This window comes from Streptococcus ferus DSM 20646, assembly GCF_000372425.1.
Taxonomy (GTDB): domain Bacteria; phylum Bacillota; class Bacilli; order Lactobacillales; family Streptococcaceae; genus Streptococcus; species Streptococcus ferus.
This window is the reverse complement of the sequence record NZ_AQVD01000001.1, coordinates 287,846-402,032: the sequence shown is the minus strand read 5'-3', so window position 1 is coordinate 402,032 and position 114,187 is coordinate 287,846. Positions and strand designations below refer to the sequence as shown.

General features: G+C 42.5%; 114 protein-coding genes, 3 tRNA genes, 1 other RNA gene, 4 pseudogenes and 1 riboswitch (1 of these 123 only partly in view). Of the genes and pseudogenes, 18 read left to right on the top strand and 104 right to left on the bottom strand.

What is annotated here, in order from left to right; genetic code table 11:
• Positions 1-171: 171 nt before the first annotated feature.
• The 14 genes from A3GY_RS0102030 to pcrA form a co-directional block, all read right to left on the bottom strand.
• Positions 172-930 (bottom strand): inositol monophosphatase family protein, encoded by a 759-nt coding sequence (locus A3GY_RS0102030; protein WP_018029731.1) that lies wholly within the window; start codon positions 928-930, stop codon positions 172-174.
• Positions 920-1,198, bottom strand: coding sequence for a UPF0223 family protein (locus A3GY_RS0102025; RefSeq protein WP_018029730.1), 279 nt, complete (start codon positions 1,196-1,198; stop codon positions 920-922). Before A3GY_RS0102025 ends, A3GY_RS0102030 begins: the two co-directional genes overlap by 11 nt.
• Entirely contained in the window at positions 1,191-1,604 is a 414-nt protein-coding gene (locus A3GY_RS0102020) for a Spx/MgsR family RNA polymerase-binding regulatory protein (RefSeq protein ID WP_018029729.1), read from the bottom strand. The genes A3GY_RS0102025 and A3GY_RS0102020 overlap by 8 nt, the downstream gene beginning before the upstream one ends.
• A 46-nt stretch (positions 1,605-1,650) precedes the next feature.
• The gene (locus tag A3GY_RS0102015; RefSeq protein WP_018029728.1) at positions 1,651-2,583 is read right to left on the bottom strand and encodes a bifunctional riboflavin kinase/FAD synthetase; all 933 of its coding nucleotides are present in this window, start codon (positions 2,581-2,583) and stop codon (positions 1,651-1,653) included.
• Positions 2,584-2,603: 20 nt separating this feature from the next.
• On the bottom strand, positions 2,604-3,488 hold the full coding sequence (gene truB, locus A3GY_RS0102010) for a tRNA pseudouridine(55) synthase TruB (RefSeq protein ID WP_018029727.1): 885 nt from the start codon (positions 3,486-3,488) through the stop codon (positions 2,604-2,606).
• Positions 3,489-3,549: 61 nt separating this feature from the next.
• Positions 3,550-3,855 carry a DUF1648 domain-containing protein gene (locus A3GY_RS10515; protein ID WP_408641237.1) on the bottom strand — a complete coding sequence of 102 codons (306 nt, stop codon included), beginning with the start codon at positions 3,853-3,855 and terminating at the stop codon, positions 3,550-3,552.
• Positions 3,856-3,939: 84 nt separating this feature from the next.
• Complete coding sequence (locus tag A3GY_RS0102000; protein WP_018029725.1) at positions 3,940-5,247, bottom strand: DUF438 domain-containing protein; 1,308 nt, start codon at positions 5,245-5,247, stop codon at positions 3,940-3,942.
• The gene (locus A3GY_RS0101995) at positions 5,247-5,480 is read right to left on the bottom strand and encodes a DUF1858 domain-containing protein (RefSeq protein ID WP_018029724.1); all 234 of its coding nucleotides are present in this window, start codon (positions 5,478-5,480) and stop codon (positions 5,247-5,249) included. Before A3GY_RS0101995 ends, A3GY_RS0102000 begins: the two co-directional genes overlap by 1 nt.
• A 59-nt stretch (positions 5,481-5,539) precedes the next feature.
• A complete protein-coding gene (locus tag A3GY_RS0101990) occupies positions 5,540-5,971 on the bottom strand; it encodes a GNAT family N-acetyltransferase (protein WP_018029723.1) in 432 nt (143 codons plus the stop codon).
• A gap of 109 nt (positions 5,972-6,080) precedes the next feature.
• Complete coding sequence (locus tag A3GY_RS0101985; RefSeq protein WP_018029722.1) at positions 6,081-9,266, bottom strand: SIR2 family protein; 3,186 nt, start codon at positions 9,264-9,266, stop codon at positions 6,081-6,083.
• A gap of 1 nt (position 9,267) precedes the next feature.
• Positions 9,268-10,524 carry a DUF2130 domain-containing protein gene (locus A3GY_RS0101980; RefSeq protein ID WP_018029721.1) on the bottom strand — a complete coding sequence of 419 codons (1,257 nt, stop codon included), beginning with the start codon at positions 10,522-10,524 and terminating at the stop codon, positions 9,268-9,270.
• A 12-nt stretch (positions 10,525-10,536) separates the two neighbouring features.
• Positions 10,537-11,022 carry an SRPBCC domain-containing protein gene (locus A3GY_RS0101975; RefSeq protein ID WP_018029720.1) on the bottom strand — a complete coding sequence of 162 codons (486 nt, stop codon included), beginning with the start codon at positions 11,020-11,022 and terminating at the stop codon, positions 10,537-10,539.
• Positions 11,023-11,463: 441 nt separating this feature from the next.
• Positions 11,464-12,747: an O-acetylhomoserine aminocarboxypropyltransferase/cysteine synthase family protein gene (locus A3GY_RS0101965; RefSeq protein ID WP_026161878.1), complete on the bottom strand. Its 1,284-nt coding sequence runs from the start codon at positions 12,745-12,747 to the stop codon at positions 11,464-11,466.
• A 141-nt stretch (positions 12,748-12,888) separates the two neighbouring features.
• On the bottom strand, positions 12,889-15,165 hold the full coding sequence (gene pcrA / locus A3GY_RS0101960) for a DNA helicase PcrA (RefSeq protein ID WP_018029717.1): 2,277 nt from the start codon (positions 15,163-15,165) through the stop codon (positions 12,889-12,891).
• Between the two features lie 172 nt (positions 15,166-15,337).
• A riboswitch (glycine riboswitch) is annotated at positions 15,338-15,422 on the top strand.
• A gap of 103 nt (positions 15,423-15,525) precedes the next feature.
• Between pcrA and A3GY_RS0101955 the strand changes: the two genes are divergently transcribed.
• The gene (locus A3GY_RS0101955) at positions 15,526-16,854 is read left to right on the top strand and encodes an alanine/glycine:cation symporter family protein (RefSeq protein WP_018029716.1); all 1,329 of its coding nucleotides are present in this window, start codon (positions 15,526-15,528) and stop codon (positions 16,852-16,854) included.
• Between the two features lie 87 nt (positions 16,855-16,941).
• Positions 16,942-18,129, top strand: coding sequence for a cation diffusion facilitator family transporter (locus tag A3GY_RS0101950; RefSeq protein ID WP_018029715.1), 1,188 nt, complete (start codon positions 16,942-16,944; stop codon positions 18,127-18,129).
• A 12-nt stretch (positions 18,130-18,141) separates the two neighbouring features.
• On the opposite strand, the gene A3GY_RS0101945 is transcribed toward A3GY_RS0101950, so the two are convergent.
• From A3GY_RS0101945 to A3GY_RS0101875, 15 genes are all read right to left on the bottom strand, one after another.
• Positions 18,142-18,981: an amino acid ABC transporter substrate-binding protein gene (locus tag A3GY_RS0101945; protein WP_018029714.1), complete on the bottom strand. Its 840-nt coding sequence runs from the start codon at positions 18,979-18,981 to the stop codon at positions 18,142-18,144.
• Between the two features lie 18 nt (positions 18,982-18,999).
• Positions 19,000-19,629, bottom strand: coding sequence for an amino acid ABC transporter ATP-binding protein (locus A3GY_RS0101940; RefSeq protein ID WP_018029713.1), 630 nt, complete (start codon positions 19,627-19,629; stop codon positions 19,000-19,002).
• Between the two features lie 7 nt (positions 19,630-19,636).
• A complete protein-coding gene (locus tag A3GY_RS0101935; protein WP_018029712.1) occupies positions 19,637-20,278 on the bottom strand; it encodes an amino acid ABC transporter permease in 642 nt (213 codons plus the stop codon).
• A 112-nt stretch (positions 20,279-20,390) separates the two neighbouring features.
• Positions 20,391-20,723: a zinc ribbon domain-containing protein YjdM gene (locus A3GY_RS0101930; protein ID WP_018029711.1), complete on the bottom strand. Its 333-nt coding sequence runs from the start codon at positions 20,721-20,723 to the stop codon at positions 20,391-20,393.
• Between the two features lie 89 nt (positions 20,724-20,812).
• Positions 20,813-21,961: a mannitol-1-phosphate 5-dehydrogenase gene (locus tag A3GY_RS0101925; RefSeq protein WP_018029710.1), complete on the bottom strand. Its 1,149-nt coding sequence runs from the start codon at positions 21,959-21,961 to the stop codon at positions 20,813-20,815.
• A 19-nt stretch (positions 21,962-21,980) separates the two neighbouring features.
• The gene (locus A3GY_RS0101920) at positions 21,981-22,418 is read right to left on the bottom strand and encodes a PTS mannitol transporter subunit IIA (protein ID WP_018029709.1); all 438 of its coding nucleotides are present in this window, start codon (positions 22,416-22,418) and stop codon (positions 21,981-21,983) included.
• A gap of 1 nt (position 22,419) precedes the next feature.
• Positions 22,420-24,372 (bottom strand): BglG family transcription antiterminator, encoded by a 1,953-nt coding sequence (locus tag A3GY_RS0101915; RefSeq protein ID WP_026161877.1) that lies wholly within the window; start codon positions 24,370-24,372, stop codon positions 22,420-22,422.
• A gap of 26 nt (positions 24,373-24,398) precedes the next feature.
• Positions 24,399-26,156 carry a PTS mannitol transporter subunit IIBC gene (locus A3GY_RS0101910; protein ID WP_018029707.1) on the bottom strand — a complete coding sequence of 586 codons (1,758 nt, stop codon included), beginning with the start codon at positions 26,154-26,156 and terminating at the stop codon, positions 24,399-24,401.
• A 286-nt stretch (positions 26,157-26,442) separates the two neighbouring features.
• Positions 26,443-28,257: a glutamine--fructose-6-phosphate transaminase (isomerizing) gene (gene glmS, locus A3GY_RS0101905; RefSeq protein WP_018029706.1), complete on the bottom strand. Its 1,815-nt coding sequence runs from the start codon at positions 28,255-28,257 to the stop codon at positions 26,443-26,445.
• A 181-nt stretch (positions 28,258-28,438) separates the two neighbouring features.
• Positions 28,439-28,993: a signal peptidase I gene (gene lepB, locus A3GY_RS0101900; protein ID WP_018029705.1), complete on the bottom strand. Its 555-nt coding sequence runs from the start codon at positions 28,991-28,993 to the stop codon at positions 28,439-28,441.
• Between the two features lie 108 nt (positions 28,994-29,101).
• Positions 29,102-29,296, bottom strand: a complete 195-nt coding sequence (locus A3GY_RS0101895) for a CsbD family protein (RefSeq protein ID WP_018029704.1) — start codon at positions 29,294-29,296, stop codon at positions 29,102-29,104.
• Positions 29,297-29,338: 42 nt separating this feature from the next.
• Positions 29,339-29,584: a GlsB/YeaQ/YmgE family stress response membrane protein gene (locus A3GY_RS0101890; RefSeq protein WP_018029703.1), complete on the bottom strand. Its 246-nt coding sequence runs from the start codon at positions 29,582-29,584 to the stop codon at positions 29,339-29,341.
• 94 nt (positions 29,585-29,678) lie between these two features.
• Positions 29,679-31,181 carry a pyruvate kinase gene (gene pyk, locus A3GY_RS0101885; protein ID WP_018029702.1) on the bottom strand — a complete coding sequence of 501 codons (1,503 nt, stop codon included), beginning with the start codon at positions 31,179-31,181 and terminating at the stop codon, positions 29,679-29,681.
• A gap of 78 nt (positions 31,182-31,259) precedes the next feature.
• Positions 31,260-32,276, bottom strand: coding sequence for a 6-phosphofructokinase (gene pfkA, locus A3GY_RS0101880; RefSeq protein ID WP_018029701.1), 1,017 nt, complete (start codon positions 32,274-32,276; stop codon positions 31,260-31,262).
• An 82-nt stretch (positions 32,277-32,358) separates the two neighbouring features.
• Positions 32,359-35,463: a DNA polymerase III subunit alpha gene (locus tag A3GY_RS0101875; protein ID WP_018029700.1), complete on the bottom strand. Its 3,105-nt coding sequence runs from the start codon at positions 35,461-35,463 to the stop codon at positions 32,359-32,361.
• 181 nt (positions 35,464-35,644) lie between these two features.
• Here A3GY_RS0101875 and A3GY_RS0101870 point away from each other — a divergent pair, with 181 nt between their 5' ends.
• The 3 genes from A3GY_RS0101870 to A3GY_RS0101860 are packed head-to-tail and all read left to right on the top strand — an operon-like array spanning position 35,645 to position 37,487.
• Positions 35,645-36,010 (top strand): GntR family transcriptional regulator, encoded by a 366-nt coding sequence (locus tag A3GY_RS0101870; RefSeq protein WP_018029699.1) that lies wholly within the window; start codon positions 35,645-35,647, stop codon positions 36,008-36,010.
• Position 36,011: 1 nt separating this feature from the next.
• The gene (locus tag A3GY_RS0101865) at positions 36,012-36,722 is read left to right on the top strand and encodes an ABC transporter ATP-binding protein (protein WP_018029698.1); all 711 of its coding nucleotides are present in this window, start codon (positions 36,012-36,014) and stop codon (positions 36,720-36,722) included.
• A gap of 9 nt (positions 36,723-36,731) precedes the next feature.
• A complete protein-coding gene (locus tag A3GY_RS0101860; RefSeq protein ID WP_018029697.1) occupies positions 36,732-37,487 on the top strand; it encodes a hypothetical protein in 756 nt (251 codons plus the stop codon).
• A 26-nt stretch (positions 37,488-37,513) separates the two neighbouring features.
• Here the strand turns inward: A3GY_RS0101860 and A3GY_RS0101855 are convergent, their stop codons facing one another.
• Positions 37,514-38,128, bottom strand: a complete 615-nt coding sequence (locus A3GY_RS0101855) for a TVP38/TMEM64 family protein (protein ID WP_018029696.1) — start codon at positions 38,126-38,128, stop codon at positions 37,514-37,516.
• A 133-nt stretch (positions 38,129-38,261) separates the two neighbouring features.
• On the opposite strand from A3GY_RS0101855, the gene A3GY_RS0101850 reads away from it, so the two are divergent.
• Positions 38,262-38,333 (top strand) — tRNA-Arg (locus A3GY_RS0101850).
• A 47-nt stretch (positions 38,334-38,380) separates the two neighbouring features.
• On the opposite strand, the gene A3GY_RS0101845 is transcribed toward A3GY_RS0101850, so the two are convergent.
• The 12 genes and pseudogenes from A3GY_RS0101845 to parE all read right to left on the bottom strand — a co-directional run bounded on the left by A3GY_RS0101845 (position 38,381) and on the right by parE (position 49,448).
• On the bottom strand, positions 38,381-38,983 hold the full coding sequence (locus A3GY_RS0101845) for a DUF3862 domain-containing protein (RefSeq protein ID WP_018029695.1): 603 nt from the start codon (positions 38,981-38,983) through the stop codon (positions 38,381-38,383).
• A 43-nt stretch (positions 38,984-39,026) separates the two neighbouring features.
• Positions 39,027-39,374, bottom strand: a transfer-messenger RNA (tmRNA) gene (ssrA, locus tag A3GY_RS10005).
• Positions 39,375-39,467: 93 nt separating this feature from the next.
• A complete protein-coding gene (rpsA, locus tag A3GY_RS0101840; protein WP_018029694.1) occupies positions 39,468-40,667 on the bottom strand; it encodes a 30S ribosomal protein S1 in 1,200 nt (399 codons plus the stop codon).
• A gap of 129 nt (positions 40,668-40,796) precedes the next feature.
• Positions 40,797-40,868: transfer RNA gene (locus A3GY_RS0101835), tRNA-Gln, on the bottom strand.
• 141 nt (positions 40,869-41,009) lie between these two features.
• A tRNA-Tyr gene (locus A3GY_RS0101830) sits at positions 41,010-41,090 on the bottom strand.
• Positions 41,091-41,148: 58 nt separating this feature from the next.
• Positions 41,149-41,379, bottom strand: a complete 231-nt coding sequence (locus A3GY_RS0101825) for a DUF2969 domain-containing protein (RefSeq protein ID WP_018029693.1) — start codon at positions 41,377-41,379, stop codon at positions 41,149-41,151.
• A gap of 64 nt (positions 41,380-41,443) precedes the next feature.
• Positions 41,444-42,466, bottom strand: coding sequence for a branched-chain amino acid aminotransferase (locus tag A3GY_RS0101820; RefSeq protein WP_018029692.1), 1,023 nt, complete (start codon positions 42,464-42,466; stop codon positions 41,444-41,446).
• 115 nt (positions 42,467-42,581) lie between these two features.
• Positions 42,582-45,029, bottom strand: a complete 2,448-nt coding sequence (gene parC / locus A3GY_RS0101815; protein ID WP_026161876.1) for a DNA topoisomerase IV subunit A — start codon at positions 45,027-45,029, stop codon at positions 42,582-42,584.
• A 388-nt stretch (positions 45,030-45,417) separates the two neighbouring features.
• A complete protein-coding gene (locus A3GY_RS0101810) occupies positions 45,418-46,674 on the bottom strand; it encodes a GIY-YIG nuclease family protein (protein WP_018029690.1) in 1,257 nt (418 codons plus the stop codon).
• Between the two features lie 115 nt (positions 46,675-46,789).
• A pseudogene (locus tag A3GY_RS10210) lies at positions 46,790-46,882 on the bottom strand (GTP pyrophosphokinase); the annotation flags it as partial.
• A gap of 42 nt (positions 46,883-46,924) precedes the next feature.
• On the bottom strand, positions 46,925-47,410 hold the full coding sequence (locus A3GY_RS0101800; RefSeq protein WP_018029688.1) for a GNAT family N-acetyltransferase: 486 nt from the start codon (positions 47,408-47,410) through the stop codon (positions 46,925-46,927).
• A gap of 88 nt (positions 47,411-47,498) precedes the next feature.
• On the bottom strand, positions 47,499-49,448 hold the full coding sequence (gene parE / locus A3GY_RS0101795; RefSeq protein WP_018029687.1) for a DNA topoisomerase IV subunit B: 1,950 nt from the start codon (positions 49,446-49,448) through the stop codon (positions 47,499-47,501).
• A gap of 113 nt (positions 49,449-49,561) precedes the next feature.
• On the opposite strand from parE, the gene plsY reads away from it, so the two are divergent.
• Positions 49,562-50,200 carry a glycerol-3-phosphate 1-O-acyltransferase PlsY gene (gene plsY, locus A3GY_RS0101790; protein WP_026161875.1) on the top strand — a complete coding sequence of 213 codons (639 nt, stop codon included), beginning with the start codon at positions 49,562-49,564 and terminating at the stop codon, positions 50,198-50,200.
• Positions 50,201-50,206: 6 nt separating this feature from the next.
• Here plsY and A3GY_RS0101785 read toward each other — a convergent pair whose 3' ends face one another.
• The 14 genes from A3GY_RS0101785 to A3GY_RS0101720 all read right to left on the bottom strand — a co-directional run bounded on the left by A3GY_RS0101785 (position 50,207) and on the right by A3GY_RS0101720 (position 62,852).
• Positions 50,207-50,659, bottom strand: coding sequence for a threonine/serine exporter family protein (locus A3GY_RS0101785; protein ID WP_018029685.1), 453 nt, complete (start codon positions 50,657-50,659; stop codon positions 50,207-50,209).
• A 10-nt stretch (positions 50,660-50,669) separates the two neighbouring features.
• Positions 50,670-51,425 (bottom strand): threonine/serine exporter family protein, encoded by a 756-nt coding sequence (locus A3GY_RS0101780; RefSeq protein WP_018029684.1) that lies wholly within the window; start codon positions 51,423-51,425, stop codon positions 50,670-50,672.
• Positions 51,426-51,548: 123 nt separating this feature from the next.
• Complete coding sequence (gene nt5e / locus A3GY_RS0101775; protein WP_018029683.1) at positions 51,549-53,750, bottom strand: cell surface ecto-5'-nucleotidase Nt5e; 2,202 nt, start codon at positions 53,748-53,750, stop codon at positions 51,549-51,551.
• Positions 53,751-53,851: 101 nt separating this feature from the next.
• Positions 53,852-55,120, bottom strand: a complete 1,269-nt coding sequence (locus A3GY_RS0101770) for a dihydroorotase (protein WP_018029682.1) — start codon at positions 55,118-55,120, stop codon at positions 53,852-53,854.
• 10 nt (positions 55,121-55,130) lie between these two features.
• Positions 55,131-55,784 carry a uracil-DNA glycosylase gene (locus A3GY_RS0101765; RefSeq protein WP_018029681.1) on the bottom strand — a complete coding sequence of 218 codons (654 nt, stop codon included), beginning with the start codon at positions 55,782-55,784 and terminating at the stop codon, positions 55,131-55,133.
• 98 nt (positions 55,785-55,882) lie between these two features.
• Positions 55,883-56,560, bottom strand: a complete 678-nt coding sequence (locus A3GY_RS0101760) for an amino acid ABC transporter permease (protein ID WP_018029680.1) — start codon at positions 56,558-56,560, stop codon at positions 55,883-55,885.
• A 58-nt stretch (positions 56,561-56,618) separates the two neighbouring features.
• Positions 56,619-57,485: a transporter substrate-binding domain-containing protein gene (locus A3GY_RS0101755; RefSeq protein ID WP_018029679.1), complete on the bottom strand. Its 867-nt coding sequence runs from the start codon at positions 57,483-57,485 to the stop codon at positions 56,619-56,621.
• A 107-nt stretch (positions 57,486-57,592) separates the two neighbouring features.
• Positions 57,593-59,038 carry an amidase gene (locus A3GY_RS0101750; protein WP_018029678.1) on the bottom strand — a complete coding sequence of 482 codons (1,446 nt, stop codon included), beginning with the start codon at positions 59,036-59,038 and terminating at the stop codon, positions 57,593-57,595.
• 32 nt (positions 59,039-59,070) lie between these two features.
• Positions 59,071-59,418 carry an MmcQ/YjbR family DNA-binding protein gene (locus A3GY_RS0101745; RefSeq protein ID WP_018029677.1) on the bottom strand — a complete coding sequence of 116 codons (348 nt, stop codon included), beginning with the start codon at positions 59,416-59,418 and terminating at the stop codon, positions 59,071-59,073.
• A gap of 69 nt (positions 59,419-59,487) precedes the next feature.
• A complete protein-coding gene (gene pyrE / locus A3GY_RS0101740; protein ID WP_018029676.1) occupies positions 59,488-60,117 on the bottom strand; it encodes an orotate phosphoribosyltransferase in 630 nt (209 codons plus the stop codon).
• Positions 60,118-60,127: 10 nt separating this feature from the next.
• Entirely contained in the window at positions 60,128-60,454 is a 327-nt protein-coding gene (locus tag A3GY_RS0101735; protein ID WP_018029675.1) for an inorganic diphosphatase, read from the bottom strand.
• On the bottom strand, positions 60,454-61,146 hold the full coding sequence (pyrF, locus tag A3GY_RS0101730; protein WP_018029674.1) for an orotidine-5'-phosphate decarboxylase: 693 nt from the start codon (positions 61,144-61,146) through the stop codon (positions 60,454-60,456). The genes A3GY_RS0101735 and pyrF overlap by 1 nt, the downstream gene beginning before the upstream one ends.
• A complete protein-coding gene (locus A3GY_RS0101725; protein WP_018029673.1) occupies positions 61,139-62,071 on the bottom strand; it encodes a dihydroorotate dehydrogenase in 933 nt (310 codons plus the stop codon). The genes pyrF and A3GY_RS0101725 overlap by 8 nt, the downstream gene beginning before the upstream one ends.
• Before the next feature lie 7 nt (positions 62,072-62,078).
• Positions 62,079-62,852 (bottom strand): dihydroorotate dehydrogenase electron transfer subunit, encoded by a 774-nt coding sequence (locus A3GY_RS0101720; RefSeq protein WP_018029672.1) that lies wholly within the window; start codon positions 62,850-62,852, stop codon positions 62,079-62,081.
• A 235-nt stretch (positions 62,853-63,087) separates the two neighbouring features.
• Here A3GY_RS0101720 and A3GY_RS0101715 point away from each other — a divergent pair, with 235 nt between their 5' ends.
• The gene (locus A3GY_RS0101715; protein WP_018029671.1) at positions 63,088-63,996 is read left to right on the top strand and encodes a LysR family transcriptional regulator; all 909 of its coding nucleotides are present in this window, start codon (positions 63,088-63,090) and stop codon (positions 63,994-63,996) included.
• Between the two features lie 45 nt (positions 63,997-64,041).
• Here A3GY_RS0101715 and A3GY_RS0101710 read toward each other — a convergent pair whose 3' ends face one another.
• The 7 genes from A3GY_RS0101710 to rpiA all read right to left on the bottom strand — a co-directional run bounded on the left by A3GY_RS0101710 (position 64,042) and on the right by rpiA (position 69,774).
• On the bottom strand, positions 64,042-64,800 hold the full coding sequence (locus tag A3GY_RS0101710; protein ID WP_018029670.1) for a hypothetical protein: 759 nt from the start codon (positions 64,798-64,800) through the stop codon (positions 64,042-64,044).
• A gap of 2 nt (positions 64,801-64,802) precedes the next feature.
• A complete protein-coding gene (deoD, locus tag A3GY_RS0101705; RefSeq protein WP_026161874.1) occupies positions 64,803-65,516 on the bottom strand; it encodes a purine-nucleoside phosphorylase in 714 nt (237 codons plus the stop codon).
• Between the two features lie 285 nt (positions 65,517-65,801).
• The gene (locus tag A3GY_RS0101700) at positions 65,802-66,509 is read right to left on the bottom strand and encodes a glutamine amidotransferase-related protein (RefSeq protein ID WP_018029668.1); all 708 of its coding nucleotides are present in this window, start codon (positions 66,507-66,509) and stop codon (positions 65,802-65,804) included.
• Positions 66,510-66,518: 9 nt separating this feature from the next.
• Complete coding sequence (locus A3GY_RS0101695; RefSeq protein WP_018029667.1) at positions 66,519-67,328, bottom strand: purine-nucleoside phosphorylase; 810 nt, start codon at positions 67,326-67,328, stop codon at positions 66,519-66,521.
• Between the two features lie 148 nt (positions 67,329-67,476).
• Positions 67,477-67,833, bottom strand: coding sequence for an ArsC/Spx/MgsR family protein (locus A3GY_RS0101690; RefSeq protein ID WP_026161873.1), 357 nt, complete (start codon positions 67,831-67,833; stop codon positions 67,477-67,479).
• Between the two features lie 2 nt (positions 67,834-67,835).
• Complete coding sequence (locus tag A3GY_RS0101685; RefSeq protein ID WP_018029665.1) at positions 67,836-69,047, bottom strand: phosphopentomutase; 1,212 nt, start codon at positions 69,045-69,047, stop codon at positions 67,836-67,838.
• Positions 69,048-69,096: 49 nt separating this feature from the next.
• Positions 69,097-69,774 carry a ribose-5-phosphate isomerase RpiA gene (rpiA, locus tag A3GY_RS0101680; RefSeq protein WP_018029664.1) on the bottom strand — a complete coding sequence of 226 codons (678 nt, stop codon included), beginning with the start codon at positions 69,772-69,774 and terminating at the stop codon, positions 69,097-69,099.
• Between the two features lie 130 nt (positions 69,775-69,904).
• Between rpiA and mnmE the strand changes: the two genes are divergently transcribed.
• Positions 69,905-71,275: a tRNA uridine-5-carboxymethylaminomethyl(34) synthesis GTPase MnmE gene (gene mnmE / locus A3GY_RS0101675; RefSeq protein WP_018029663.1), complete on the top strand. Its 1,371-nt coding sequence runs from the start codon at positions 69,905-69,907 to the stop codon at positions 71,273-71,275.
• A 96-nt stretch (positions 71,276-71,371) separates the two neighbouring features.
• Here mnmE and A3GY_RS0101670 read toward each other — a convergent pair whose 3' ends face one another.
• The 14 genes and pseudogenes from A3GY_RS0101670 to A3GY_RS0101600 form a co-directional block, all read right to left on the bottom strand.
• Positions 71,372-71,956 carry a uracil-DNA glycosylase family protein gene (locus tag A3GY_RS0101670; RefSeq protein WP_018029662.1) on the bottom strand — a complete coding sequence of 195 codons (585 nt, stop codon included), beginning with the start codon at positions 71,954-71,956 and terminating at the stop codon, positions 71,372-71,374.
• A gap of 74 nt (positions 71,957-72,030) precedes the next feature.
• Entirely contained in the window at positions 72,031-73,392 is a 1,362-nt protein-coding gene (gene pepV / locus A3GY_RS0101665; RefSeq protein WP_408641236.1) for a dipeptidase PepV, read from the bottom strand.
• A 74-nt stretch (positions 73,393-73,466) separates the two neighbouring features.
• On the bottom strand, positions 73,467-74,069 hold the full coding sequence (locus tag A3GY_RS0101660) for a nitroreductase family protein (RefSeq protein ID WP_018029660.1): 603 nt from the start codon (positions 74,067-74,069) through the stop codon (positions 73,467-73,469).
• 146 nt (positions 74,070-74,215) lie between these two features.
• Entirely contained in the window at positions 74,216-74,542 is a 327-nt protein-coding gene (locus A3GY_RS0101655) for a bacteriocin immunity family protein (RefSeq protein ID WP_018029659.1), read from the bottom strand.
• 213 nt (positions 74,543-74,755) lie between these two features.
• Positions 74,756-75,454, bottom strand: coding sequence for a GNAT family N-acetyltransferase (locus A3GY_RS0101645; protein WP_018029657.1), 699 nt, complete (start codon positions 75,452-75,454; stop codon positions 74,756-74,758).
• A 32-nt stretch (positions 75,455-75,486) separates the two neighbouring features.
• A pseudogene (locus A3GY_RS0101640) lies at positions 75,487-75,648 on the bottom strand (nitroreductase family protein); the annotation flags it as partial.
• Between the two features lie 132 nt (positions 75,649-75,780).
• The gene (locus A3GY_RS0101635) at positions 75,781-76,737 is read right to left on the bottom strand and encodes a ketopantoate reductase family protein (RefSeq protein ID WP_018029655.1); all 957 of its coding nucleotides are present in this window, start codon (positions 76,735-76,737) and stop codon (positions 75,781-75,783) included.
• Positions 76,738-76,805: 68 nt separating this feature from the next.
• Positions 76,806-77,189 carry a hypothetical protein gene (locus A3GY_RS0101630; protein ID WP_018029654.1) on the bottom strand — a complete coding sequence of 128 codons (384 nt, stop codon included), beginning with the start codon at positions 77,187-77,189 and terminating at the stop codon, positions 76,806-76,808.
• Positions 77,186-77,635, bottom strand: coding sequence for a LytTR family DNA-binding domain-containing protein (locus A3GY_RS0101625; protein WP_040803632.1), 450 nt, complete (start codon positions 77,633-77,635; stop codon positions 77,186-77,188). Before A3GY_RS0101625 ends, A3GY_RS0101630 begins: the two co-directional genes overlap by 4 nt.
• Before the next feature lie 140 nt (positions 77,636-77,775).
• The gene (gene uvrC, locus A3GY_RS0101620; RefSeq protein ID WP_018029652.1) at positions 77,776-79,572 is read right to left on the bottom strand and encodes an excinuclease ABC subunit UvrC; all 1,797 of its coding nucleotides are present in this window, start codon (positions 79,570-79,572) and stop codon (positions 77,776-77,778) included.
• A 33-nt stretch (positions 79,573-79,605) separates the two neighbouring features.
• Positions 79,606-80,301: a pyrimidine 5'-nucleotidase PynA gene (gene pynA, locus A3GY_RS0101615; protein ID WP_018029651.1), complete on the bottom strand. Its 696-nt coding sequence runs from the start codon at positions 80,299-80,301 to the stop codon at positions 79,606-79,608.
• A gap of 91 nt (positions 80,302-80,392) precedes the next feature.
• Entirely contained in the window at positions 80,393-81,286 is an 894-nt protein-coding gene (locus A3GY_RS0101610; RefSeq protein WP_018029650.1) for an MBL fold metallo-hydrolase, read from the bottom strand.
• A gap of 9 nt (positions 81,287-81,295) precedes the next feature.
• Entirely contained in the window at positions 81,296-82,888 is a 1,593-nt protein-coding gene (locus A3GY_RS0101605) for a neutral/alkaline non-lysosomal ceramidase N-terminal domain-containing protein (protein ID WP_018029649.1), read from the bottom strand.
• Positions 82,889-82,955: 67 nt separating this feature from the next.
• A complete protein-coding gene (locus A3GY_RS0101600; RefSeq protein WP_018029648.1) occupies positions 82,956-84,119 on the bottom strand; it encodes an alpha/beta hydrolase in 1,164 nt (387 codons plus the stop codon).
• A 107-nt stretch (positions 84,120-84,226) separates the two neighbouring features.
• Here A3GY_RS0101600 and A3GY_RS0101595 point away from each other — a divergent pair, with 107 nt between their 5' ends.
• The gene (locus A3GY_RS0101595) at positions 84,227-84,748 is read left to right on the top strand and encodes a TetR/AcrR family transcriptional regulator (RefSeq protein WP_018029647.1); all 522 of its coding nucleotides are present in this window, start codon (positions 84,227-84,229) and stop codon (positions 84,746-84,748) included.
• A gap of 444 nt (positions 84,749-85,192) precedes the next feature.
• Here the strand turns inward: A3GY_RS0101595 and A3GY_RS0101590 are convergent, their stop codons facing one another.
• The 4 genes from A3GY_RS0101590 to A3GY_RS0101575 all read right to left on the bottom strand — a co-directional run bounded on the left by A3GY_RS0101590 (position 85,193) and on the right by A3GY_RS0101575 (position 88,433).
• Positions 85,193-86,209: a Gfo/Idh/MocA family oxidoreductase gene (locus A3GY_RS0101590; protein ID WP_026161870.1), complete on the bottom strand. Its 1,017-nt coding sequence runs from the start codon at positions 86,207-86,209 to the stop codon at positions 85,193-85,195.
• 76 nt (positions 86,210-86,285) lie between these two features.
• Positions 86,286-87,719, bottom strand: a complete 1,434-nt coding sequence (locus A3GY_RS0101585) for a 6-phospho-beta-glucosidase (protein WP_018029645.1) — start codon at positions 87,717-87,719, stop codon at positions 86,286-86,288.
• Positions 87,720-87,747: 28 nt separating this feature from the next.
• On the bottom strand, positions 87,748-88,086 hold the full coding sequence (locus A3GY_RS0101580; RefSeq protein ID WP_018029644.1) for a Lin0368 family putative glycerol transporter subunit: 339 nt from the start codon (positions 88,084-88,086) through the stop codon (positions 87,748-87,750).
• Positions 88,083-88,433 (bottom strand): Lin0368 family putative glycerol transporter subunit, encoded by a 351-nt coding sequence (locus A3GY_RS0101575; RefSeq protein ID WP_018029643.1) that lies wholly within the window; start codon positions 88,431-88,433, stop codon positions 88,083-88,085. The genes A3GY_RS0101580 and A3GY_RS0101575 overlap by 4 nt, the downstream gene beginning before the upstream one ends.
• 166 nt (positions 88,434-88,599) lie before the next feature.
• On the opposite strand from A3GY_RS0101575, the gene A3GY_RS0101570 reads away from it, so the two are divergent.
• Positions 88,600-89,478, top strand: a complete 879-nt coding sequence (locus tag A3GY_RS0101570; protein WP_018029642.1) for a MurR/RpiR family transcriptional regulator — start codon at positions 88,600-88,602, stop codon at positions 89,476-89,478.
• A 224-nt stretch (positions 89,479-89,702) separates the two neighbouring features.
• Here A3GY_RS0101570 and A3GY_RS0101565 read toward each other — a convergent pair whose 3' ends face one another.
• On the bottom strand, positions 89,703-90,305 hold the full coding sequence (locus tag A3GY_RS0101565; protein WP_026161869.1) for a nitroreductase family protein: 603 nt from the start codon (positions 90,303-90,305) through the stop codon (positions 89,703-89,705).
• A 191-nt stretch (positions 90,306-90,496) separates the two neighbouring features.
• Positions 90,497-90,775, bottom strand: a pseudogene (locus tag A3GY_RS10480) (DapH/DapD/GlmU-related protein); the annotation flags it as partial.
• Positions 90,776-90,823: 48 nt separating this feature from the next.
• Here A3GY_RS10480 and A3GY_RS10430 point away from each other — a divergent pair.
• Positions 90,824-91,042, top strand: a complete 219-nt coding sequence (locus tag A3GY_RS10430; RefSeq protein ID WP_231871636.1) for a glutathione S-transferase family protein — start codon at positions 90,824-90,826, stop codon at positions 91,040-91,042.
• Between the two features lie 181 nt (positions 91,043-91,223).
• On the opposite strand, the gene A3GY_RS0101545 is transcribed toward A3GY_RS10430, so the two are convergent.
• The 7 genes from A3GY_RS0101545 to A3GY_RS0101515 form a co-directional block, all read right to left on the bottom strand.
• Complete coding sequence (locus A3GY_RS0101545) at positions 91,224-91,733, bottom strand: YkgJ family cysteine cluster protein (RefSeq protein ID WP_018029638.1); 510 nt, start codon at positions 91,731-91,733, stop codon at positions 91,224-91,226.
• A 117-nt stretch (positions 91,734-91,850) separates the two neighbouring features.
• Positions 91,851-93,530 carry a hypothetical protein gene (locus A3GY_RS09870; RefSeq protein ID WP_145980031.1) on the bottom strand — a complete coding sequence of 560 codons (1,680 nt, stop codon included), beginning with the start codon at positions 93,528-93,530 and terminating at the stop codon, positions 91,851-91,853.
• Positions 93,531-93,803: 273 nt separating this feature from the next.
• On the bottom strand, positions 93,804-94,124 hold the full coding sequence (locus tag A3GY_RS0101535) for a carboxymuconolactone decarboxylase family protein (protein WP_018029636.1): 321 nt from the start codon (positions 94,122-94,124) through the stop codon (positions 93,804-93,806).
• Positions 94,125-94,143: 19 nt separating this feature from the next.
• On the bottom strand, positions 94,144-94,572 hold the full coding sequence (locus A3GY_RS0101530) for a cupin domain-containing protein (protein ID WP_018029635.1): 429 nt from the start codon (positions 94,570-94,572) through the stop codon (positions 94,144-94,146).
• Positions 94,573-94,577: 5 nt separating this feature from the next.
• Positions 94,578-94,967 (bottom strand): stress response transcriptional regulator NmlR, encoded by a 390-nt coding sequence (gene nmlR / locus A3GY_RS0101525; protein WP_018029634.1) that lies wholly within the window; start codon positions 94,965-94,967, stop codon positions 94,578-94,580.
• Between the two features lie 9 nt (positions 94,968-94,976).
• Positions 94,977-96,017, bottom strand: a complete 1,041-nt coding sequence (locus tag A3GY_RS0101520) for a zinc-dependent alcohol dehydrogenase family protein (protein WP_018029633.1) — start codon at positions 96,015-96,017, stop codon at positions 94,977-94,979.
• A 100-nt stretch (positions 96,018-96,117) separates the two neighbouring features.
• Positions 96,118-97,326 (bottom strand): Mbeg1-like protein, encoded by a 1,209-nt coding sequence (locus tag A3GY_RS0101515; RefSeq protein ID WP_018029632.1) that lies wholly within the window; start codon positions 97,324-97,326, stop codon positions 96,118-96,120.
• A gap of 105 nt (positions 97,327-97,431) precedes the next feature.
• Between A3GY_RS0101515 and A3GY_RS0101510 the strand changes: the two genes are divergently transcribed.
• A complete protein-coding gene (locus A3GY_RS0101510; protein WP_018029631.1) occupies positions 97,432-98,055 on the top strand; it encodes a Pr6Pr family membrane protein in 624 nt (207 codons plus the stop codon).
• A 35-nt stretch (positions 98,056-98,090) separates the two neighbouring features.
• Here the strand turns inward: A3GY_RS0101510 and A3GY_RS0101505 are convergent, their stop codons facing one another.
• From A3GY_RS0101505 to A3GY_RS0101485, 5 genes are all read right to left on the bottom strand, one after another.
• Positions 98,091-98,690, bottom strand: a complete 600-nt coding sequence (locus A3GY_RS0101505) for a DUF6287 domain-containing protein (protein ID WP_018029630.1) — start codon at positions 98,688-98,690, stop codon at positions 98,091-98,093.
• A gap of 78 nt (positions 98,691-98,768) precedes the next feature.
• Positions 98,769-99,239 (bottom strand): GNAT family N-acetyltransferase, encoded by a 471-nt coding sequence (locus A3GY_RS0101500; RefSeq protein WP_018029629.1) that lies wholly within the window; start codon positions 99,237-99,239, stop codon positions 98,769-98,771.
• Positions 99,229-99,687, bottom strand: a complete 459-nt coding sequence (gene msrB / locus A3GY_RS0101495) for a peptide-methionine (R)-S-oxide reductase MsrB (RefSeq protein ID WP_018029628.1) — start codon at positions 99,685-99,687, stop codon at positions 99,229-99,231. The genes A3GY_RS0101500 and msrB overlap by 11 nt, the downstream gene beginning before the upstream one ends.
• A gap of 115 nt (positions 99,688-99,802) precedes the next feature.
• Positions 99,803-100,102: a rhodanese-like domain-containing protein gene (locus A3GY_RS0101490; protein ID WP_018029627.1), complete on the bottom strand. Its 300-nt coding sequence runs from the start codon at positions 100,100-100,102 to the stop codon at positions 99,803-99,805.
• Complete coding sequence (locus A3GY_RS0101485; RefSeq protein WP_026161868.1) at positions 100,095-101,747, bottom strand: FAD-dependent oxidoreductase; 1,653 nt, start codon at positions 101,745-101,747, stop codon at positions 100,095-100,097. The genes A3GY_RS0101490 and A3GY_RS0101485 overlap by 8 nt, the downstream gene beginning before the upstream one ends.
• A 287-nt stretch (positions 101,748-102,034) precedes the next feature.
• On the opposite strand from A3GY_RS0101485, the gene A3GY_RS0101480 reads away from it, so the two are divergent.
• Positions 102,035-102,289: a metal-sensitive transcriptional regulator gene (locus A3GY_RS0101480; protein WP_018029625.1), complete on the top strand. Its 255-nt coding sequence runs from the start codon at positions 102,035-102,037 to the stop codon at positions 102,287-102,289.
• 20 nt (positions 102,290-102,309) lie between these two features.
• On the opposite strand, the gene lepA is transcribed toward A3GY_RS0101480, so the two are convergent.
• The 3 genes from lepA to A3GY_RS0101465 all read right to left on the bottom strand — a co-directional run bounded on the left by lepA (position 102,310) and on the right by A3GY_RS0101465 (position 106,608).
• Entirely contained in the window at positions 102,310-104,142 is a 1,833-nt protein-coding gene (gene lepA, locus A3GY_RS0101475) for a translation elongation factor 4 (protein ID WP_018029624.1), read from the bottom strand.
• 325 nt (positions 104,143-104,467) lie between these two features.
• On the bottom strand, positions 104,468-106,210 hold the full coding sequence (locus A3GY_RS0101470) for a GbpC/Spa domain-containing protein (protein WP_018029623.1): 1,743 nt from the start codon (positions 106,208-106,210) through the stop codon (positions 104,468-104,470).
• Between the two features lie 161 nt (positions 106,211-106,371).
• Positions 106,372-106,608 (bottom strand): helix-turn-helix transcriptional regulator, encoded by a 237-nt coding sequence (locus A3GY_RS0101465; protein WP_018029622.1) that lies wholly within the window; start codon positions 106,606-106,608, stop codon positions 106,372-106,374.
• A 332-nt stretch (positions 106,609-106,940) separates the two neighbouring features.
• Between A3GY_RS0101465 and A3GY_RS0101460 the strand changes: the two genes are divergently transcribed.
• Together A3GY_RS0101460 and A3GY_RS10425 are read left to right on the top strand one after the other, a co-directional pair.
• Positions 106,941-107,825, top strand: coding sequence for an XRE family transcriptional regulator (locus A3GY_RS0101460; RefSeq protein WP_018029621.1), 885 nt, complete (start codon positions 106,941-106,943; stop codon positions 107,823-107,825).
• A gap of 130 nt (positions 107,826-107,955) precedes the next feature.
• Positions 107,956-108,157 (top strand): annotated as a pseudogene (locus tag A3GY_RS10425) (ISL3 family transposase); the annotation flags it as partial.
• A gap of 35 nt (positions 108,158-108,192) precedes the next feature.
• On the opposite strand, the gene ndk reads toward A3GY_RS10425, so the two are convergent.
• From ndk to hemW, 6 genes are all read right to left on the bottom strand, one after another.
• Complete coding sequence (gene ndk, locus A3GY_RS0101450; protein ID WP_018029619.1) at positions 108,193-108,612, bottom strand: nucleoside-diphosphate kinase; 420 nt, start codon at positions 108,610-108,612, stop codon at positions 108,193-108,195.
• Positions 108,613-108,746: 134 nt separating this feature from the next.
• Positions 108,747-109,919 (bottom strand): MFS transporter, encoded by a 1,173-nt coding sequence (locus A3GY_RS0101445; protein WP_026161867.1) that lies wholly within the window; start codon positions 109,917-109,919, stop codon positions 108,747-108,749.
• Positions 109,900-110,550, bottom strand: a complete 651-nt coding sequence (locus A3GY_RS09565) for a TIGR01906 family membrane protein (RefSeq protein WP_018029617.1) — start codon at positions 110,548-110,550, stop codon at positions 109,900-109,902. The genes A3GY_RS0101445 and A3GY_RS09565 overlap by 20 nt, the downstream gene beginning before the upstream one ends.
• Positions 110,540-111,313 carry a TIGR01457 family HAD-type hydrolase gene (locus A3GY_RS0101435; RefSeq protein WP_018029616.1) on the bottom strand — a complete coding sequence of 258 codons (774 nt, stop codon included), beginning with the start codon at positions 111,311-111,313 and terminating at the stop codon, positions 110,540-110,542. The genes A3GY_RS09565 and A3GY_RS0101435 overlap by 11 nt, the downstream gene beginning before the upstream one ends.
• Positions 111,314-111,472: 159 nt before the next feature.
• Positions 111,473-112,201, bottom strand: a complete 729-nt coding sequence (locus A3GY_RS0101430) for an acyl-ACP thioesterase domain-containing protein (RefSeq protein WP_018029615.1) — start codon at positions 112,199-112,201, stop codon at positions 111,473-111,475.
• A gap of 4 nt (positions 112,202-112,205) precedes the next feature.
• On the bottom strand, positions 112,206-113,339 hold the full coding sequence (gene hemW, locus A3GY_RS0101425; RefSeq protein ID WP_026161866.1) for a radical SAM family heme chaperone HemW: 1,134 nt from the start codon (positions 113,337-113,339) through the stop codon (positions 112,206-112,208).
• Positions 113,340-113,471: 132 nt separating this feature from the next.
• Between hemW and A3GY_RS0101420 the strand changes: the two genes are divergently transcribed.
• Both A3GY_RS0101420 and A3GY_RS0101415 read left to right on the top strand, forming a co-directional pair.
• On the top strand, positions 113,472-114,068 hold the full coding sequence (locus A3GY_RS0101420; RefSeq protein WP_018029613.1) for a TetR/AcrR family transcriptional regulator: 597 nt from the start codon (positions 113,472-113,474) through the stop codon (positions 114,066-114,068).
• Positions 114,065-114,187, top strand: partial view of an NAD(P)H-dependent oxidoreductase gene (locus A3GY_RS0101415; protein ID WP_018029612.1) — the 5' portion only. It continues 444 nt past the right edge of the window; 123 of the gene's 567 nt are visible here — the first part of the coding sequence; the start codon lies at positions 114,065-114,067; the stop codon falls past the right edge of the window. Before A3GY_RS0101420 ends, A3GY_RS0101415 begins: the two co-directional genes overlap by 4 nt.

Here is a 114,187-nt window from a genome sequence, read left to right as displayed (position 1 = left end):
TAATTTCCTATCTTCAACTATAACATAGTTAGGACCATTTGCAAAGACTTTTCACCCTAAAAGAGATGGCCTTCTGTAAGCGGAACCATCCTCTCTAAACCAAGCGTTTTCCATGCCTTTATATTATACTAAATTAGGAAAAAGGAGGCAAAAAAATAAGACAGGCCTGCCTTATTTCAAATGATGCAAAATTTCAGATAATTTGGCCTTAGGAACAAACATGAGTTCCTGCCTCGTCTTGTAATCCGGGGAGTGACCGTCAAAGTCTCTGATGGTGTATCCCAGCTTTTCTCCCATGATGCTTCCTGCTGCATAATCCCAAGGTGATATGTGCGTAAAATAAGCTAAAAAACGCCCCTCGAGAACACGACTGATACTAATCCCTGCACTTCCTATGCCACGAATCCCCAAGGTTTGCTGTCCAAAATCAGCTATGCCTCTGTAATTCTGGATACACATCCCACTGTTGACCCCAATCAGGGAGCGATTGAAGGGTTTGTCTTCAAAAGAGGTCAGTTCTTTGCCGTTGACTGTGACAGGAAAAAGACCGCCTCCAGAGTATAGTTTGTCTGCCATAACATCGTAGATCAGCCCGAATTGCCCAACTCCTTCTTCATAGTAGGCAATCATGACCGCAAAATCATGTTTCTGGGCAATAAAATTAACGGTTCCGTCGATAGGGTCAAGAACCCAGACATTTCCCTTTGAAATATCCGAAACGACCCCATTTTCCTCACCTAAAAAATCATCCTGCGGATAGCGGTCGCCAATCTTTTGAATCATCAAATTTTGGACATCCCTATCCAAATCCGTTACTAAATCATCAAAGCGACTTTTTTCTTCAATGGCAAAGTCTCCTGCCATCCTTTCTTTGATGAAATTCCCCGCCTCATAGATGACGTCTTTGGCTAATTGAAATTTATTTTCCAAGGGAAATGAATCCTTTCTCATTTTCTCTGGCAGCCTTCACGGTCTGGTAGGTAGAATAGCCGCTAACCTTTTCAAAGTCACGGTCAATCTGCTTTTCCTGACTCTTGCTTTTAACAACTGTTTTATAGGATTTATACTGTCGCAAGATTTCTTCTGCTGAAACCTTCTCTTCGTAGGCTTTTTCTACCGTATTCAAAAAAGAAAGCACTGAGGCAATTTCATCAGTGCTCCAAGATAAATCTAATGGATAAGCATAGTTCTTAAGCATCTATATCCTCAATTTCAGCTCTTATCGTTGCTTGACGAAGTTCTTGTTTTCGATAATCTCTTGATAGGAAAGCACGGATTTCATCTTCGTTGAAACCGATCTGCATCCGTTTCCGATCCATGATGATCGGCCGGCGTAAGAGACTTGGGTTTTCGGCAATTAACGTGATTAACTCTGATACAGACAGTTCATCAATGTCAATATTTAATTTTTGGAATACTTTAGATCGTGTTGAAATAATATCTTCTGTACCGTTCTCAGTAAAAGATAGGATGGCTACCAGCTCCTCTTTGTTTAATGGACTGGTAATAATATTATGCTCCTGAAATGCAACATCATGTTTTTCTAGCCATGCCCTAGCTTTTCGGCAGCTTGTGCAGCTGGGTGATAGAAATAAGGTAACCATTTATTTCGCCCCTTTAATAATCTCGAACTCCATTATACAAGATTTTTCAGGACTTGACTATGTTTTTTCTGTAATTTAATGCAATTTCTTTATCCGCTTTTAATTCCGCAATTAAATCATCAATCCCATTGAATTTAACCATGTCTCTAATCTTAGACAGCCAAAGAATCTCAATAGTCTCTCCATAGATGTCCCTCTCAAAATCAAAGATATTGGCTTCCAATCTCAGCTCGGTACCGCCAAAGGTGATATTCTTGCCCACACTGGTCATCGACCGATAGCGTCGGCCTCCGACAAGAACATCTGCTACATAAACACCGTCTGCCGGTAAATGCGTTCGATCAATAGGAGCCAGATTGGCAGTTGGAAAGCCGATTGTCCTGCCGCGGGCATCCCCATGGACAACAATTCCGCGCGTCGAAAATTCATACCCCAGCAAGTCATTCACTTGAGCGACTTCCCCCTGTTTAATCAGCTTGCGAATACGCGTTGAACTGATTTTTTCACCTTGATAGGTCACTTCAGGCACTGTGATAACTTGGCCGTCAAAATTACGTTCCAGATAGTCTGAGTTGGTTTTGTTATGGCCAAATTTATAGTCAAATCCGATGACAACAGCCTTAGCATTCAGTCCCTTGATAAAGTGATTGATGAAGTCATCAGAGGAGATTTGCGAAAAAGCTGATGTAAACTCGGTCAAATAAAGCTGGTCCACACCGTATTCTTTGAATTTGGCAAAGCGTTTTTCGGGGTAATTGATATGATTCAGAAGTTCTGGCTTAAAACGAGAAAATGCCAACTGAGGCGACTCTGGAAAAGTCAAAACGGCTACCTTCAATCCCTTTTGACGGGCTAGTTTTTGGGCTCTCTCAAAAAGCACCTTATGGCCTCTGTGCAAGGCATCAAAATAGCCTAAAACAAGAACAGTCTCCTCTGTATGTTGTAGGGGCTGTTCCTTATTGATGTTGATGATTTTCATATATTAACTTTCTAAGTGTGTCAGATAAAGACTTTTCGGGGCTTGTAACGATCGGCTCTCTTTTCGAGAATAGCAACCAGACGATTGTCAAAAAAAGCTGCCAGTTCTGCCGCCTCTTGTTCCAATTGAATGAAGCGTCCATGAGCAACGGCTTGCAGCTGGCTGCTGTTAAGCTTGATGCTAGTCAAGTCGCTGACTCCCTTCTCAATAGGTAAGAGAAAGGAAAAATCGGCGTTTGCAACCTTTTCTTCTATTTCTGCCAAGGTCAGCGCCTCTTCAAGGTAAAGTCCTGATGAAGAAGTTCGTGTCAGCTGCGACATATGGCTGGGAAAACCGAGCTTTTCTCCCAGATCTACTGCTAAGGTTCTGACATAGGTCCCCTTGCTGCAGGCTACTTCAAACTGAAAACGGCAGGTCTCGTTTTCAAAAGTTAAATCACTGATTCTTTTAAAGGAATGGATAGTTATCTGGCGGCTTGGCCGTTCAACCGTCTGGCCGGCACGCGCATACTCGTATAATTTTTTTCCGTTCACTTTCACCGCTGAATACATGGGCGGCGTTTGGGTGATATTCCCCAGAAAGGTCGTCATGACCTGATCAATAGCTTCTAAGCTGAGTTGGTTTTGGTCCACTGATTTTTTAGAAACCAATTGACCGCTGGCATCTTCTGTTGTGGTCGCATAACCAAGAGTGACCTCTCCTTGATAAACTTTGCCAGCTTCAGTCATAAATTCCAGAATTCTGGTTGCTTTTCCTACCGCAATAGGCAGGACACCAACGACATCGGGATCAAGAGTGCCCCCATGTCCGATTTTCTTTTCTCCCAGTATTTTTCGCAGTTTAAAAACGGCATCATGAGATGTCATTCCTGCTTCTTTTTTTAAATTGATAATTCCTGAAATCATAAGTTTAATTATACCATAGATTGCCCTTATCAGAGAAAAAGAACTCTCCTGGGAGAATTCTCTAAACGACAGCAATTATATAAATGAAACTGTAATATACAACACTTAGCAGAGGTATGCCCCATACCAAAAGATAAAAGAGCTGGAGTGTCCTTTCTTTGCCATCGTGTCCGATGCTATAAAGCACCAACAGATGGAGGCCTAAAAATAAGAAAGGCAAAAGATATACCACCTGAGATTTACTGCTAAAACCGTCCGCAACTAACCAAAAGAAATGCACAGCCAGCCGATTAGGAAGCCAAAACCATAGAATCGAACCTAAAATCCAAGGGAAAACGGGGATAGTTAGAGACGACCAAAGAGCCATGCGCTTTGATACAAACATGGGAACCACCTTCTTTCGCCATCATTATAATCGATTGCCTATTAGCAATCAAGCTCTATCAGAGACTCAAAGATCTCGCTTCGTATCGCCGTCTAATTCAAAAAAGCCTTGAATGTCTTGGACATATTCTAGAACACCTTGAAAATCACCTTGTTCATCACGGACAGCTGCATAGGTGACGTGAACAAATTTCCCCAGACTTTTAGATTTAAACCACATCACCACCTTGTCTTTCTCACCGCTCTTTAAGAGCTGAAAAATATGTTTGACCTTATCCAAAACTTTGGGAGGATGACAAAGATCCACATGGCGGCCAATCTGGCTTGGCGTCCGCTTAAATATCATTTCCTGAGCTGGGACACTGTCATTATAATATTGGAAAAGATCATCCTTATTAACAAAAGTGATTTCTAATGGAAGATGATTGAGAATTAAATTGGCCTGCTCTGGTGAGAGGTACCCGTGGCCCATAGGAAGTGGGTCAGAAGAAGTGACCATTTCAGATGATGTTGCTTTAGGGGTAAAGGTAATGGTCAGCTGCCCCTGGTCAGTTTCAATAACCTGCGTTTTTGTTTGACGCTCTGTTTCACTTTCCAAAAAACTTTGACGTTTAGGGACCCACTCAGCTGTCGGTGCAACAATAGCATAGCCGTAGGCATCGCTTTCTGCTGCCACAGCCAGCCAATCATCTTGTGAGAAAGTTTCCAGAAGAATCATGAGTAAAATTGATTCTTCTTTAAAAATCATTTCTTCGAATTCATGGGCGAAGGTCTCGAATTTATCCGACAGGTCTTGAATAGAGCCGCTAGGCAGTTCATCTAACGCTGCCTGAGCTTCTTTGAAAAGCTGACGAATCTCGTCGTCCACTCCCCACATCACCTTGGGTGGAGCATCATGACCGTAGCGCTCCATAATGGGAAAGAAAAGCTTTTCCTTCCGTGTGTAGTGCTTCTCGAATTGCCCCAAAAGACTAAATTGATGGCGGAGTCCCTTGCTAATATCCTCTTTAAAGGATGCACTTTCAGGTTTAGCCAGATTCTCCAGCAGCCTTCTGATTCGAAGGAGAGCCGCTCTAAGCGCTAAATTTTCCTGCTTAAAGACATAGACCGGATGTCCTTCTTGATCTGCGTCTGCCACTTCTACATTTTGGACAGCTCCTTTAAAAAGATTGGCGTGGACATTACAAAGCTTCATGACATCTTCAAAGGTTACTCCCGTATCAGCCGACATCAGTTCATGCTCCATGAGACTGATTTCCATCGCTGAAACACCTGTAAAATGCTCTTCAAAGCGCTCCTGAACACTTTCTGGCGAGGCCCCTCGATGGAGTTCCAGTAAAATATCTTTTAAAATGTCAATTCTTTCATCTACCATCATTTGTCTCCAATCACTTCATAGCCATTAAAAATCAAGGTTCTCTTGATGTCATCAAGTGGAATACCTGCCATCTTTGAACCCGTTTTCAGGCTGGTAACCTTACCAACTGTATTGAGCATCGCCGGATTAGCCAAAGGTTTAAAGCCCAGGTCAATGAGCAGTTCCTTGATTTCTGGATGTTCTTTTAAAACTTCTGCTACAGGCTTTGATAAATCGATTATGTTATTCATCAGACCGCCTCACCTCCAAGATTTGATTTAACATTATAGTCCCTGAAACAAATCATCTACTAACTCAACTCCAAAGCAAAGCCGTAGCTTGCCTGTTTGAAACCGTAGTTTTGATAGAACTGATGCGCCTCGTTGCGTTCATCTCTAATGCCACTATTCAGCGCTAAGGCACAGGCCCCTTCTAGGTGGGCGACCTCCTTCACGTGATCGATTAAAGAAGTCGCGACTCCTTGATGACGGTAGCTTTTTCCGACAGCCAAGGCAAGAATGCGATAATAAAACCCATCACGTTCAAAAAAATACATTTTTGAAAAACCAATAAAACCAACGACCTGATCATCAAGAAGAGCTACTTGTAACTGATAATTAGGCTGCTTCAACAAATGACTTAAACGCTTTTCTAATGACCTTTTATCTGTTGGATAGCCTAAATCAACATACAAGGGCAGCAGTTTCTTGAGGTCAGAAGGCTGATAATGTCTGATTTCCATAAGAATCACTCCTTCAGGGCTTCAAATTTCGCTTTCATTGTCGGGTTTTTGCGGGTTAGTTTTTTAACGGAAAAATATTTAAATAATTACACATATTTTCTAAAAACTTTTATGAATTTAATTTACTGATAAGATTTTGTATTTCTTCTATTTCCGGCGGAGGACAATTTTTCTGTCTTTGAACAATATGTAATATTTCTTTTCTTTCTTCTTTCGATAATGACTTGATAATATGTTTGATATTATCTAAATAATAGTAGTCCTTTTCTAACTTATCATTCTCCAACAACATCAAAAAATATTGTTTTATTATTGAAAAATATTTGGGACTTCCTTGTTTTAATAAATAATTTATTCTATGTGATGACAACTTATATTTATATCTTGATACTAAATTTTTGAGTTCCTCAATGAATTCGGACAATCTATTGTGATTGACATTTTCCCTATACAATAAATTAGAAATAGTTTCTAAATAGTTTACTGTTGAATTGTGGTTAAATAATTCCAATAGCCACTGTTTTGAGAATTGAAACTCATGTTCTTCTGTAAAGATAATATTTATCATCATGGCATAATTATTTTGCGATAATTCAACAGTTTCTTTTGTCGGGTCTATGAATTCCAAAGCAACCATATAAACTTTACTAAGAATTTGATTATCTTCAATTTTTTGATTTAAAAGTTCTTTAATAACATCTATAAAAATTTCAGCCGCTTCTGAAGTCAATATGGAATGGTAATATGTATACCCTAAGAACGTATGATATGTTATATTTAATTTCATAACATCATCATATTCGCTTATTAAAGCACCTTGTACAATCTCTTTGTAATTCGAATCCTTAATTTCATTTACCTTCAGAACTACCTGGGGACTGTACTCTGAATGATTAATAATTAAAGAAATTAAACACTGTAAGTAAGAACCTAATTCACTATTTATAAAATGAAATATATCTAATCGTTTATTATCATCTCTCAAAGTTGAAAGTTTATTTGGGTCAACAGTGAGTAATTTTTCAAAAATTGATTGTTCAGCATCCTGTTGAGTTATAAAGTATTTAAAGAATTTTTCATCATTATCATCAAAAGACTCATTATCAAATTTCTCTAAATATTTTTCCTTTACAAAATTTTTTAGTTCTTCTGAAACTTCTGATGAAATAATAATTTCTGTATAAAGGCGCTTAAATTTTGAAAATAATTTTTCAATATGATTTTTTAGTAAATTCGAAACCTTTTCAGACAATTCATTTGAATTTTTTAAGACACTAATTAAAAAATTCTCTGTCTCTCTTACAGTCTCTTCTTCTAAGAATGAAGAACGTCTTTGTTCATCCTCCGAGTTCACTAAAATATCTAATAATTCAGATTCTTTATACTCTATTAGCATCTCTTGAGTTATAAACGAAAACTGTGAAACAAAACCACCCTCCATCGAGTAAATCATATTTCGATACGTTTTTTCTGGAATCTCTTTATCGATAATACCTTTGTGTTTATTAACAAATGTATTTAACTCTTCGCCAAAGTGAATATCAGAGAAATCAATATACTCGATTAATTTATTAACTAAGGTTTGATTCAAACCAGTCTCGTTATCAAACTGAACTAGCAGCTTTTGAACCAATCTTGTATCTAACAACTCATCAGGAACTTTTACTAGAAAACTCTCACCTTCAAGAAATAGCCTATTTGTCTTCACAAGCTGATAAAATAGCTCAATATTTTCATTTTCCTCTTGCAAATGCTCAAATGAATAATATCTATATTTTTGTGAATTGTTTATTACGTTCACCATTTTTTCTATATTGACTGGATTTAAATTCACTTCAAGTTCACTATCATCTTCAATATATAAATAGTTATCATTTCGCTCGAAAGTATTTACAAACCAATAACCTAATAAGGTACTATCCTGATTAAAACTAGAGTTAATAACATCACTATCTTCAGATATAACTTCTCTTAGTTCATTCAATTTTTCATTATTAAAAATAGTTTTTTCTATCGCTCGATTATAAACGACGTACATATCGTCCATATAACAATTTTGACTTCCTTGGATAATAATGGAATAAATTTTCTCCCAATCATCCTTGCTTAATTTTTCAATATTTTTAGAAATAAATTTCCAAAATAAAGGAAAAGAGCCTGATTTTATTTGCTTTATTGTTTCGCCTTGAAAGATTCCACCTAATAACAAACTATTTAACTGAGGATTGTCAATTTCAATAACTCTATGGATAAGGGAAGATAAGTAGTTTGAATCACTCGAAATACTATCTAATGATTTGTTATATGTTTCTTGAGCAGCTAATGGATTTAACAGTTTTTTCCAATCTATATGAAATTCATGAATTCCTAATTCTTTGTTAATATCGCTAACTAATTTCTCAGTAAAAACTGGCAAGTCTTCAAATTTATCCCCAAACCAAATAATCTGTGTATGATTTTCTGAATTAAAGAAATTTTCAACAATTGTTTTATAATGTTCATCAACTTTTGAATTCGATGACTTTTCTTCCTTCATTAAAGCATAATTTTTACTACCTTCATGAAGTAATGACAATATCTCATCTTCTTCCAAACCTGCTCCAATAAACAATACAGTTGGTCTAGTGTTTTTAAACCATTTAACTAAATCATTATAATTTTTTCTATTTCTTAAGTACGTTTGAGAATAATCTGCTGATGAACTAACAAAATACTTGACATCACAATCAGGAGTTCCATGAATATGTAAAATATCACCCGGAAATAAGTTTCCTTTTTTTATTTTCTGAAACTCATTTAAATCATTTACTGTCTTTACTGTATTTTTCAATAATTTAAAGTGATTTTCAATCTCATAATCATAATTTGATGTTATCAAAATAGCATTCAGACTAGCGAGATGTTGCAATGTTGGATTAACAGTTGAATATGGTAGCAAATTCTTAAAATAAGCTTTTTCGAAGTCAAGTCTACGATTCTCGAAATCGTTCTCAAAAATAATTTTTAACTCTTGATTTACTAACTCCACTTTACGTTTATTACTAATATCAGATTTACTTAGTATTAAATCAAATATTTTTATTTGCTCAATTCCAATATTCCTATTCTTACTTTCCGCAAGTACTTGACCTTGCCAATATTTAATGAGATGATCCACATAATTATTCCAATTGGGATATCCTTGTGAAATAGAAACTCCCGCACCAACAAAAATAACTAGTTTTTGTTGTTTTATAGCTTCACTCAAATCAGTTACCAGTTTCTTATATGAAGAATCCATAATCTGCTCGTTCATATTATTCCCCCTTCAACTCCTCAAACTTGGCTTTCATGGTGGGGTTGTTGCGGGTGAGTTTTTTGACGGAAACATCATCCAATTTGTTGTTGGCCAGGCGGAGCTGGTTTTCGCTGGTAGTCAGGAAGCGTTTGACTTCCTCCATGCGTTTGATGGCCTTGTCGATTTCATCAATGGCTTTTTTGAAGTTGGTAGATGCGGAATTGTAGTTCTTGGCAAAGGCATTTTTGAAGACTTCCAAATCTTCCTCAAAGTGGGTAATGTCAATGTTTTGCTCGCGAATCAAGGCCAATTCCTGCTTGTACTGGAGGCTATTGAGGGCAGCATTGCGCAAGAGACCAATCAGCTGGATAAAGAACTGAGGGCGGATGACATACATCTTTTCGTATTCGTGGCTGACATCAACAATACCTGTGTTAAAGTAGTCATTATCAGCCTCTAGCATGGTCACCAGAACCGCATACTCGCACTTCTTCTCACGGCGATCCTTGTCCAATTCCTTATAAAAATCACTGTTTTTATGCTTGGTTTTGGTTGTATCGGCTTCATTTTTCATCTCAAACATGATGGATAGAATCTCAACCCCATTGTCATCAGCTTCACGAAAAATAAAGTCTCCCTTAGAACCAGAAGCAGACGACACCTCATTATCCTTGCCAAAATAAGCATTCGGAAAGGCATAAGAACGAACTTTGTTGAACTCACTTTCTGCATAAGCTTCTAAGCTCTCGCCGATGGCCTTGGTCGATTGCTGCGCCTTGAAATTTTTATAAAATTCAACTTGCTCATTAGCAGCCTTAAGCTGTACTTCGTAATCGCTGCGCACTGCAGCCAAGGATAATGCTGATTCCTTTTCCTGCACCACCAATTGATTTTGCGCCTCATCGCGCTCCTTTTCAATCTGAGCAAGGGTCTTTTGCAGCTGATTTTCATGCTCCAAACGCAGCTTGTCCACTTGATTTTTCAGACTCTGCACTTCCTTATCCTTGTCAGACAAAGCATTAGCCAGTTCCAACGCATTCTTATCGGATAACTTATCCAACTCAGCCCTTAACTCGGCAATCTCCTTATCCTTATCATTGAGATTAGCCTGCAAGTCATTCTTTGACTTTTCTTGTAAAAGTTGAGTTTCTCGCTCTAGACGCTCATGAATCTCTTTTTCAAACTCTGCTCCTCGCACCTGAGCCAAAAGCTGACTGTATTCTGTTTCGTTAATCGTAAAAACTGTCCCGCAGTGGGGGCATTTGATTGTATTCATAATCACCTCATTCTAGTTGCCGTCACCGATGTGGGATTGAACATAACTTTCCCACTTCTGTTGAAGTTTTTTCACCTCTGGAAGTTTTTCTCCATTCAGGAGATGGGACAAACACTCATTTTGAACGAGCCAGCCTGCCATATCCTTGGAAGGTGTGGAAAATTCATTGCCAAAATGTTTCGGAATCCTTTCTTCAAAAACCAGCTGACTGCCTCGGGCTATTTCCTCAATTGTAAAGGTGATCGTTGCACCAGCCCAGTCGTAAGCGATTTGCCTTTGCGGACTGTAAGACCGAACAGTCATTTCTTCTCTAAAATCTGCCATTTCAAAAACAAGGACTTTTTGGTCGGCCCGATCCTCGATTTTCAACTCTGGAAACCACTTTGCAAAACCCGAATTGGTGGCGATTAACTGCCAGACTTCATCTACATTCTCATCTACTTCGTATTGTATTGATAAGTTATAAAACTGATCTTTAGATGCTATGTTTATTTTCACAGGATGTCCCTTCTTTTTACAGCTATTGTATTCCTATTATAGCAAAAAATAAAACAACTTAGACAGCTCTTTTCACTCTGAGTTGCTAAGTTGTTTTACTGGATAGACATTTTAGGAATACGCCCTTTGCCAAAATGTTTTCCCTTCTGCCGTTAAGGCTTTGGGGTCTTCCATAGGCAAAAAATGCGTTGTTTTCTTCCGTTTTTTGACAGTCAGTCTCTTAATGACTTGGGCATTTTTTCGACTTGACGGAAAAATTCCGACCACATTCAATTAATTTCCTGATTCAGACAAAAGCAGGTCTTGTCTATTCAAGACTTCCAACAATTCGTTTGGAGAAGAAGCCGTTAAAAGTCTATCTTTGATTTGTTCTAGTGAAAATCCAAGCCTTTTAAATAGAACATGAAATAAAACGAAGTCAGATTCCCCAAGCTTTTATCTCTAATCCAGCACTTGAAGAGCAAGCCTTAGGTCCTCAATCAAATCCTCGGCATTTTCCAGCCCGATAGACAAACGAATTTGATTTGGAGTCACTCCGCAAGCCGCTAAATCTTCCTCTGATAATTGTGCATGTGTCGTTGTCGCAGGATGAACAACCAATGATTTAGCATCGGCCACATTAGCAAGGTTTGAAAAGATCTCTAATTGATCAATCACCTGTCTTGCTTCTTCACTTCCCCCTTTAACATGGAAGGTAAAGATGGACCCTGTTCCTTTAGGCAGGTATTTTTGAGCTAACTGATAGTAAGGGCTGGAGGGTAAACTCGGGTAGTTGACCAGCTCAACCTTGGGATGATTGTCTAAAAAAGCAACAATCTGCTTAGTGTTTTCAATATGGCGCTCAACACGAAGAGAAAGTGTCTCTAACCCCTGCAGAAGCAAAAAAGCATTGAAAGGTGACAGGGCTGCGCCCATATCCCTCAGCAGCTGAACCCTCACTGCCGTAATAAAGGCAGCGGCACCGACATCTCTCGTGTAACTCAAGTGATGATAAGAAGGATCCTCGTCAACAAATTGAGGGAATTTCCCTGAAGCCTCCCAGTCAAACTTCCCGCTATCAACAATAACTCCTCCGATACTGGTTCCGTGCCCGCCAATAAACTTGGTTGCTGAATGCACGGAAATATCAACACCGTGTGAGAAGACATTGATCAGATAAGGAGTGGCAAAGGTGTTGTCTGCCACCAAAGGAAGCTGATGGCGATGTGCTATTTCAGCCACTTTTTCAATGTCAGGAATATTGATTAACGGATTCCCCAACGTTTCAATCAAAACGAGTTTCGTTCGATCTGTGATAGCCGCCTCAAGCTCATCCACTTGCTCAACATCTACAAAAGTCGTTGTGATGCCGTAACGCGGCAAGGTTTCTTTTAAAAGATTGAAAGTCCCGCCGTAGAGGGTGGTAGCTGCAACAATGTGATCTCCAGCATACGCCAAAGCTAAAATGGTATAGGTAATGGCTGCCATGCCTGAGGCAGTTGCTAAAGCGCCAATTCCATTTTCAAGAGCCGCCACTCTTTCTTCAAAAACGGCAACCGTCGGGTTAGTAATCCTCGTGTAGATATTGCCCGCTTTTTTCAATGCAAAAAGGTCTTCTGCCTCCTGAGCATCATCAAACACATAAGATGTCGTCTGGTATATAGGCACCGCCCGAGATTTTGAAGCTGGGTCGACTTCCTGACCAGCGTGCAATTGCAAGGTTTCAAAGTTAAGTTCTCTAGTCATCATTTATATCCTCCGTTGCCTACCATTGTAACTAAAAATGAGGCAATTGACTAATATCTATTTTTTATCGACTCCATAGTTTTAAACTATAACTAAGACGCTCATATCCCAAATCCACTAAAAAAGACGACTAGGGATTTCCTAATCATTTGTCTTTTTTTCAATCGGTGCCACGCTAGCCAATAATTTTTTAAGACCTATTTCAGGGAATTTAATTTTTAGCTCCTGGGTCTGACCCGTTCCTGAAACCTCTAAGACCGTGCCTGCTCCCCACTTTTTATGGTAAGCGACATCACCAATCTGCCAGTCTATCAGTTCCTTCTCAGTTGAAGCTGCCAACTGAGAAAAGCTTTGCGGACTGGCGGCTGTTTTGCGAGCCTGCAGAGCCTGAGCCAAACTCATCCCTTGACCAAAGCTCGTTTCTTTTCCACTAGTATAACTGGCTTTGAAAGCTGTCCGCGAAGGTCTGGCTAACCCTTCGTAGGCAAGCAGATCCTCGGAAATTTCCTTGATAAAACGGCTCGGACGATTATAATTAGTTCGTCCGAACAAGGTTCTAGCGTTCGCATTCGTCAGATAAAGAACTTCTTCTGCCCGTGTAATACCTACATAGGCTAAGCGACGTTCCTCCTCTAAGTCATCTGCTTCTTCGGTCGAACGCGTTAACGGAAAAACACCTTCCTCCATGCCAATTAAGAAAACAATCGGAAACTCCAGCCCTTTAGCCGCATGGAGAGTCATGAGCGTTACTTCTGCCGCCTCACTATCGGCATCATCCGTATCCGCAATCAGAGCTAAATCATTGAGAAAACGGCTCAGCCTTTCCAGTCCGCTTTCACCTTCTGGACCATCATCTTCAGCTTCATCAAAATTTTTCGTTACAGACAAAAACTCTTCAATATTTTCAATCCGAGCTTCACTCTCTAAAGTCTTTTGAATCTGCAGGGCTTCTAAGTAGCCTGATTGATCAAGCAGAGCCTCGGTCAGTTCAGTCAGACTTAAGCGATCCAACTGATCCCGAAGGTTTAAGACCATATTTCCCAGAGCGTAAACCGCCTGAGCTGCCTTTCCTTTAATAGGAGCCATCATGATATTAGCAGAAGCCTCCAGTAAACTCATATCTTGGAGATTGGCAAATTGTCTGATTTTCTCAAGCGTTCCGGGTCCAACACCTCGCTTAGGTTCATTGACAATTCTTTCAAAAGAAATGTTGTCATTGCTGTTGGCAACCACATTCAGATAGGCAATAACATCGCGAATTTCCTTACGACTGTAAAACTTTGTTCCCCCAACCATCGTGTAGGGAATATTAGACTTGAGCAACGCCTCCTCAATCGTACGAGATTGGGCATTGGTTCGATAAAGTACCGCAAAGTCTTTAAAACGCCGTCCTGTTTCGCCCACCAGCTGATCAATGATCGAAGCCACAAAAATCGCTTCTTCGGTCTCATTCCGACCAGTATAATAGATAATCTGTTGCCCGTCATCATTTTGTGTCCACAGCTTTTTATCACGGCGATTGCGATTATTCTTAATCACATCGTTAGCTGCCTGGAGGATCTTCTTGGTTGATCGGTAATTTTCTTCCAAGAGGACCACTTTTGCTTCTGGATAATCCTTCTCAAAATCAAGAATATTCTGCATATCAGCGCCTCGCCAACCATAAATAGACTGGTCAGCATCCCCGACCACGCAGATATTTTTAAAGCGTGATGCTAGGAGCTTTACCAACTGATACTGAGCATGATTGGTGTCCTGATACTCATCCACATGGATATATTGATAACGTTGCTGATAATAAGCTAAAACATCAGGATGTTCATCAAAAAGCCTCAGGGTCAGCATGATCAAATCGTCAAAGTCCATGGCTTCACTGCGCCTCAGCTCTTCTTGATAAAGTTTATAACACTTGGCCACAATCTGACTGTACATATCCGCAGCCAGACCTTCATAGGCCACCTCGTCAAGCAAATCATTTTTAGCATTGGAGATGGTTCCTAAAATGGCACGTTCATTCCACTTTTTCGGATCGAGGTTTAACTGCTTGAGAATCCGTTTCATTAGCGTGCGCTGCTCTCCGGGATCCACAATGGTAAAATGACGATTATAACCAATATGATCTCCTTCGCGCCGCAAAATTCTCACACACATGGAGTGAAAAGTGGCAATCAAGGTATCCTGAGTAGCCGGATTAAGGGCCATAGCCCGCTCACGCATTTCACGTGCCGCCTTATTGGTAAAAGTAATGGCAAGAATATTCCAAGGATTTACCATTTTTTCATCAATTAAATAGGCAATACGGTGGGTTAAAACCCGTGTTTTTCCTGAGCCGGCACCAGCCATAATTAAAAGCGGACCTTCTGTCGTTCTCACCGCTTCACTCTGTTTCTCATTCATTCCATTTAATAAAGGATGCATCATTTCTCCTCACCTAACCATTCAACTCCAAAATTATACCATTTTTAAGACCCGAACAAAAGCTGAAACAGTTTTAAAAATTTTCAGAAAATATTGACAAAGCAGTCATTCTTTTATATTATAGAATCGTTAATAAATATACCGGATGATGCTATTAGGAGAACTGATAGACGGACGGACTTCTGGAGAGACCTTAACGGCGCCGAAGGGGCAAGGCAAACGCTCAAACTCTCAGGCAAAAGGACAGAAGATGAGGATAGTTAGCCTTTTTGCAATTATTTCTTATCCCTATACTCTGGAGGTCTCGTTTCTAGGAAACAACCTCCTTTTTTAGTCTCCGGTTTAGTAGGAGATTTTTTTATGTTGACCTTTTTCAAAACGCTGGACAGTTTTGTCTGGGGACCGCCCTTGCTCATTCTTTTGGTCGGGACAGGTATCTATCTCAGCCTACGCTTGGGATTGCTGCAAGTCTTCAAATTACCTCTGGCGTTCAGGCTCATTTTTACAGAAGACAAAGGAGAAGGCGATATTTCCAGTTTTGCCGCTCTTGCAACTGCTCTGGCAGCCACTGTCGGAACAGGAAACATCGTCGGTGTTGCCACCGCCATTAAAACGGGAGGTCCTGGCGCACTTTTTTGGATGTGGATTGCCGCTTTCTTTGGTATGGCAACAAAATACGCCGAAGGATTGCTGGCCATTAAATACCGAACCAAGGATGCCAATGGTGAAGTGGCCGGAGGCCCTATGCACTATATTTTAAATGGTATGGGACAAAAATGGAGACCTCTGGCCATTTTCTTTGCCTTTTCAGGTATTTTAGTAGCCTTTCTGGGAATCGGTACCTTTTCACAGGTCAACTCCATTACGGACTCACTCCAAAACAGTTTTAACTGGTCTCCTAAAATCGTCAGTATCTTAATCGCTATCATTGTCGGTCTCATCATTTTCGGTGGCATCCAGTCCATTTCAAAAGTATCCGAAAAGCTGGTTCCCTTTATGGCAGCAGCCTATATTTTAGCAGCACTGACTGTTATCGCTTTGAATTACAAGAACATTATTCCTGCAATCCAACAAGTCTTCTCTGGAGCCTTCACAGGAACTGCAGCCGTTGGCGGATTTGCTGGTGCCCTTGTCAAAGATGCTATTCAAAATGGTATTGCCAGAGGTGTCTTTTCTAATGAATCTGGTCTAGGCTCCGCCCCTATTGCTGCAGCAGCGGCCAAAACCAATGAACCTGCGGAACAGGGGCTGATTTCTATGACAGGAACTTTTATTGATACGATTATCATCTGTACCTTGACCGGACTGGCCATCCTAGTCACCGGAAAATGGACAGTCAGTGGACTTGAAGGAGCCCCGCTGACACAGTCAGCCTTTGCGACTGTCTTTGGCAATGTAGGTGTTCTCGTTCTGACCGTCTGCTTAGTCTTGTTTGCCTTTACAACGATTCTGGGCTGGTCTTATTACGGTGAACGCTGTTTTGAATTCTTATTCGGAACCAAGTACCTGTCTCTTTACCGCTCCATTTTTATTCTTATGGTCGCTTTAGGTGGCTTCTTAGAGCTGAATCTCATTTGGACGATTGCTGATATTGTTAACGGTCTGATGGCTATTCCTAATCTCATTGCCCTCCTAGCCCTCTCCCCCGTTATTATTTCAGAAACCAAACATTACTTTGAAAAACATTAAAGCATTAACTCACCAGTCAGAACTGGTGAGTTTTGACTTTTGAAGAAAGATGCTATAATAGTCTTATTATTTTCCAAAGGAGATTCTATGTCAACTCCCCAAGCTAATTTAAAACTGGCAAGGCGTGGTCCTATCGTCAGCATCTCTGTCTACCTACTGCTAGCTTTGGCCAAGCTCATTTCTGGGCATTTTGTTCACTCGGCCTCACTAATCGCCGATGGCTTCAACAACATCTCCGATATTATCGCCAATCTCACCATTTTAATCGGTCTTTATCTGGCTAGTCGGCCAGCAGACAACGACCACCGCTTTGGGCACTGGAAAATCGAAGATTTAGCCAGCCTGATAACCTCCTTCATCATGTTCACTGTTGGTTTTCAGGTTTTGATTGAAACCGTCAACCGACTTGTCAAAAACAATCAGACAGCAATCGATCCAATCGGAGCCTGGGTGGGAGCCGCTTCTGCACTGTTAATGTATGGTGTTTATCTCTACAATAGAAGACTTTATAAAGAAACCAATTCTGCAGCCTTAAATGCGGCCGCTAAAGACAATCTTTCGGATGCGGCCACATCTCTGGGAACTTCTCTTTCAATCCTAGCCAGCGCTTTTAATTTCCCTATTGTCGATAAGATAGCAGCAATCATTATTACTGTCTTTATCCTCAAAACTGCCTATGATATTTTTGCTGCCAGCGCCTTCAGTTTATCCGATGGCTTCGATGAGATTCAGCTGCAAGCTTATGAAAAGGCTATTCTTGAGATCCCCGAAATCTATGCGGTCAAATCCAAACGCGGCCGTACCTATGGCAGCAATGTCTTTTTAGATTTGGTTTTGGAAATGAACCCCGATTTATCGGTTTATGAAAGCCATGCGATTACCGAAGAAGTTGAGAAGCTCCTCCAGAACAACTTTAATGTCTATGATATTGACATCCACGTAGAGCCCGCTCCCATTCCTGAAGACGAAATCTTTAATAATGTCTTTCGCAAACTTCATCACTTTGAAAAAACGCTCCAAACACCATCCCCTGACAGGGAGGAGCTGATTTCTGAAAATTTATTATTTATCGGTCAAGAGGGTCAGAAAAGTCCTCAAGCCTTTCTAAAACAGCAAGAAACATTAAGCCATTCTCTGCAGGCTTTTACAGTTATTTCTGTCAGTCAAAAGTCGAAACTCGTTTCTTACGAATCAGACAACTATCGTCACACCAGTTTATGGCGCCGCAACAAGGACTGGGCCCTCATTTTCCATCAAATCACACCAAAAAAATAAGTCCTTTTGGACTTATTTTGATTTAATCGCATCTGTCGCCACGTCAGTACCAAACCATTTATTGGAAATTTCCTGGAACTTGCCCGCGGTATAGAGCTTTTTAAAGGCTTGATTAATCTTCTTAACCAGTGTCTTATCAGATTTACGCGCTCCAACAGCAAAGTCTTCTCCTGCAAACTCACTTTTAATGATATGATACTGATCTAGACTTCCTTCTTGTTTGAGATAGTAATTCGCATAAACGCGGTCGATTAAGAGACCATCAATCCGGTCATTCTTCAAGTCGATAAGAGCTTGCGGGAAGGTTTCATACTGAGAAGCATCATTATCTTTAACAATATCTTTAAGAATTTCAGGATTGGCGGTAAAAGCATCGTAGCCAGATGAACCTGACTGAGCGCCTAAAACTTTACCTTTCATATCGGAAAAACTGGTAATTCCTGATGACTTTTTAGTTACCAAAACTTGCTCATTTTCCATATAGGCAGTGGTGAAAGCAACTTTTTGTGCTCTTTCGTCTGTTTTAGAATAGCCATTCCAAATCAGATCAATTTTACCATTTTTAAGTTCTGTTTCTTTGAGATCCCAGTTAATTGGCTGCCATTTGACCTTGATGCCGTATTCTGCAAAGACAGCATTGGCCAAATCAATATCAAAACCCACATTCTTTCCAGACTTATCCTTGAACCCCATAGGAACAAAGGTATTGTCAAAACCAATTGTAATGGATTTTTCTTTTTGGTAGGTCTTCCACTGATCGGAAGTTGTTGCGGTATCCTTCTTGCCACATGCAACCATGACTAGACCTGCTAGAAAGGCTAATAAACCAAGCAATAGTGTTTTCTTTTTCATTTTTTCTCCTAAACTGTTTTATTTGGGGTTGACTTTGATAATCTGGTCTGAAATGTTTTCAGCAAACTGCATATCGTGGGTCACCACAATCTGTGTGATACCTGTCTCTCGATTTTGCAAAATGAGTTTTTCAACTTCTTGGCGTAATTCTGGATCCAAGGCTGAGGTTGGCTCATCGTAACCGATGATTTTAGGATCAATCATCATGGCTCTAGCCAGAGCCACCCGCTGTTTCTGACCACCTGATAGAGAATAAGGATAAACATCGGCATGTTCCCCTAAACCAAGACGCTCTAAGAGGTTTTTAGCTTTCTTAAGAGCCTCTTCTTTACTCATGTTCATGGTTTTGACAGGCGACAGCGTCAGGTTATCCAGGACGCTCAGATGAGGAAAAAGCTGGAAATCCTGAAAAACAAATCCCAAGAGATTTTCTGTCTGCAAATGGTCTGCCGAAACTGCCTGACCATTATAGACGACCTGACCTGAGTCAATTTTTTCCAAGCCGGCTAACATACGTAGAAGCGTTGTTTTACCGCCTCCAGAAGGTCCTACTAGGGACAGTACCTTTCCCTCTGGAATAACCAAATTGAACTGATCAAAAATAACTTTCTGACCAAATTTTTTGGAAATATTGTTTAATTCTAACATGCTTCACCTACTTATAATAACTAAACTTCTTTTCAACCTGTTTGGAAAGGACAGTAACCAGGCCAATCAAAAGTAAATAAATACTTCCGGCAATAAACATCGGTGCCAGCGTTGCATCTCGGTTGGCGGCCGTCTTACTTGCCAACAAGAGATCACCCACACCAAGGACATAAACTAAAGAAGAATCCTTAACTAAATTGATGACTTCGTTAAACACACTAGGCAAGACAATCTTAACAACCTGAGGTAAGATGATGTAGCGAATCGTCTGTAATGGGCTGAATTTCAAAACCTTGGCAGCTTCGTACTGCCCCTTTGGAATAGCCTCAATCCCGCCACGAAAAATCTCAGCAAAATAGGCGGCATAGTTTAAAGTAAAAGCCAAAATAGCAGCCGGCATGCGATCAAAAGTCACCCCTACACTAGGCAGAACATAATAAATAAAAATTAGCTGCAATAAGAGCGGTGTCCCCCGCATCACCCAAATATAGAGGGTTAAAAACCATTGGAGAAGCTTGAAGCGGATTTGCATCAGAAAGGCTAAAACAGCTCCAAGGGGAATCGATAGCACAATAACAATAAAAAAGACCTGTAAGGTAACGACTGCACCGTCTAAAAGGCTGGGCAGTACTTCTAAAATGTAAGACATGAGTTCTCCTTAAAAAGAATGATACTATTATATCAAATTTTCAGAAGATTTTGTAGATTGTTTCAAATATTCATTGAAATCCATGCCACAAAAAAATCTGGCAGACCAGATTTTAAGATTTTTTAACAAACTCGGATTTAAGCTTCATAGCACCAAAGCCGTCAATTTTACAATCAATATTATGATCGCCTTCTACGAGACGGATATTTTTAACCCGCGTACCTTGCTTAATGTCCTTTGGGGCGCCTTTTACTTTTAAATCTTTGATGACGGTCACTGTATCACCATCAGCCAGACGTGTCCCATTGCTATCAAGGACAACTAGACCTTCTTCAGATTCCTCATCACTTGGCGACCACTCGTAGGCGCATTCAGGACAGACCAACAGAAGGCCATCTTCATAGACGTATTCCGACTGACATTTTGGACAATTTGGTAAAGACATGGTTTCTCCTTAATCGTTTTCTCCTTCTAGTTTACCCGAGTTTTGAAATTTTGACAAGTCAATAAAAAAGCTGGTAGATTGACCAGCTTTTAGGAAAGACTTTGGATACTTGCCACAATTTGTGTCATTAACTCCTGATCCTTAAGTCCAGTGACATCAGCAACAACATCTTTGACTTCTTTGTCTTGCAGCAGCTTTTGCAGAGTGACACTTTGTTCATCAGTCTCATCTTTATAGGCAAAGACGTAAGCGACTGTTCTTAAAAGATTGTCATAGGCTAGACCCCGATCTTTTAATTCACGGATGGGACGGATAAAGCGTTCATCAAAACCGAGTTTGCGGATTGGTGTTCTGGCAACCCGTGCCACATCATCCACAATATAAGGATTTTCAAAACGACTGATGATAATCTGATGATAATCTTCCAAGTCAGAAGCGGCAAAGCCCCACTTAGCAATCAAAAGCTGACGGATTTCAGACAGGACGCCTTCAACCTGTTCCTTGACCTCTTTATTCTCCAAAGCCTCTAATATGGTGGAGGCACCAAAGTATGCCCCAGTATAGGCCGTTGTGGCATGGCCTGAATTAACGGAGAAAAGCTTCCTTTCGATGAAAGGCTCTAAGTTGTCCTCATAGTGAACACCTGCCAAACGTAAGTCGGCATTCTTCATGCCGCTAGTCTCAACAACCCACTCAGAGAAAGGTTCCACGATAACAAAAAGCGGGTCTTCGTGCACCTGGGTTGGTACAATTCGGTCAACAGCAGCGTTAGGAAAGCCAATTTTTGCTTCTGCAAATGTTAGTGCTTCAGCGGATAGATATTTCTTAACTTCCTCATACAAGAAGGCGGAACCGCCAATCATATTTTCACAAGCAATCACATCAAGAGGTGTCTGATTACCTTCCTGATAACGCTTTTCAATCCCCTTAGCAACTAATTCTGCAATAAAGGGCAAAATATTGGGACCTATAGCCGTGGTCACTAAATCTGCCTTAGAGACTGCTTCGATGACGGCTTCTGGGTCTTTTTGATTATTGATTCCTGAAACATCGGTTACTTGAAGATGGGGCTTGTCATCTTCGGCAATTTCAATCTCATAGGCATGACGATCATTAAGCGCATCAATAATACGGTCGTTGACATCAACAAAGGCAATAGCAAAATCATTATCAGATAAAATCTGACCGATAAAACCTCTTCCGATATTGCCGGCGCCAAAGTGAACTGCATTTTTCATAAGACACTATCCCTTTCTATTAATCAACTGAGCTCAAGAGCTTAACAATATCGTCACTTGTCTGAGCATCCGCTAATTTTACCACATTATCAACATCAGCACAGAAAATCGAAATATTTTGAATGATTTGCAAGTGTTCATCTCCGATACCAGCGATACCAAAAAGAACAGTGGCAACCTGTGGGTTTTCTTCTGTTCCAAAATTTACCCCATCTGGTACCTGTACGACTGTAATCCCCGATTTCAGAACATTCTTTTTAGCGGCGTCTGTTCCATGCGGAATCGCAATAAAGTTTCCCATATAAACAGACAACTCCTTATCGCGCTGAATCATGGCATCGACATAAGCCGGTTCCACATAGCCTCCTTCAACAAGAAGATTGCCACAAAAGCGGATTGCTTCTTCTTTATTGGCAAAAGATTGGTTCAGTTTAATTAATTCTTTTTGAAATTCCATCTTAATTCTCCAATTTCTTAATTCTTTCTGTAAAAATTTTATTGAGTAACTGATAAATAATCTCTCGATTACCTGTTCTATAAATTTCCGTATAAAGGTGATTTTCAATTAAGGACTGACTAATGGCTGTCATCAGGTCTCGAATTTCGGAAGACTCATCAATCTTGGTCAGCATGACCAAAATACGCTTGGTGACTTCCTCTTCTTTGGTCATAGAGAGTGCCTTAACAGGCTGTTTTAAGTTATAAATTCCAAAAAATGATTGCCTCACCTTACTAGACTGCGTATGCAAAAGCGCCAGATTGGTTTCTGGAATGGCAAAAGGACTCCGTTCGAAACGATTAAGCAGCTTGTCTGACAGATAGGTTTGATCCGATATCACTGGAATCTTTTCCATAATTTCCCTGACAGTTGCTTCGAAAGTTGCTGAATTAGCCACATCTTCTAAAATGAATTGCTGTAAGAGTGTCTGACTGGCTGCCAGATAATCCTGCCGATTGAGACCGGAAAGAACAGCAGTTTCTTCTTTCAATATAATACTTTGATTGGCCTGAATGTCCTGCAAGTACTCCTGAAGGGATAGAATTTCCTTGGCATCTGGATAAATCGAAACAAGATAAGCAACGTCTCCCTGCAGAGGTTTTGTTGATAAAACCGTGTGGTAGTACTGCCTGTCCTCTTCTTTAAATTGTAACAGAGGCTTAAAATCAATCTTTTCCACAAAAGGGGCGACACTTTTAATTCGGCTGAGGAGCAATTCACGCGCCAAAGGCCGCTCATCAGTCAACAGTAAAATCCTTATCGGATAAATATCCGGACTGCGACGAAGACTGGACGCAAAGTGCAGGGTCAACAGCTCATATTCTGCTTCACTATTGAGATAGTTGGGAAACATATCCTGTACTAAAAGACTGACAACAGTATGCAGATATTCGTTTTTATGAGCCGCCAAGTAGGTAATATGCCGCTTTGACGATGTATTAAATATAACCGGAACTGCCAGACTAAGTCGGATATGGTGAAAGAGAAACTTGAAAAGAACAGGATCCTTTCTGAAATCAATCTTGGTATAACGTGACACCTTATCAATCAGATTAGAAATTCGGTAGAAAAATTCCCCGTCAAAGCTCTCGTTATAAAGTGGCGATTCCTGACGCTTGATCAACAGCTCGTCCAAAACACTCGCAAAAAATAAGATTTCTTGAATGTTATAAAATTCAGCCGTTTCTTTCGAAAAACGAGCAAAGACTTTTTTTGAAAAATCTAGGGCTAAACGGCTGACCTTTGAACTTTTTTCCTCGATTTCTCCCCAAGAAGACAAGGCCAGAAGAATAATGAAAAATTCTGTCATTTTTGCATCTAATTCCGGCAGGTCATCCTGATAGTCCTGAAAAATGGTCTGAGCCAAAGTCAGTTTTTCAAGATTTAACTCTTGAAAATAGCCATAGTCCTGATTCCAAAAGTCAGAAATCGATACATTATTGCTCATCAAAATAGCTAAAAAACGTCTTGTTTGTGCATTCTTTTGCACAATAGAATAGCCATTGGTACGTTGAAGAAACAGGTCAAAATCAGCTAAGCGTTTTTCGATTTCAGCTATATCCTGAATAATAGTGACATTGCTGACTCCAAACTCCTGCTGAAGTTCTTCATTGGTGACAGCTTGCTGACTAATGATCAGCCGATAAGTGATTAAATTCAGGCGCTGGCTGGAATCAAAGGAGGCCTGACTGAAAAAGTCCTTAATCCCTTCGACTTCCCCGCTCAGATAATACTTGGTTTTGTCTTTAAGAATACTGACATTAACCGTATTTAGGCTGTCGGTTAACTCAGAAATCGTTCGGTAGACTGTCCTTTGGGAAACTTTTAAAATATCTGAAATCTGATTAAGTGAAAGCTTTCCATAGGTCTGGAAAGCTTTTAGCAATTGTTCTTCTCTCTTGGTTAATAGCATAAGCTTATTATACTACTTTTCTAAGCTTACTTGTTCATTCTAGCTACTAATTTATCATATTCAGGTGTTGTTACCAGACTGTCCACAATAAGCACCTGCGCATGTGGCGCTGCAGCCTGAACTGCGGATTGATTAGCAATCGTTGAAACAATAAGTACATTTTTCATGTTGAAATCAGTCAACTCTTGATAAGCTGCGGTTGATACCGGAATACCAATCTGCTTATTTTTAAAGATAGCCTTTAAGGTTTCCTGCCCCATTGTTGCCGATCCCTTAGATTGGCCATGAGCAAAGACAACAGCATCAACATCATTTAAATCAATCTCGGTCGCAATCGGCTCCGCTGAATCACCTGTAATAGCTGACTGTGGTGCTTTATTGGTCAAAAGACTGACAATTTCGTCATATTTTGGTGTTGCTAGGAAGTTGTCTACTGCAACATGCGCTGCGCTAGGTGTTTTTTGAGCTGCACGCGCTGCCAGTTCTTCTTGGGTCACAATAAGTGTTTTTGGGGTATCTTGAAGATTAGAAATCGCTTGATTGGTTACAGGAATGGCAAGACCTGCTTTCTTTACCTTATCCCGCAAAATACTTGCGCCCATGGCAGAGCTTCCCATACCAGCATCACAGGCAAAGATAATCTTCTCAACTGTATCAGTTGAAATCTCTTCCGTAATCGGTGCTGAAATGGATTGACCTTTAGATTGTGCCTTAGCAGCCTGAGTCGCTGCTTGTGCTTCCTCCAAAGACTCTCCTTCAGACTTATCAGCTTTTAAGACCACAGCAGAAACCAGGAAGGAGACTGCTGCTGCAGCAAATACACCAGCAAGAACCGCAAGGTGACTGCCGCCTTTTGGCACCATACTCAAGATAGCGATAATTGAGCCTGGCGAAGCCGGCCCTCCAAGTCCTGAACCGAGAAGCTGATTGGTAAAGGTCCCTGTCACACCACCCGCAATAACTGCTAGGAAAAGAGCGGGTTTCATCATAACATAAGGGAAGTAGATTTCATGAATTCCCCCAAAGAAGTGGATAATCATCGCACCCCAAGAGGAGGATTTTGCTGATCCCTTGCCAAAGAATGCAAAGGCAAGTAAGACCCCTAAACCAGGTCCAGGGTTAGCTTCCAGAAGGAAGAGGATGGATTTTCCTGTTTCTGCAACCTGTTCAGCTCCCAGAGGAGTAAAAATACCATGATTAAGCGCATTGTTCAGGAAGAGAATCTTAGCTGGCTCAATCAGAATATTTGCCAGAGGCAAGAGTTTGAGATCAACGATGGTCTGTACACCATCACCAATCGCGTTGGTCAGCGTTGACACGACTGGTCCGACAATCTTAAAGGCGATTAACAAGAGTGCAAAACCAATTAACCCAGCTGAAAAATTATTAACCAGCATTTCAAATCCAGGACGGATTTTCTCTTGGAATTTTTGGTCAAATTTCTTAATACACCATGCGCCAAGAGGACCCATAGCCATAGCTCCGATAAACATTGGTACAGAAGAACCAGCGATAGCTCCGAACGTCGCAATAGCACCAACTACCGCCCCTCGCTGATTATATACCGCATAACCACCTGTATACCCAATTAAGACCGGTAACAGATAAGTCAGCATCGGACCTACTGCCGTTGCAAATTCCTTATTAGGCAGCCAACCAGTCTCAATAAAGAGTGCTGTCAAGACCCCCCAGGCAATAAATGCCCCGATATTGGGCATAATCATATTTGAAAGAGCGGTACCAAGTTTTTGAACCTTAACTTTCAATGACGATTTTTGTTCCATAAGAACCCTCCTTTTTATTACAATTTAAGGATAACACTTTTGCCCTTTCGAGAGAACTCAAACTTTGGCAGAAAATTTTTGACAAAAAAGAGCGGAACAAAAATCAATCGTCATAAAATAGTGATGTCGATGTTCTGATCCCATCTTGGCACAGTTTATTAGGGTATGTGCTATCGCTTGTTCAGCAAGGGATACGGACCTCTGGCTTATACCGCATCAAGATTTGATACCCTATAAGCAGAATAAATGAAAAGCATTTGAGACAAAATTCTCAAATGCTTTTCATTTATTCAACGGTTACTGCCTTGGCTAAATTACGCGGTTTATCCACATCAAGTCCCCGTTGCAGCGAAGCATAGTAAGCAATCAGTTGTGTCGGAATAACCATTGAAATGCTGGAGAGGTACGGATGTACCTGATTGACAACAATATCGTCATCCTCTTTATGCAATCCTTCTTCAACAACTGTCAAAACGTTGGCGCCGCGAGCGGCAACTTCTTGGATATTTCCCCGTGTATGGGCAGCCACCACTTCGCTGGATGAAATCAAGGCTAAAACAGGTGTATCATCCTCAATCAAAGAAATGGTTCCATGTTTCAATTCGCCTGCAGCGAAGCCTTCGCATTGAATATACGAAATTTCTTTCAACTTCAGGGAAGCTTCCATCGCCACATAATAATCATTACCGCGACCAATGTAGAAAGCATTGCGAGTCGTTGCCAGAAGCTTTTCAACCTTATCGGCAATCAGGTCTTTTTCCGTCAAAGTTGCTTCAATAGATTGGGCAACGAGTGACAATTCATGCACCAAGTCAAAATCAAGAGCTTCTTTTTTGCCATTGGCTTCTCCCACCGCTTTAGAAAGGAAGGCAAGGGCAGCAATTTGAGCAGTATAAGCTTTTGTAGAAGCTACCGCAATTTCAGGCCCTGCATGAAGCAACATGGTATAGCTGGCTTCACGAGATAGGGTGGAGCCTGGTACATTGGTAATGGTCAGACTCGGAATCCCCATGGCATTGGCTTTTACCAAGACTTGACGGCTATCAGCTGTTTCACCAGACTGACTCAGTAGAATAAACATTGGTTTCTTACTGAGAAGTGGCATGTTGTAGCCCCACTCAGATGCGATTCCCAGTTCAACCGGCGTATCTGTCAGGGTTTCAATCATAGATTTTGAAGCAAAACCAGCATTGTAAGATGTCCCAGCAGCTAAAATATAGATACGGTCAGCTTCTTGAACGGATTTGATAATAGCTGGGTCTACCGTCATCTGACCTTGCTCATCCGCATAGGTCGAAATCAACTTACGCATCACGGTTGGCTGCTCATCGATTTCCTTAAGCATATAGAAAGGATAGGTCCCCTTACCAATATCAGATAAGTCTAGTTCAGCCGTATAGCTGTCTCTTTCTATTGGATGACCATCATAGTCTGAAACTAAGGCCTGATCCTTGGTTAAGATGACCAACTCTTTGTCATGAATCTCCATAAATTGGCTGGTTTCTCGAATCATGGCCATGGCATCTGAGCAGACCATATTATAACCTTCTCCAAGACCAATTAAAAGCGGTGACTTATTTTTCGCAACATAGATGGTCTCCGGATCTTGCGAATCAATCAATGCAAAAGCATAAGATCCCTCAATAATATGCAGGGCTTTTTTGAAAGCCTCCAAAACAGAGAGACCGTCTTCAACGAATTGACCGACCAAGTGTACTGCAATCTCAGTGTCTGTCTGTCCTTTCAAGTCATGACCAGCTAAAAAATCTTCCTTAATCTGTAAATAATTTTCAATCACCCCGTTATGCACCAAGATAAAGCGTCCTGTTGCTGAAGTATGCGGGTGCGCATTTTCTTCAGTCGCTTGACCATGGGTAGCCCAACGGGTATGACCAATACCTGTAGCCCCTGCAACATCAATTCCAATTTTAGAGCGTAAATCTGCAATGCGGCCAACAGACTTAATTAAACGGCTATTGTCGGGATTATCAATCACGTAGATACCTGCAGAGTCATAACCACGGTATTCCAGTTTTTCAAGCCCCTGCATTAAAATATCAGTTGCATTGCGATTTCCAACGACGCCTACAATTCCACACATAAGTCTTTTGTGATAAGGATGACCTTATCACTTCCTCCTATTGATTTTTAATAATTGGTATAGTCATCTTTGACAATAAAAATCCAACAAAAACAGTATATAACTTTATTTTTGGAAAGTCAACAAGAAAATTGGTATAGTCATCTTTTAAGGATCAAACAAAAAAACAGAAGCAGCCCAGCTACTCTGTTTTAATAAAGCCAAAATCCTTCAATGGTAAGAGTTTAAAAGAAACAACTCCTCTAATCTGCGATTTTTTAATAAGACCAAACGTTCGACTGTCTTTGGTATTTTGACGATTGTCATTTAAAATCAGATAATAATCTTCTGGAATCTGGCTGTACTTATCCTTAGTGATGGTTTGAATGGTAAAATCACTGGTAAAAGACATCTGATGATCCGCTGCCGCATAGGCATCTTTCAGGCTACTGAGATAAGACTGATCCTCCACAGTATTGTTCAGATAAAAGATATCATCCATGTACGTGACGCTGTCCCTCTCCTTACCGATTACCCGACCCAGATAAGACTTACTTCCCACCTTATAGACTACAAAATCTTTATAGTTGGGATCTTCATTTTTATTAAGAACAACTAGATCGCCTGCTTTTAAATAAGCATTGGCATCATTCTCCGTTACAGAGTAACTCGAAAAAACAAAAAAATGTAAGCATAAAAGCACGGCTAGGGCTATCACCCCTAGTAAAATATTGCGAATAAAATCTCGTTTAAGCATATTATCTCCTCAAATCTGCTACAACTAGTATAACAAAATTATAAGAATAACAAAAGCGAGAATCACCTAATTCAAAAAACCTAAGCATCTGCTTAGGTCAATTAAGTATTAGTTATCCTTTGAGGACTTCTTAAAGCCCTCCACAGCACCTTCGACAGCAGCCTTAGCATCCTCAACTGTTTCCTTGGCTTTAGCAAGCGTTTTTTCAACAGCACCTTCGGTTTCTGTCTTCTTATCACCTGTTAATTTACCAGCAAACTCTTTGAGACCTCCCTTGGCCTTTTCCAATTTTGCATCTGACATAAGCGCCTCTTTTCTATTTTTATAAGGGATTAGATGATACCTCTAATCTCTGCCACCTACAAAGAAGGAGACAACAGCAACTACAATTACCGCTCCCAGTATTGAAGGGATCAGAGGCATACCAGCAAGACTTGGTCCCCAAGCTCCAAACAGAGCTTTACCTACTGATGCACCAATTAAACCTGCAATAATATTTGCGATACAGCCCATTGACTGCCCGCGATTCGTAACCGCACCAGCAATGGCACCGATGATAGCACCGACAATTAATGTCCAAAGCCATCCCATAAGAACACCTCCTATCTATATGTCCATTTTATCAGCAAGACGGACAAAAGTAAACGAAAAGAGCCGAGATTGCTCTCTGACTCTTTTATCAGTCTTATTTAACAGTGCGCACACGCATTGTATTCGTTCCGCCAGAACCAACAGGCACACCAGCGACGATGACAATATTATCACCTGATTCAACCAGACCTGACTTAAGTGCTGCTTTTTCAGCAATTTCAAACATATCGTCAGTAGAAGCTGGTTTTTCAGTCAAGATTGGAATAACACCCCAGTTAATCATCAACGCTTTTTCAATTTTTTCATCAAAGGTCAAAGCCAAGATATCTGCATCTGGACGGTATTTCGAAATCAAGCGTGCTGTGTTACCAGATTCAGTAATCGTAACAATCAGCTTGATATCCATAGATCTTGTTGCATCTTTCACCGCAGAAGCCACAACTTCTGTTTTGTTAGAGCGGGCAAATGTGTCTGAGTTTAGACGACCATATTCGTTAAGAAGCGTTTGAGCATTCTTATCAATTGTTGCCATGGTACGGACAGATTCAATAGGGTATTTACCGTTTGCTGATTCACCAGAAAGCATGGTTGCATCAGTACCGTCAATAACTGCATTGAAGACATCAGATACTTCAGAACGAGTTGCACGTGGCTTGTCAGTCATGGTCTCCAACATATTGGTAGCTGTGATAACAGCTTTACCTGCTGCATTAACCTTAGTAATGATCATTTTTTGGTAAACTGGAACCATTTCAAACGGTACTTCAATCCCCATATCTCCACGGGCAATCATGATACCATCAGCCGCTTCAATGATTTCATCAATATTGTCAATACCTTGTTGGTTTTCAATTTTAGCAAAAAGTTGAACATGTTCATTGCCAGTTTCTTTACAGATTTGGCGAACTTCGTTCACATCTTTTGCAGTACGTACAAATGAGATTGCAATGAAGTTAAGACCTTGTTCCAAACCAAAACGAATATCCGCATTATCACGTTCAGCCAGTGCTGGGAAAGGAATTTTCGTATTAGGGATATTAACACCTTTTTGCTTAGCGATAATACCATCGTTTTCAACTGTCACTTCAAATTCACGACTTGCAATGTCTTTTCCAGTAACAGTAAGACCCAATTTCCCATCATCAATAAGAATCGTTTGACCAACTGCAACATCATCATAGATGTCAAGACCGCCTGCAACATTCAACGCAATAACATCTTTTGTAGACTCAACACCTTGTTTTGTAGCAACACGGAGTTTGTCGCCTGTTTTATAGGCATATTCTTTAGCACCATCAGCGAACAATTCTGTACGCATTTCAGGTCCTTTGGTATCAAGAAGGAAACCAACTTTTTGACGCGCCAATTCCTCGGCACGGCGAACAGTCGCCATACGCTCACCTTGCTCAGCATGATCTCCATGTGAGAAGTTAAAGCGGAAGACATTGGCACCTTCAGTAATCAATTCAGCAATCTTAGCAGCTGAAGCCTCAACATCAAGAGGCTCACCCCAGTAACCATCATCACCAAATTTTTTACCACCGCGGATTTCTACCGCTGGACCTAAAGTTGCAACAATTTTGACACGTTTATTCATTTTTTTATGAAACTCCCTTAAATTATATCTGTCGTTATTAACGACTAAGTAACCGAATGATACTAATAGTAAATCACTTTAAATATGTGCTAAATCACGATTCAAGGCTGCGAAATCAAGACGCGCTTTGTGTGGATTGTTGACCACAATCTTACCGTCTTCTGTCAGACTGAACAAGGCTCCTTCTTCGGCTGTTCCAAGAATTGGATGCTCCACTAAGGACTCGTTGTGAACACCCACAGCTAAACCGCCTTTTCCTTCTTTGAGAAGTTCAACGGCATGTGCTCCCATCCATGAAGCGAGAACACGGTCACGAGGAGTTGGAGCACCACCACGCAGGATATGCCCTAGGTTGGTCACCCGGAGGTCACTGTCATCTCCAGCAGCCTTCATTTCAGCGGCAAAGGCTTCGCCATGCATAACACCTTCGGCAAGAACAATCAAATGGTGATTTTTCCCTTTTCGAGTGTAACCCTTTTTCACCTTGGCAACCACTTCGTTAATGTCATATGGCTCTTCAGGAACAATAATTTGATCAGCGCCAGCAGCAATACCAGACCAAAGGGCAATATCACCAGCATTGCGTCCCATAACCTCAACAACAAACGTACGGCCGTGACTGAAAGAAGTATCGCGGATTTTATCCAGCGCATCGACGGCTGTGTTCACAGCTGTATCAAAACCGATGGTATAATCTGTACCGACAATATCGTTGTCAATGGTTCCCGGAAGTCCAATAGCAGGGAAGCCGTGTTCGGTTAAGCGCATAGCTCCATGATAAGACCCATCACCACCGATAACGACTACTCCTTCGATACCATGTTTTTTGAGTTGCTCAATCCCTTTTAATTGACCTTCAAGCTGGGCAAACTCTGGGTAACGAGCTGATTGGAGGAAGGTTCCTCCATGCGAAAGAATATTTGAAACACCGTTGGCATCAAGTGGGAAAATATCCCCTTCAACCATACCGGCATAGCCCCGGTTAATACCGAAAACTTCCATTCCTTCAGAAATTGCTTTACGAACAACTGCACGAATAGCAGCATTCATCCCAGGTGCGTCACCGCCACTGGTTAAGACAGCAATACGTTTCATTATGATTGGTACTCCTTTTATTAGTTTAACGTGACTATTATAGCATATTTCAAAGCAAATAAGGTTATTTTCAACGCTTTTTTTAACGAAAAATCGTTTTCATAGTGTAAACTTTTAGTTTTTCCTGCAGTTCCGCAGATTTACTGACAAAAAAGCGGCTGCTCTGCAAAGTTTCTTTACTTTCCTGATAGTGAAGAACGACTGGAATATGACCTGGAAACTGCGAGAGTATGTCTGAAATTTCTCTATCCTTTTCATGATTAGGAATTTGCAGCCAAAACTTCTCAGCAGAAACAGGTATCATCTCTCTTAATACCATCTGAAGACGGCCGTCTCGCTCCTGCATTTTTCCCTTGAAATAAGCCATCTGCCCCTCAATCAGATCATGTTTATAATGCTGGAAAGTCTCCGGAAATAAAGTGATATCCAGCTTCTTCTTCGTATCCGTCACCCTTAAAAAGGCCATCTGCTCTCCTGTGGATTTGGTTCTGATAATACGACTAGATTCAATCTGAGCCAAAACAAAGCCTTCTGTGTCCTTGACTAATTCAGCAATCGGCTGGATAGGATATGGACTTGTTGCAGCCATTTCGAGAAGCGGATGCTGACTGATGCCAACACCTAAAATATCTGTTTCCAGCTGGTACTTTTCAGCATTGGAAAAATCTTCGGTTTCTGTCCAATGATAGGAGGAATCCGCGAAAAGACTGCCCAATTCATTGACAAAGATTAACAGATTCGGCAGGTTCTTTAATATTTTCTGCCGATTATGATCAAAAACATCGAAGAGACCAATTTTAATTAAGGGCTCCAAAAATTCGGGTTTCTGATACCTTTCTGGCACCTGTGTCAAAAAATCTTCAATACTTTCAAAGGGGCGGTGTTCCAGAATCCAGTAAGCAAATTCTCTCGGGAATCCCTTGATGTTTTTTAAACCCAAAAAGATACTGCCATCAGCAACCTTATCAGTGTAAGGCACGTTATTTAGGGAGACTTGCGCAATGTGAAACTCTCTCTCCAACGCGTCATTAACGTAGGCTGCATTAGAATAATTAAGCATGACATCAAAAAAGATGTCCGGATAATGCGCTTTGAAATAGGCCATCTGAAAGGCTAGGGCAGAGTACGCATAGGCATGGCTTTTATTAAAACCATAGCCTGCAAATTTAGCCATACGTCCAAAGATTTTTCGAGCAGTTTCTGCTTTCCTCCCTAATTTTTGAGCACCCACCAAGAACTCTTCTTCCATTTTCTGCATTTCCAAAGTGTCTTTTTTCGACATAGCCCGCCTGAGCATATCGGCCCTACCCAGGGTGAAACCAGCATAGATTTGGGCAATCTGCATGACTTGCTCTTGATAAAGCATTATCCCATAAGTCGGCTCTAGAATCGGTGCAATGACGGGATCGATTAAATCAATTTCCTCCTGACCATACTTTCGCTTAATAAAGTTTTCCGTATAATCACTGGCACCGGGACGATTCAAACTGGTCGTCGCCACCACTTCCTCAAAACGCGCCGGTTTAATCCGCCGCAGAAGATTGATAGCACCTGCAGCTTCAAACTGAAAAATACCCTTGGTATTTCCTGCGGCAAAAAGTTCCAACGTCTTCGGATCCTCCAAATCAATCGATTTGATATCAATAGTCAGCCCAGACGCTTTATCAACTTTATCCTTCATCTTTTGAATGAAAGTCAAATTACGTAAACCCAGAAAATCCATTTTTAGGAGACCGTTGGCTTCAACCGCTGCTGCATCGTATTGGGTAACCATCATATCTTCGCCTGCTTTTAAGGGAATATGATCTGTTAGATTGTCATCACTCATGACAATACCAGCCGCATGGATGGAGGTCTGACGAGGATTGCCTTCAATCCTCTTCGAAATCGCAAAAGCTCGCTGAAACTCTGGTCTGCTGTTAATGATTTGGCGAAAGGCCATATTCTTTTCATAGACGCTGGTTAAATCATCTTTGAAGCCAATCTTCTTAGTCAAATTGCCCAGCTCATATTCTGTGGCTCCAAAACGTTTGAAAACGTCCCGAATGGCCTGTCTAGCACCAAATGTGGAAAATGTAACAATTTGGGCCGAATGCGTTGATCCATAACGGTCTCGTACATACTTTAAGAACTGGCTTCTATAAATATCTGGGAGGTCAATATCAATATCGGGCATAGAATAGCGTTCAAGATTCAGAAAACGTTCAAAGAGGAGATTGTTCTTGACAGGATCAATTCCGGTAATATCCAGCGCAAAAGCCACCAGGCTTCCTGCAGCCGATCCACGGCCCATTCCCATATAATATCCCTGAGAGCGTCCAAAGCGCAACAAATCCCAAACAATCAAGAAATAGTCATCAAAGCCCATTTTATGAATAACCGCTAATTCCTGATTAAGACGGTCTTGATAAACTGCCTCCCAAAGCCCTTTATCCCTCAACCCAGACTCAGCTAAATTTCTCAGTTCAAGAGCTGCATCCTTTTCTCGATTAAAACGAGGCAGTTTGAGTTCTTGATTGAAATGATAATCTACGGCCGAGAGTTCTTCTTCCATGTACCGAAGACTTTCTGGAAAACGTTCCTGAAAGAGTCTTTCAATCTCCTTTTCAGGGTAAAGCAACTGATTTTTTTCTGGTGCAGAGACACTTCCTAAAGGAAGATTCTCCTGTATGGCATGCAAGACTTGAAGCGTTTCGGTATCCTCATTCGAAAAATAACGAACCGAATGGAGCGGAAAAGTCTTTTGCTCAAATGTCATCTGAGGGGTGTCTAGACTGACACCAACATAAAATGGATGAGGTAAATTTAACTGAGGAATCCCTTCAAAATAAGGCACAACTATTAAAAGCCCAGACAAGTATTCCTCAACATCAGCAAAGTTTTCTTTATCTGTCATCTTGGCTGTTGAGAGTTTTAACAGATTCTGGTAACCCTGAGTGTCTTTAGCAATAAAACAAAAGCTGACCAGCTCTCCTTCTACCAGTAAATCAACTTCCAACCCTATAATAGGACGAAAGCCTTGGTCTTTAGCAGCCTTAATAAAATGATAGGCACCATAAAGGTTATCCTTGTCCATAATACCGAGATAGGTATAGCCAAGTTCCTTAGCCTTTTTAAGATAGGTTTTTAAATCAACCAAGCTATCCATGAAAGAATAGACCGTTTTTGTCGCTACTTGTGCAAACATAGCTCTCTCCTCGCAAGTTCTTATCTCTTATTATACTATGAAATCGTGAAAACCCCCACTTTTAGTCAGAATATTTTCAAGTTCGTTTTCTCAAATCCTTCCCTTGACAAACAGTTCCTTTTTATTGTATTATTATTTTAGTACAAAAAGCTACTCAATCTTGATTTAGAAAGGAGCAAAAATGGCTTGGAAATTTGACGAAAAATCTCCCATTTATTTACAATTAGCTAATCATATCAAAACACAAATTGTCAGTCAGGAAATAAAGCCTGGTGAACAGCTGCCTACGGTCCGCGACTTCGCACAGCAAGCTGGTGTCAATCCCAATACGATGCAAAGGGCATTTATCCTGCTGGAACAAGAAGGCATGGTCTTTTCAAAACGCACTGCCGGTAGATTTGTGACAGACAACCGTGACCTAATCGAAAAAACCAGAGAAGAACTGGCACTTGCTGAAATGGAACAATTTGTATACCAAATGATGAAACTTGGTTTTGATCAAGTTAGTTTAGCGGAAATCTTGGAAAAGCACCTCAAAGGAGATTAATATGAATACAGAACGCCCCCTCTTACAATTTCATCACGTCAGTAAAGCCTACGGGCAAAAGCTGGCGCTTAATGATATTTCCCTCAAACTGCCTAAAGGGAAAATTATTGGTCTTTTAGGACCGAACGGAAGCGGAAAAACAACGCTCATCAAACTGATCAACGATTTGCTGCAGCCCAGCTTTGGTGAAATTGTCATTGACGGTCTCAGACCCGGTCAGGAAACAAAAGCTTTGGTCTCTTATCTGCCTGACACAACCTATTTGAATGACTATATGAAAGTAAAAGACGTCATCGCACTCTTTCAAGATTTTTACACAGATTTTGATATCCAGAGAGCCTACGACTTGCTGGCTGCCTTGATGATTGATCCGGCTACCAAGCTAAAAAATCTATCAAAAGGAAACAAAGAAAAAGTACAGCTTATTTTGGTGATGAGCCGCAGGGCCAAACTTTACGTTTTGGATGAGCCTATTGCAGGTGTGGATCCTGCAGCCAGAGACTATATCCTAAATACCATCATCAGCAATTACTCCCCTGAATCCTCTGTCCTTATCTCCACCCACCTCATTTCAGATATCGAACCTGTTCTTGACCAAGTCATTTTTCTGAATCAGGGACAAATTGTGCTCCATGAGGACGTTGACAGCCTCCGTCAGCAATATGGACAATCCATCGATCAGCTGTTCCGAGAACAATTCAGAGCTTATTAGGAGATTATTATGTTTGGAAAGTTATTAAAATACGAATTTAAATTTGTCGGCAAGTGGTATTTTGCTCTTTACATCTTATCCTTGATTATCTCAATCATGCTTGGTGTTTGGATTAAGGGTGTCGGCCTTCTCAATAATAGAATCTATGATTCTGTTTATTTCTCCCTCGGGGCATTTTTGCTCATTATGAGTATCATGTTCATTTTTGCAGGGATTCTTCTGTCCACCTTAATTATTATTATCAGACAGTTCTATAAAAACCTCTTTAGCCGCGAAGGTTATCTGACCCTGACGCTGCCAGTCTCCACCCACCAGATTATCTTATCAAAATTAACAGCAGCCATTATCTGGTCAATCATGAGCGGTCTGGCGATTTGCTTCAGTATTTTCTTCATCCTCCTTCCTTCTATCAATCAGGAGAGCATTCGGTACTTCTTGGAAAACGCTAAGCTCTATTTCCCTCCTATTGACTCTGCCCTTCTCCTACTATCTTGGACAGTCGTTTCCTTTATTGCCAGAATCTTAATGATTTACTTTGCCATTGCTATTGGTCAGCTCTTTGATAATTATAGGATTTTACTTTCATTTGTAGCCTATTGTATTTTGGCCATTCTTATCGGTACCTTTTCGAGCTACTTCAATCTCTTCATCTCGGATCAGTGGCACCTCCATCTTATTCTTAATAATATTCTGTCAGCTGTCCAACTTGTCGTCTTCTACTTCGGTAGCTATGCGATTATTAAGTACAAGATTAATCTGCAATAAAAAAAAGAAGGTTCCCCTTCTTTTTTTTATTTGCCCAAGAGTCTTTTTACCCAACTGCTTCCATAAATCCAGAAATAACTGTAGGAAATAATCGAAATAGGTTTCGTAATCGCGAGAATCGTCATAAAACGCCTCAAACTCATATTGGTCAAACCGGTAATCATAACCATGACATCAGCGGGAGATATGGGCGAAGCCATACAGAAAATAAAGAATTTTTCATAGCCTTTACTTTCCAATTTTCGCTCATACTTATAAAACGTCTCCTCAGACATAAACAGCATGACAAATTTTCTGCCAAAACGTTTGACGAGTAAAAAAAGAGCGCCACTGCCAATCAAAATACCAACATAATTAAGGATAAAGCCTAACCAGGGCCCAAAAATTAAGAAGCCTGCTACGGTGGTGACTCCCCCTGGAATAACAGGGAAAACAATCTGCAGAATCTGAACTAAGATAAAGATAAAAGGACCGAGTATGTCATGCCTTTTGACAACATCCTTTAATACATTGCTATCATTCAAAATGCCTAGTTTATATAACCAAACAACCATAATTCCAGAAGCAATCAGAGCTATAACGCCAAGAATCTGAATAATTCTTTGAATCAATAAATAGCGTTTACTAAATTTCATCTTCATAACATTATCATAACATATTCCAGCCCATTTTTAATAGCTTAAACTGTGAATTCTGTCTCTTTTCAACAAATGAAAAGCAATTTAAATAAAGGAATTGTCTTTTTTCCTAAAGTTTGATAAAATAAGGAAGTTGCCACTCTTAGTGTAATGGATATCACGTAAGATTCCGGTTCTTGAGATGGGGGTTCGATTCCCTCAGAGTGGAAAATCATCAAGAAAACGCCCTCCATAATATGGAGGGCGTTTTCTTGATTAAGAGAGACCCTTTTGCTGTTTGCTTGTGAGTTTGTCATTCTCGAATTTGAGTTCTATTGTTGGAGAGGTAGTTTGACTTTTAAGACCGCTGGTCCAAACGGCTTGTGTATCATATCGGTCCGAAGAGATGGCTTGGGAGAGTAAATCCGGTTCTCCAAGAAGCTCTTTTGCCTTGGTATAAGAGATACCTTCTTTTAATTGATTGAAGTCTTTCAGTCCAATCTTGGCTTCCCGATTAAAACTAAACTGAGAGATTGAGCGAGCGATAGCACTATCCTTAAAGAGCTGAACAACCACTGTGCTGTCATCCTTAGTCCAGGTGTAGACATCAAGCGTCACATCTCCTGCTGGTTTTTGTTCTGTTTTTTGCGGTTCTCCAAACAAGGATTTTAACTCTGCTAAACTGCTTCCACCCGAAAAATCCGTTTGATTCTGGGTAATCTTAATCTTATTGAAGGCCAGACGGAAGTCCAAATTTTTGGTTTCTCTCAAGCTTGTAGCAGCTTCACTTTCTTTCGGTGCAGAAGACGACTCTTTCTGGCAGGCCGAAATCGCTAATAGCATGCTAAGCAAAACCAAGCCCTTAAACATCTTTTTCATGATCTCTATCCTTATTTTTCTAAAATAAAAACGCATTAAGCGTTCATGGAGCCGGTGGGAGTCGAACCCACGTCCAAACACCTGCCAACTTATTTGTCTACAACCATAGGCTATGTCTTGATTTAACCCTGAAAAGACACATAGCTCAAGCCTTTCCAAAGCGATCCAATCAATCTCTTTTTAACGATCTTGGCACTCGTTAAACGTAGCTTACTGAAATAAGACTTTTAACAAAAGGTAAGCACTTTTGTAAAAGTCACGCGAGCTGGTTTTTAGGCAGCTACAGCGTAAGAAGTGTTATTTTTTGCAGTTATATTTAACTGGCATTTTTACATCTGCCGATGAGTCGCAAAATAAGCCTCATAATGCCTGTCGAATCCGTAACGACCCCGTATAGCAATGATGTTAGTATATCAAATTTTGCCGCAAATAGCAAAAGATGAGAGGACAAAAAGAAAAAACTTGGATAACCAAGTTTTTAATCTTATAATTCAATATCACCAAACAAATCAGCCATTGAGAAGCCTGTTTGCGTTTCTGGCAATTCAAAATCACGTTTTTCTTGACGTTTTGGACGGCGAGGACGTGACTGACGTTTATCACCATCATTATCTTCTGATGCTGGACGCTCTTCTAAAGCTTTAATAGAAAGCGATACACGTTCATCAGCTGTATTTACTTCAAGAACTTTAACGGTTACATCTTGACCTACCGTCAAAACATCTTTAGGATTTTCAACACGTTTATGTGAGATTTGTGAAATATGAACCAAACCGTCAATTCCTGGCAGAACTTCAACAAAAGCTCCAAAATCAGTCAAACGTTTTACTTTGCCTTCAATCACATCACCAGCAGCAAGTTTTTGCTCAACACCATCCCATGGTCCAGGCTGTGTTGCCTTAAGTGAGAGTGACACGCGTCCCGCTTCTTCATCAATAGCAAGAACTTTAACGTCCACATCTTCACCGACAGTAACAACAGATTTCGGTGACACATTACGCTCATGAGACAATTCAGTAACGTGAACAAGTCCGTCAACACCACCAAGATCAATGAAAGCACCAAAACTTGTCAAGCGAGCAACCTTACCAGTAACAACTTCGCCAACAGCAAGTTTAGAGAAAACTTCCTTACGGGCTTCTGCTGCTGTTTCTTCAACAACATCACGGCGTGATAGGATGAAACGATTTTCAGCAGGATCTACTTCTTTGATTTTAGCATCAAACTCTTGTCCAACAAACTTTTCAGTATTACGAACAAAACGGGTGTCAATCATTGAGGCTGGAATGAAACCACGTAATCCTTCAAATTCAACAGAAAGGCCACCCTTAACAGCACGTGTTACCTTAACGGTCACAACTTCACCTTCACGACCAACTAATTTATCCCAAGCCTTACGAGCTTCCAAACGTTTTTTAGAAACAAGGTAAGTTACGGTGTCAGTATCTTTACCAACGACTTGACGAAGAACAAGCACTTCAAGTGTTTCACCAGCTTTAACCAGTTCATTGATGTCAGCATCACGATCGTTAGTCAGTTCACGAAGTGTCAAAACAGCTTCAACACCAGTTCCGTCAATAACAAGGTTTGCCTGATCTCCATCAACAGTTAAAACTTCCGCAGTGACAACATCACCTGGGTTCACTTCGGTAACACTGTTTAGCAAATCTTCAAATTCATTCATTCTAAAAAATCCTCCAACAAGAAACACACCATTATATTTCTTGACAACAATATATATTTTCTCAAGGTAAGCCGCAAGGACAAGAAGACGTCTTTTTGACGGTCTTAGGTCTTCACCTAATACCTCTGACTGGGGTAGCTGGATTCGAACCAACGCATGAGGGAGTCAAAGTCCCTTGCCTTACCGCTTGGCTATACCCCAAGATATACTCTGCTAAGATAAAGTCCTAAAATGAACTCGGGTTAAACGCTGTGTAAAAAAGATAAGCTACCTAGCAAATCTAGGTTTGCTGCCATCTTCCTATTTGTACGGTGCGTTTGGCCGCCCTTAGTATCTTAGACATGGAAAGAGAGGGATTCGAACCCCCGAACCCGAAGGAGCGGATTTACAGTCCGCCGCGTTTAGCCTCTTCGCTATCTTTCCATACAACAAGAACCAGTGTAACACAAATTCTTGTTGAAATCAAGACTTTTTCAAGATTTTAATTGTTAAGATTATAGGTTTCAATGACACTTTCAACGGCTCTTTCAAGTGTTTTATGAAAATCTTGAACATGGCCATTTTTAATAACCGCAAATTTTTCGTCTATTTCAGCAATCTGCCCTACCGCTTTTTTGCCAATCATCAGCTGATAGCCTGCAAATTCCGTTTCATTGACCCGAACAGCCGCATCACTCAGCTGTATCTCAATCTTTTTATCTTTTTTACGCATTTTTCCACCTCAATATAGCATTTTACAAAAAAAAAGAAAAGCTTGCAAGAGCAAGCCAGACTTTCTAGTCAACTTTCACAATCCATCCTTCTGGGGCCTCAATATCACCAAACTGAATGCCGACTAATTCATCATACAGCCTCTTCGTCAGAGGGCCAACCTCTGTTTCACTGTAAAAGACATGGAGTTTATCCTTATAGAAAATGCCGCCAATCGGTGAGATGACTGCTGCTGTACCGCAGGCTCCGGCTTCAATAAATCTATCCAGATCATCAATAGGAACATCTCCCTCGACAGGTTTTAGGCCTAACCTTTCCTCAGCTAGCTGCAAAAGAGAATACTTGGTAATTGAAGGAAGGATTGACGGGCTAAGCGGCGTCACAAATTCATTGTCTTTTGTAATCCCAAAAAAGTTTGCTGAACCCACTTCTTCAATCTTAGTATGAGTTGCCGGATCCAAATAGATAACATCTGAAAAACCTGCGCCATGCGCCTTTTCGCCCGGTAGCAGACTGGCCGCATAGTTTCCGCCAACTTTAGCTGCACCTGTACCGTAAGGAGCTGCCCGGTCAAAATCTTCGGAAACAACGAAGTTTGTCGGAGCAAGACCTCCCTTGAAATAGTTGCCTACTGGCATGGCAAACACTGTAAAAATATACTCTTCGGCTGGTTTCACACCAATAATATCGCCGACGCCAATAAGAAGGGGACGAAGATAAAGAGTGCCGCCGCTGCCATAAGGCGGAACATAGGCTTCATTTGCCTTAACAACGCTTTTGCAAGCTTCCACAAAAGTCTCCGTTGGAACCTGAGGCATCAGCAGGCGATCAGCAGTCCGTTGGAGACGTTCGGCATTCTGGTCTGGTCTGAAAAGCTGAACACTACCATCTTTGGTCCGATAGGCTTTCAATCCTTCAAATGCTTGCTGGCCATAATGAAGCGCTGGCGAGCTTTCAGAAATATGAAGGGTGCCGTCTTCGGTTAGATGGCCGCTATCCCACTTTCCATCTTTATAATATGCAATATAACGAAATGGTAATTTTCGGTATTCAAATCCTAAGTTTTCCCAATCGAGTTCAACTGACATATACAATCCTTCTTTCTAATCTTGTTTATATTTTACGCTTTTTTCTTGTTTTTTCAAGTGTTTTTTTGTAAAATTCTGAAAATTCCTCTGAAAATAAAAACAGGAACGCCTGCTTTTATTTGATTCTGGCAGAAAGGACACCCTGATCTGAAATCGTCTCTGAAATAAAGGAACCGTTACTTGTTCTTTCGGATAGTGGAAGATCTGCCAAGTTAATGTCGTATGTTTCCAATTTATTAGAAACAACTTCAAGAATCTCCTGCTCCTGTGCAGCCTCAGTAGTGAAGAGGTCTAGCTCTTCCTGCTCAGAGTAAACTGGCCCCGCCGCAAAAATGCGATGCGGTTTCGTTTTTAACTCCCTAAGCACCTGCAGACCACGTTTGGCCCGACTGCTTACAGGAATCACGTCTGTCGCCATTCGTTTTAGGCTGCCTCTCTGCGTTAACAGATAGACAGAATCAGTATTAGCGATAAAGGCACTAACCAAATAGTCTCCTTCTTTGAGATTGATTGACTTAACGCCAGCTGCTTTCGCTCCTACAATTGGTACTTCTTCAATATTAAAGCGCAGACCGTAGCCCTTAGCGGTAATCAGCATGACATCATCAAGTTTAATTGGTGAAATGGCAACGACACCATCTTCTGAGCCTTTTAACTTCGCATATTTTAAAGACTTAGTTTTGTAGGTCCGCCAAGGAGCAAACTCTTTACGCTCAAAACGCTTGATTTGCCCCTCTTTGGTAGCTGCAAAATAGGTCCCTGTTTCAAAATCGTCGACTAATTCAGCGAAAAGTATCGCCTCTTCTCTGGCAAAATTAGTCAGACTTTGACTAAGGTGTTCTCCCAAATCCTTCCAGCGAATATCGGCCAATTCATGGACCGGTCTGTAAATAACATTTCCAAGGCTGGTAAAGATTAACAGCGACTGCGTGGTTTTGGCATTGGCCATAAAGACCAGTTCATCTTCCTCACGTTTGCCCAGTTCGTCAACTGTCGAAGCAGAAAAAGAACGAGGACTTGTTCGTTTAATATAGCCCGAACGAGTCACTGTTACATAGGTTTCTTCTTCAACAATCAGACTGGCCGTATCAATTTCAATGGTTTGGGCTTGGTCCTGCAATTCAGAAAGCCGTGGATTGGCAAACTTCTTCTTAACCTCCCGCAGCTCGCGCTTCATGACATTATACATGGTACGCTCATCACCGATGATAGCCTTGAGTGTCATAATTTGGTCACGCAGGGCTGCGTCTTCTTCTTCCAGAGTGACAATATCTGTATTGGTCAATCGATACAGCTGCAAGGTCACGATAGCTTCTGCCTGCTCCTCGGTAAAATCATAGCTAACCTTAAGATTTTCCTTGGCATCAGCCTTATTATCAGAGGCACGGATAAGGGCAATGACCTCATCTAAAATAGATAGGACACGGATCAGTCCTTCCACAATATGAAGACGTTTTTCCGCTTTTTCCTTGTCAAACTTAGACCGTGCTATAATGACTTCTCGACGATGGGCAATATAAGATTTCAGAATGGTCTGAAGACCGACCTGACGAGGGGTATAGTGATCAATAGCCACCATATTAAAATTATAGTTGACCTGAAGATCAGTGTATTTCAACAGATAGTTCAGAATAGTCTGGCTGTCCGCATCTTTTTTCAGTTCAATAGCAATGCGAAGCCCAGAACGGTCCGACTCGTCGCGAACTTCTGCAATACCGGGCACCTTATTGTTGATACGAACATCATCAATCCGTTTAACCAGATTGGCCTTGTTGACTTCGTAAGGAATTTCAGTCACAACGATTTGCTGCTTGCCGCCTTTAAGGTTTTCAACAGCTGTCCTGCTTCGGACAATGACACGTCCTTTACCAGTTTCATAAGCTTTTTTGATTTCATCTTTGCCTTGAACGATAGCCCCCGTAGGAAAATCAGGCCCCGGCAAAAATGCCATCAGTTTGTCAAGCTTGGCTGACGGGTGGTCAATCATATAAACTGTCGCATCAATGACCTCAGCTAAATTATGGGGCGGAATATCGGTCGCGTAACCCGCCGAAATCCCTGTTGCGCCATTGACCAGAAGATTTGGAAAGGCTGCTGGTAAAACCGTTGGCTCTTTTTCGGTATCATCAAAGTTCCAAGCAAAAGGCACTGTCTTTTTGTCTATGTCATGCAGCAAAAAGCCGGCAATTTCTGACAGACGAGCTTCTGTATAACGCATAGCAGCCGGCGGATCACCGTCCATGGAACCATTGTTCCCATGCATTTCAACTAAAATCTCACGGTTTTTCCAATCCTGACTCATGCGCACCATGGCATCATAAATAGAGGAGTCTCCGTGCGGATGGAAATTCCCCATGATGTTACCGACTGACTTGGCGGACTTACGGTAACCCTTGTCAAAAGTGTTGCCGTCCTTATTCATGGAATACAGAATCCGACGCTGAACAGGTTTAAGCCCATCTCGAATATCAGGAAGCGCCCGCTCCTGAATGATGTATTTGGAGTAGCGACCAAAACGCTCTCCCATGATGTCCTCAAGGGACATGTTTTGAATATTGCTCATAAGATACATAGGGACGGTTCGGCTTGCCGAAAAATTTCGTAGGAAAATAGGAAATCGCCCGACAATGATAGACATCTAGGGAGATTTATCTTTTTCACAAGGAATTTAGTCCCGTGTTCAGTTAGACAAACTAGCTGAACATTCCTTTCTTTGTTTCTTGACGGAAAATTTTTATTTATTATTTTTTTGATAATCGCCTTAGGTAGTGGGGACAGAAGCGATCTCCCTTGGAGTTCCATTCCTAAGTTGGAAGCCTGAGTCTTCCAACTTCCCTGAAGCTAATAACCTTGTTATTAGCTTCTTTCACTACGGCGGCGATTATCCATTTTGGGCTCGCTCACGCCCGCCTAGGGATACGCTGAAAATTACAAAGCCATTCTATACGATTTCAGAATAAATCTTCAATATTATATAGAGGTAACTGCTGTGGTCCCTTGTTTTTAGGGATAAGTAAGTATTCGTAACCAAATTCTTCTATCTCAAATAAATCTCTCAAGAATCGGCAGAATTTAAAATAGTTTTCTTCATCAGAAATATAAATTCCATCTTGAAAATTATTTATTGTGTGTAAATCTTCTTTTGTAGGAGGGTTCATCTGAAACAGTTTAATCGTTTTAGCAGTATTGTTTGGAAATATTGTCCAAGAATACCCGTTCGAGATAATCTTTGAAATTTTTGAAACTTCAAGCTTCAAATTTATTGTTCTAAAATCTGGATATTTCAACAAATTGAATACACCAAATTTGTCAGTATCAGCATGTTCATCTGAATTCCATTCAAATTTTGGATTAAGCCATTGTTCGACATCAAATGTACTGTTTTCTTTTTTAGATAGCAGTAATCGTAACTCCGAAATAAGCTGTGAGAACAAATCAAAATAGTATTGTTTGATATGCAACGATAAGTTTTCGTTACCCTCAATCAAATTCTCAATTTTATTAATAGTACTACTAGATAATTCAAAACCTACCAGTTTTCTATCCTTTGTAAATTTAAAGTAAGAAAATAAATTGATTAATGAAAACCAACTGCTTTCATTAAAATTAAAACATTGAAATTCTCTAAATTCATCTACTGTCATTTTATAATCCGAATTAGGATTCTCATTTATTACAGTTGTTAAAATAAATCTATGCCCCCATGGAAAACTAGACTTTGTATCTCTTACAACCCAATCTCGCGGGTGTTCGTTGATAGTGCGGATAAAGTCAATTAGATTATTCAATTTAAGTCTGTTAACTTCAATTTGTTCTTGAAAAGTTTTTTCATTTTTGATTTTTATATTGGACTTTTGGGCAACCACCTTGTTTTTAGGAGCATTAATCCCCTTATGCAATTGAATTTCCATTCGACCACATAAATCTCTAACTTCATCCAGAGCTTCTATTTCAAAAAGTTCGGTAGACCCATCTAACTTTTCAGGAAAATCGACTTTGTATTTTCTTGTAAAAGTGTGAAGCAACTTTTCAATTTGTAAAATATCAGTTTCTCGTTCCTCAAACCAGTATGAATTCTCTAAGTCAGCTTCTCCAAATCCCTTTTTTAATTGCTGATACCTATTCCAGATATTATTAGCTTTTCCAATTTTTATACATCCATGTACTTCAGTCCAATTTAATATGTAGATGTAAGATTTTTTTGCCATTCATTTCCCCTTTCATTACAACTCCTATGGCTGAAATAGGTTATACTCTCCATAATAAAATAATAAGAACAGTCAATACCTGTGAAGAAAGTCGTTTTTCATAGGTCTTCAGTTAGTCATTGATAGCTTCATATAAGTTGAACCGATAAGTCAGAATAGGCTGGATAGGTACCTTAGCAAAGGTATGCTTGAGATTGACTTTTTCTAACAATTTCTGCTCCTTTTGAACACAACGAGATTAGTTTCAAGATTAATTCCCAAATTCCAACATAAATATTAGAGAATCTCGATTGGGGTAATCATAGCGAATGAGCAAATCTTCTTTTTCAATCTGCTGGAAGCCCTGCTTTTCATAAAAGCGGTGGGCGGCATAGCACTTAGACGGAGTATCCAAAACGATAATCTTCACATCTTTTGCTTGACAATCTGCCACCAAAGCTTGATAGAGCAGGCTAGAGACACCCTTTTCACGACCACGAAAATCCTGATGCACAAAGAATTTCTTCAGAACTCCCACCTGCTCCTTGACCAGTAGTCCGATGGTTCCGACCACCATGCCTTCTTCTGTCACAACCAGCCAAAAGTTGCCGCCAGTAGCCATATAGTAGTCTTCAATAACATTCATATCTGGCTGTTCTTCTAGGGACAAATCTACCTGGTTGTCATAATTCTGCAAGTACAAAATCAAGGCAATGACCTGATTTTTATAGCGAGATTCGTAAGGGATTAGTTTCATTTTTCTACTTTCTTGGAAATACATGGCCAGACCGGTCTCTAACTGAGGCTAATTTTCAGAGTTACTGCGTTCAGTTCAAGTGAACATCTTATTTTGAGAATGCTGTCGCTTCCTCCAAGGTAAACTTAACATTGTCCTCGATCCATTGGCGGCGGGGAGCAGGTTTGTCCCCCATGAGGACGGAGACTCGGCGTTCGGCACGGGCCAGATCGTCAATGGTCACTTTGATTAGGGTACGGCTCTCTGGATTCATGGTCGTTTCCCAGAGTTGGTCGGCGTTCATTTCCCCAAGTCCTTTGTAACGCTGAAGGATCGAACCGCGGCCGAAGGTCTTGCGGAGGTCTTCTAATTCACCATCACTCCATGCATAGGCCACCATTTCATTTTTTCCTTTTCCTTTAGACATCTTATAAAGCGGCGGCAGGGCAATGTAAACATGGCCTGCTTCAACCAGCGGACGCATATAACGGTAAAAGAAGGTGAGAAGCAAGGTCTGAATATGGGCACCGTCGGTATCGGCATCGGTCATGATGATGATTTTATCATAGTTGATATCGTCTAGACTAAAGTCTGCCCCGACACCCGCACCAATGGTGTAAATCATGGTGTTGATTTCTTCGTTTTTAAGAATGTCAGCCATTTTAGCTTTTTCAGTATTCAGAACCTTACCGCGCAGAGGTAAAATGGCCTGAAATTTCCGGTCACGGCCCTGTTTGGCTGAACCGCCGGCGGAATCCCCTTCGACCAGATAGAGTTCATTTTTCTTGGCGTTTTTTGACTGGGCTGGTGTTAACTTACCAGATAAGAGCCCCTTGTCTTTCTTATTTTTCTTTCCGTTGCGGGACTCGTCACGCGCTTTACGGGCTGCTTCCCGAGCATCTCTGGCTTTGATGGCCTTGCGAATGAGGTTGGAAGCCAGTTCGCCATTTTCCATTAAGAAATAGGTCAGCTTATCAGAAACCATACCGTCTACAATCGGGCGTGCCAGAGGACTGCCCAGCTTATCCTTGGTCTGCCCCTCAAATTGGAGATGTTCTTCGGGGACTAGAATGGATAGAACGGCTGATAGCCCCTCTCGATAGTCTGACCCTTCCAGATTCTTGTCTTTTTCCTTAAGGAGACCTGTCTTTCTGGCATAGTCATTCATAGCCTTGGTAATGGCAGACTTAAGGCCTGTCTCATGGGTTCCCCCGTCTTTAGTGCGGACGTTATTGACAAAGGAGAGGATATTGTCCGAAAAACCATCATTGTACTGAAGCGCAACTTCGACTTGGAAGTCGTCTTCCTGACCTTCAAAATAGATAATAGGGGTCAGCGTTTCCTTGTCCTCATTGAGGTAGGCCACGAAATCCTGAACCCCATTTTCATAGTGGAATTCTGCCCGTTCGTCGGAACGCAAATCGGTCAGGGTCAAGGTCACATTTTTCAGAAGAAAAGCGGATTCGTTGAGACGCTCAGCAATGGTATTGTATTTGAAATCTGTCGTTGAAAAAATGCTGTCGTCTGGCATAAAAGATACTTTGGTGCCTGATTTCGATTTTGGAGCGCTGCCAACCTTTTTCAGAGTGGTGACGGGTTTGCCTCCATCTTCAAAGCGCTGCCGGTAGACGGCGCCGTCTCGAGTGATTTCAACTTCCAACCAGCTGGCCAGAGCATTAACAACAGAAGAACCAACTCCGTGGAGACCGCCGGACGTTTTGTAGCCTCCCTGACCGAATTTTCCGCCGGCATGGAGGACAGTAAAGATAACCTCAACGGTAGGAATCCCCATTGCGTGTTTGCCGACAGGCATTCCGCGTCCGCTGTCTGCTACGGAAATAGAGCCGTCTTTATTGATTGTCACATCAATGCGATCCCCAAAACCTGAGAGGGCTTCATCAACGGCATTATCTACGATTTCCCAAACCAGATGATGAAGACCGGTCGCATCTGTTGAACCGATATACATCCCTGGACGCTTACGGACAGCATCTAAGCCTTCTAATACCTGAATGGCATCATCATTATAATTGTTAATGGTAATTTCTTTCTTAGCCAAGTGTGACCTCCGATACTTTCATCCTAACTATCTTACAAGTTTTTTGAGATTTTTGCAAAAGATATTTTGTGAGATAGAGCTTTTCTCTCAGGCTTTTATGGTATAATATGGCTATGAAAATTTTAGCCTCTATTTTAATTGCCTATTTACTGGGTTCAATCCCGACCGGACTCTGGATTGGCAAGTATTTTTACCATAAAAATCTAAGAGACTACGGGAGCGGAAATACGGGAACGACCAATACTTTTCGAATTCTGGGGCCAAAGGCGGGAATTCTTACCCTAGTCATTGATATTTTGAAAGGAACTTTGGCAACTCTTATTCCTATCTGGCTGGGGATTACAGACATTTCTCCGCTTTTCTTTGGTGTTTTTGCTGTCTTGGGACATACTTTCCCCGTCTTTGCTCAGTTTAAGGGAGGCAAGGCGGTAGCGACCAGTGCTGGTGTCATGCTGGGATTTGCCCCACTTTATTTAATCTTTCTCTTGATTGTTTTTGGCGTCACCCTGTTTTTGACCAGTATGATTTCCATGTCAAGTGTTATCGCTGCGCTAGTGGCAGTTTTGACCATGCTAATCTTTCCCTCGTTTCACTTTCTGCTTCCTGACTATGACTTGCTCTTTTCTCTTCTTGTGTTAGTGCTGGCAGGCATCATCATTGTCCGCCACAGGGACAATCTGACCCGCATTAAAAACAAGACCGAAAATTTAGTGCCTTTCGGTCTGAATCTAACGAAACAAAAACCAAAATAAACCGTCCTAAGAGACGGTTTTTTTCTTTTCCTTCAACGACTTGCGAAGTTTATTTATCAACGTTTCTGCAAGCAGAAAGCCCAAAGCTAGGGAAACGGTAACCGTCAATGCCTCTACTAAATATCCCTGAGCAGCTCGGCTATCACCCAGCGCAAAACTCTTCATGGTTTTATAAATAATGGCTCCTGGGACGAGAGAGACTAGGCAAGGGACATACATGATGTTTACCGGTGTCTTGAGCTTAACAGCTGACACATTGGCCAAAAAACCAATTAAAAGTGCAGCGCCCAGATTAGGAAGCACAAGATTGGACGTCACCTTTTCAAGCAAGAGATAGGCCGTCCAAGCTACGCCTCCTGTAAGTGCTGACGCTAAAAGCGTCCGCCTGGGAACATTGGTAATGATACCAAAGCCCCAAGTGGCTAAAAAACTAAATACAAAACCGACAATCAATTCCATCCTAAATTCCTCACAATGTCAAGAGCTGAGCCAGAAAATGCCCGATAATGACCCCTCCACCGATGGCACCTGCCGTCACAACTGCGTCTACTGCTCTAACCAAACCAGAAATAGTATCCCTACCAATAATCTCTCGGAAAGAGTTGGTCATCGCTACTCCAGGAACCAAGGGCATGAGGGCTGAGACAGCGATGTGGTCAGCATTCTGCCCCAAATGCAAAGCAAACAGCAGGCCAGCGAGAAAACCCACCGTCAAGCCACCCAAGGCAGGGGCTGCATAGGCACCCTGTACTTTATAAAAGGCCCACTGGGCTATCAGATAGCCGCAAATTCCCACTAAAAAGGCCCAGGCCAAATCCGACCAAGAAGCCTTAAAGAGCATCATGGGAGCTACCGACACGAGTCCAGCAGATAGTATCTTTTCAGGCCATTTAAAATCAATAACCTTCTGATCAATGCGATTGACTTCTCCTTGCAATTCAGCAAAGGAAAGTCTGCCTTCTGTGAACTGGCGCGACAAATGGTTGATTTCATCCAATTTTTGGAGATTAAACTGATTTCCTCTAATTTTGACAATATGAACCCTGTTATTTAGGTCTTCTGAAATCAAGATAGCTGTCATGGTCGCATGGCACGTTACAGTGAAACCCGCAGCTTTTCCAATATATTCTACCGTCGTCTCTACGCGCGAAGTCTCTGCTCCGCTGGTCAATAAAACACGCCCTACCTGACCGCAGAGTGTTAAGAGTTCTTTTTCTGTTATCACTGCACCTATCCTTTTTTCTGCTCAAACTATTGCCATCCGCTCTTTTTATTTTATAGAAAGTCGGCTCTTTTTTCAAGAAAAGCAAAAAAAGAGGTGTTATCACCTCTTTTGACATTGTCTACCTTATTTGCCATAAGACTGTCGGCGTGCTCCATAGAGGCCAAAACCAATGAGTGAAACCCCCAGCAAAAGTGCCAGCATAGATTCTTTGCTGTTGGTCAAGGGGAGCTGTCTCAGTTGCTGCGAATTAGACATCTGATAGCGGACAGGAATAGAAACTGGTTTGGAGAGTGGATAGACTGATGTAGACTGGGCATAAGCTGATGAAGCCGCCCTAGGCAGAGAGACATTGCCAGCTCTGTCATCGTCAAGTCTTTGATCGGGGTGAGAAGCACCATCTGATGGATCAGTACCTGCCTGGATCTCTTGATAGTCTGCGAAGCCATCACCGTCGGAATCTAGACTGCTGCTGATTGAAACAAGACGTGAATTAGGGTTAATGACAGCATACTGCAACAAATCAGCCTGAGCTAAATAAGCCGCAAAGACCGTATCAAGAGATGGTCCTTCTTCTCGGCTGCCGCCCAGCATGGTGTAACCATCTCCGCCGGCAGCTAGGAAATCGTTCGTTGCCAAATAATAGGTTCTGCTTAAATCAAGTGGCTGGTAACTTTGACTGGCTCTGTTCCAGATGTCAATTGCTAAAATACGAGCATCCGATGCTAAATTGGTATCGTAAAAAACGCGAGCTCCAGAAACATGGAGAAAGCCGCCACTGGCTTCAAGCAGGGGCTGCCCATTCTCATCTAAGATAGCCGCTCCTGTTGTTTTATCAACTTGGGTAATCGCACTCAATGATTTTTGGAACATGTCTTTGATGTCTTGGCCGCTTACCTGAATTTGAGCAATGCTATTACCAAATGGCAGAACGGCAATAATGTCGCCCTTGGTAACGGCTTTGTCTTTAGCAATGGTCGCTCTAAGACCGCCACCATTAGTAACCGCCAAATCTGTTGGATGGGCAAAGCCGGTTTGCCCGTAAGCCAAAAGCGCATCAGCAACAGCATTTCCGAGGTTGGTTTCACGAACGCGAACATTGGAGCGATCCCCATTAAGTTCGACAGGGCTATTATCAATGACGACGGTTGCATTTTCGGCATCATACCTTGCCTTAATCTGAGCCACCATGGCTGCAATCGTTGGATCTGCCTCCACAGTCTTGGCTTCAGAAGCAGGAATAATGCTGGCCAACACTTGAGCAGAATTTAGTGTGATTTTCCCAATATTATTGAGGTAAGAACCGGTCTGATTGTAGGTGACATTATCCCCGTAAGTAGCCGTTTGAACCGTATGAGAGTGTCCATCAATCACAATGACTTTTTTACCCGCCAACTGGCTGTTTTCAGACAAGGCCTGAGCCAGAGTGCTTCCCTGCCATTCTACAGGTGTCGTCGGGTCAACTCCCAGATGGGCCAGAATAATATAGTTTTGATAGGTCTTGCCTTCTGCTGCAGCGCGTGCCTCAATTTCAGCAATAACCTGATTGACTTCTGTAATAGGATCCGTAAAGTTGACACCTATAATATTGTCTGGATGGGTTTTGGTTGCTGTTTCAGGCGTTGTTACCCCAATCACCACAAACTCATCGCCCACCTTGGTCGTATCCTTATCAATAATTGTTGATGCTTGGAAAAGACGGCTGCCATTCACATATGTGTTCGAACTCAGGAGAGGAAATGTCAGAAGTTCTTTGTATTTCTTAATCTGATCCAAACCAAAATCGAACTCGTGATTTCCAACGGCCATGGCGTCATAGCCAATCAGATTCATGATAGCTGCCATATCCTCACCCTGGCTGCTGTTGGAAATAGGCATCCCTTGAAAGGCATCCCCAGCATCTAGCAAGATGGTTTCACCCTTCGCACGCTCTTGATTAACAATCGTTGCTAATTTCGCATCGCCGATGACTCCCGAGCTTTCCTCTATTCTGCCATGGACATCATTGGTATGCAAAATGGTAATGGTGTCCGATGAAGTAACAGCCGTATCTACTGAGGCTGCAGATGTCTGGTTGGACGGGACAGAAGCAGCCCCTGTTTGAGCTGTCTCAGAAGCTACTGGCACTGCTTGACTGGCTTCAGAAGAAACAGCCGACTGAGTTGTTGCTTGGCTGACTGTCTCAGCTGTCGTTGTCAGATTACTGACACTTGTTTCTGCAACGGTCGAAACCGTCGTTTCCTCAGCATAGACCTGATTGGTCAGAACTGCCGTTGATAATAGTAAACCTGACAGCGCCGGTATCAAAAAACATTTCTTTTGGGACATATCTCCTTCAATCCTCCTAATAATGTTGTTAACCTTATTATAACCTAGATAATGATTTGTTAATATAAATTTTCTGTAAAAATATGGTTGCCGCTCTCAGCTCAGGCTTGATAAACAATCTTCCCTTTGCAGATGGTATATTTGACTTGTCCTTTTAAGTGATCCCCGACGAATGGAGAATTGGCCGCTTTGGAGGCGAAATCGCTGGACACCATGCGGTCTTCTTGATCATCAAAAACAACCAGATCAGCAGGGCCTTTTTCAGCCAAATAACCGGCTGGCAATTGGTAGAGCTTAGCAGGATTATAGGTCATTTTTTCCAATAAAGCCATCAAGCTGAGATGCCCTTCTTCTACCAAATAGGTTAGCCCCAACGAAAGAGACGTTTCCAGTCCGGTCATCCCAGATGGTGCCTGCGTGATGTCCGCAACATTTTTTTCATCAGCGTGGTGTGGGGCATGATCCGTCGCAATAACTGAAATCACACCTGATTTAAGTCCTTCAATAACGCCCAATCGGTCTGATTCGTAGCGTAAAGGGGGATTCATCTTAGCATTGGCTCCTTTTTCCAAAAGAAGCTGCTCTGTCCTGGAAAAATGCTGGGGGGCTACTTCTGCCGTCACCTTGGCACCTAATTGCTGAGCAAATTCAACTACTTTGACACTTTCTGCCTTTGACAGATGCTGGATATGCACATGAGCCCGACGATCATAAGCAATCATAAGATCCCTTGCAATCATGCTGTATTCAGCCACTCCCGTTGCTCCGCAAATCTTAAAAGCCTTTTCAGCAATACCTTCATTAAAACCCAGTATGCCGTTTAATTCGGGATCTTCTTCATGTAGGCTTAGGAAGGTTTGATTGTCTCTGGCCAAATCAAGCGCCTCTTTTAAAACCTTGGAACTTTGCAAAGGGATGCCATCATCTGAAAAGGCAACTGCACCAGCGGCCAATAAGGCACTAAAATCTGTCAGATTCTGACCATCAAATCCTTTGGTGATGGTCGCCACCGAATAAATATGAATCGCTTCTTTCGCAGCACTGTCCAGCACTTCTTTCAAGGTCTCAACATCAGATACGGTTGGATTGGTATTGGCCATCATGACCACGCTAGTGACGCCTCCCGCAGCTGCTGCCAAAGCACCTGTATGGATATCCTCCTTATGGGTCTGACCAGGCTCTCTAAAATGCACATGAACATCCACCAAGCCAGGTGCAACCACCAAACCAGAGGCATCAATAATCTGATCAGCTGATTCAGACAGATTTTTGCCGATTTTGATGATTTTATCCTGATCCATCAGGATATCAGCTACTTGGTCAAATTGTGTTTTAGGATCGATGACACGGCCGTTTTTGATAAGTAACATAAACTCTCCTTTATCTTAACCAATCAACAGGTTCTAAGCCCTGCTCTGCTAAAAAGTGATTCGTTTTGGAAAATGGTTTGCTGCCAAAGAAGCCGCGATAGGCTGAAAGCGGACTAGGATGGGCCGATTCAATAACATGGTGAATCGGATTGGTAATCAAACTTTTTTTCTTTCGAGCAAACCCACCCCAGAGAATAAAGACAACAGGGGTGGTCTTTTGGTTAACCACCTTGATAATGGCATCCGTAAAGGGCTCCCAAATACCGCCTGCATGGGCATTGGCTTGGTGCTCTGGAACAGTCAGACTGGCATTGAGAAGCAATACTCCTTGTTCTGCCCAGGAGGTTAAATCGTGGCTTCTTTTATCACCGATATCCTCAGATAGTTCTTTTAAGATATTCTGCAAAGATGGAGGCGCCGGCACTTCCGCAGGTACCGAAAAAGATAAACCTTGCGCTTGATTGGGACCATGATAGGGATCCTGTCCGATAATCACGACCTTAACGTCCTCCAGAGGGGTCGTCTGAATAGCATTAAAGACCTTTTCTCTGGGAGGATAGATGACTCCTTTGTCATAAACCTCATTCATGAACTGATTAATCTGGGCAAAGTAGCCTTGAGGCAACTCTTTTTTGATTAAGTCATGCCAAGCCGAATGTTCCATCATCCACTCCTTATCTTTTACTCTATTCCTCTTTATTTTACCATAGAAAAATAAGAAAGCCATCTTAAGCAGCTAGTTCAAGATGGCTTGTTCGTTTTTTAATGTGAGGAATAGGTCAATCTTTCTTCAAGACGTGCCTGTAAAATGGCATATAAGGTACAAATCACCCAATACATCAAAGCAACCAGAATATAGACCGTCATATAGTCCGACTTAGCTCCGCCTACAATTTTAGCCTTGTTAAACATTTCGGGAACAGTAATCATAGCTGTCAGAGCGGTACTTTTTACCATATCCAGCAAAACATTGCTTAAAGGGGGTACAGCAATCCGAACCGCTTGGGGAATAATAATTTTACGGTAAATAAGGCTGGTTCTGAGCCCCAGAGATCGTGCCGCTTCCCACTGCCCCTTGTCTACTGCCTGTAAGGAAGAACGGATAATTTCAGAAATATAGGCACTTGACATAAAAGTGAAAGCAATAATGGTCGCTACAATAGCATCAAGTTGAATCCCCATAAAAGGCAGACCAAAATAGATGAAAAACAGCAAGACCATGAGCGGAATACCGCGCATCAGAGAAACATGAATCATGGCCAACCAGCGTAAGATTGTCAGCCTGGACATCCGGCAAAGGGCCACAAAGAAACCAAAGAAAGTCCCCAGCACAAATCCGATTAAGGAAAGGGCCAGTGTATATGGCAAGCCTTCAAGAATGATTGGAATTGCCTCTAAAGCTAGACCGGGGTTGAAAACAGCCTGCCAGTTGATTGTCATAAAACCTCCTCTTTATGAAAAGAGAGAGCGAGTCCCCTCGCCGCTCTTTTGTCAAGCTTTATTTGATATCTGAAACGTCAATTACTGGAAGATCTTCTGTGCCTGATTCAGGCTTGGTTAGATCTTGACCCCCATAATATTTTTCCGAAATCTTCTTCAGCGTACCATCTGCTTTCATTTCCTTAATGACCTTGTCCAGTTGTTTTTTCAGGCTCTTGTCTGACTTACTCATCACAATCCCCTGCTCTGTTGGATTATACTTGACATCTCCCATCTTGACCTTAATATCTGGATATTGTTTGGTGATGTATTTAACAGCAACTACCTGCGTATAGTAATCGTTCGGAATAAAGTCTGTACGACCTGTGGAGACGTCTCTCAGATAAACATCATTCGTCACATTATCGTAGATAACAGGCTCCGCTCCCTGCTTTTCGGCAATTTTCATGTACTGGGTGCCCGCACCGCCGCCAGCTTTTTTCCCTTTCCAGTCAGAAAGATCTTTGGCAGAAATATCTGACGAACCATCTGCACGCACAATCATACCGCCAACTGAATATTGATAAGGGATGGAGAAATTGTATTTCTTTAACCGTTCTTTGGTCGTATCAAAGTTATTGACCGAAACATCGACCTTACCACTGTCGACAGCAGTAAAGGCTTCTGCGACCCCGATTTCCTGATAGTCAATCTTGAGATCCAGACGTTTGCCAATTTCATTCATCATATCAATTTCATAGCCGACGAGCTTTTTGTTATCGTCGTAATAAGATGTCGGGTAGAGCGTTCCTGGTGTCGCAACCTTTAAGGTTCCAGCTTCTTTGATTTTTTCCCAATTTGTTTTGCTATTTTGGCTGTTTCCACAGGCTGCCAATGTCAGACCGGCTAAACCCAAAATCGCAAGTGTTCTCATTTTCTTTAACATGGATATCATCCTTTATCAACTTTTCTTTTGCAAACCTGAAAGGGTTTACTGAAAAATTTTATAACAGTCTGGCAAAACTTGCAAAGGTTTTACTTGTGATCTTCTTATCAAACAAAGCGCCCTGATTCTTCAAACAGCTGGCCGACAGCCAACAGTAAGTCTTCCCGACCTTTGGCCGCTGTAAAGTGGATTCCCAATGCTAAGCCCTGCGCTGTCCGGCCTGTCGGCAGACTGATGGCAGGCTGACCTGTTAAATTAGCCTGCTGAGTAAAAGGTGTCCAGTCCAGACTATCCGAAAACATCTCCCAAATCAACTCCTGCTGTTCCTGCATTGGAAACGCATCGATGTTTGCCAGTTTGTTTTTCAGATTTTCTGACAAGGCAAATTGACCGTGCTTTGGCGCTACTTCTGCTGTTGTCGGCGTCAGTAAGAGATCATAGGTCTGGTGAAAAACAGCCATATGATGACTGTAGGTATCCCAAGCTGATAAAACTTTTGAATAGAGCTTGGCAGGAATGGTCTGACCGCTCCTGAAAAGCGCCCAACTCATCAGTTCCATATCATCAAGCATCATTGGACGTCCTAGCATCTCCTCAAGATGATCAAACATGGCAGCCGTCTCGGTAGCATTCATTAAATAGTATGACTGCATGGCATCCACGCCATCAAGCGGCGGTCTGTCTAACAGGTGGATCTCGTACCCTTGCCCCTCTAAGAAACGAGCAGCTTCTAAGACACTTGTCTGAGCTTCTTCTGATACCCGACCTCCAACCGGAGAATTCAGCTGAACTGCTATTCTTAAGGATTTTGGCAGAGGGCTTTCGAGATTCTGTCTGGAGAGTTTCGGTAAAATAAAGGGGCTTTCCAGCTGGCAGGTCTGTAAGTGATAGAGTAAACGTCTGGTATCACGCATCGTTCGGGTCAGAGCAAATTTGATGGACGCTCCCTGCCAGCCCCTAAAGGACTCTGGACCAACAGGAATGCGGCCTCGTGTCGGCTTCAAACCCACTAATCCATTGAAAGCAGCTGGGATACGAATAGAGCCGCCTCCGTCACTGGCGGCAGCCAAAGGCAGCATACCAGAACTGACGGCTGCAGCTGCACCCCCGCTTGAACCGCCGGCATTGCGCGTCAGGTCATCCGGCAGATTGACCGCACCGTGAAGCTCAGCATCCGAAATATTTTTAAAGCCAAACTCTGGTGTATTCGTCCTCCCAAGGATAATAAAGCCTAAGTCTTCAAGCCTTTGGACGTAGTTATCCGTCTGCCCGGAACGATACGAAGTTAACAGACGGGAACCTCCCGTTGAAGGCTCTCCCGCCTGATTCTGACCCAAATCCTTAAGCAATAACGGAACGCCTGCAAAAGGTTTTCCTGAAAAATCTCGTTCTTTCGCCTCTTGCAAGGCTTTTTCATAACGCTTGCTGGTTAAAGCATTCAAAGACGGGTCTAGGTTTTCAATCTTAGCAATCGTCTCTTGCACAAGCTCCTCTGCTGACATCTCACGATTTCGGACAGCCTCACTCATAGCTGTCGCATCTGAAAATAACATCTGTACTCCTTTCTTGAGTTCCTATACCTTAGCTAGTGGTCCTGTGTCAATCGACTGCTCTCCAGCACCATACTTTTCAACTCATTCTCTGTCAATTCTGTCTCATTAACAACCAACACTGTTAGCCAGTGTTTCTTGTTCATGTGGTAGGCTGGAATCACTCCCTTAGTGTCCAGCATAATCGCCACCTGTTCTGATTTAAGTTTGAGATTGAGGAGGAGTTTCCCATCTTTTTCGGTGACCAAAGCCAGCATTTTTTGATTGTGCCTATGCCGGATAACAGGTGTGTACCTGCTTTTCTCACGAGTAAAGGGATAAGCTTCCTCCGCTCCTGTCACCCCAAGCAGCCAATCTAAGAGCTGACGCTTTGTAAATGTCATCTAATTAATATCTCCTTAGTTAATAGAAAAAGAGAGGTTAAGGTCCCTTCCTTAGCCTCTTTATCTTTTTCATTCCTGCCATGTTTCTTGGTTTGCTTTGAATTTTTTGAGGAGGGTCAAGCCGTCGGCATCAATATAGCCTTGAACTTTAGCTACCTTGATCAGTTCGGAATAATTGGACAATGTTACCAGTTTAACGCCCGCTTTATCAAAATTTTCAGTTGCTTTAGGCAATTCATAAGTAAAGATTGCCGCAACGCCGAGAACCTGAGCGCCTTCTTTTTCGGCTGCCGCAACAGCTTCGAGAACAGAACCACCAGTTGAAATAAGGTCCTCAATCACAACCATTTTTTGCCCCTTAATCACACGGCCTTCAATCTGATTGCCAGCACCATGATCCTTTGGTTTGCTGCGGATATAAGCAAATGGCAGGTTCATCTTATCTGCAATAATCGCCCCATGAGGGATCCCAGCTGTCGCTGTCCCTGCAATCACTTCGACTTCAGGAAAGACTTCCTTGATGGTGTCCACAAAACCATTTTCAATCAGAGTACGTGTTTCTGGATAGGAAAGGGTAATACGATTATCCGTATAAATAGGGGACTTGATTCCAGATGCCCAGGTGAAGGGGTCGGATGGTTTCAGGTAAACAGCCTTAATATCTAGTAAATCAGATGCAATTTGTGTGGCTAAAGTCATATTCTCTCCTTTATAATAGCTCAATCTTGGAATCAAAGTATGATTCTAAAAAGTCAGTTTGTTCTTTAATCGTCTCTCGGTCAAGTTTTTCACCAGCAACGGTTAAAACCCATTTGTCTTCAACATCATCTGCTCGATGAATAATGGCAGCTAATTCTCCCTTGAAATAATCAAGCGGTTGGTTGACGTGTTTGGAGATAATGTAGACATCTTGAGGTTCGCCATCTCCGGCTATGATGTCTGGGATAAATCCATAATTGACGGGATAGACATTTCCAAAGTCATCCACATAACCAATCGGCCGGTCAATTTCAGCGCGATATAGTTTGCCTGTCATTAGCGGTTCCATTCTTCATAGATCGCCCGATAGGCGTCAAGTGGGTTGGCTGCCTGTGTAATAGGCCGTCCAACCACAATATAATCACTGCCCGCTGCCTTGGCCTGCGAAGGGGTCATAACGCGTTTTTGGTCGCCGACAGCAGCGCCCTTTGGACGAATCCCCGGTGTCAGGCAGGCAAAGCTATCGGCAGTGGCTGATTTAATCAGCTCTGCCTCCTGGGCAGAACAAACGACGCCATCCAAGCCTGCCTCCTGAGCTTTCCGGGCATAATGAACAACTGACGCCGTCAGGCTGCCTTGGATATTTTGGTCCGTATGCATTTGTTCTTCAGAGGTTGATGTTAACTGCGTCACCGCAATCAGTTGAGGGCCTTGTCCCAAACCTTCACGCGCCGCCCGCATCATTTCGACGCCGCCGGCTGCGTGAACATTGGTCATATCAACGCCTAGTTTCGCCAGAACCTTCATGGCTGATTTGACTGTATTGGGAATATCATGTAATTTCAAATCAAGAAAGACAGAATGCCCGAGACTCTTCACATAGCGGACAATCTCCGGCCCTTCCGCATAATAAAGCTCCATACCAATTTTAACATAGAGTTGTTCGCCCTTTGGGAAACGAGCAAGAAAGGTTTTCAGTTCCTCAAAAGACGGAAAATCTAAGGCAATAATCGGACGTTTTTCAGACATTTTGGTTTTCCTTTCTGAATTGTTCAAGTGTTTCAATACCGTAAGTAGTCATAACTTTAGGGAGATCCGCGATGATTTTTGGGCAGGCAAAGGGATCTGTGAAATTGGCCGTCCCAACAGCAACAGCCGAAGCACCTGCCAGCATCATCTCGAGTGCGGCCTGTGCTGAATCAACACCCCCCATCCCAATAATAGGCAGCTTGGTCATCTGGGCTACTTGGTGGATGAGCTTAAGAGCAACCGGAAAAATAGCGGGTCCGCTCATGCCGCCAGTACCGTTGGCAATAATCGGACGACGTGTTTTCAGGTCAAAGCGCATCCCTACCAAGGTATTAATCATGGTAATCCCCGCTGCCCCAGCGTCTTCAACAGCCTTAACGATACTGGTAATGTCCGTCACACTTGGCGTTAGTTTGACATAGACCGGTACATCTGAGTGACTGACACTTGCTTTCACCGCTGCATAAGCAAGCTCTGGCACCTGGCCAATCAAGAGCCCCTCCTTGCCGTGATCAACATTGGGGCATGAAATATTGAGCTCAATAGCTTTGACATTAGCAGCACATGATACCTCATGTGAGACTTCTGCGTATTCATCATTTGAAAAACCGGCAACATTAGCTATAATAGGCAAATCTGGAAAATGCTCCGCAAGCCAGGGAAGTTTCTCAGCAACAACAGCAGCCAAGCCCGGATTTTGTAAGCCAATGGCATTAAGCATGCCGGCAGGCGTTTCCGCAACACGCGGAGTTGGATTGCCAAAACGAGGACTCCGAGTAGTAGCCTTAATCATAATGGCCCCTAGTTCATTCAAGTCATAGTAGTTGGCATATTCCTGTCCAAATCCAAAGCAGCCAGAAGCTGGCATAATAGGATTTTTCAGATCTAAGCCAGGCAAAGTAACACCTAATCGATTCTCAGTCATAGGCACCTCATAATTCTAGGCTTCCAGCCGCAAAAACAGGGCCTTCTTCGCAAACTCGTTGGCTGCTGCTCTCATCAGCTCCCTTAGGGTGGACAACACAGGCATAGCAGGCTCCCATGCCACAGGCCATCCGTGCTTCCAAAGACAGAAAAGCCTTTGGATGCTGAGCAAACCGACGATCGATATACCTGAGCATCCCTGGAGCTCCGCAGGCATAGACAGCATCAGGCGCATCAGTCAACTGGTCGACTAGGACAGATACAGTCCCCGCCTGTCCGTAAGAACCGTCATCTGTCGTCACACTGACTTTGGCATAAGGGCGCATCTCTTCTTCTAAAATGACAGCATCCCTAGTCGCAAAGCCCATAATAACCTCCGTCTGGACATTTTTTTCCGCTAAGGCTTTAGCCAATTCAAGGAGGGGAGGAACACCAATTCCACCGCCAATGAGGAGAGCTCTCTGACCAGCCTTAAGTCCAGACAAGTCAAAACCATTTCCCTGAGGTCCCATACAGTCTAACTGACTGCCCGCCTCCAGCTGGGCTAAGACAGCTGTTCCCTTTCCTTCAATTCGATAAACAATCACAGCCTGTCCAAGTTCTTTATCAATTCGACAAATCGAAATCGGCCGGCGCAGCAGCATACTATTATCTGGAATACGGATATGAAGAAACTGACCAGCTTTCATTTCTTGAACCATCTGACCTGACAGTACCATTTCAAAAATGCTAGGAGCAAGCTGACGCTGACTGATAACAGTCATCTCTTCTTTTAGAATCATAAGTGCCTTTCTATGAAAAAAACCTCGCCAGCAGGCAAGGTTGCACAAAAAGTGGGCAAGACAAAAGGTCTTCCTTTTACACGTGATTCACCTTGACAGCCTCTCTGGACTACATTAAAGGTTTATTGATTTTACCCATTATAGCTTGATTATGACAAAATGTCAACTTTTCTTCTAAAAGTCCGTCGGATTCCTCCATTCGCTCTAGATAGAGGTTTTGTGGTACAATAGACCTATGAGAATTCAGCAATTACATTATATTATTAAAATCGTAGAAACCGGCAGTATGAATGAAGCTGCCAAACAACTCTTTATCACCCAGCCCAGCCTTTCCAATGCCGTTCGTGATTTGGAACGGGAAATGGGGATTGAGATTTTCATCCGAAACCCTAAGGGAATTACCTTGACCAAGGATGGTGTGGAATTTCTTTCCTATGCCCGTCAGGTTGTGGAACAGACTGCTCTATTGGAAGAACGTTACAAGAGTCAGAATGCTACCAGAGAACTATTTAGTGTTTCCGCCCAGCACTACGCCTTTGTTGTCAATGCGTTTGTCAGCCTTTTAAAAGAAACCGACATGACCCGCTACGAACTCTTCCTTCGGGAAACGAGAACTTGGGAAATCATTGATGATGTCAAAAACTTCCGCTCAGAAATTGGGGTTCTCTTTCTGAATTCTTATAACCGTGATGTCTTAACCAAGATGTTTGACGACAATCACCTGACCTACACCAGTCTTTTTAAAGCACATCCCCATATCTTTGTCAGCAAGTCCAACCCCCTGGCTCATAAAAAAAGTGTTGCGCTTAGCGACTTGGAAGATTTTCCCTATCTCAGCTATGATCAGGGGATTCATAATTCCTTCTATTTTTCTGAGGAAATCATGTCGCAGATCCATCATAAGAAATCCATCGTGGTTTCAGACCGTGCAACTCTCTTTAATCTGCTTATCGGTCTAGATGGCTACACTATCGCGACTGGGATTCTCAACAGCAACTTAAACGGAGACAATATCGTCTCTATTCCGCTTGATGTTGATGATGTGATTGATATTGTCTACCTCAAACACGAAAAAGCCAACCTCTCTAAGATGGGAGAAAAATTCATTGACTATCTTTTAGAAGAAGTTAAATTTGATAAGTGAGTCTGATTTCAAACCAAAAACTAAGGCAGAGGAAATTCCTCTGCCTTAGTTTGCTTTCAGTATAGCATTGACTTGATCAAAGTAGAAAGTATCCACATCGTAGACAACTCCTGTCATTCTGGCTAAGTTGATAATCTGCTCCAGAAATACTTGCGAGGAGAAGCCTGTCGTCCGATAAAGTTCTTCCTCATCAAAAGCTTTTATCAGGTGAGCCAAAGGGTTGCGCACATTTTTTTCAAACTGACGTAAACTCTGAACCGTCGCCTTAATCTCATCAGACAAGTCCGTCAGCAAAATGAACTCAACCAAACTCCGTGAGGTCAGACGACTATCTCTCTTCTGAGAAACAAATTGCTGCACAAAGCTATTCTCAGACTGATGCATCCGCTCAAATTTCCAAGTATCATACTGGTCATTCTTGGTATCGTGGATATAGTCAAGTAGGTCAGGTATTTGACTGATTAGAAGACGCATAAAAAGCCGATAGAGTATCGGACTGACACTTCTGACAAAGTCAATAATCGTGTCATTTCGAACCTTTGTTTCTAAATCCAGAATATAATTGGCCAGTAATTCTTCTTCGTAGGGGTTGCAGATTAAAACAATCCCATACTTTTCTTCCAATCTTTGGATTTTGGCTCTATTCGCAAATAAGAAATCAACATTGAGTTCACGACGTTCCTTCAGCAATTCTAGTAAAAAGAGCTTGTCCGGAGGAAAATCCGGCTGGGTCTTGGCAATCGTGAAACTGTGGTGATAGGCATAGACATCCAAAAGGATGTCTATTGTTGTTTGATCTGTCATCCTTAATCTGCAATCAGGGTTTCTAAGCCCACCTTCATCATATCGGTGAAGGTATTTTGACGCTCTTCTGCTGTCGTATCTTCTTCTGGGTTGACCAAACTATCAGAGATAGTCATGATGGCCAGAGTTTGAACGCCAAACTTAGCTCCCAGATAATAAAGGGCAGCTGCTTCCATCTCCACTGCTTTTACGCCCAATTGCCCCAATTCCAAGTTACGGCTGAAGAGTTTTGGAGAATAAAAACTGTCTGATGATAAGACATTTCCAACGTGAGTTGTCAGGTTCAGGTCTTTGGCGATATGGTAGGCCTTGTCTAAAAGGTCAAAGTCGGCAATCTGTGGCAAATCGTATTCTGGCCAGTCGATGTTGATTATCTTAGAGTTGGTAGCCGCAGCCTGAGCCAAAACCAGTTCGCGGACATGAACATCCTTGTTGAGAGAGCCAGCAGTTCCGACACGGATGAGTTTTTTTACATCGTATTCGGTAATCAGTTCATGGGCATAGATGGAGATGGATGGCATGCCCATACCTGTACCCATGACAGAAACACGGTGACCTTTGTAGGTACCAGTGTAACCAAACATGTTGCGGACTTCATTGAAGCAGACAGCATCTTCTAGGAAATTTTCTGCAATAAATTTTGCACGTAAGGGATCACCTGGAAGCAAAATTTTATCGGCGATGTCGCCAGGTTTAGCGGAAATATGGATTGACATAATTAAGATATAAAGGGCATTAAAAGGAATCGGACAAAATTAAGAAGTTGCTCAAAAACCTTCATTTTCAACAACCATTATCATTTTGTACCAGTCCTTAGCTTATATGTAGTTACACTCTATAAGCTACCCTATTCCTTTCTGTATTTTCAGAATAAGCCTCCCTGCAATTAGGGCGACAACTATTCTGTTTTTAGTTAGATATAATGCGGACTGAGACCGCATTTTTGCAGAGAAATACGGCGTGAGTTTAATGAATACATGCTTTTCTTCGGAATACTTCCTTTAGGTATTTTCAACAAGACGCGTCAAAAACAACCATAAGCCTTGATTCATCGTCGAATAGTCATAGTCGAGAATTTCCCGAGCAGGCTGACAGTAGGGCTCTTCCTGCACTTGTTGATCATAGTTGACTTCATGGGCTAGCAAGGCCTTCACCAAGTCCTTTGAAAATTCCAGATGGCATTGGAAGGCGTAAACCTTGTCCGCATACTTGACTATTTGGCGTGGACAGCCTTTGGAAGTTGCTAATACAATCGCTTGACTGGTCAAACCCGGCATATCTCTATGCCAGTGACCGACCACCATCCCATCCGCCATATCTGCTAATAAAGGGTCTTGACTGCCTTCTTCTGTCAGGTAGATTGGGAAATTCCCAATTTCTGGATAAGGGCTGGCTTCAAATTGAGCGCCCATGGCTTGGCCAATTAACTGGGAACCAAGACAAACACCAACAACATACTTTCCTTCTGCCACTGCCTTTCGAATCAAACTGATTTCTGCATCAGCATCATAGTATGGAAATTCCTCCTTAGTAGAAGCTGGATTTTGAGGTCCTCCCATCACAATCAACATATCAAAATCAGATACCTGAGGCAGCTGTTCATACCGATAGACTTTTGTCATACTGATGTCGTAGCCTTTCATCGCTGCCCAAGCTAAATAAGCACCGGGTGCCTCAAATGTTTCGTGAATAAGAAAATGAACCTTCATCCTGACTCCTTATAATTCGGCCAAAATAGCCTTAATAAGGCCCTTGAAGTTGCCCTTGATTTGTTGGGTGACTTCGACCACTTCTTCGTGGTTGAGTTCGGATTGGAAACCGGCAGCAAAGTTGGTAATGGCTGAAATACCCAAGACCTTGAGGCCTGAATGGGCTGCTACAATGACTTCTGGCACGGTTGACATCCCAACAGCGTGGGCTCCCATGGTTTGGAAGGCACGGATTTCAGCAGGAGTTTCATAGGTCGGACCTGTCACACCCAGATAGACACCGTCATCCAGCTTGATGCCCATTTTTTCAGCAATAGCATGAGCTTTTTCACGGTATGCCTTGGTATAGGCATTGGACATATCTGGGAAACGAGGGCCAAATTCGTCCAAGTTTTCACCAATCAGCGGATTTTGACCAGTCAGATTGATGTGGTCTGTAATAGCCATCAGGGTACCTGGACCGTAGCCGATACCACCCGCAGCGTTGGTGACAATGACACCTTGACAGCCCAAAGCCTTCATGACACGAACTGGGAAGGTTACGACTTTCATTGGATTTCCTTCATAGAAGTGGAAACGTCCTTGAAGAGCCAAGACCTTGCGTCCTGCCAAGTCTCCATAAACCAGCTTTCCGGCATGGCCAACAACGGTTGATTGGCCCCAGTTTGGAATATCGGCATAGTCGATGACAATGGCATTTTCCACTTCTTCTGCCAGTTCACCCAGGCCAGATCCTAGAATCAGACCAAACTCAGGTTCTGTCAACCCTTTTTCGACCAAAAAGTCTTTTGTTTCAATAATTTTTTCTAATAGTGACATAAAATTAAGATACCAAACCCGTCAAGCAAAGCAAAAATTGGGATTTCGCTGGAGAATACTTACAGGAACCTTCTATTTTGCTCAGCTCGTAGGGCGTGTTCAGTTAGATAATAAACCAAACATTCCTTTCTTTTAACATTTTTTCTTCTTACAAATACTCTGACCAGTCATAGTCGGGCATTTTTTCTTGGATAATTTCTAATGGTCGGCAGAGAAAAGCTGCACCTTTTCTTTCAACAATAGGTCTGTTGAGCAAGGCTGGATTGTCAACCATCATCTGAAGCAGGTCTTCTTCGGAGAATTGGGACTGCTCTTCTGGTGACAGTCTGATTAGGGCAGAAGGCTGGGCACCCATTTTAGCCAGAAGTCGCTCTATGTCTGGTTTCGAAAGGGGATTTTCCAGATAATTGACCCAGTCAACTTCCAGGTCTTTTCCGGCTAGCAGTACTTGTAATTTCTTACATTTGCTGCAAGCAGGGTTGAAATACACTCTCAGTTTTTCCATGTCTATACCAAACTCTGTAGGAATGATTCCCCAATCATGGCCTTGTCTACTCCGAAGTTTTCAGCGATGGTGGCTGAAATATCGGAAAAGTGACCGACTGGAAGAGTCCCATGCCCCTTGAAGGATGGGCTGTAAGCCAAGAGAGGCACATATTCACGAGTGTGGTCTGTTCCGGCATAGGTTGGGTCATTGCCATGGTCAGCAGTGATGAGGAGCAAATCGTCTTCCTTCATGGCTGCCAGAATTTCAGGCAGGCGAGCGTCAAACTCCTGTAAACAATCCCGGTAACCGGCTGGGTTGCGGCGGTGGCCATAAACAGCATCAAAATCCACTAGGTTGGTGAAGGAGAAACCTTTTTCAAATTCTGGCAGTTTGATGGTTTCCAACAAGACATCTACACCGTGCATGTTGGACTTGGTATGACCCATGTCATTGGTGATGCCTGAACCGTTGAAGATGTCACTGATCTTACCAACGGAATAGGTTGGCACACCTGCTTCTGCCAGTTTATTAAGGACGTTATCCTCAAATGGCGACACAGCATAGTCATGACGATTGGCAGTCCGTGAGAAGTTACCTGGTTCACCCACATAAGGGCGGGCGATGATACGACCAAGAAGAGCTGGGCGCTCCAAGGTAATGGAACGGGCATATTCACAGATACGGTAGAGTTCATCCAGTGGAATCACATCTTCGTGGGCCGCAATCTGCAAGACAGGATCTGCGGATGTGTAGACAATCAGCTCACCGGTTTCCATTTGGCGAGGGCCAAAGTCATCAATGACAGCAGTTCCTGAGTACGGCTTATTGGCTTCGCGGATGATTTTACGACCTGAAAATTCTTCGATTTTGGTCAAAATCTCTTCTGGGAAACCGTCCCAGAAGGTATCGAAAGGCTCTGTAATGTTGAGGCCCATGATTTCCCAGTGGCCGGTCATGGTATCCTTGCCCAGTGAAACTTCCTCTAGCTTGGTTGCATAACCTGTTGGATTGGCCTCTGCAGGAACGGTTTTGAGGGGGACTTCCCGGGGGATATTTCCCAGACCCAGCTTGGCCATGTTTGGAACTTCAAGACCTACTGTTTTTGAGATGTGACCCAGGGTATCTGAGGCCCCATCTGGTACTGCAGCATTGACAAAGTCATTGGCATCTGGTGCCGCACCGATTCCGACAGAATCCAGCACTACCAAATGAATACGATTAAATCTAGACATAAATTTCTCCTAGTCTAAGATAGCAGGCTGTCCAACCTGCTGTCATATTTTATTTACTTGCTTTTAAAATTTGAATCCCTGACTGGCCGGCTACAATGACCTTGTCAACCATACCATTAAAAAGACCATGTTCGACGACACCAACTTGATGATCCAATTCATCAGCTAGCTTCTCAGGGTCAGGGATAGTACCTAAGTCTAAATCAATAATAAAATTTTGCATATCCGTCACAAAGCGCAGACCATCCTTTTCCCGAAAACTGGGTTTATAGCCCTTATCAGAGAAAAGTCTAAAAAGCCGTTCTGAGCCATACTGCACAACCTCGACTGGTAACTTAAAGGAACCTAGAGGGTCTACTAACTTAGACTCATCAACCACCCAAATATAATCTTTGGTCGCCATGCCGACGACTTTCTCCATCAAAAGAGCGCCGCCACCACCTTTAATACCATTAAAATTAGGGTCTACTTCATCGGCACCATCAACGGTCACGTCAACACCATCCACATCGTCAATGGACTTCAGCGGAATGCCCAATCCGAGAGCTTGTTTGGTGGTTTGACTGGAGGTCGTCACCCCAGTAATCGAGAGCCCCTCTTCCTTGATGCGGCGACCGATTTCTTCCACAAAGTAATAGGCTGTCGAACCTGTCCCAAGACCGACGATCATACCATCCTGAACAAACTCTGCCGCCTTAATCCCCGCCTGCTTTTTTAAAGCCTCCATTTACCTTCCTCACCTCTAATAAAGTCACCCTTATTATAGCATGAAATCGCATACTTGTTCAAAGAAATGTGTGTTCTTATCGGTAACTCGGATTCTTGCACCTTGGTCTTAATTGGGTTACAATAAAGCTATGACTATTACAAGCGACTTTGACACCATTGCAGCTATCGCTACTCCCATGGGAGAGGGAGCAATCGGTATTATCCGTATCTCCGGCTCAGACGCGCTAGCGATTATTCAAAAACTTTTTAAAGGCAAAAATCTGGAGCAGGCAGCTTCTCATACGATCAACTATGGCCATATTGTGGAAAATGGACAGGTTATCGATGAAGTCATGGTTTCTCTAATGCGAGCACCCAAGACCTTTACGCGAGAAGATGTGGTTGAGATTAACACACACGGCGGTCTTGCTGTAACCAATGAAATTCTGCAGCTGGTTATCCGTTCAGGGGCTCGAATGGCTGAACCAGGAGAATTTACCAAGCGTGCCTTTCTTAATGGACGGGTTGACCTTGCTCAGGCAGAGGCTGTCATGGATTTAATCCGTGCTAAAACCGACAAGGCCATGGCGCTTGCTGTCCAGCAGCTGGACGGCTCTCTCTCCAACCTCATTAATAAGACCCGACAGGAAATCCTCAATACATTGGCACAGGTTGAAGTCAATATCGACTACCCTGAGTATGACGATGTGGAAGAAATGACCACGGCTCTCCTGCGTGAAAAGACGAAGGAGTTTGAGGACTTGCTGACCAACCTGTTACGAACAGCCCGCCGAGGGAAGATTTTAAGAGAAGGCCTGTCAACAGCTATCATTGGACGGCCTAACGTCGGCAAATCAAGCCTGCTTAATAACTTGTTAAGGGAAGAGAAAGCCATTGTGACTGACATTGCAGGAACAACCCGTGATGTCATCGAAGAATACGTTAATATCAAGGGTGTCCCCCTTAAATTAGTGGACACCGCCGGTATTCGTGAAACAGATGATGTCGTTGAAAAAATCGGTATCGAGCGCTCTAAAAAAGCTTTGGAAGAAGCTGATTTGGTTCTCCTTGTCCTCAATGCGTCTGAAAAACTAACCAAGCAAGACAGAAGTCTGCTGGAGATTAGTCAAAATAGCAATCGCATTGTACTTCTGAACAAAACGGATCTTCCGGAGAAAATTGAAAGGGATCAGCTTCCGCAGGATGCTATCCCGATATCGGTCTTAAAGAATGAAAACATTGATCTCATTGAAGATCGTATTAACCAACTCTTCTTTGACAATGCCGGAATAATTGAACAAGATGCTACCTACCTCTCTAACACACGGCATATTTCTCTGATTGAGAAAGCTCTGGAAAGTCTTCAGGCGGTTAATCAAGGCTTAGAACTTGGGATGCCAGTAGACTTGCTGCAAGTAGATATGACCAGAACCTGGGAAATCCTTGGTGAAATCACCGGCGATGCGGCGCCAGATGAACTCATTACCCAACTTTTCAGCCAATTTTGTTTAGGTAAGTAAGATTATCAACCATTGTAAGGTTTCTTTTTCACCTCTATGCTATAATAAAGAAAACGTTTTCGAAAAATGACAAAAAACCAAGCTTTGCTTGGTTTTTTAGTTGTCTAAAATACGTTTCACTCGTTCTTGCAATTGGGGCACCACTTCCTCTAGAAACCAAGGGTTTTTGGCCTGCCATAGATTGTTTCTCGGGGAAGGGTGGACGAGGGGAAAGAAGTCTGGCAGAAAGTCTTGATAATGTCTGACTGTCTCTGTCAATGTGACCGATGCACTTTGCTTCAGGTAATACCGCTGAGCATAACTGCCAATAAGCAAAGTCAATTCAAGTTTCGGCAGTTTGCTGAGAATTAGCGGATGCCATTTTTCTGCAAATCCTTTACGTGGAGGTAAATCACCTGATCTGCCTGTACCAGGGTAGTAAAAATCCATAGGAATCACCGCAATTTTGTCAGACTGATAGAAGGTCTCTCTGTCAATACCCAACCATTTTCTCAAATTATCTCCTGAAGGGTCGTTCCAGTACAATCTTGTCTGCTCAGCCCGAATGCCCGGCGCCTGGCCTACGATATTGATTCGAGCAGCTGAAGGGGCAGCAAATAGAGGCTCTATGCCTTGATCAGTATAGCTTTTATTCTGCGGATCTGCCATGATCTGCTGTTTAATCTGGTCTAAATTAACCATAGCTCCTCCTTTTGAAAAATAGACTGTGCCTTAAGGGTAAGATCATAGTCTATTGTCTTTAACTCTCACAGACTCTATTTAATCAATTCATAGATAGCCTCAGCATAAATAGCTGCTGCCCTATAAAGATCCTCAACATCCGTATGCTCGTTTGCCTGATGCATGGTATTCTCATAGTCGGGGAACATGGCACCAAAAGCAACACCTCGCTTAAGAAGACGGCCGAAGGTTCCGCCTCCAATAACCTGCTCGTAGCCTTTTAGGCCAGTATGCTTCTCATAGACCGACAAAAGAGTTTCTACCAATGGGTCATCCATGGGAACATAGTGCGGTGTATGCCCATGCTCAGCCAGACTTACTCGAGTAACCCCAGCTAGTTTCTCCAAAACCTTTTGGATGGTTTCTGGATTTGTGCCTTGCGGGTAACGGAAATTAAGAGCTATTGTATTGTCCTCAGCTCCTTCTTTAAACTGAAAGACGCCGGCATTCATTGTTAGCTCTCCCATACGGTCATCGTGATAAGCCACGCCAAGTTTTTGACCTTGAAAATCGTCATGAAGGAGGTCAGCCGTTACCTCTAAGAAAGCTCTGGCATCTCCTTGAATATCAAAATCTATCAGAAACTTCGCTAGATAAGTAGCGCCGTTGATACCTTCTTGAGGTGTCGAACCATGGGCAGACTTACCAATGATTTCCACCCTGATTCCTTTTGTCTGAGCCTCAACAGAACCTGAAACTTGAGGATGAGCGTCTAAAAAGAGACTTAATGCATCCTCAAGTTCTTGTTGGTCAATGTTGCCAGCAAGGACTGCCGCTGCTGACTCCGGAACCATATTTTCCCGAAGTCCGCCTTCAAAACAGCGGAGCTGGACAGCACCCGCATTAGTGCCGGCAAAATGGAGATACTCTGTGATATTTCCTTTTTCACCATTGATAATCGGGAATTCAGCATCTGGTGAAAAGCCAAAGTCAGGTGCTTTGACCCCTGCATGTTGGAAATAATAGTCCATGTCAGCCCAACCAGATTCTTCGTCTGTCCCGACCACAAAACGCACCTTTTTAGAAACAGGCAGACCTAAGTCTTTGATGATTTTCAAGCCATAATAGCAGGCCATGGTCGGTCCTTTATCATCACTTGAACCACGCGCATACAGCTGACCGTCAATCACTTCAGGCTTGTAGGGATCCGTACGCCAACCGCTGCCAGCAGGCACCACATCCAAATGTGCAAAAATCCCCAGAACTTCATCTCCCTGACCATATTCAAAATGCCCTGCATAATTGTCAATATTTTCAGTTGTGTAACCATCTCGCTCTGCCATGGCTAAAAAATGCTCCAAAGCCTTTACTGGTCCCGGACCAAATGGATGCTGGGCATCGGCCTGACTATCATCACGTTCTGAATTGATTTCTAATAGACTGAAGAGGTCTTTCATCAACTCATCCCGTCGCTTATCGACTTCTGCTTTAAAATTAATCGTCATTTCCTATTTTCTCCTCTAAGTCACCATCAACGACGTTCGATAATTTCATCTACCGGCAGACGGTAAGACGGTTCCAATTTATCATCAGAATAACCGATGGTCACTAAGACTTCTGGTCGAAAGCGTGGGTCAATGCCAAGAACATCATTCGCCTTGGCTTTATCAAAGCCTAGAATGATGTTAGAGGCCAATCCTTGGTCTGTTAAAGCTAAAACCAGATTCATGGCTACAAGACCTGCATTTAAAGCCAAGTATTCACCTTTAGTTTTTTCATCAAAAGTCGCAAAACGAGCTGGCAAAGTTTCCATGAAATACCCAATCATATCATCAGGAAGATTCTTACTGCCAATGCGCGCAATTTTGCGAGCACGCTGAATCAAATCAGTATCGGTAAATAAAGCAATGACATACTGTGCACCTTCAACCTGAGCTTTGTTTAAAGCAGGCAAATCTTCAGCCAAGGCAGCCTTTTTATCTTTAACAATGACAAACTTCCAAGGCTGGATATTATGAGCGCTGGGAGCTAATTGGGCAATCTCAATCGCTGTTCTGATATCTTTAAAATCAACTGCCTTATCATTAAAGTGCTTCGTTGCATGGCGTTTTTTATTTAATTCTAAAAATTTCATATATGGACATTCCTTCTAATAGGGTAATAGTTACTTTTATATTTTACCACTTTTTGAAACGGTTTTCAGCTTTTTCAGTATCTTCTAAAAAATAAATAGGGAAACCTAGGGCAGTAAAAAAGCAGACTAGAAATCTGCTTTTTGATTTATAGCCAAGTGGCAGAGGCCGCAATAATGCCTTTGGCAATTTCATTGTTTCTCAATTCTGCTCTCTCTAAATCGTTAAGAGAGTCATAGAAAGCCTTAACAGGCAGCGATAATTTCTTCTTTTCCTGAAAATATCTCAACGACAAGCGCTGTAAATCCCGACAGAGACGGTAAGATTGTCTTGAAAAATCACGTCCAGCTTCCACTTTCTGTTTATATTCTAACAATAACTCACGTTCTTCTGAATAGATATCTGGATTAAGCAAAAGATTATAGCAATCTGTCATGATTTGATTTTGTTTGACTTTATCGTTTGTTTTCATCATTCAATTCCCTCCTGTACTGAGACATAATTGTAAAAACAGGTGTCCTTTAAAATCATATTTCCAAAAACTGCTCTTAAGTTTATCATAAAAACAGGAAAAAACATACTGAAAACTTTTCCAAAGTAAACCTCACACTTCTTCCTTAAATGGTTTGAAATTTCTTTTCTCTGATTTATCCCAGCAGTCAGTCTCAGAATTTGAGACCATACAAGATTAATAGTCTGTGTTCAAAGGGTGGATTTGATAGCCTTGATCATCAAAATTTGCCGGATCCAGCCAGTTGTCAAACTTAGCTTTCATGGCTTGGTATTCTTCTTCCAGCATGGAATACCAATTGGTATCGCGGCTGCGGTTTTTATAGACTGCTGCTCGCCGAAAGGTGCCTTCAAAAGTAAATCCCAGACGCTTAGCCGCCTGATTAGAAGGCGCATTAAGGCTGTCGCACTTCCATTCATAGCGGCGGTAATGCAGTTCGTCAAACACATAGCGCATGACCAAGTACTGGGCCTCAGTTGCCACTCGTGAGTGTTTTAGTTCCGGACCGTAAAGAACCCAGCCCATTTCCACTACACGGTTTTTGGGATCTATTCGCATGAGAGAAAATGTTCCTATTACCTTGTGACTCTCCTTATCCAAGATGGCCAAGTAGTAAGGATCCTTGGAATCAGCCATTCCTTCAAAATAGGTCCTAAAATCTTCTTTATTTTCAAAACGGTCAATCGACAGATAAGTCCATTGTTCTTTGGGACTGTCAGGACCATAAAAAGTATAAGCATCCTCAAAATGTCTGTCCACATTCAGAGGTTCAACAATGGTATAAATTCCTACGAGCTGTTCAATGTCTGGCAACTGACCGGGCACAAAATCAAGCACTGGTTCTCCAATTGGCTGATCAAAGATATTTGTTAGCATAACTGTCTCCTTATTGGCCCTCAAGAGCTTTGCTTTTTCTCTTCTACAGCGACAAACTTCCAAGGCTGCATATTGTGGGCACTCGGAGCTAGCTGAGCAATTTCGATAGCCGTCCTAACATCCTGATAATCAACCTTTTTAGCGTTGAATTGTTTTGTGGCATGGCGTTTTTTATTGAGTTCTAGGAATTTCATAGGATTCCCTTTCTAAAAAGTTTTTTCCCTATTATTTTACCATAAATTCAGTCTACTTACTGGGATTTGCTGAGAAGTAATAGCACTTTCTTGAACACACAAGCAAAAAGATGGCCGCTAACGAGGTATCGGTCATCTTTTCTTTAATGCTTCTTCATAAGCCTTATAAAAAACAGGTGCTGCTACTTGATCGGCCTTTCCATAATCATAAAAACTGTTACAAACAAAGAACAAGTCATTTAGATTACTGTGTAAAGTCATAATTTGACGTGTCAGACGGTTTTTAGCAAACAGTCGCTTCATAAGAGGTACTGAAATAAAGGTTGGCAGTTGATAGGCAAAAAACTCACTGCGATAATCACCTAAACGGACACCACGAGCTGCCGTTATTTTGGTGGTCTCACGAATGGTTTGAACAGCTTCTTTCAAATATTGACTAGAGGTCATCAGCCGCTCTGCTGACACAGCCGTGGTGTCACCACTCTCCCTATGTCTCCCTATCACAGAGATAACCCCTGCATTAATTCCCATATGCAGCCATATCCATTCCAGCATATCATAAGGCTGCTCCAGACGAATCTGACAATCCGTAAATAACTGAACCAACTCCTGATAGTTAGGAATAGCTGTATTTACCTCTTTTTCCAGCATAAAATGATCAAAAACACAGCAATTTAGCCGATGATCAAGCATATTGCCACCAGCAACAGGATAAGCCAAAATATAATCCCGCCCCTGCAACAATCTATCAAGATAAGAGCGATCTTCCCAAATACCGCAAGCTAGGACAAGTGTTCCAAATATCCCTTCTTCATCAAGTGTCTCAATAACCTGTTCAATTTCACCAGAAGGCACACTGATAAAAATAAAGTCATACCTTGTTGCTGATTGCTTTTTAACCTTATAAATATCATGACTTTCTTCACCCTGTTTGTTTTTTCTGCCGTCCAGAAGGCTGACTTGAACCTCTTTGATAGACGATTTTGGGCTATCTTTTCTGATATAATGCTCCACCTCATATCCAGACTTCTTAAATAAGTAAGCATAAGTTGTTCCAATAGTTCCTAGACCAATAATCAAAATAGTCATCTGAATTCCTCCTCTTTTTAATATCCGGAGATAGCTGATAAAGACCGGTTAATCCCTATGTTCTCTGCTTAGCGGTGGCGTCTTCGAATCAGGAGATTTATCTCATGTGCTTCCTGATTGAGGTAAAAAAGATCCAAAAGACAAGATATAAGATACACCATCAAGCCAATCAACAGCAAGACCCAATTCCCTACATTCCAAGAAAAGACGGCGCTTAATAAAAAAACAATCCCATTAATAATCACTATATCAGTCACTGCTGCTAAAAAAACAGACTGCAGCTCCCACTTTTGCCTGATGAAAAGACTTAGGTGAATTAAAACATTCGCCAACAATACCTGAAAAAGGGTTATCAGAAGAAGCCACTGCACCCCGAAAAAAACTGCAATAACGGCCAGCAAAATCAGAGAAAAGCCTGTCGTCGCAAAAATATTTGTCAAGATTTTTTTCATTTTTCCTCACCTCTTAAAGCAGATTTAACAGCATCTAAATAACGGCGATTAACAATGACTTTTTCACCGTTCAATAAGGTCGCTTCCATACGACTGTTAAAAAGCGGTCGGATTTTCTCCAAACTACCAATATTGAGCAAGCAAGCCTTGCTAACTTGGACAAAACCATTGCTCTGTAAGTCAGCCAACAACTGATAAAGTCGCCAGTCAGTCTGATAAACAGCATCCGCTAAATAAACAAAGGTCTTCTTGTCAATACTTTCAATATAGTAAATATCTGAGATATTGACTTTAATCTGCTCTTTCCGGTCATCAAAACAGTCTATCTGCTTATCTGCACTTTCTAAAAATGTCACAATCCTCTGAACAAGGTCATCTTTTTTAGCATATTTTAAAATAACCTCAGTCTCCTCATAAGTACTATCTTTTATCATCTTTAATTTCATAACGTCTTGATTATAACACACCTCTAACAGCTTGAAAGTGGTTTATAACCAAGTTACAGTGACTGCCGCCCCAACTGCACTAAACTTAGCATGCTTCTATCAAAAAAAGGAAACCTGCTCATCGGTTTCCTTTAGTCAGTTCAAGATTCAGACCGTGTTTCAGTCTCTGAAGTCAAATACCTCTGAACATTCTCTGCCACTTTTTGGGGCAGACCGGCTGCAAGGAGGTCTTCAAGACTTGCTGACTGAATTTTGGTCAGGCTCTTGAAGTGTCGCATCAGTTTTTGCTTGCGCTTAGGACCCAGTCCTTCGATACCATCCAGTTTAGAGGAGAAGGAATTTTTAGAACGCAACTGTCTATGAAAGGTAATGGCAAATCGGTGCACCTCATCTTGGATACGGTGCAGGAGGAAAAATTCTTGAGAATTTCTCGGAAGATCGACCACCTGCAAGGGATCTCCAAAAAGGAGCTCCTGAGTCTGGTGTCGATCATTTTTCTGAAGCCCCGCCACAGGAATGCTCAGCCCCAATTCTTTTTCAATAACGTCTTTAGCAACATTCACCTGACCCTGACCGCCATCAATGATAATCAAATCTGGCGGTGTGAGTTCCTCACGCTTGACACGTGAATAGCGCCTACGAATGACCTCTCGCATTGAAGCGTAGTCATCCGGACCTGTTACAGTCTTTATCTTATACTTGCGGTATTCTTTTTTATTGGGCTTGCCATTTTCAAAGACGACCATGGCCGATACAGGGCTAGTTCCCATGATGTTGGAATTGTCAAATGCCTCAATCCGAACCGGAGTAGCAATCCCCATGAGTTCTCCTAGGTTTTCAACAGCTCCTTGCGTTTTTTGGATATCTTTCTCCAATAAATCAAACTTTTGCTGGAGACTGACTCGGGCATTCTTTGTCGCAAGATTGACCAGCTGCTTCTTCTCACCCTTCTTAGGCTTGATAACCTTACTGTTTACCAAGGCTTTTACTAGTTCCTCATCAATGGTTTCTGGAATAAAAATTTCCTTGGGAATCAAGTTTTTACTGTCATGGTAAAACTGTCCCAGATAAGTCAAAAAATCCTCTTCTGGCTCATTATAATAAGGAAAAAGATTGACCGCCCGCTGGATGAGTTTGCCCTGCCGCACAAAGAAAACCTGGACACACATCCAGCCCTTGTCCACATAATAGCCAAAAATATCCCGATCCATCATATCTTGGGCCATGACCCGCTGTTTTGTCCGCAAGAGACCGATAGCACTGATTAGATCACGATATTCTGCCGCTCTTTCATACTCCATCTCTTCTGCCATAGCCTGCATTTTTTCTTTTAGCTGATTGACAATTTTATCATCGTGGCCATTGAGAAAATTTTTCACATCCTCAATCATCTGATCATAGTAGGCCTTGTCTGTATGGCAGACGGTATGGGCTGAACATTGTCCCAAGTGGTAGTAAAAACAAACTTTTTCAGGCGGATTGGTGCATTTTTTAAAAGGAAAAATACGGTCTAACAGTTTTTTAATCTCATTGGCAGCACCGGCATTGGGATAGGGACCAAAATAATGTCCCTTGTCTTTTTTCACCTGGCGCGTAATCAATAGACGCGGGTATCTTTCATGTGTAATCTTGATGAAGGGGTAAGAAGAATCATCTTTGAGCCGGATATTATACTTGGGCTTATTTTCCTGAATAAGGTTAATTTCCAGCAACAGTGCCTCAATATTGGATTCGGTCACAATGAACTCAAAATCCACAATTTCGGAAACCAGCATTTCCGTTTTCGTATCGTGACTGCCTCGAAAATAAGAGCGGACACGGTTTTTTAAGTTTTTGGCCTTACCGACATAAATAATCGTTCCATGTTTATCTTTATGAAGGTAGCAGCCCGGACTATTGGGCAGCAAGGCTAATTTATGTTCAATCAGTTGGTTCATAATGTTATTTTACCAAAAAAAGCAAGCCTTAGCTTACTTTGACACCTGCAGTAAGGTGCGGATTTCCTGATAAGAAGCCGCTTCATAAAGCGGTCTGACAGAGCTGTCATTGGACAGCCTTTGAGGATTATACCAGAGGGTATCAAGACCCGCCCTGTTACCACCGGCAATATCGGCACTAAGACTGTCGCCTATCATCAAACTGCTATTTTTTTGAAAATAAGCAATTTGACCGGCCACATAGTCAAAAAAGGCTGGGTCTGGTTTTTGGGTTCCTGCCAGCTCCGAAATAAAAACCTTGGTAAAATAAGCTTCTATATCTGAATGCGCCAAACGCCCCTGTTGAATTTTGGCAATCCCATTTGTCGCCGCATAAATCTGATAACCTGACTGCCTCAAATCATCGAGCAGCTGGGCCGCCCCCTTATAGGTCTGGCCTTGCTGACTGAGGAAATACTGATATCTTGAGGCAAAATACTTGCCATCCACCTCATGTCCAAAATGAGCAAAAAGCCGCTGAAAGCGGGTGTCCACCAGCTCCTGCTTAGTCAGCTTTTTAGCTTCCAAATCACGCCATAGCTGCTTGTTCATGGGGATGTAGTAGTTTTTATAGGCCGAAATCTCCTTAACTCCCTCATCTGCCAGCAGCATATCAAGCGCAATATCCTCTGCGGCATCAAAATCAAGCAGGGTATGGTCAAGGTCGAAAAGTAAGAATTTGTAAGACAATGTGGGGGTTCCTTTCAAGCTCAATAATCTATACAGCCAGTATACCATAACAACAAAGAACCAGCATCACTAGCTGGTTCTTCTTCTGGAGCTACTCCGTCTTGAAGGTCACTTCCATCCCTTGGTAGGAAATGCGGCCAGACTCCTTTTCCTCGTCGGTCAAGTCGCCGTCGATGATTTTGTTGACGATGGTCAGGCCTTTTTCCACGTCTTCCAGGGTCATAGCAGTATTGACATGGCCGCCGTAGGCTGCAGTGACCCGTCCGCTCTCAAAGAGTTCTTTGAGTTTGAGGAGGGTTTCTTTCTGGGTTTCAGGGGAGAGGCTTTCCTCGAGGCCTAGGAGAAAGCCACCCTTTGTCAGCGCATCGCCGACAAAGACTGACTTGGTCGCATCGTCAATCAAGCCGATAGAGCCTGGCGTGTGGCCTGGTAGCTCAATGATTTCAAGGTTGCGTCCGGCAAAGTCGAAGCTGCCACTTTCAGGCAAAGCCAGGACATCTTCCTTGATGGGAGTATTGTAGATGGTTTCATTTTCAGCTGACAGTAGGAGTTGGATCAGGGGCGAGATCTCATCCATCTTCTCTTTTACTTTTTCAACCGTGTTATACTCCGCATAGACCTGGGCGTCTTTTTCAGACTGATAGACCGTCTCAAAGTAATGGTTGCCACGGGTATGGTCGTAATGCCCATGGGTGTTGATGACGGTGACAGGTAGGTCAGTGATTTCCTTGATACCTGCTGGTAAGTCAGATAGACCGTTACCCGTATCAATCAAAATCGCGTCTTCTTCTCCGACCAGGAGATAAATACCAGATTGATTCATGCCTTCAGCGATGGCGTAGGTATTGTCTGCGATTTCTACAAATTCGGGCACAGTGACTTGCCCCATGCGGCGGATTTGCCAGTAGCCAAGCCCTGCAACAATGATAAGCAGACTTGACAGACCAAGCAAGATTTTCTTCCAGTGTTTTTTGAGTTTTTTCATGTATTTTCCTTATTTTTCCATCTCTGCAAAGAGGTCAGTAAAACCTTCAACAAGCGCTTTTTGACCCGCACCTTTTTTGGTCTTGGCGTTACCAGCTTCAAAGGCATTATGGTCATACCCCCAGTCATCAGCGATGTAGCCTTGATAACCGTTGGTAATCATGACTAACATGGTGTTTTCGACAGGCGAGGTCGCAGTCACAGCTTGACCGATTGAGCTGACAATCTCGGCATCAACACCTTGGAACATGACATCGCCGATTTGGAAAATGCGGAGCCTGTAATCAATCGTTTCGCCTTCTTCTGCTGCTTCTGCTTGGACAACCTTTTCAGCACTGTAAATGGTGCCATCTGTTTTATCTGCCACTAGATTTTCATTTGCAGCTAAAATATCGCGGGCATGGATTTCAGAAAGATAGTCAAGGACATTATAACTGGCAGCACCAAGATTACTTACGGCAGGGTTGCTACCGCCTGTTGGACCGCCGTATTGGGCACGGAGGCCAGGATTTTGGTCACCCGCAGCCCCGACACTATAAAGCACAGCACCGCTATCCAGCATATTTTCTAATTTACGACTGGTATAACCAGCTAAATCACTAGTCCAGTGGGTACGAAGGCCACCAACCAGAGCCCCATTTGCAACCACAGAATGCACAGCATAATTGACAACAAGACCAATATTGTCGCCGTCCAAACTTTCAAATCGCATCACGCGGACCGTTTTATCACTGTAACGGTCAAAATTACTGCCAAGGACAGATTTTTCCCCGTCCATATCACGGTTAACATTGACATTTGAGGTGCCAGTGCCATAACCATAGCGAGCAGGCACCATATTTTGGCGGGCTTCATCGACGGTTTTTAGCAAGGTTTCCTTGACTTGACCGTACCACTCAGTGATTTTGGCTGCGTCTGTTCCATGGAAGTCCATGAGGGAAACTGGCGTCGCCCCATGCGTATGGGTCGCACTGATAAAAATATTCTCAACAGGAATGCCCGTGTGCTCACTGAGCGTTTTCAGGGTCTCATCGGCTTCTGGCACAAAAGTCATGTCCAGCGTGATGTAGAGAGCTTCTTGCTTGCCATCTGAAATAGCTAGTACTCTGGCATAGACAGGGTCCACCACTCGGTCAAACTTCAAGACCGACAGAAGGGGCATAGGAAACATGTAATCCAAGGGGGTGATGTCTCCTTTGGCAGAACCAGCCATGAAGCTACTGCCGTCCATTTTAGCTGCTGTTCCTGTAAAGCTTGTTTCAATCTTGGGTTCATAACTCGCTATTTCTTGCTTGAAGATGATAGTATTGATAACAAGACTAAGTAGCGAGAGCACAGACAAGGTAACCAAAGCAATTCTTTTTTTAGTTGTTTTCTTGACCAATAACCAAGCGTGTAAGCCAATGAGAGCTAAGGCAGTGAGAATGAAAATAGCAGGTTGCTTAGCAATCCAAAAGGTAGCATCCGATAAATAAATAATACCACGGAAAGCAGCTAGGCTAGCGACAGCAAAACCGATTGTCAGCAGACTCAAAAGTATCATGAGTTTTTCTTTAGTGCTGCGTTTTTTCTTTCGAGTATTCTTTTTGAATAATTTGAACATGATTTTTTTCCTTCAAATACTTAGTGGGCATCATAATGCACTTGTCGTATTATTTCTAAACGAATTCCTATTTTTTGACCGATAATCCATCAATAGATTCTGCAAAGTTAGTGATAAGACTAACGTTTGCTTGGAGATTAACACCGTGGTTTGAGTAAGGTAGACTCACAAGCTCTGCTTGTCCACCTGCTGCTTTTACTTTTGCGACATAATCTTCTGAACCCGTCACAGTGACCAAAGTATCTTTTTCCCCATGAATGATGTAGATAGGTGGAAGCTCCTTGCTAATATAGTTGCGAGTTTCAACCGTAGCAAGTCTGTCTTGATATTCTGTGAGGTCCCCACCGATATATTTTTCGACAATATTTGGAATTGGATCGGTTGATAAATAACGACCATTTTTTGATGTCCATTTCAAATCAATAGCAGGATACATGACCCCAACCGCATTTGGTTTGGGTGCATTTAATTGACCATTAGTAACTAATCCAGTGTAGAGAAGAGCTAAGTGTCCACCAGCAGATTCACCTGAAAGAATCAAGCGACTGCTGTCCCCACCATAATTGCTAGCATTAGCCTTAATCCAATTCATCGCATCCGCAATATCTTCTGTCGCTTTTTCCCAAGTAGGATCCTCATCAGTCGCGAGTCGATAGTTAATACTGAAAACCACATAGCCACGATTAGCCATCCCTCTTAAAAAACCAGACTGAGACTCTGAATCCCCAGAAGCCCATCCGCCCCCATGTATATAGACTAAAATAGGTTGTGAATTATCACCATAGGATTCCCCATTTTCATAAATGGATACCGTTAAATCTTTGTTTTCTTTATTTGCATAAGTTTTGTAACCATCAGGCTTTGCTGTTAGGGGTATGCTAGTTTCACCGAGTAAGGTCAGTTCACCTCCATTATCCTCAACGATTTTTTTAGATTGTTGCCATTCAACTGTTCCAAAAAGCAGTGCAAAAGAACTCATTAAAGCAAGAATAACCAAGCCTTTGTTCTGTTTATTTTTTTGGCGGTAATTTTTCCAAAGGGCAAGCATAGCCAGGAAAAATATAATCACAACTGCAATTAACACTGGGCCAGCTACTAATGGAAATAATATAGTAGCAATTTGTGTCATGATGTTTTGATAGTTGCCTAAAACACCAAGAAAAATGAATAGAGACAAGAGTGTCACAAAAATCCCTAAAGCAATAAGTGTGTTATAAATAAATTTTTTCATGATTTTCTCCTTTTCGACTTTACAAGTGTAACATTTCTTTGTTATAATCGCAACGATAACTAGTGCAATCATGAAAAATGAAACAAAAAGAAGGGAACTGTAACATCATGAACAACCAAGAAAAGCAAACGTTTGCCAAAAAGTCTCTGACTCAAGCGCTCTTAAAACTCTTAAAAGAAAAGTCGCTTCAAGACATCACAATCAGTGAGCTCGCTAGAGAATCGCAAATTAGCCGGGTATCATTCTACCGCAATTATCCAACTATGGAAGCCATTTTGGAAGAACGCATTCATCAACTCCTCCACGAGTGGAACCAAGAAAATCAAGCAGCCTTCGAAACCGATTTGAGGGAAAACGGTCGAAACGACCTGCAATTAGCCAGTTTATTTGGACATATCAAAGAGCAGGAGGATTTTTACACGTTACTATTTGAGAGAGATTTATTACAATTGATGATTCCCCAACTCAAAATAGTCCTGATACCTTCAGAAACATCTGATCACTTTGCCGCCTATCTAGAAGCCTTCTCCCTTTATGGCATCTATGGCTGGATCCAAGAGTGGATCAAAAGAGGAATGACCGAATCCGCAGACGAACTCGAACAATGGCTCAGAATGCGCGAGATTTGATGCGAATGTTTACCACTATTCAACGATTTTCAACAATCTAAACGATTACTTTGTTCTGTGCAATATTCGCATCTACCTTTATAGGAGATGCAATCTAATGTTCAACTCAAAATGTCACTACAACAGAAAATCCCTTGAAACCAAACGATTTCAAGGGATTTTCGTATATTTGCATCACTTGCCTTCTTCTCAGTTCGAAAAGTAGAAATTTGTAACCCAAGAGAGAAGCCTTTCATACAGGAATGAGCCCTATTGTAGCATAAGCCTAAAGACAGGGCTGCTCTGTCCTAAAATAATCGTCTTATCAGCACAGTAGGTCGTCCAATCATAGACTACCAGTATTGCTCTTAAATTTAGACACAAAATATCCCTGATATATTTCAACCGTAAAACCTCCTACTTATTCATTCGAAAAAGGCTCCCGAAAAGGAGCCTCTTTGTTACTTATCTTTCCTTCATCTGGCGGATGCCTTCTTCCAGGATTTCCATTTGGAGGATGGTTTCTTCATCCTTGATGAGTTTGTCAGCCCCGTGGACAATGCTGTCGTGAAGGGCTTGATAGACCCGGCTATAATCCCCTACTTCTGACACCACTTTTTCTTCGTGGTAGATGCCCTTGTCATCCATATAGGTCAGGACGCCGTAGTGTTCTGGCAGATCCAGGCCAAAATCTGGATTGGTGGGCAGGTAGAATTTCTTCAAATCCTCTTCCTGCCGGTCCTTGGTGGCCTTGACAAACATGCCCTTCTTGCCATAAACCACAAAACTTGGTCGTTCTTTAATGCGGAAATAGCTGGACTTGATGGAAATTTTTGTGATTCCGTAATAGAAATCCAAATCAAAATAATCATTCATTCGATCTGGGCCCAAAAGCTGCCGGACATCGTAGTGAATCCGGTCTGGTTTGCCGAAATAGGAGAGGACCTGGTCGACCGTATGGCAGGCGTGACCATAGAGATAGCTGGTATCCAGAGAAAATTCTGTCATCCTCTCTGGCACTTCTGACCTGAAATAATCATAGTGCATCTCCACTTCCAAGAGCTCTCCCAAAAGACCCGTCTCAATCACTTTTTGCACCGTCAAGAAATCCGAATCAAAGCGTCGATTTTGATAAGCCTGGATAAAGAGCCCCTTTTCCTTGGCCAAGGCAAACAATTCACGCGCCTCTTCAGCTGTTTCCGTAAAGGGTTTCTCTACTAGGACATGTTTACCAGCTACAAGACACTCCTTGGCCAACTCATAATGGGCCTTGGCTGGAACAGACAGGACAACTAAGTCAATATCTGGGTCCGTCAAGAGCTCTTCTAATCTGTCGGTATAGCGGATGCCCTCCACGGGTTGCCAAGGACTGGCAGAACGAGAATAGATAGTTTTGATTCGAATATCCTTAACCTTTTGTGCAAAGGGCAGGTGGTAGCGATTGGTACTCTTCCCATTTCCAATGTATCCGATGGTCAGCATGGTATTCCCTCCTCTTCTTTCAATGGCAAAGAAAGCCAACAGCGGAACTGTCAGACTTTCTTGTGCCTTTGATTCATTATAGAATTTCGCCATTTGAGGCTGTTACTTGCTTGTACCAGTCGTAAGAATCTTTCTTGGACCGTTCCAAGGTACCGGAGCCATCATTGTTGCGGTCCACATAGATGAAGCCATAGCGTTTCTTCATTTCTCCTGTGGTAAAGGAGACACAGTCAATACAGCCCCAAGGCGTGTAGCCCATCAGCTCAACGCCGTCTTCATTGATGGCTTTTTCCATTTCTTGGATATGGCTACGCAGGTAGTCAATGCGGTAAGGGTCATGGACAGAGCCATCTTCTTCCTTGACATCAATAGCCCCGAAACCATTTTCTACGATAAAGAGTGGTTTTTCATAGCGTTCGTAGAAGGCATTGAGGGCATAGCGAAGACCAACAGGGTCGATGGCCCATCCCCAGTCCGATTCCTTGATATAAGGATTTTTTACAGAATAAGGGCTGGAAGCTTCGATGACTTCAGACACATCGCGGAAGGCTTGGGAATCTACCACATTGGACATGTAATAAGAGAAGCCGATGTAGTCCACTGTTCCCTCCGCTAAGATGGCCTTGTCTTCCTCCGTAATTGGAATCTTAAAGCCTTTGCGCTCAAACATCTTGAGGGCGTAGGCTGGATAGTGCCCTCTCACTTGCACATCACAGAAGAACCAGCGATCGTGCATGGCTTGATTGGCCAAAAGAACATCTTCTGGACGGCAAGAGTAAGGATAGATGGGCACCATGGCAATCATGTTTCCAATCAGGAAGTCTGGATTGATTTCCTTGCCGATTTTGACCGCCAGAGCTGAAGCCACCAAGGTATGATGTCCGCAGATATACATGGCTTCTTCAGGATTGTCATAGTCGCCAAAATGGGTACCAGAGTTGGTCCAGCCAAAGATGTCATTGTGGTAGTTCATCTGGTTGTTGATTTCATTGAAGGTCATCCAGTACTTGACCTTGTCCTTGTAGCGTTTAAAGACAACTTCCGCAAACTTGACAAAGGCATCCACGGTGTCCCGACCCATAAAGCCGCCATTTTTCTTGGCCAATTCAAAAGGCATTTCAAAGTGGGACAGGGTGATGACGGGTTCGATACCGTATTTGAGGAGCTCATCAAAGACATCATCGTAAAATTGCAGGCCTTCTTCATTTGGTTCTGCTTCGTCGCCCTTTGGAAAAATCCGTGACCAGGCGATGGAGGTCCGGAAACACTTGAAGCCCAGGTCTGCGAACATGGCAATGTCTTCCTTGTAGCGATGGTAAAAATCAATCCCTACATGGTTGGGGTAATAATTTCCTTCGACCACTCCATCTGTGATGACCCGAGGAACACCGTGTGCGCCAGCTGTCATCACATCAGCTACGGACAAGCCCTTAGAAGTTTCTAGGACCCCACCCTCAAATTGGTGGGCTGCCAGGGCACCACCCCACAAAAAGTTCTTTGGAAATGACATATGCTTTCTCCTTTATGTTTTTATTTTTTTACAAGAATGAAAGAATCAGGCCGGCCAGACTTCCTCCAAGAAGGGCAGCCAGCAAGTTGCGGCGATGGGATGGAAAATCAATGCCTCTGGTCAATCCATAGACAAAGACTCCGATGGCGGTAGCAAATCCCATATCGATGAAAACAGGGCCCTGTTGGACAACTAGGGGCTCCAGCAGGCCATGATTGAAATACCAAATGGGGCCAATGATGATAGCAGCTGCCAGCCAACCACCAAGAGGGCCTAGACTTTCCACCAGTCTGCCCCAAAGGACAAGGATGGCAAAGGGGAGAAGAAAGCCGCCTAGAATGGTGGTGAAACCTTGAGAAAGGGTCATTTTCTCCCTCCTCTCTCTATTGTAGCATAGAGCCAGCCCGCAAGGCTTGCACCAAATGCAAGACAGAGAAAGGTTGGCAGGGCCATCAAGGTCTGGGACAAACCATGTTCCAGAAAGCCTCTGACCAAGACGCTCATCCCGATTGCGGCCCCCATATCAATGGCTACCTGATCTTTACTCTGTGGAATCCATCCCCGATAATGGCATAGGTACCAGACTGGTGCAATGATGAAGAGACCAGCCACCAGGCCTGCAAAAGATCCGAAGGGTGCTGCCACAAGGGGCCACAAAAGCCCCACCATGAGCCCAGCAAAGGCATAGGCTAAGATTCCTCTCAATTGAGTCATTGTGCCCCTTTCTATTTTTAGATTTGACAATCATCTTCTCCTGATTGATTCTATTCTAGCATTTGCTATAATGACATTAAAGAGATTTTGCTAAATTGGTCTGGCATTTTACAATTTCAAGCCCAATCGGATGAAATATTAAAACACCGTTTCAGAAAGGATTGCCATGTTTTTAATTGAAAAAATGGAGCTATACCCCTTCTCGCCCAATGAGAGGGTCATTGCTGATTACATCTTGAAAGAAAAATACGCCATCCGAAGGAAATCCACAGCTGAGATTGCGGAGGCCGCTTACGCCTCCAAGTCAGCCCTGGTTCGTTTTGCCAAAAAGCTGGATTTTCAAGGCTGGGTGGATTTCAAGGAGGCTTTCTTAGACGAATTGACCTACCTGGATTCCCAAAAGACCGGTATCGATGCCAATCTTCCCTTTCAAGCAGAAGATGATATGGCTACCATCGCCGCCAACCTATCTTCCCTGAAAAAAGAAGCCATTGATGACACCCTTTCCCTCAATAAAGGGGAAGCCTTGGAGGTTGCTGTCAACCTGCTTGTTCAGTCCGAAACCATCCATATCTTCGCCGCCAGCAACAATCTCCTCAATGCCCAAGAATTTGCCCTGCAAATGTCCCGGATTCAAAAGGATGTGCGGATTCATCAACTCCAAGGCGAGGTCATGTTCAATGCCTATTTGGCCAAGAAAAAAAGCTGCGCCATTATTATTTCCTATTCTGGAGAGACCCTTCAACTCCTCAGAATCATGAGACTCTTGAAACGACAAGGCGTTCCCAGCATCCTCTTGACCAGCATTGGAGACAATAGTTCTACACCTCTGGCCACTCATGTCTTACGGTTAGCGACCCGCGAAAAACTCTATTCCAAGATTGGTACCTTCTCAACCGACACCTCCATCACCTTCCTGCTGGAGTGCCTCTATGCTGGCGTCTTTGCCAAGAACTACGATGCAAACCTAAGCCTCCGCAAAAATGCCTCCAGATTTATCGAGTTTGAACGAACCTCCAGCTCTGAAATCTTAAAAGAAGAATGAAAAATGACTTCCTTTCGGAAATCATTTTCTTTTTTTATTCACTAATATCTGTCTTCGGCTGCCAAACAAAGCTGGCCAAAAAGCTAAAGAGATAGGTCAAACCAAGTACCAGACCGACTACCAGAAGAATGGGTACTCGATAGACCTATAATAGATTTAGCAAAATCTGTTCACCTTATTAACACAAAAAACTCCCTGAGAAATAGGGAGTTTGAGGGGATATCTTAGTTGCCAAAGACTTTGACACGGTCACTGTCTGCCATGTAGTCTTTTTCAGCGGCTGATGCAGCAATGCTGCCGAATGGTGCTTGAGCACGGAGTTTCCAGTTTGCAGGGACACCATATTTTTCAGCTACTTTGGCATCTACAAGCGGGTTATAGTGCTGAACATTCATACCGATATTGCTTTCAGCAAAGGCCAACCATACCGCATAGAGGTTAATGCCATGAGCTTGTTCAGACCAGATTAGGAAGTTGTCTGCATAGAGCGGGAAGTTTTCTTGCAACCCTTCAACTACTGCTTGATCTTCAAAGAAAAGAATGGTACCAGCACCTGCGGCAAAGCCTGCCAGACGGCCCTTAGTCGCTTCAAAAGCTTCCGCTGGCGTGACTTTCTCCAATTCGCTGTAAGCAATCTCATTCCAGAACGCTTCTGATTCTGCTCCGAAAAGGACGATAGCTCGGCTAGACTGTGAATTAAAAGCTGATGGTGATTCTTTCATCGCTTTTTCAACAAGTGCAACCACCTCTTCATTTGACACCGGTAAGTCTTTACCTAAAGCATAAATACTACGGCGTTTTTCTTGTAAATCTGTAAAGTTTGACATCATTCAATCCTCAATTCTTCATTTTATTACTATGTAGTAATTATAGACCTCCTGGTTTAAAGTGTCAATCATTTAGACTTGCATTTTTATCTTTTTCAATTTTTGACAGAAATGGTCTCTGCAAAAAACCGAATTCCAAAACGCTGGAAGATCACAAGGCAAGTGCTCCTCTTCAATCATTACAGATTGATTTATGGTATCTGCTTGATGACCTTAGCTGGAAGACCTGCTACCAGAGTATTGGCAGGTACATCTTTGCTGACTAAAGCTCCTGCTGCTACCACAGCATTGTCACCGACGGTAACGCCAGGTAAAATAGTTGCATCGGCACCTATCCAGACATTCCTTCCTATAATCACAGACTTGAGTTCCAGTTTATGGCGATCCTGGGGATTTAAGGGGTGATTCACTGAAATCAGCTTCGCACGAGGACCAATGAGGATACGATCTCCAATCTCAATGCCTCCTACAATCAAGGAGACTTGGAGGAAGCACGTTTCGATGAAATAATGGACTTTTTGACCGGAGATTTTCACCCAGCTTTCTGGCCTGTTTTTTCACCGCACCGCTACACTATCTCTAAAAAATCAGAAGAGCTAAAGGCGGTCATGGAGGCTGCTTATGGACGGATTGACATTGCCATGACTCATTTAGACCGTCTTATCGGTGACAGCAATCACGTCTACCACGAGAAACGAACCATTGCAGACGCTTATGCCTATGTCATGAGTTTATAGTCTCTAAAAACACCCAAACCTTATGACCAATACCCCAATGTCGCCCGCTTTATGAAAAGTATGTCCGAGGATTCTGTGGTTCGAGCAGTCATCCAAAAATCAAGATAAGCACAAAACACTTCCTAAGACTGACCGCCCTAGGAAGTGTTTTTGTCTATATCAATACTTTCTGCTTGGATTATCACAGTGACTGAGATAGTTCTCTCTTTAATTTTTCCACAAAAAGATAGGCTGCCGGGCAGGTCGGTGTATTCTTTAAGGTCAGGTGATTGATCTGGTAGATTTTCTTGCGATCTGTATGAGGAAATTCCCGACAGGCTTTTGGGCGAACGTCATAGATGGAACAAAGGTTGTCCTCTCCTAAAAAGGGGCAGGGCATTGACCGAAACACCTTATCCTTGTCCTCATCAACTCGCAAATAAAGCTCTTCAAAGACTGAGAGCTTCATCCGAAAATGCTTTGCAATACGGCTAATATCAGCCTCTGTAAAAAGAGGCCCTAGCCTTTGACAGCAGTTGGCACATTCTGTACAGTCAATCTCTTCAAATACCTCTTGATGGATTTTTTGGACAAGCTTATCCAGATGCTTAGGTGCTTTTTTCTTCAGGCTGGCCAGAAATTTACGGTGTTCAGCCTGCTTCTGCAGGGCTAGCTGGCGATACTTTTCAAGGTCAATAGTCTTATGCGTCATATCAGTACTTTCTTAAAACGGACAAGCCGATTCCTCATTTGTTTTCTCATACCATTATACCATCTAACCAAAAAGCTGACATGAAATCTCTCATGTCAGCTTTGATCTTAAGCAGTACTATTTCTTAGATTTAGCATTGCTTTTCGTTTTACGATTAGAGGTGCTTTTCGCTTTTGACTTACTCTTAGACTTAGATTTAGACTTAGACTTATTGTTCTTTGACTTCGTTTTTGCATCATCTTTTTCTTTTGAACTATCTTTCTTATCCTTGTCCGATTTGATGGTATTCTTGAGTTTGTCATTAACTTTAGTTACTTTCCCAGCAGCACCTTTTACCGTATCAACACTTCCTTTAACTGCTTTTCCTGCATTAATCATTTTCTCAATTTTATCAGCGAGTTTATTATGATCACCAGCCTTGGCTGCTTGATAAGCATCAGCAGTCTCAACTTTAACAGTATCTGACCTGATAGCATCTCTAGATTTTATTACATCACTGACTGAATACGATCTTGCACCATACATTGTTGCTATTGTATTATTATATTTAACAGCAGCATCGTTAACCTCGGTAACAATAGGACCAGTTATTTCTTTATTATTGATAATATCTTTTGTCGCTTCAAATCCTGATATTCCAAGTCCTAAAGCAACTTTCGAAGCTGTCAATTCTGTTACTCTACTCGCTCTTCTGTCAAGATCTGCAAGATTTTTAGCTTCCTCAAGACTCTCTGGCTTTGTTTTCTCAATCGCTTCTCTTTCTTCTTTCATTATGCTAATCCCTTTGTCCAAAAGATTATTCATTGTACTTCTAAAATTTTCGTAAGCGGTATCGTCTATAGGCCAGCTCTCATCCTTTTCCTTTGTCTTATCTTTATTCGCTGCATACATATCAGCTGTCTTTAGGCTGTCAGGATCTGTTATACTGGCGAGGTTTGGCGCAATCGCCTCAGATAGTGCTTCAACATCCTTTATCTGAGCTTCTGTCAAACCATCTGTCACGCTACTCTCTGCACCTTTTGAAATAGATACATAATCGTCAGCTTGTGGCATGACGGCAACATAATCCTCAGCCTTAGGTGGTTCAGCAACATAGTCATCAACCTTTGGTGTGACGGCAACATAATCGCTAGCTTGAGGAGCAGTAGAGACATAATCTGAGGCACTTGGAGCCGGTGTCGGGCTAGCTGTGTCAGTTGAAGCTACATAATCGCTGGCCTGCGGTGTTGCAGAGACATAATCTGAAGCACTTGGAGTAGTGTCCGATGTATTTGAAGAAGCGACGTAATCACTGGCATCAGGAGTATCAACAGAACTACTGTCAGCCGGACTATTGGCGATGCTGAACCATCCACTAGTATCAACTGAAGTGTTAAGGTTGTTGCCACTACTAGTCCCGCTAGCTGTTTCCGAAATGCTACTCCAACTATCCGAAGACGAAGCATCTGTCCAACCACCTGAATCTCCCCAGCCACTCGAATCAGATGAACTGCTCCAGCCACTCGAATCAGATGAACTGCTCCAGCCACTCGAATCAGATGAACTGCTCCAGCCGCCTGAATCAGATGAACTGCTCCAGCCGCCTGAATCGGATGAACCGCCCCAGCCACCTGAATCGGATGAACCGCCCCAGCCGCCTGAATCAGATGAACCACCCCAGCCGCCTGAATCAGATGAACCGCCCCAGCCGCCTGAATCAGATGAATCACCCCAAGCGTGGACTGGACTGGTTTGAACAGCCAGAGAACCTAAAACAACTAGACTTGCTAAAATAATTTTCGAAGAATTTTTCCTCATAAATTCCTTCTTCATTTCTTACACAAATCTCCTTTCTTTGTGATAATCCTACTATAACATAAGTCTTTCCTAGAGATTTCGTTTGTTTTACAACGTTATTTAAAATTAATCCGACAGAAAAAAACGTTATCTTCTTATCGTATTTTTAACAAAACGTCATATAAGGACTAAAAAGACCAGCCATATGGCTGGTCTTTCACTTCTATTTCACAAAAATGCAGCAGCGACTAAAGGCAACCATTTTATCTGAAATAACCCTTACTATTTCTTGCCTTAATCTGTCCAAATATCTTTGGCTAGGTTGAAAACAGCCCAGCCTTTTGGCCAACCTGCATAAAAAGCGGTATGGGTGATAGTGGCTGCTATCTCTTCTTTCGTCACCCCATTGGCTTTAGCATTCTGTAAATGGAAGGCTAATGAGGAATCTGTAACGCCTGAAGCCATCAAGGCCACGACTGTAATCAGAGACCGCGTCTTCAAATCAATATCCTGGTTGTTCCAATTTTCACCAAAAAGAATGTCATCATTATAGTGGGCAAAATCAGGTGCAAAATCACCTAAACGATCTCTCCCTGCTGTTTGCTTAATCGTCATTACTTTCTCCCTTCTACCATCAGTCTGCTTTTGCTGTCTCCTGAGCGTAGCTATACTCTTGATCAGTCACAGCTTCCAAAAACTCGCTGGCTCCCGATGTTATCGCCAAATGAACGAACCATGCGTCTTTAGTCGCACCATGCCAATGCTTCACCCCTTTATCAGTTACCACTACATCACCGGGATGAAGAAGCCGAGCGGGCTTCCCTTCCTCTTGATAAAGCCCTTCCCCTCCTGTCACCAGCAGGATTTGATAACCCTCTGTATGGACATGCCAATGGTTTCGGCAACCCGGCTCAAAGGTCACATTTCCAACATGCTCTCTGCCATTTGGTGCTGAAGCCAACGCTTCCAAGTAGGATTGTCCCGTAAATACAGCCGCATAGGCATCATTCTTGGAACCTCTTGGGAAAATAATACCGTCCTTGACTTCCTGATATTTAACCATCTCGATTAACCTTCCTTACTGTCAAACAATTCTTGCTCATGGGGTACAATTTTCTTACGATAATTGTCAATCTTATAAATCAGCCGATCACGCGCCATGATCAATTCTTCCAATCGGTCATTCATACTGTCCAATTCCTCTTGAAGAATACTAATCCGAGCCTCAATATTGTGATCCCCTTCTTGAACAAGCCCCATATAGTCAATAAGACTTTCGACAGACACGCCTGCCTGGCGAAAGCAGCGAACAAATTCCAATACTGCGATGTCATTATCCGTAAAATGACGAATTCCCGACTGGCTGCGATGAATGTGTGGAATGAGACCAATACGCTCATAGTAACGAATCGTATCTGCTGATACCCCGGTTAGTTCTGACACTTTTTTTATATTCATGCTGAACTCCTAATCACTAATAACCAGTAGCGATTTAATGGCTGTCCGCTGATCCATCGCTTCATACGCTTCTTGAATTTCTTCTAGGCGAAAACGCTTGGTAAAGACCTTACCTGGATTGATTTCCCCCTTCAGCACAGCATCCAGTAACACAGCTTTATCATAAGTCGTCACCGAAGCAATACCGCCTCTTAAGCCAATATTTTTCCAGAAAAGGGCATTGGTATTCATCTCGGCCTTTTGCGGAACACCGACCCGACCGACAATCGCTCCTGGTCGGCCAACCTTGACGGCTGTTTCAACAGAGGTTTCCGTTCCGACACATTCGAGGATAGCATCTGCACCATCACCATTTGTTAGCTCCATGACTCGCTCAACTGCTTCGTCCCCACGTTCGGCAACAATATCAGTTGCCCCGAATGCCAGAGCCAGCTCCTGACGGTCCTTATGTCGGCTCATGGCAATGATGCGCTTAGCCCCCAGCATTTTGCTGGCAATGACACCGCAGAGACCGACTGCTCCATCTCCCATCACCACCACAGTATCTCCTTTCCTGACCTCTGCTGTTGCGGCAGCGTGATAGCCCGTAGCCATAACATCCGAAAGGGTAAGGAAAGAATTGAGCTGGTCATCAGAATAGTCGCTAGGCTGACCCGGGATCTTGACTAGACCCCAATCAGCATTGCGGTAACGCAGGTATTCTGCCTGATAGCCCGCCATAGGATCTGAACCCGCATGAGGACAGTTGCCGTCAAACCCAGCCTGACAGGCAGCACATTTCCCGCAGCCGTGAGTAAAGGGAACAATCACAAAATCTCCTTTTTGAATCTGGCTGACGGCAGAGCCTACCTCTTCAACCAAACCAATGGCTTCATGACCAATTCGGCTCTCACTTTCTTTAGATGATATTCCTCGGTACCACCACAAATCTGAACCGCAGACACAGGCTCGGACGATTCGGATAAGAGCATCTCCCTCATCTTGCAGTTTCGGCTTGTCAGCCTCTGTAATAGCCACCCGTCCTGGTTCGACAAAAATTCCTGCTTTCATCTTGCTTCCTCCATTTTCTTTATGGGACTATTATAAACCTTGGAGTCGACTCTAAGTCAAGAAAAAATCAAAAAACAAGTAAAAATCCCTTTACTTGTTATCACTCTTTATCTTCAGAATCCTTCGGCTTAATCTTGATATAGACCTCTGGTTTAGGTTTGAGCCATTTACTGAATTCAAATTCCCCCTTGTCAAATTTAGCCTTTTGATGGTCAAAAGATGTTTGATTAAACGTCTTAACCAAAAGACTCAGTGACTTCCACATCAGCTGCCGCTTCGCTTCATCCAAGGTTCTTAAGTCCTTGAAAACGTCACCCAGTTTCTGGGCAATACCCGTGTCCCACTTGAGGAAGTCATTAAGGCTGTCAATACCATTATCTAGGAAAAGATTAAAGAAAGTATCAAAGAAAATTTTTAACTCCTGACTGGACAATTCCTCTGTCCAGACCTTAAAGGTCTTTTCCAAGGCTTGACTCAGGGCCGTTGACTCTTTAGCTTTGACAAAAGTACCTGTCGAATTGACCTGCCAGTTGGCCATCAAATGCTGCTCCATCCCAAATTTCAAACTCTCAATGATATGAACCTGAATGTCCGACGACAGCATGATGCCCACGATGGATTCCTGCGGGCGAATAGCGACCACCTTACCTCTTACGGCTAAATAACCGGGTGAAGATAGGACCGTCTGGTGCAAGCCAGGGGCATCAAACAAATAAATCTTCTGGATACGCTCCTGCTGGCCGCTTGATTGCTGACTGGCGGCATAGAGGGCCAAATTGCCGCCCTTGGAATGACCAGAAATAATGAGCTGGCCTTCTGTCGTTTCTAAATAATGCTTAAGGTAGGCAACGGCCAGCCGTTGCGCAGGAATTTCACGCATATAGGTCATCTGGAAATCCTCTTTCCAGCCGATCAGACTGTCATCCGTTCCCCGAAAAATCAATTGGCGATGACCTATCTCAGGAATCTCCAACATCATAGCAGCAAACTGCCGCTCAAATTCACTACTGACCTCATTGGTATAATAAGATAAATGTAGCTGCTCAAACCTCTTGCTGTCTAAGACCGCCTGAAAAAGATTCCAGCGTTCCTTGGTGATTAAAAAATCAAGATCTACCTGTAAGGTCTTTTCATAATCCCTAAATTGACCCAATGCAACTTTGTCCAGGGCTAGCTGCTCCTGACCAAGCCAGTCTCCTAAAGGCAGATAAGCCAGTTCATTTAAACAGGCAATATCGACTTCATTTAAAGGCAAATCTGCAAAAGAGTTCCTACTGTTCTGTTTCACATAATCACAAAAATTAGTCACAATTAGTCTTTCCTTTGTCTCATTATTCTTATTTTACAAATATTCCTCTCACAGGTCAAAGAAAATATGATATGATAGAAAGAGTTTTTAGAAAGGTTTTACACGATGTCAAAAACACAAGTCTACCGAGGCCTTCTGGCAATTCTGGGAATCATCGGTGTCAGTATGCAGCTGTATCAAGATGGATTTGGAATGCTGCTTTATTATACCGTTCTTTCCAATATTCTCGTTTTTTCATTTCTCCTCTACCTTATTTCATGGGAGCGAAGAAACGGCTCTATTAATCAGAATAATCCACTCTTAGTCCAAAAAGCTGCTGTTACCATGGCCATCACCATTACGTTTTTGGTCTATCATTTTCTCCTAGCTCCCAAGGTCAAACCAGAGGACTACTATAATATCCGTAATTTCATTGTTCACTATATTGTACCAGTTGGGTTGATTTGTGATACCCTTATCTTAGACAAAGTCAAAGTCTATCGCTGGTTTTCTCCCTTTGTGTGGACAGCTCTCCCCTTAGCCTACTTCGTCTTTGCCATTGGCAATGGCCTGTTTCTCAAGTGGCCCATTCCAGGTTCTGAGGACAGCCCCTTCCCATACTTTTTTATCAACATGAACAAATACGGCGGCCTGACGGTCTTGAAAAATGCCTTGGTCATCTTGTTAGCTTATGTCGCTGTCGGCTACCTGTTGGTCTTCTTAAAACGCTTCATCGGTCAACGTCACTAATCTAAAAATACCTTGGATTGATCCAAGGTATTTTTTTAATTTGCCGTTTGATAGAGGACATTGCTGTTAAAATGATCATCTCCAAGTGCTTGACTTGTAATATAAAGACGATTTTTCTGCGTGTCAGAAGTGTCACTATAGCCCGACACAAAAAGTTCTGCAGGAATGGTTGTCCCAGCCTTAATAAAAATAAGAGAATAGGTCATCGAACCATCCGTTGCAGCTAAGGTCGCCTGATAGACACCGTCCGCCATCAGTTGGTAAGGTGTTAAACTAAAGCTTGTCATTCCTTGAATCGAAGCCGTTTCAAGACCTGTGTCATTTAAGGTCAGGCTATCCCCAGCTTCGTTTTTCCAAGTCCCTTTGGCACTCGCATAGTTCCCCGAAGCAATAGCCTCCAAATCAAAACTGGTTTGACTGCTGCTGTCAGTCGTTGTTGTCGTTGTCGTTTCACCCTTAGGTGCTGCCACGTGCGTTTGCGTCCGTGAATCAGAGACTGTCTGTTGACGGTTTTTGAAATAGTTGGACACAAAGAAAATAGCCGCTCCGGCAAGCACTAAGCATAGGCCAATGGATAGTAGTTTGATGATAATTTTTCGTTGAGACTTACGTCTGCTGATACGATGTCTAGGCATATTGCCCTCCTAAAATATAATCTTTCTCTATTATTTTACAAAAAATTCTCTTAAAAAAACAGTCCCTTAACTAAGATTTTAGAGCTTTAACTCCATCTTGGTCTCTCTAGCTGTCATTCCCTGCCGTTCATAAAAACGGACAGCCCCCTCATTGGCATTCCACACATTCAAGGTTATTCTGTCACAGCCATTCTCCTTAGCATAGGCCAAAGCAAAGTCATAAAGTTTCTGGCCCAGCTGCTGTCCCCTGGCTTTTTCTGATACGCAAAGGTCATCAATATAGAGGTTCTTGGTCGCATAAGCCACCGATGAGTCTTCCAATTCTTTCAGCTGCAAGAAAAGGTGTCCCAAAATCTGACCGCTATGATCTGCGTAGACAAAGACGGGAGTTTTAGCATCTGCCAGCAGCGCTTCCAGCTGCACATCAGAATACTTGCTGCCTTCTGCCTTAAATAAATCCGGTCTAATCTGATGGTGCACCTTGAGAATATCTTGTAACAAAGACTGCAGAGCCGGAATGTCCTGAACCGTCGCTCGTCTAATCGTCATTGCCTTCCCCTTTCTCTGAGAATAATGCTTTATAATCCGAGTACCCCTCTTGATCAAGCTCGCTATATGGGATAAACCTTAAGGCAGCCGAATTGATACAGTAGCGCAAACCTCCCTTATCCTGCGGACCGTCGTTGAAAACATGACCTAAATGAGATTGAGACTGACGGCTTTTGACCTCAATTCGCTGCATCTGAAAGCTATTATCTTGGTGGTTCGTAATTCTCTCCTGATCAAGCGGTCGGCTAAAAGCAGGCCAGCCGCAGCCAGAAGCGTATTTATCCCGTGATGAAAAAAGAGGCTCACCACTGACCACATCGACATAGAGGCCATCTTCAAAGAAATCATCATATTGGCCCGTAAACGCACGTTCGGTTGCTCCGTGCTGCGTCACTTCATAAGCTAAATCTCCAATCCGCCGACGGAGTTCTTCTTTTGTTTCAGTCATCTCTTTCCTCCTATCCTAGGTCTTATCATCAGCTATTATACTATATTTCCAAAGATTTCTAAAGCAAGCAAAAAGCCCCGCTTCCTAAACAGAAAGCCAAAGGACTTGTCACTTATTACTGCTCAAGTAGCCCAGGCCAGGCATCCGTTCCTCCTTGGATATTGACCGTTCGATAGCCCAGCCCTTCTAAAAAGGCACAAGCCTGAGCCGAACGACCGCCCATCTGACAAACAATGTGATAGGTCTTTGAAGCATCTAATTGGTGATAGGTATCTGCAAGCTCACTAAGCGGAACATTCTCAGCCTGCGGGATATGACCATTGGTATACTCCGTCCTTTCTCGAACATCAAGCAGATGAATCCCCCCTTCTTCTAAAAGAGTTTTCAATTCTGACATACTAATAGATTTAACCATGCTTAATCCTTTCTGGTCTGACCGCCTGATAGAGCTGATAGGCTCCGTCTAAATTTTTCACCTGAAAACCATGCTGTTTCAGCAAGCGCTCTGCCAGATAAGAGCGCAAGCCGCTGTGGCAGCTGACAATATACCGTCGACTTGGATCCAGTTCGTCTATTCTTGAGCGTAGCTCATCTAAAGGAATAGAGAGCGCTTCTGGGAAATAGCCCTTCGCAAGCTCGCCTGCTGTACGAACATCCAAAAGAACGGCACCTTGTGCCAATTCATCTTCTAATTCATACCACTGGACAGTTTCACTAATGCCTTCTGCAATATTGATGGCAGCATAGCCAATCATATTGACAGGATCCTTGGCTGCGCCAAATGGCGGTGCGTAAGTAAACTCTAATTCTGGCAAATCAAAAATCGTTAGTCTAGCTTTAATAGCTGTCGCCAAGACATCAATCCGCTTATCAACACCCTTTTGTCCAATAGCTTGCGCTCCATAAAGACGACCCGTCTTAGAATTGAAAATCAATTTTAGAATCAGGTCACTGGCACCTGGATAATAGCCCGCATGATCCTTGCCTGTCGTATGGACAACTGCTACATCTAAAAACTTTTGTCGCGCTAGTCTTTCATTAAGACCTGTCGAAGCCGCCACAAGATCAAAAATACGGACAATAGCAGTCCCAATACTGCCTTTATTGCTTCTCTCCAAACCGGCAATAACATCGGCCACCTGCCGACCCTGCCGATTGGCCGGACTTGCCAGAGAGATCAGGGCCTCCTCACCAGTGATTTCCTGTCGAACCAAGATAGCATCGCCAACCGCATAGATGTCTGGATGGCTGGTTTGATATGTATCATTGACGATGATACCATTGCGAAAACCAAGTGCTAAACCAGCTTCCTCTGCCAAACTGGATTCTGGCTGGACACCTATTGACATGAGCGTTAAATCAGTTTCTAGCTGACTGCCGTCTTCCAAAACAATGGTTTTTCCGCCATTTTGAAAAGCCTGAACCGATTGATTGGTATAAAGCCTAATTCCCTTTTTTTGGAGTTCTCCCTGAACAAAACTGGCCATTTCCTCATCCAGAGGAGGCAGCACATGAGAGGCTTTTTCAACAATTGTCACCTCAAGTCCCCGCTTGGCCAAACTCTCTGCCATCTCTAGTCCAATAAAACCCGCACCGATGACGGTAGCTTTAGCTGGTGATTGCTCTAGTTTTTCCATGATTTGATCTAAATCAGGAATATTACGAAGCGTAAAAACATTTGTCGCTTCGTCCAATCCTGGTAAATCTGGGACAAAAGGCTTTGCCCCTGGAGATAAAATGAGGTAGTCATAACTTTCACGATAGCTCTTATCAGAGCTTTTCACCACCACTTCTTTTTTATCCTTATCAAGGCGCAAAACTTCTGTTTCAGGCCTAATATCCAGATTAAAGCGAGCCTTCAAAGCCTCCGGCGTCTGGACCAAGAGACTGCTGCGTTTCTCAATTTCTCCTGACACATGGAATGGCAGACCGCAATTGGCAAAAGAAACATAAGGTCCCTTATCAAAGACAATAATGTCTGCTTCCTCCATTAATCGACGTAAACGCGTTGCCGCTGACATCCCACCGGCAACACCTCCAACAATAATAATCTTCGTCATCTTTTCCTCCAATCCTTTAATGCTTTTCGTTAACAAAGCCTCTATCATGATCGTTTCCCTAGTCGAGCTCGTTTCCTAAAGATACCTCTATTAGTATTTTTCACGACATCAGGCCTTTCCAACCTTCAGTATAATGGAAAACAAGGGATTCTTAATATACCCGTGTGGGTATCTATAAAATAACAAAAATAGATGCTCTTGTCTACTGTTTTATCTTAGAATTCACTTCTATTGACGGACATACCCATCGCCGGTATAATGGGATTATCAAATAAAGAGGTAAAGCAATGGCAAAAAAAGATATTTTAAACCGATTAAAACGGGCTGAAGGCCAGCTTAGAGGTATCCAAAGAATGATTGAGGACGAAGAAGAATGTATTGACATTGTCACACAACTAACGGCCGTCCGCTCTAGTATCAATCGGACAATGGGGCTGGTGATTAGTCAAAAAATCAGACAGGTGATGGATCACCCAGCAGAAAATACCGAGGAACAAGACCGAAAAATCGAGGAAGCTCTGAATCTTATTATCAAAAAATGATTCCCTAGGGAATCATTTTGTTATTTCTTGCCGTCTTCATCCATACTAAGGACACTTAAGAAGGCTTCCTGTGGTACTTCAACGGAACCAATAGCTTTCATCCGCTTTTTACCAGCCTTTTGTTTTTCCAAAAGCTTGCGTTTACGGGAAACATCACCGCCATAACACTTGGCAAGGACATTTTTACGAAGCGCTTTGATGTCAGATCGAGCCACAATCTTTTGACCAATGGCCGCCTGAATCGGCACTTCAAACTGCTGACGCGGGATGATTTTCTTGAGTTTTTCAACAATTAGCTTTCCGCGTTCGTAAGCAAATTCTCTATGGACAATAAAACTCAAGGCATCCACCTTATCGCCATTGAGCAGAATATCCATTTTAACCAGCTGCGATTTCCGATATTCCGAGATTTCATAATCAAAACTAGCATACCCGCGTGTTGAAGATTTCAGCTTATCAAAGAAATCAAAAACAATTTCAGCCAGCGGAATCTGGTAGATGACATTGACCCGATTATCATCAATGTAATCCATGGTGACAAAATCACCACGCTTACGCTGGGCTAGCTCCATGACAGCTCCGACAAATTCCTGCGGCACCATGATTTGAGCTTTGACATAAGGCTCTTCGATACTATCCACCTTTGTTGGATCAGGAAACTCGGACGGATTAGAAACTTCCAGCATCTCGCCATCTGTCGTATAAACATGGTAAACAACAGATGGTGCTGTCATAATCAGATCGATATTAAACTCCCGCTCCAAGCGTTCCTGAATCACATCCATATGAAGAAGCCCTAAGAAACCACAGCGGAAACCAAAGCCAAGTGCCTGTGAGGTTTCCGGTTCAAACTGCAGGCTGGCATCATTGAGCTGAAGTTTTTCCAGTGATTCTCGCAGGTCATTGTATTTGTTGGATTCAATAGGATAAATCCCCGCAAAAACCATAGGGTTCATTTGCTTATAGCCTGCCAAGGCTTCGGACGCTGGATTGTCGGCCAAGGTGACCGTATCACCAACCCGCGTATCAGCAACTGTCTTAATAGAAGCTGCAATGTAACCCACATCTCCTGTTGCCAAGAAATCACGGCCAACAGCCTTAGGAGTGAAAATTCCTACTTCGGTAACATCAAAGGTCTTTCCGTTTGACATCATCTGGATTTTATCACCAGGTTTCACGATACCATCCATGATCCGAACCTGCAAGATAACACCACGATAGGCATCATAGACAGAGTCAAAAACAAGCGCCTTCAGAGGAGCTTCGACATCGCCTGCAGGAGCAGGAACATCTGCCACAATCTGCTCCAAAATCTCTTCAATCCCAATACCTGCCTTGGCTGAAGCTAAGACCGCTTCGCTGGCATCAAGACCAATAACATCTTCAATTTCTGCGCGGACACGCTCTGGATCAGCGGCAGGCAGATCAATCTTATTGATGACAGGCAAGATTTCCAAGTCATTATCCAGAGCCAGATAGACGTTGGCCAAAGTCTGAGCTTCTATCCCCTGCGCCGCATCAACCACCAAAATAGCCCCTTCACAGGCTGCCAGAGAACGGGATACTTCATAAGTAAAGTCGACATGCCCCGGCGTGTCAATCAGATGGAAAATATAGGTTTCACCATCTTTGGCAGTATAGTTGAGTTCAATCGCATTCAGCTTGATGGTGATACCGCGCTCACGTTCTAAATCCATGCTGTCCAAGAGCTGAGCCTGCATTTCCCTACTGGAAACTGTCTCTGTCTGTTCTAAAATACGGTCTGCCAAGGTTGATTTCCCATGATCAATATGGGCAATGATGGAAAAATTACGAATTTTTTCTTGGCGTTTTTTAAGTTCTTGTCTATCCATTTTTATCCTTGTTAAAATTAATCAGTAGCTCTATTATAACAAAAAAGACAAGGGCTTACCATATCTTACATTTGATTTCTCCCTAAAGGAAGCTGGAATAAGCATCCTGTTTTTCAAGCACATCAAACAAGTAACCTTCATCACATCATTGAAACTATGAAACGTTATTACAGATCATTCATAACCTTATGAACAGATGTTTTTATCTATATTTAACAATAATAAAGTCATTGTTAATCACTTATTGATAAAAGTCAAAAATAAAAAATCTAGGATAGTAATTATCCCAGATTCTTAAGGCAATACTCTTTATCATTAGGAGTCATTACCGATGGTTGCGTTTTTGTGCTGCAATAACTGTTGCTACTGCAAAAGTTGTTGAGACAAGCCCAAGAGAAAACAGAGTTGTTTGATTGTCATCACCAGTTTGTGGAAGAAATGCTTGATATTCACAGTCTCTAACACGGACCTCACCTTTTCTTGCAGGTCTAAAACTCCTTGGCTTATTCGGTACAGATGGTTTTGGTGCATCCGGCGTTGGAGGGGGTGTTTGTGGTATGATTGGTTTATCGGGTGTTTCAGGAGGTATTACTGGGGGAACAGCTCCTTTAGGTTCTACCACTCTGTTTTTGTGCCAAATCAATTCAGGTTCTGATACACTTGGTTCTACTGGAGGAGTAGGTTCAGCACCCGGATCTTTTGGTACAGCTATAGCTGAGTTTGTAGCAAACCAAATCGTTGTTGGTAAATGTTGATCATTACCTCCAACTGTAAAAGTGAAAGCTTCCCCCTTGTATGTCATGGCTCCTGCACCGTAATAAGCAGTAGCCGAACGAGGGATACCATCAGCATTTACGGCATCCCAGCCATCGTCACCATCACCATTAAAGGTCGCACCGTTATCTTTATATTGATTATCCTTAGCTGAGTAAATCTCGTTACCATGCAAACTTACAGATGAACCTGGAATTTGAACAAATTCATTATCTCCAAGATTCACTTTTTCCACATGATCACCGTACTCTTTTGTCCAGTGATTCAAGGAAGAAAGACTCATGATAGCCTTATTGCCACTCAAATCAATGGCATTACCATTTTCATCATAGAAAACAATTTGCATCGTCACACTAATCTTGTCATTTCTACCAGCATTAGATGTTTGTGCCCCAATGAAGATAGTCTTAGTCGGATCGTGGAATAATTCTACAAGAGCAGAGCCTTCTGCATTGGTTGAACTATTCAAGGTATAATCAATTTTAACCTTACCAATTTTCTTATCTTCATAAGTTGAGTTGAGGATATTATCATAAGTAACTGAAATCTTATCACCAACGTTCATTTTAAACCAAGTATCTTCTTTGGGATCGTATGGATTCGTTTCAGTAAAGTCCGTATCTGTATACTTGTCAGTATTGTACTGCTCTAAAATATCATCAGTCAAATGCTGCTGACGAGATTCTTTAGTCAAATATTGATCTACGCCTTCAATAGAGATTTTTGCCTCAGGTTCATTTACAAATACAAGCCCTTGTGCTTTTTCAATACGGCCAGATGCTGTGCCGCTGTCAACCTCTTTCTTGTATTGTTCATAAGCTGCTTTTTGGGCCTTGTATTCTGCAATATCAGTATTGTATTGTTCAAGCTCTTTCTTATACTGTTCTTGCTTTGCAGGGAGTTCTTCTTTGGCTTTTTTATAATCAGCTACTGCTGCATTAATTTTTTGAGCCTGTTCTTTATTATCAGCATCTGCTGCTTCTACTGTAGGCTGTTTAACAGCATCAGTTTCTTTAACTGTTAGATTTTCTGTAGCTGCTGTTGCCTTAGCATCTTCCAATTCTTTAGAAGTTACATCATAGGTTGTAGACTTAGCATCACTAGATACTTCCGTCTTAGTAGGTGACGTCACTTCTTCTGTGGCAGCTGGTGTCGTTTGTGTATCCGAAACTGGTGCTGCAACAGTATCAGAACTTGGAGCAGCCGCAGGCTCGTCAGCAAAAACATTTGATGCCCCAAAAGCCGCTAATACTAATCCGCTAAATAAAGTAATCTTAGCAGTTTTCGTTTTCATAAAAACCTTCCTTCATATTATATTCATTACAAAAAGAAACGCAACTGTAATTACATCATTAAAGACTGTATTTTTAAGGAATATGGCCATAAAGTAAATTTATAAGTTTCTAATGAAGCTCTTTTATTTATCAATCATATAACACTTAACATCCATAAGATCTATCTCTCAGACTCATTTTTGAATTTCTGTTTTAAATCGGATGTTTTCCCTAAAAAAATAGAATCTAGCTCGATGCCATAATAATCGGCCAAATCATTGGCTAGATGAACAGGAATATCAGAACTATCCTCTTCATAGCCTAGCAGAGTGTGTTGAGGGACTCCTAGGTGATCAGCCACCTCTTTAGGGCTTAAACTATAGTTCACTCTGAGAGCTCGTAATGTCAACTTCTCCACTTTCTGCTTCCCCTTTCACCTTATCAACTAATTCCCATGCAAGTTATATTGAGGCCATCACTTAAAAATAGTAGTATCACTCACATCATACTCTTGACTTTCAAAAGGGAACTCAATCAGCTGCTTTGACAATTAAGATTTTGAAATTAATGAGGTGAAGATTATATTACAGTCAAAACTTTCCCCTTATAAAAACTATTTTAATAAGAATATTATAATTCGCTTTAAAACGGAAGTCAAGCGTTTTTCTCTGAAAACTGCTTTTTTTATTTACATTTGAAGTTGAAAGCGATATTATGTAATAAAGCTATTTATTTTAAGGGAGGTGGCCTATGGGACGTGGAAAATTAACACCACAAGATTTAGAAGCTATGAAAACGATTTCTATTAATTTACAAAGACTTCTATCTGAAAGCGGAATGAAGCAATCTCATGTGGCTGCTGTCCTTAATATTCCCACAAGCAGTTTTAATGAATATGTAAAAGGAAAAAGTCTGCCAAAGGCGGGAAACATTCAGAAAATTGCTGACTTCTTCGGTTTAAAAAAATCAGACATTGATCCTAGATTTTCCAGTGAAAACACTTCCGCCATTCTCAAGCAAATTAGCGCTTTGGCTAATCAGTTAGAACCTGAACGGCAGAAAAGCCTCCTTGACTATTGTCGTCATCAGGTAGCTGAGCAGCAAGCCCAAACTAAAGCAAATGCAGAGCCTTCCAAGAGTTCTAAAAAGAAATTTGCTGCTTACCAATATCAAGAAATCGTTGACAAATTCATCGCAGATGAAATGGCTAGCCAAGATATCATCTATTTAGACCACGTCAGAAATGCTCAAGATTTGTATCATGCTATTGGCCGTCATTATGAAAATGTCGTACTTTATGGAGAAGTCTCTGCCGGTACTGGCATCTGGGTTGGACAGGAAAGGCAGGAAACAATTCAATACCCATCACCTGTTCCAGAGCATGATTTAGCTCTAAAAGTAAACGGAAACAGTATGGAGCCACTGTTTTATGATGGTGACCTTGTTTTTGTTAAGAAAACAAAAACTATTCATCATGGACAAATTATCGTTGTCATTGTGAATAATGAAGCCTATGTCAAAAAACTTTACCGAAAAAACAAGGAAATTCGACTAATTTCTCTCAATCCAGATTATGATGATATCATCTTAAAGAAGGATGACAATATTGAAATTATCGGAACAGTCATTACATAGGATCAGAAAGCTTCTACCCTTTCTGCCAAACTGATATTTCAAACACAGAGAAACACTTGAACCTTCGTTTAAGTGTTTTTTGTTTTTATGGCTCTATAATTTCTGCAATGGGTAAGACCACCGTAGGTATTATGAAGCTTTTTTGAAGGACAAGGGCAGGTTGACCAACACCCTTGTGCTTCCCTATTCAGAAGCTAAATTGGAAGCAAGCAACAACTTCATTAAAGTCATCAAGCAAATCTTTTGCTTTGAGAAATTTGAACATTAAAAAACTAAGATTCGGCCTAAGCATCAAAAAAGAGAAGACGAAGGTCGTCCTCTCTAGAGCATAGCTTTTCATCAACCCACCACAATTGACAAAGAACCGTTAATCCTTTCCAAACCAGAGACTTATCTCACGACTTGCTGCTTCTCTTGAATCCGAACCGTGCACCACATTAAAAATCCCGCCATCATCACCTGGCGCCTGCCCAAAATCACCGCGAATCGTTCCCGGAAGGGCATCTTTTGGATTAGTCGCTCCCATCATCGTCCGCCAAGAAGAAACCACACGATTGCCAGACATGACACCTATCAACAGAGGACCGCTGGTCATGTAAGATTCCAACTCCGGAAAGAATGGCTTATTCACCAATTCTTGATAATGTTCCCTAAGCAGCTCCGGACTCGCCAAGCGCATCTCCAATTTATCAATGGCAAACCCACGCCGCTCAATGCGTTTCAAAACCTCACCAATTAAGCCTCGCCTAACCCCATCTGGTTTGATAATAAAAAATGTCTTTTCCATACGGTCTTACCCTCTCCTCTGTTCAACTCATTGTAACCCTATTTTAAACTATTGGGGGCGAAAAGACAAAGGGAGAGCACTTTAAGCAAGAACACAGCATTAAAACAAGCGCTTTCAGGCGCTTGTTTTAACATTTATTCGACTTTTTCAAAACGTTCGATATAAAGGAGACACCAAGTCATGATAAGACTCAGGGCAAAAAGGATAGTAACGGCTAAATCCCAGGATCGGTTCAAGGTAAAGAGATAGCCAAACATGGCAGGGCCGATAGCTGCCAAAAAGTAGCCACCTGCCTGGACCATCCCTGACAAGCGCGCAGTGACAGCTCCTGAGCTGCTTTTTAGAGAGAATATGGTCAAAAGATAGGGGAAAAGAGCCGCTACCGATATTCCTAGGAGACTATTCACCAAAATCCAATAAAAGAGATTGTCTGTCTGTATGACAATCAACATGGCTAAACCTATAATGCTCATACCGCAAAAGATTCCCATAACCCATTTACGCTGACGAGCACTGGAGCGGCCGACAAAGGCAGGTACCAGCATAGAAACAGGAATACTGATGATCGAAAAATAGGAGGCCAGAATGCCGGCAAGTTCTTTGGAGAGTCCGGCGCTTTGTGCCATCGTTGGCAGCCAAGTCGTTTCGGTATAGAAAAGCATGGACTGAATACCACCAAAAATCAGCATCACAAGAGCCGCCTTATTTTTCCAGAGATTCGGAGCCTTCCTACTTGTTTCTGATGTTCTCAGCTCATGGTTGTTGGCTGTATTGGGCAGCCAAATCAGCAAGGCCAGAAGAACGATGAGCGTCAGCATCACGATCAAAACCTGCCATGAGGTCAGTCGGACAAGAGGGACTGCCAGCGCAAAGACAATTGCAGAAGCCAATCCCATTGAGGTGGTATAAATGGTGGTATAAAAACCAACCCTTAGTGGGAAATTCAATGTCACAAGGCTGGGCAGCATGACATTCATCATGGCAACACTGACACCAATTAAGGTCGTCCCTAGATAGAGCATGGGGAGATTAAAGACCCGTATCGCTGAGCCTATCAACATGAGGAAGAGAACATAGGTGAAGAGTTTTTCCACACCAGTCTTCTCCGCAATCTTTGGCGCCAGATTAGACAGGAGGGCAAACATGAGCAGAGGAATCGTCGTCAGCATGCCTAAGGAATCAACGGAAACATGGAGTCCCTTAGCAATATCGGTCAACACCGGCGTCAGAGCTGTAAAGGGAATTCTTAGAACAACACCTAGCATGACAATGCCAGGAACAAGGTATTTAGACTGTTTCATTCGTATATCTTTCTTTTGGAGTTGTTGATTTGGCTAGCCAAATCATGGTCAGCATGAGAAGCTCATAAAGGACCAAAAAAAGCAGGAAACAGTGCATAAAGAACGTTTCCGGCAAAATATAAATCACCGAATCGGTGTAAGGGTTAAAGAGCCAGGATGAATCACCCGGAAAAAGAAACTGGTGAAAAAGGGTAAAAAATCGGTCAAACCCAAAAAAGAACCCCAAGAACCCGATTAACAAAGGGAAAAGAGCTGCCACAACAAAATCTCTTTGGTAAAACCAAAGCGACTTTTTTTTAAGCTGTTCCTTGATAAAACGGTAGGCGGGATAAAGGAGGACGATAAACAAGAGCTGAGCCAGGTGAAAAAGGTGCTTAACGTCTGCAAAATGTTTTAGACCGCTTTTTGAGGACGGAAAATCCGGCATATTGAGCTGCCGTGAAAAGGGATTGGTCAGATAGTCCATCAGAATATTAACATTAACCATAATCTGATTTGGCTTCATATAAACGACCTGATCCAGCTTTTGCCAGGAAATCTCCAAAGGGTAGCAAAGCCAGGCCAGATAGATAGTTGCCAGAATAGCTAGGGCCAGCAGGCAAAGGATAGTGGCAAAGGCTAAAAGTCTAGTTTTCATCGAAGTTCCATTCTGAAAGACTGGTCAGGACATAATCTGGCTGAATTGGAAGACTGGCCACTTCTTCTGCCTTTGTAAAACCTGTTGTGACCAAAAGCGTCGGAATATCATTTTTAATGCCTGCAGTAATGTCTGTGAGATAATTGTCACCTACCATAATCGCTTGCGAACGCCTAACGCCTAGTCTATCCAAGGCTTTATTCATAATAACAGCCTCCGGCTTTCCGATGATAACTGGCTGAACACGGGTGGCCTTTTCAAGCAGGGCCAGAATTGAGCCCGCTCCTGGCATAAGACCGCGCTCTGTCGGAATATTTAGGTCTGGATTTGTTCCGATAAAAACAGCCCCTCTTTGAATGGCTAATGTCGCCGTCGCCAGCTTCTCATAGGTCAGAGCCGTATCTAAGCCAACGACAACATAGGCTGGTGCTTCCTTATCTTCACGGAATCCTGCCTCAGCTACTGCTGTTTTTAGACCAGTCTCTCCGATGACGTAAGCCGTATTGCCACGATTCATATCCTTCATGTAGTCAATAGTGGCTAAAGTAGCTGTGTAAATTGTCTCAAGACCCGTCTCAATATGAAAGGATTCTGATAGCATGGTCTGAACCATCTCGGGCGTTCTTGTAGTATTATTGGTCACTAAAACATAAGGGATATCTCTTCTCTGCAATTCCCTGATAAAGGCCTCACCGGCAGGAATACGTTCTTTCCCCTTATAAATCGTACCATCTAAATCAATCAAATAACCTTTGTATTTCATAAGTTCTTTCTAAATTTAAAACATGACCAGCCTTGGACCTGACTTACTCGGACACAAAACGTAAGCTGACGCGCTTAGCGAGATCAGCAACTTTTCCATCACAAAATAAGCACCGTCTGAAGGCCTAACGGTTGTGTTTGACTGCTCCGCTCCTTCTTTCTAAAGCCTCCGCCATTCGATGCTTGCCTGCGCATTAAGCTGCCCTTGGCTGACAATTTCGTGCCTGGTTGTCAGTCCAGACTGCTCAAGACGCGACAAAACATCCTTTCCGTGGTGGACTTCTTTAACGTACTTAAGGCTGATTTTTCGTGGGATATGCGTTTTCAGGAAATCGAGCTCTAAAACGTCGTACATCCATTCAATGTAGCGGCTGTTATTCACATGACCGTTTAAGTCAAGGTCAAAATACCGCACATGGTAAAGAGTTTCCTGAGGATCAGCCAGTTTATGGTACTTGGGTCCTCGATTGATTTTCTTAATCTTTTCGGACGCATAAGGGCGGATAATCGCTTCGACAACTTCATGAACCTTTCTGCTGTCATAGTCCAACAAAACAAAGGTTGATAAAATGGTCATGATTTTTTGACCTTCCTGACTATAAATCGCAAAGCTCCGGTAGCAGAAATAACGATTGTAAGACAGCGCTTCTGTCTCAATGGTAACCGTCTCAGCATAACGGGGCAGACGTTCTATCTCAATTTCATAGTCTGTAATGACCCAAACCAGATGATAGTCTTTAAAAATTTTCTCATCACTCATTCCCAGTTCCAGAGACTGCATACCCGAAACCTGCAGGGCAACTGACAGGATATGAGGCAGTTTGACATTTTGATTGATATCACTCTCATAAAATGGAATCTGATAAGTCGTTTTGTATTTTTTTCCCATATCCTTACTCCAGAATAAACCGCTCAGCAACAGTATCTCCCAAAAAAAGCCCTTTCTGGGTCATCTGAATCTGCTGCTTATTGTTTTTTAAAAGCCCTTCTGCAATCAATTGATCAACGATTGCTCCATAAAGATCATTGAAAGACAGCTGAAACTTTTCTTCAAATCTCGCCACCGAAATGCCTGACTTTTTGCGCAGACCTAGGAACATCTCTTCTTCCATCTGCTCAGCCTTGGTCAGGTATTCTTCATGGAGACGGGCATGGCCTTGCTCACTGACAGCCTTTAAATAATGCTGAATAGGACCTCGATTGCGATAGCGCATCCCATTTAGATAACCTGAAGCTCCAGCTCCGATACCGTAATATTCTGCATTATCCCAGTACATCAGATTATGCCGGCTCTCAAATCCCGGCTTGGCAAAATTGGAAATTTCATAATGGTCAAACCCTTGCCTTTTCAGCTCGCTTAGGATATAAGCAAACATATCTGATTCAGTATCTTCATTAGGGAGATGAAGCTGACCACGTCTTTGTCGATTCATGAAAACGGTGTGATTTTCCAAAATCAGACTATACAAGCTGAGGTGAGGAATATCAAGCGCTAAAGCCTTTTCGACATTTTTTTCAATATCCATCATTGTCTGTCCCGGCAAGGCATAGATCAAATCAATCGAAATATTGAAAAAGCCTGCCTCTTTAAGACCTGAGATGGAGTCGTAAATTTGCGCTTCGTTGTGACCTCTGCCAATTTGCCGCAAATGACGGTCATTGAAGGTCTGAACCCCCAGAGAAATACGGTTGACCTTTGATCTTTTGAGAACAGCGATTTTTTCTGCTGTCAGATCGCCTGGGTTGGCCTCAATCGTAAATTCTTGAAGCTGCGACAGATCTAGCCGGGCTTCCAAATTGGTCAGAAGAACATCTAATTGTTCAGCCGACAGGGCTGTTGGCGTCCCTCCGCCAATATAAAGTGTCCGTAAAGCTGGAAGCTCATAATAATCAACTTCCTGCATCAGCTTGACCAAATACGTATCTACTGGCTGATTTTTAATAAAGACCTTTGAAAAGTCACAATAATAGCATATCTGTGTGCAAAACGGTATATGCACATAGGCTGAACTTGGTTTTTGCTGCATGTCTTTATTTTAACACTTTTCACAGAGAAATGACGTTTTTTAAGCCAAAAATTTCAACTTGACAAAAATAAGTAGACGGTGTAAACTTTTTATAAAAGTAGACAATGTCAACTTATGAAGAAAGAAAATACGATGAAACGACACACGGCAAAACTCAAAGAAGACCTCATTCAAACTGGAGTGGAGGAAATTAAAAACCACGGCATTGACAAGGTTTCACTCCGAACCATCGCTAAAGCCTGCGGTGTGACGCACGGAACCCCTTATAAACACTTCGAAAGTAAGGAAATGTATCTGAAAGCTGTCTTAGCCCGCCTATCTGATTTTTGCAGCAGTCAAATGACCCAAAATCTGGACTTGAACGCACCTGCCAGGCAGCAGCTTCTGCAATTGGGCTTAAACGTTGTCACTTTTGCCCAAGTCTACCCTTATGTCTTTGAAGCCCTCTTTATCAAGTACCCCTTCAACTACATGGAAATGACAGAAAATACAATTGTTACCACAAGCCAGCTGTCAGGTTTTCATGACTTTAAACAGTGTGTGGTAAAGCTGCGTCAAGAAGAAAATTTACTTGGCAGCGAAGCCGAGACTTTGGTTCATTTTTGGAGCTTCATTTCAGGTTTGAGCATCTTGGTGAAGAGTCCTCTTGGTGACAACTTCAGTTATCAGATGCTTCAAGACATGATTGAACAAATGCTATCCATTTACATTAAAGGAGGACAATTATGAAAATTCTTATCATTTATGCCCACCCCAACCATAACAGTTTCAACGGGGCTATCCTGAAACAAGTACAGGCTAACCTTGACCGCAATCATGAGGTGACCTTGCTGGATTTATATGCTGAA

Excerpts from the sequence above, each read along its gene's own strand:
- A3GY_RS0101595 (WP_018029647.1), top strand. The coding sequence starts at position 84,227 with ATGAACAACCAAGAAAAGCAAACGTTTGCCAAAAAGTCTCTGACTCAA.
- A3GY_RS0101660 (WP_018029660.1), bottom strand. The coding sequence starts at position 74,069 with ATGAAATTTTTAGAATTAAATAAAAAACGCCATGCAACGAAGCACTTT.
- msrB (WP_018029628.1), bottom strand. The coding sequence starts at position 99,687 with ATGACTGAAACAAAAGAAGAACTCCGTCGGCGGATTGGAGATTTAGCT.
- A3GY_RS0101875 (WP_018029700.1), bottom strand. The coding sequence starts at position 35,463 with ATGTTTGCACAAGTAGCGACAAAAACGGTCTATTCTTTCATGGATAGC.
- A3GY_RS0101980 (WP_018029721.1), bottom strand. The coding sequence starts at position 10,524 with ATGAATACAATCAAATGCCCCCACTGCGGGACAGTTTTTACGATTAAC.
- A3GY_RS0101580 (WP_018029644.1), bottom strand. The coding sequence starts at position 88,086 with ATGACCCTTTCTCAAGGTTTCACCACCATTCTAGGCGGCTTTCTTCTC.
- A3GY_RS0101995 (WP_018029724.1), bottom strand. The coding sequence starts at position 5,480 with ATGAATAACATAATCGATTTATCAAAGCCTGTAGCAGAAGTTTTAAAA.
- A3GY_RS0101710 (WP_018029670.1), bottom strand. The coding sequence starts at position 64,800 with ATGACAGATCAAACAACAATAGACATCCTTTTGGATGTCTATGCCTAT.
- A3GY_RS0101950 (WP_018029715.1), top strand. The coding sequence starts at position 16,942 with ATGTCAACTCCCCAAGCTAATTTAAAACTGGCAAGGCGTGGTCCTATC.
- glmS (WP_018029706.1), bottom strand. The coding sequence starts at position 28,257 with ATGTGTGGAATTGTAGGCGTCGTTGGAAATCGCAATGCAACTGATATT.
- A3GY_RS0101855 (WP_018029696.1), bottom strand. The coding sequence starts at position 38,128 with ATGAAGATGAAATTTAGTAAACGCTATTTATTGATTCAAAGAATTATT.
- A3GY_RS0101480 (WP_018029625.1), top strand. The coding sequence starts at position 102,035 with ATGGCAAAAAAAGATATTTTAAACCGATTAAAACGGGCTGAAGGCCAG.
- A3GY_RS0101935 (WP_018029712.1), bottom strand. The coding sequence starts at position 20,278 with ATGTCTTACATTTTAGAAGTACTGCCCAGCCTTTTAGACGGTGCAGTC.
- hemW (WP_026161866.1), bottom strand. The coding sequence starts at position 113,339 with ATGCAGCAAAAACCAAGTTCAGCCTATGTGCATATACCGTTTTGCACA.
- pyrF (WP_018029674.1), bottom strand. The coding sequence starts at position 61,146 with ATGTCTGAAAAACGTCCGATTATTGCCTTAGATTTTCCGTCTTTTGAG.
- A3GY_RS0101655 (WP_018029659.1), bottom strand. The coding sequence starts at position 74,542 with ATGATGAAAACAAACGATAAAGTCAAACAAAATCAAATCATGACAGAT.
- pfkA (WP_018029701.1), bottom strand. The coding sequence starts at position 32,276 with ATGAAACGTATTGCTGTCTTAACCAGTGGCGGTGACGCACCTGGGATG.
- A3GY_RS0101910 (WP_018029707.1), bottom strand. The coding sequence starts at position 26,156 with ATGGAACAAAAATCGTCATTGAAAGTTAAGGTTCAAAAACTTGGTACC.
- A3GY_RS0101870 (WP_018029699.1), top strand. The coding sequence starts at position 35,645 with ATGGCTTGGAAATTTGACGAAAAATCTCCCATTTATTTACAATTAGCT.
- A3GY_RS0101820 (WP_018029692.1), bottom strand. The coding sequence starts at position 42,466 with ATGTCAGTTGAACTCGATTGGGAAAACTTAGGATTTGAATACCGAAAA.
- A3GY_RS0101510 (WP_018029631.1), top strand. The coding sequence starts at position 97,432 with ATGTCAAAAACACAAGTCTACCGAGGCCTTCTGGCAATTCTGGGAATC.
- A3GY_RS0101755 (WP_018029679.1), bottom strand. The coding sequence starts at position 57,485 with ATGTTAAAGAAAATGAGAACACTTGCGATTTTGGGTTTAGCCGGTCTG.
- A3GY_RS0101750 (WP_018029678.1), bottom strand. The coding sequence starts at position 59,038 with ATGTTATTTTCAGATGCGACAGCTATGAGTGAGGCTGTCCGAAATCGT.
- A3GY_RS0101565 (WP_026161869.1), bottom strand. The coding sequence starts at position 90,305 with ATGTCAAACTTTACAGATTTACAAGAAAAACGCCGTAGTATTTATGCT.
- parC (WP_026161876.1), bottom strand. The coding sequence starts at position 45,029 with ATGAGCAATATTCAAAACATGTCCCTTGAGGACATCATGGGAGAGCGT.
- A3GY_RS0101895 (WP_018029704.1), bottom strand. The coding sequence starts at position 29,296 with ATGTCAGATGCAAAATTGGAAAAGGCCAAGGGAGGTCTCAAAGAGTTT.
- A3GY_RS0101645 (WP_018029657.1), bottom strand. The coding sequence starts at position 75,454 with ATGCTAACAAATATCTTTGATCAGCCAATTGGAGAACCAGTGCTTGAT.
- A3GY_RS0101720 (WP_018029672.1), bottom strand. The coding sequence starts at position 62,852 with ATGATTCTAAAAGAAGAGATGACTGTTATCAGTCAGCGTCAGCTTGCT.
- A3GY_RS0101530 (WP_018029635.1), bottom strand. The coding sequence starts at position 94,572 with ATGGTTAAATATCAGGAAGTCAAGGACGGTATTATTTTCCCAAGAGGT.
- pyk (WP_018029702.1), bottom strand. The coding sequence starts at position 31,181 with ATGAATAAACGTGTCAAAATTGTTGCAACTTTAGGTCCAGCGGTAGAA.
- A3GY_RS10515 (WP_408641237.1), bottom strand. The coding sequence starts at position 3,855 with ATGGCTCTTTGGTCGTCTCTAACTATCCCCGTTTTCCCTTGGATTTTA.
- A3GY_RS0101430 (WP_018029615.1), bottom strand. The coding sequence starts at position 112,201 with ATGGGAAAAAAATACAAAACGACTTATCAGATTCCATTTTATGAGAGT.
- A3GY_RS0101945 (WP_018029714.1), bottom strand. The coding sequence starts at position 18,981 with ATGAAAAAGAAAACACTATTGCTTGGTTTATTAGCCTTTCTAGCAGGT.
- lepB (WP_018029705.1), bottom strand. The coding sequence starts at position 28,993 with ATGCTTAAACGAGATTTTATTCGCAATATTTTACTAGGGGTGATAGCC.
- A3GY_RS0101865 (WP_018029698.1), top strand. The coding sequence starts at position 36,012 with ATGAATACAGAACGCCCCCTCTTACAATTTCATCACGTCAGTAAAGCC.
- A3GY_RS0101760 (WP_018029680.1), bottom strand. The coding sequence starts at position 56,560 with ATGACAATCAACTGGCAGGCTGTTTTCAACCCCGGTCTAGCTTTAGAG.
- nt5e (WP_018029683.1), bottom strand. The coding sequence starts at position 53,750 with ATGTCCCAAAAGAAATGTTTTTTGATACCGGCGCTGTCAGGTTTACTA.
- A3GY_RS0101890 (WP_018029703.1), bottom strand. The coding sequence starts at position 29,584 with ATGGGATGGCTTTGGACATTAATTGTCGGTGCTATCATCGGTGCCATT.
- nmlR (WP_018029634.1), bottom strand. The coding sequence starts at position 94,967 with ATGAATATAAAAAAAGTGTCAGAACTAACCGGGGTATCAGCAGATACG.
- A3GY_RS0101810 (WP_018029690.1), bottom strand. The coding sequence starts at position 46,674 with ATGGCAAAAAAATCTTACATCTACATATTAAATTGGACTGAAGTACAT.
- A3GY_RS0101785 (WP_018029685.1), bottom strand. The coding sequence starts at position 50,659 with ATGGAATTGATTGTCGGTTTTGTATTTAGTTTTTTAGCCACTTGGGGC.
- A3GY_RS0101990 (WP_018029723.1), bottom strand. The coding sequence starts at position 5,971 with ATGGAAATCAGACATTATCAGCCTTCTGACCTCAAGAAACTGCTGCCC.
- A3GY_RS0101490 (WP_018029627.1), bottom strand. The coding sequence starts at position 100,102 with ATGGTTAAATCTATTAGTATGTCAGAATTGAAAACTCTTTTAGAAGAA.
- A3GY_RS0101535 (WP_018029636.1), bottom strand. The coding sequence starts at position 94,124 with ATGACGATTAAGCAAACAGCAGGGAGAGATCGTTTAGGTGATTTTGCA.
- A3GY_RS0101915 (WP_026161877.1), bottom strand. The coding sequence starts at position 24,372 with ATGCTATTAACCAAGAGAGAAGAACAATTGCTAAAAGCTTTCCAGACC.
- A3GY_RS0101700 (WP_018029668.1), bottom strand. The coding sequence starts at position 66,509 with ATGAAGGTTCATTTTCTTATTCACGAAACATTTGAGGCACCCGGTGCT.
- A3GY_RS0101940 (WP_018029713.1), bottom strand. The coding sequence starts at position 19,629 with ATGTTAGAATTAAACAATATTTCCAAAAAATTTGGTCAGAAAGTTATT.
- A3GY_RS09565 (WP_018029617.1), bottom strand. The coding sequence starts at position 110,550 with ATGAAAACTAGACTTTTAGCCTTTGCCACTATCCTTTGCCTGCTGGCC.
- ndk (WP_018029619.1), bottom strand. The coding sequence starts at position 108,612 with ATGGAAAAGACATTTTTTATTATCAAACCAGATGGGGTTAGGCGAGGC.
- A3GY_RS0102020 (WP_018029729.1), bottom strand. The coding sequence starts at position 1,604 with ATGGTTACCTTATTTCTATCACCCAGCTGCACAAGCTGCCGAAAAGCT.
- A3GY_RS0101955 (WP_018029716.1), top strand. The coding sequence starts at position 15,526 with ATGTTGACCTTTTTCAAAACGCTGGACAGTTTTGTCTGGGGACCGCCC.
- A3GY_RS0102025 (WP_018029730.1), bottom strand. The coding sequence starts at position 1,198 with ATGCTTAAGAACTATGCTTATCCATTAGATTTATCTTGGAGCACTGAT.
- pcrA (WP_018029717.1), bottom strand. The coding sequence starts at position 15,165 with ATGCATCCTTTATTAAATGGAATGAATGAGAAACAGAGTGAAGCGGTG.
- A3GY_RS0101485 (WP_026161868.1), bottom strand. The coding sequence starts at position 101,747 with ATGACGAAGATTATTATTGTTGGAGGTGTTGCCGGTGGGATGTCAGCG.
- plsY (WP_026161875.1), top strand. The coding sequence starts at position 49,562 with ATGAAAATTTTAGCCTCTATTTTAATTGCCTATTTACTGGGTTCAATC.
- A3GY_RS0101545 (WP_018029638.1), bottom strand. The coding sequence starts at position 91,733 with ATGACGCATAAGACTATTGACCTTGAAAAGTATCGCCAGCTAGCCCTG.
- A3GY_RS0101520 (WP_018029633.1), bottom strand. The coding sequence starts at position 96,017 with ATGAAAGCAGGAATTTTTGTCGAACCAGGACGGGTGGCTATTACAGAG.
- A3GY_RS0101505 (WP_018029630.1), bottom strand. The coding sequence starts at position 98,690 with ATGCCTAGACATCGTATCAGCAGACGTAAGTCTCAACGAAAAATTATC.
- A3GY_RS0101470 (WP_018029623.1), bottom strand. The coding sequence starts at position 106,210 with ATGAAAACGAAAACTGCTAAGATTACTTTATTTAGCGGATTAGTATTA.
- A3GY_RS0101500 (WP_018029629.1), bottom strand. The coding sequence starts at position 99,239 with ATGACGATTAGACGAGCGACGGTTCAGGACATTCCGGCTCTGCAGTCT.
- A3GY_RS0101570 (WP_018029642.1), top strand. The coding sequence starts at position 88,600 with ATGTTTTTAATTGAAAAAATGGAGCTATACCCCTTCTCGCCCAATGAG.
- A3GY_RS0101685 (WP_018029665.1), bottom strand. The coding sequence starts at position 69,047 with ATGTCTAGATTTAATCGTATTCATTTGGTAGTGCTGGATTCTGTCGGA.
- A3GY_RS0101845 (WP_018029695.1), bottom strand. The coding sequence starts at position 38,983 with ATGAAAAAGATGTTTAAGGGCTTGGTTTTGCTTAGCATGCTATTAGCG.
- A3GY_RS0101925 (WP_018029710.1), bottom strand. The coding sequence starts at position 21,961 with ATGAAAAATGCAGTTCACTTTGGCGCCGGCAATATCGGAAGAGGTTTT.
- A3GY_RS0101770 (WP_018029682.1), bottom strand. The coding sequence starts at position 55,120 with ATGTTACTTATCAAAAACGGCCGTGTCATCGATCCTAAAACACAATTT.
- A3GY_RS0101420 (WP_018029613.1), top strand. The coding sequence starts at position 113,472 with ATGAAACGACACACGGCAAAACTCAAAGAAGACCTCATTCAAACTGGA.
- uvrC (WP_018029652.1), bottom strand. The coding sequence starts at position 79,572 with ATGAACCAACTGATTGAACATAAATTAGCCTTGCTGCCCAATAGTCCG.
- A3GY_RS0101695 (WP_018029667.1), bottom strand. The coding sequence starts at position 67,328 with ATGTCACTATTAGAAAAAATTATTGAAACAAAAGACTTTTTGGTCGAA.
- A3GY_RS0101860 (WP_018029697.1), top strand. The coding sequence starts at position 36,732 with ATGTTTGGAAAGTTATTAAAATACGAATTTAAATTTGTCGGCAAGTGG.
- A3GY_RS0101635 (WP_018029655.1), bottom strand. The coding sequence starts at position 76,737 with ATGACTATTTTGATTATTGGTCTAGGAACTATTGGAACAACTTATGCT.
- A3GY_RS0101585 (WP_018029645.1), bottom strand. The coding sequence starts at position 87,719 with ATGTCATTTCCAAAGAACTTTTTGTGGGGTGGTGCCCTGGCAGCCCAC.
- lepA (WP_018029624.1), bottom strand. The coding sequence starts at position 104,142 with ATGGATAGACAAGAACTTAAAAAACGCCAAGAAAAAATTCGTAATTTT.
- A3GY_RS0101435 (WP_018029616.1), bottom strand. The coding sequence starts at position 111,313 with ATGAAATACAAAGGTTATTTGATTGATTTAGATGGTACGATTTATAAG.
- rpiA (WP_018029664.1), bottom strand. The coding sequence starts at position 69,774 with ATGGAGGCTTTAAAAAAGCAGGCGGGGATTAAGGCGGCAGAGTTTGTT.
- pepV (WP_408641236.1), bottom strand. The coding sequence starts at position 73,392 with ATGAAAGACCTCTTCAGTCTATTAGAAATCAATTCAGAACGTGATGAT.
- A3GY_RS0101610 (WP_018029650.1), bottom strand. The coding sequence starts at position 81,286 with ATGAAAAAACTCAAAAAACACTGGAAGAAAATCTTGCTTGGTCTGTCA.
- A3GY_RS0102015 (WP_018029728.1), bottom strand. The coding sequence starts at position 2,583 with ATGAAAATCATCAACATCAATAAGGAACAGCCCCTACAACATACAGAG.
- mnmE (WP_018029663.1), top strand. The coding sequence starts at position 69,905 with ATGACTATTACAAGCGACTTTGACACCATTGCAGCTATCGCTACTCCC.
- pyrE (WP_018029676.1), bottom strand. The coding sequence starts at position 60,117 with ATGACTTTAGCCACACAAATTGCATCTGATTTACTAGATATTAAGGCT.
- deoD (WP_026161874.1), bottom strand. The coding sequence starts at position 65,516 with ATGTCAATCCATATTTCCGCTAAACCTGGCGACATCGCCGATAAAATT.
- A3GY_RS0101690 (WP_026161873.1), bottom strand. The coding sequence starts at position 67,833 with ATGGAAAAACTGAGAGTGTATTTCAACCCTGCTTGCAGCAAATGTAAG.
- A3GY_RS0101725 (WP_018029673.1), bottom strand. The coding sequence starts at position 62,071 with ATGACTGAGAATCGATTAGGTGTTACTTTGCCTGGCTTAGATCTGAAA.
- A3GY_RS09870 (WP_145980031.1), bottom strand. The coding sequence starts at position 93,530 with ATGAGGAAAAATTCTTCGAAAATTATTTTAGCAAGTCTAGTTGTTTTA.
- A3GY_RS0101460 (WP_018029621.1), top strand. The coding sequence starts at position 106,941 with ATGGGACGTGGAAAATTAACACCACAAGATTTAGAAGCTATGAAAACG.
- A3GY_RS0101625 (WP_040803632.1), bottom strand. The coding sequence starts at position 77,635 with ATGAAATTAAAGATGATAAAAGATAGTACTTATGAGGAGACTGAGGTT.
- rpsA (WP_018029694.1), bottom strand. The coding sequence starts at position 40,667 with ATGAATGAATTTGAAGATTTGCTAAACAGTGTTACCGAAGTGAACCCA.
- A3GY_RS0101930 (WP_018029711.1), bottom strand. The coding sequence starts at position 20,723 with ATGTCTTTACCAAATTGTCCAAAATGTCAGTCGGAATACGTCTATGAA.
- A3GY_RS0101590 (WP_026161870.1), bottom strand. The coding sequence starts at position 86,209 with ATGCTGACCATCGGATACATTGGAAATGGGAAGAGTACCAATCGCTAC.
- truB (WP_018029727.1), bottom strand. The coding sequence starts at position 3,488 with ATGATTTCAGGAATTATCAATTTAAAAAAAGAAGCAGGAATGACATCT.
- A3GY_RS0101600 (WP_018029648.1), bottom strand. The coding sequence starts at position 84,119 with ATGAAAAAATTTATTTATAACACACTTATTGCTTTAGGGATTTTTGTG.
- A3GY_RS0101745 (WP_018029677.1), bottom strand. The coding sequence starts at position 59,418 with ATGACATTTACAAAGCGTCAGCTCTTAGATTGGCTGCTTGGGGTGACA.
- A3GY_RS0101605 (WP_018029649.1), bottom strand. The coding sequence starts at position 82,888 with ATGTTCAAATTATTCAAAAAGAATACTCGAAAGAAAAAACGCAGCACT.
- A3GY_RS0101965 (WP_026161878.1), bottom strand. The coding sequence starts at position 12,747 with ATGACTAGAGAACTTAACTTTGAAACCTTGCAATTGCACGCTGGTCAG.
- A3GY_RS0101765 (WP_018029681.1), bottom strand. The coding sequence starts at position 55,784 with ATGGAACATTCGGCTTGGCATGACTTAATCAAAAAAGAGTTGCCTCAA.
- A3GY_RS0102000 (WP_018029725.1), bottom strand. The coding sequence starts at position 5,247 with ATGGTAGATGAAAGAATTGACATTTTAAAAGATATTTTACTGGAACTC.
- A3GY_RS0101575 (WP_018029643.1), bottom strand. The coding sequence starts at position 88,433 with ATGACTCAATTGAGAGGAATCTTAGCCTATGCCTTTGCTGGGCTCATG.
- A3GY_RS0101735 (WP_018029675.1), bottom strand. The coding sequence starts at position 60,454 with ATGACAGGCAAACTATATCGCGCTGAAATTGACCGGCCGATTGGTTAT.
- A3GY_RS0101670 (WP_018029662.1), bottom strand. The coding sequence starts at position 71,956 with ATGGTTAATTTAGACCAGATTAAACAGCAGATCATGGCAGATCCGCAG.
- A3GY_RS0101985 (WP_018029722.1), bottom strand. The coding sequence starts at position 9,266 with ATGAACGAGCAGATTATGGATTCTTCATATAAGAAACTGGTAACTGAT.
- A3GY_RS0101800 (WP_018029688.1), bottom strand. The coding sequence starts at position 47,410 with ATGAAACTAATCCCTTACGAATCTCGCTATAAAAATCAGGTCATTGCC.
- A3GY_RS0101630 (WP_018029654.1), bottom strand. The coding sequence starts at position 77,189 with ATGAAAAAAATCTTGACAAATATTTTTGCGACGACAGGCTTTTCTCTG.
- A3GY_RS0101825 (WP_018029693.1), bottom strand. The coding sequence starts at position 41,379 with ATGCGTAAAAAAGATAAAAAGATTGAGATACAGCTGAGTGATGCGGCT.
- A3GY_RS0101715 (WP_018029671.1), top strand. The coding sequence starts at position 63,088 with ATGAGAATTCAGCAATTACATTATATTATTAAAATCGTAGAAACCGGC.
- A3GY_RS0101920 (WP_018029709.1), bottom strand. The coding sequence starts at position 22,418 with ATGGAATTTCAAAAAGAATTAATTAAACTGAACCAATCTTTTGCCAAT.